This window comes from Chryseobacterium mulctrae (assembly GCF_006175945.1).
Classification (GTDB): domain Bacteria; phylum Bacteroidota; class Bacteroidia; order Flavobacteriales; family Weeksellaceae; genus Chryseobacterium; species Chryseobacterium mulctrae.
Genome location: NZ_VAJL01000001.1, coordinates 2364534 through 2479876, shown reverse-complemented (window position 1 = coordinate 2479876; position 115343 = coordinate 2364534). Strand labels below are relative to the sequence as shown.

At 33.7% G+C, this 115343-nt stretch carries 109 protein-coding genes, 2 tRNA genes and 2 pseudogenes (2 of these 113 cut by a window edge); 63 read left to right on the top strand and 50 right to left on the bottom strand.

Annotated features, from left to right (window positions below; translation table 11 throughout):
• Positions 1-180 (top strand): annotated as a pseudogene (gene rplU, locus FDY99_RS11345) (50S ribosomal protein L21) (its annotated part extends 198 nt beyond the left edge of the window); the annotation flags it as partial.
• Between the two features lie 31 nt (positions 181-211).
• Positions 212-469, top strand: coding sequence for a 50S ribosomal protein L27 (gene rpmA, locus FDY99_RS11340; RefSeq protein ID WP_034677604.1), 258 nt, complete (start codon positions 212-214; stop codon positions 467-469).
• A gap of 62 nt (positions 470-531) precedes the next feature.
• Here rpmA and FDY99_RS11335 read toward each other — a convergent pair whose 3' ends face one another.
• From FDY99_RS11335 to FDY99_RS11305, 7 genes are all read right to left on the bottom strand, one after another.
• Entirely contained in the window at positions 532-1335 is an 804-nt protein-coding gene (locus tag FDY99_RS11335) for a T9SS type A sorting domain-containing protein (protein ID WP_139421546.1), read from the bottom strand.
• A gap of 204 nt (positions 1336-1539) precedes the next feature.
• Positions 1540-2364: a T9SS type A sorting domain-containing protein gene (locus FDY99_RS11330; RefSeq protein ID WP_139421544.1), complete on the bottom strand. Its 825-nt coding sequence runs from the start codon at positions 2362-2364 to the stop codon at positions 1540-1542.
• Positions 2365-2458: 94 nt separating this feature from the next.
• Entirely contained in the window at positions 2459-4987 is a 2529-nt protein-coding gene (locus tag FDY99_RS11325; protein ID WP_228448780.1) for a DUF5686 family protein, read from the bottom strand.
• Positions 4988-5217: 230 nt separating this feature from the next.
• Positions 5218-5291: transfer RNA gene (locus FDY99_RS11320), tRNA-Asn, on the bottom strand.
• Between the two features lie 181 nt (positions 5292-5472).
• Positions 5473-5546 (bottom strand) — tRNA-Asn (locus tag FDY99_RS11315).
• Between the two features lie 80 nt (positions 5547-5626).
• Positions 5627-6979: an RIP metalloprotease RseP gene (gene rseP, locus FDY99_RS11310; protein ID WP_139421540.1), complete on the bottom strand. Its 1353-nt coding sequence runs from the start codon at positions 6977-6979 to the stop codon at positions 5627-5629.
• Positions 6980-7084: 105 nt separating this feature from the next.
• Positions 7085-7522 (bottom strand): DUF6646 family protein, encoded by a 438-nt coding sequence (locus FDY99_RS11305; RefSeq protein WP_066675442.1) that lies wholly within the window; start codon positions 7520-7522, stop codon positions 7085-7087.
• Positions 7523-7709: 187 nt separating this feature from the next.
• Between FDY99_RS11305 and FDY99_RS11300 the strand changes: the two genes are divergently transcribed.
• Complete coding sequence (locus FDY99_RS11300; protein ID WP_139421538.1) at positions 7710-8459, top strand: nitrilase-related carbon-nitrogen hydrolase; 750 nt, start codon at positions 7710-7712, stop codon at positions 8457-8459.
• 15 nt (positions 8460-8474) lie between these two features.
• On the opposite strand, the gene FDY99_RS11295 is transcribed toward FDY99_RS11300, so the two are convergent.
• The 4 genes from FDY99_RS11295 to FDY99_RS11280 all read right to left on the bottom strand — a co-directional run bounded on the left by FDY99_RS11295 (position 8475) and on the right by FDY99_RS11280 (position 10990).
• On the bottom strand, positions 8475-9080 hold the full coding sequence (locus FDY99_RS11295; protein WP_102978972.1) for a DUF4126 domain-containing protein: 606 nt from the start codon (positions 9078-9080) through the stop codon (positions 8475-8477).
• Positions 9081-9271: 191 nt separating this feature from the next.
• Complete coding sequence (gene rnpA / locus FDY99_RS11290; protein WP_139421536.1) at positions 9272-9646, bottom strand: ribonuclease P protein component; 375 nt, start codon at positions 9644-9646, stop codon at positions 9272-9274.
• Positions 9646-10371, bottom strand: a complete 726-nt coding sequence (locus FDY99_RS11285) for a tRNA threonylcarbamoyladenosine dehydratase (protein ID WP_139421534.1) — start codon at positions 10369-10371, stop codon at positions 9646-9648. The genes rnpA and FDY99_RS11285 overlap by 1 nt, the downstream gene beginning before the upstream one ends.
• On the bottom strand, positions 10364-10990 hold the full coding sequence (locus FDY99_RS11280; protein WP_139421532.1) for a TatD family hydrolase: 627 nt from the start codon (positions 10988-10990) through the stop codon (positions 10364-10366). Before FDY99_RS11280 ends, FDY99_RS11285 begins: the two co-directional genes overlap by 8 nt.
• Positions 10991-11084: 94 nt before the next feature.
• Between FDY99_RS11280 and FDY99_RS11275 the strand changes: the two genes are divergently transcribed.
• The 6 genes from FDY99_RS11275 to FDY99_RS11250 all read left to right on the top strand — a co-directional run bounded on the left by FDY99_RS11275 (position 11085) and on the right by FDY99_RS11250 (position 17206).
• Entirely contained in the window at positions 11085-11714 is a 630-nt protein-coding gene (locus FDY99_RS11275) for a TetR/AcrR family transcriptional regulator (RefSeq protein ID WP_102978975.1), read from the top strand.
• A gap of 97 nt (positions 11715-11811) precedes the next feature.
• Positions 11812-12807 (top strand): outer membrane protein assembly factor BamD, encoded by a 996-nt coding sequence (locus FDY99_RS11270; RefSeq protein ID WP_139421530.1) that lies wholly within the window; start codon positions 11812-11814, stop codon positions 12805-12807.
• A gap of 42 nt (positions 12808-12849) precedes the next feature.
• Positions 12850-13173: a DNA-directed RNA polymerase subunit omega gene (locus FDY99_RS11265; protein WP_076561483.1), complete on the top strand. Its 324-nt coding sequence runs from the start codon at positions 12850-12852 to the stop codon at positions 13171-13173.
• 171 nt (positions 13174-13344) lie between these two features.
• Positions 13345-14547 (top strand): bifunctional phosphopantothenoylcysteine decarboxylase/phosphopantothenate--cysteine ligase CoaBC, encoded by a 1203-nt coding sequence (coaBC, locus tag FDY99_RS11260; RefSeq protein ID WP_139421528.1) that lies wholly within the window; start codon positions 13345-13347, stop codon positions 14545-14547.
• A 38-nt stretch (positions 14548-14585) separates the two neighbouring features.
• Positions 14586-15485, top strand: a complete 900-nt coding sequence (gene porD / locus FDY99_RS11255) for a type IX secretion system protein PorD (protein ID WP_139421526.1) — start codon at positions 14586-14588, stop codon at positions 15483-15485.
• A gap of 71 nt (positions 15486-15556) precedes the next feature.
• Positions 15557-17206 carry a DNA repair protein RecN gene (locus FDY99_RS11250; protein WP_139421524.1) on the top strand — a complete coding sequence of 550 codons (1650 nt, stop codon included), beginning with the start codon at positions 15557-15559 and terminating at the stop codon, positions 17204-17206.
• A gap of 43 nt (positions 17207-17249) precedes the next feature.
• Here the strand turns inward: FDY99_RS11250 and FDY99_RS11245 are convergent, their stop codons facing one another.
• Both FDY99_RS11245 and FDY99_RS11240 read right to left on the bottom strand, forming a co-directional pair.
• Complete coding sequence (locus tag FDY99_RS11245; protein ID WP_102978979.1) at positions 17250-18293, bottom strand: PA0069 family radical SAM protein; 1044 nt, start codon at positions 18291-18293, stop codon at positions 17250-17252.
• A gap of 131 nt (positions 18294-18424) precedes the next feature.
• Positions 18425-18616: a hypothetical protein gene (locus FDY99_RS11240; RefSeq protein WP_102978980.1), complete on the bottom strand. Its 192-nt coding sequence runs from the start codon at positions 18614-18616 to the stop codon at positions 18425-18427.
• Between the two features lie 162 nt (positions 18617-18778).
• On the opposite strand from FDY99_RS11240, the gene FDY99_RS11235 reads away from it, so the two are divergent.
• Positions 18779-19123, top strand: a complete 345-nt coding sequence (locus FDY99_RS11235) for a hypothetical protein (protein ID WP_139421522.1) — start codon at positions 18779-18781, stop codon at positions 19121-19123.
• Between the two features lie 33 nt (positions 19124-19156).
• Here FDY99_RS11235 and FDY99_RS11230 read toward each other — a convergent pair whose 3' ends face one another.
• Positions 19157-21856 (bottom strand): AsmA family protein, encoded by a 2700-nt coding sequence (locus FDY99_RS11230; RefSeq protein ID WP_139421520.1) that lies wholly within the window; start codon positions 21854-21856, stop codon positions 19157-19159.
• A 24-nt stretch (positions 21857-21880) separates the two neighbouring features.
• A complete protein-coding gene (locus tag FDY99_RS11225; RefSeq protein WP_139421518.1) occupies positions 21881-22678 on the bottom strand; it encodes a DUF2797 domain-containing protein in 798 nt (265 codons plus the stop codon).
• A gap of 167 nt (positions 22679-22845) precedes the next feature.
• Between FDY99_RS11225 and FDY99_RS11220 the strand changes: the two genes are divergently transcribed.
• The 9 genes from FDY99_RS11220 to msrA all read left to right on the top strand — a co-directional run bounded on the left by FDY99_RS11220 (position 22846) and on the right by msrA (position 36469).
• Complete coding sequence (locus FDY99_RS11220; protein WP_139421516.1) at positions 22846-23868, top strand: GDP-mannose 4,6-dehydratase; 1023 nt, start codon at positions 22846-22848, stop codon at positions 23866-23868.
• Between the two features lie 139 nt (positions 23869-24007).
• Entirely contained in the window at positions 24008-24229 is a 222-nt protein-coding gene (locus FDY99_RS11215; protein WP_027382805.1) for a DUF2795 domain-containing protein, read from the top strand.
• A 118-nt stretch (positions 24230-24347) separates the two neighbouring features.
• Complete coding sequence (gene secA / locus FDY99_RS11210) at positions 24348-27422, top strand: preprotein translocase subunit SecA (protein WP_139421514.1); 3075 nt, start codon at positions 24348-24350, stop codon at positions 27420-27422.
• Between the two features lie 156 nt (positions 27423-27578).
• On the top strand, positions 27579-29807 hold the full coding sequence (locus FDY99_RS11205; RefSeq protein ID WP_139421512.1) for a TonB-dependent siderophore receptor: 2229 nt from the start codon (positions 27579-27581) through the stop codon (positions 29805-29807).
• 128 nt (positions 29808-29935) lie between these two features.
• On the top strand, positions 29936-31141 hold the full coding sequence (locus FDY99_RS11200) for a PepSY-associated TM helix domain-containing protein (protein WP_139421510.1): 1206 nt from the start codon (positions 29936-29938) through the stop codon (positions 31139-31141).
• Positions 31138-33255, top strand: coding sequence for a TonB-dependent receptor (locus FDY99_RS11195; RefSeq protein ID WP_139421507.1), 2118 nt, complete (start codon positions 31138-31140; stop codon positions 33253-33255). The genes FDY99_RS11200 and FDY99_RS11195 overlap by 4 nt, the downstream gene beginning before the upstream one ends.
• 45 nt (positions 33256-33300) lie before the next feature.
• Positions 33301-34509 carry a PepSY-associated TM helix domain-containing protein gene (locus FDY99_RS11190; RefSeq protein WP_139421505.1) on the top strand — a complete coding sequence of 403 codons (1209 nt, stop codon included), beginning with the start codon at positions 33301-33303 and terminating at the stop codon, positions 34507-34509.
• 80 nt (positions 34510-34589) lie between these two features.
• Positions 34590-35555, top strand: a complete 966-nt coding sequence (locus FDY99_RS11185; RefSeq protein ID WP_139421502.1) for an ROK family protein — start codon at positions 34590-34592, stop codon at positions 35553-35555.
• Between the two features lie 263 nt (positions 35556-35818).
• Entirely contained in the window at positions 35819-36469 is a 651-nt protein-coding gene (msrA, locus tag FDY99_RS11180) for a peptide-methionine (S)-S-oxide reductase MsrA (protein WP_139421500.1), read from the top strand.
• 31 nt (positions 36470-36500) lie between these two features.
• Here the strand turns inward: msrA and FDY99_RS11175 are convergent, their stop codons facing one another.
• Positions 36501-37292 (bottom strand): hypothetical protein, encoded by a 792-nt coding sequence (locus FDY99_RS11175; RefSeq protein ID WP_139421498.1) that lies wholly within the window; start codon positions 37290-37292, stop codon positions 36501-36503.
• 375 nt (positions 37293-37667) lie between these two features.
• Here FDY99_RS11175 and FDY99_RS11170 point away from each other — a divergent pair, with 375 nt between their 5' ends.
• From FDY99_RS11170 to FDY99_RS22990, 20 genes are all read left to right on the top strand, one after another.
• Positions 37668-37871 carry a hypothetical protein gene (locus FDY99_RS11170; RefSeq protein WP_139421496.1) on the top strand — a complete coding sequence of 68 codons (204 nt, stop codon included), beginning with the start codon at positions 37668-37670 and terminating at the stop codon, positions 37869-37871.
• A 158-nt stretch (positions 37872-38029) separates the two neighbouring features.
• Positions 38030-39571, top strand: a complete 1542-nt coding sequence (locus FDY99_RS11165; protein ID WP_139421494.1) for a tetratricopeptide repeat-containing sensor histidine kinase — start codon at positions 38030-38032, stop codon at positions 39569-39571.
• 10 nt (positions 39572-39581) lie between these two features.
• Complete coding sequence (locus tag FDY99_RS11160) at positions 39582-40247, top strand: response regulator (RefSeq protein WP_102978994.1); 666 nt, start codon at positions 39582-39584, stop codon at positions 40245-40247.
• A 121-nt stretch (positions 40248-40368) separates the two neighbouring features.
• Positions 40369-40635, top strand: a complete 267-nt coding sequence (locus FDY99_RS11155) for a hypothetical protein (protein ID WP_074230466.1) — start codon at positions 40369-40371, stop codon at positions 40633-40635.
• Entirely contained in the window at positions 40607-40891 is a 285-nt protein-coding gene (gene yidD / locus FDY99_RS11150) for a membrane protein insertion efficiency factor YidD (RefSeq protein WP_139421493.1), read from the top strand. The genes FDY99_RS11155 and yidD overlap by 29 nt, the downstream gene beginning before the upstream one ends.
• A gap of 5 nt (positions 40892-40896) precedes the next feature.
• Positions 40897-41229: a YegP family protein gene (locus FDY99_RS11145; protein WP_139421491.1), complete on the top strand. Its 333-nt coding sequence runs from the start codon at positions 40897-40899 to the stop codon at positions 41227-41229.
• An 11-nt stretch (positions 41230-41240) separates the two neighbouring features.
• Positions 41241-42311, top strand: coding sequence for a type I restriction endonuclease (locus FDY99_RS11140; protein ID WP_102978996.1), 1071 nt, complete (start codon positions 41241-41243; stop codon positions 42309-42311).
• 20 nt (positions 42312-42331) lie between these two features.
• Positions 42332-42613, top strand: coding sequence for a hypothetical protein (locus tag FDY99_RS11135; RefSeq protein WP_139421489.1), 282 nt, complete (start codon positions 42332-42334; stop codon positions 42611-42613).
• A gap of 13 nt (positions 42614-42626) precedes the next feature.
• Entirely contained in the window at positions 42627-43235 is a 609-nt protein-coding gene (locus FDY99_RS11130) for a hypothetical protein (RefSeq protein ID WP_139421487.1), read from the top strand.
• Between the two features lie 150 nt (positions 43236-43385).
• Complete coding sequence (locus FDY99_RS11125) at positions 43386-44093, top strand: response regulator transcription factor (RefSeq protein WP_102978998.1); 708 nt, start codon at positions 43386-43388, stop codon at positions 44091-44093.
• 3 nt (positions 44094-44096) lie between these two features.
• Entirely contained in the window at positions 44097-45506 is a 1410-nt protein-coding gene (locus tag FDY99_RS11120) for a sensor histidine kinase (RefSeq protein ID WP_102978999.1), read from the top strand.
• Positions 45507-45652: 146 nt separating this feature from the next.
• Entirely contained in the window at positions 45653-46150 is a 498-nt protein-coding gene (locus FDY99_RS11115; RefSeq protein WP_102979000.1) for a hypothetical protein, read from the top strand.
• 34 nt (positions 46151-46184) lie between these two features.
• Entirely contained in the window at positions 46185-47039 is an 855-nt protein-coding gene (locus FDY99_RS11110) for a YoaK family protein (protein WP_074230474.1), read from the top strand.
• A gap of 188 nt (positions 47040-47227) precedes the next feature.
• On the top strand, positions 47228-49006 hold the full coding sequence (gene mutL, locus FDY99_RS11105; RefSeq protein WP_139421485.1) for a DNA mismatch repair endonuclease MutL: 1779 nt from the start codon (positions 47228-47230) through the stop codon (positions 49004-49006).
• Between the two features lie 4 nt (positions 49007-49010).
• Positions 49011-49739: a rhomboid family intramembrane serine protease gene (locus tag FDY99_RS11100; RefSeq protein WP_139421483.1), complete on the top strand. Its 729-nt coding sequence runs from the start codon at positions 49011-49013 to the stop codon at positions 49737-49739.
• A gap of 6 nt (positions 49740-49745) precedes the next feature.
• On the top strand, positions 49746-50738 hold the full coding sequence (locus FDY99_RS11095; protein WP_139421481.1) for an endonuclease/exonuclease/phosphatase family protein: 993 nt from the start codon (positions 49746-49748) through the stop codon (positions 50736-50738).
• A gap of 69 nt (positions 50739-50807) precedes the next feature.
• On the top strand, positions 50808-51794 hold the full coding sequence (locus tag FDY99_RS11090; protein ID WP_139421479.1) for an endonuclease/exonuclease/phosphatase family protein: 987 nt from the start codon (positions 50808-50810) through the stop codon (positions 51792-51794).
• A gap of 4 nt (positions 51795-51798) precedes the next feature.
• Positions 51799-52131 (top strand): hypothetical protein, encoded by a 333-nt coding sequence (locus FDY99_RS11085; RefSeq protein WP_139421477.1) that lies wholly within the window; start codon positions 51799-51801, stop codon positions 52129-52131.
• Positions 52132-52226: 95 nt separating this feature from the next.
• On the top strand, positions 52227-52631 hold the full coding sequence (locus FDY99_RS11080; protein ID WP_074230480.1) for a hypothetical protein: 405 nt from the start codon (positions 52227-52229) through the stop codon (positions 52629-52631).
• 89 nt (positions 52632-52720) lie between these two features.
• The gene (locus tag FDY99_RS22990; protein ID WP_162304163.1) at positions 52721-52873 is read left to right on the top strand and encodes a bacteriocin-like protein; all 153 of its coding nucleotides are present in this window, start codon (positions 52721-52723) and stop codon (positions 52871-52873) included.
• A 56-nt stretch (positions 52874-52929) separates the two neighbouring features.
• Here the strand turns inward: FDY99_RS22990 and FDY99_RS11075 are convergent, their stop codons facing one another.
• From FDY99_RS11075 to mraZ, 17 genes are all read right to left on the bottom strand, one after another.
• On the bottom strand, positions 52930-54447 hold the full coding sequence (locus tag FDY99_RS11075; RefSeq protein ID WP_139421475.1) for a GH3 auxin-responsive promoter family protein: 1518 nt from the start codon (positions 54445-54447) through the stop codon (positions 52930-52932).
• Positions 54448-54550: 103 nt separating this feature from the next.
• Positions 54551-54961, bottom strand: a complete 411-nt coding sequence (locus FDY99_RS11070) for a BrxA/BrxB family bacilliredoxin (RefSeq protein ID WP_074230482.1) — start codon at positions 54959-54961, stop codon at positions 54551-54553.
• Between the two features lie 658 nt (positions 54962-55619).
• Positions 55620-56066: a GatB/YqeY domain-containing protein gene (locus FDY99_RS11065; protein WP_139421473.1), complete on the bottom strand. Its 447-nt coding sequence runs from the start codon at positions 56064-56066 to the stop codon at positions 55620-55622.
• A gap of 95 nt (positions 56067-56161) precedes the next feature.
• Complete coding sequence (gene ftsZ / locus FDY99_RS11060) at positions 56162-58069, bottom strand: cell division protein FtsZ (RefSeq protein ID WP_139421471.1); 1908 nt, start codon at positions 58067-58069, stop codon at positions 56162-56164.
• A gap of 82 nt (positions 58070-58151) precedes the next feature.
• Complete coding sequence (gene ftsA / locus FDY99_RS11055; protein ID WP_139421469.1) at positions 58152-59531, bottom strand: cell division protein FtsA; 1380 nt, start codon at positions 59529-59531, stop codon at positions 58152-58154.
• Positions 59532-59620: 89 nt separating this feature from the next.
• Complete coding sequence (locus FDY99_RS11050; RefSeq protein ID WP_139421466.1) at positions 59621-60547, bottom strand: cell division protein FtsQ/DivIB; 927 nt, start codon at positions 60545-60547, stop codon at positions 59621-59623.
• Between the two features lie 41 nt (positions 60548-60588).
• Positions 60589-61116 carry a hypothetical protein gene (locus tag FDY99_RS11045; protein ID WP_139421464.1) on the bottom strand — a complete coding sequence of 176 codons (528 nt, stop codon included), beginning with the start codon at positions 61114-61116 and terminating at the stop codon, positions 60589-60591.
• Positions 61117-62475, bottom strand: coding sequence for a UDP-N-acetylmuramate--L-alanine ligase (gene murC / locus FDY99_RS11040; RefSeq protein ID WP_139421462.1), 1359 nt, complete (start codon positions 62473-62475; stop codon positions 61117-61119).
• Between the two features lie 181 nt (positions 62476-62656).
• On the bottom strand, positions 62657-63760 hold the full coding sequence (murG, locus tag FDY99_RS11035; protein WP_139421459.1) for an undecaprenyldiphospho-muramoylpentapeptide beta-N-acetylglucosaminyltransferase: 1104 nt from the start codon (positions 63758-63760) through the stop codon (positions 62657-62659).
• Between the two features lie 70 nt (positions 63761-63830).
• Entirely contained in the window at positions 63831-65087 is a 1257-nt protein-coding gene (locus FDY99_RS11030) for an FtsW/RodA/SpoVE family cell cycle protein (protein WP_228418698.1), read from the bottom strand.
• 67 nt (positions 65088-65154) lie between these two features.
• Positions 65155-66480 carry a UDP-N-acetylmuramoyl-L-alanine--D-glutamate ligase gene (murD, locus tag FDY99_RS11025; RefSeq protein ID WP_139421457.1) on the bottom strand — a complete coding sequence of 442 codons (1326 nt, stop codon included), beginning with the start codon at positions 66478-66480 and terminating at the stop codon, positions 65155-65157.
• An 84-nt stretch (positions 66481-66564) separates the two neighbouring features.
• Positions 66565-67806 carry a phospho-N-acetylmuramoyl-pentapeptide-transferase gene (gene mraY / locus FDY99_RS11020; RefSeq protein WP_074230491.1) on the bottom strand — a complete coding sequence of 414 codons (1242 nt, stop codon included), beginning with the start codon at positions 67804-67806 and terminating at the stop codon, positions 66565-66567.
• A gap of 81 nt (positions 67807-67887) precedes the next feature.
• Positions 67888-69348, bottom strand: a complete 1461-nt coding sequence (locus tag FDY99_RS11015) for a UDP-N-acetylmuramoyl-L-alanyl-D-glutamate--2,6-diaminopimelate ligase (protein ID WP_139423805.1) — start codon at positions 69346-69348, stop codon at positions 67888-67890.
• An 80-nt stretch (positions 69349-69428) separates the two neighbouring features.
• Positions 69429-71420, bottom strand: coding sequence for a penicillin-binding transpeptidase domain-containing protein (locus FDY99_RS11010; protein ID WP_139421455.1), 1992 nt, complete (start codon positions 71418-71420; stop codon positions 69429-69431).
• On the bottom strand, positions 71404-71769 hold the full coding sequence (locus tag FDY99_RS11005) for an FtsL-like putative cell division protein (RefSeq protein ID WP_139421453.1): 366 nt from the start codon (positions 71767-71769) through the stop codon (positions 71404-71406). Before FDY99_RS11005 ends, FDY99_RS11010 begins: the two co-directional genes overlap by 17 nt.
• A gap of 68 nt (positions 71770-71837) precedes the next feature.
• Complete coding sequence (rsmH, locus tag FDY99_RS11000; RefSeq protein ID WP_139421451.1) at positions 71838-72731, bottom strand: 16S rRNA (cytosine(1402)-N(4))-methyltransferase RsmH; 894 nt, start codon at positions 72729-72731, stop codon at positions 71838-71840.
• 20 nt (positions 72732-72751) lie between these two features.
• Positions 72752-73210 (bottom strand): division/cell wall cluster transcriptional repressor MraZ, encoded by a 459-nt coding sequence (gene mraZ / locus FDY99_RS10995; protein ID WP_074230497.1) that lies wholly within the window; start codon positions 73208-73210, stop codon positions 72752-72754.
• 272 nt (positions 73211-73482) lie between these two features.
• On the opposite strand from mraZ, the gene FDY99_RS10990 reads away from it, so the two are divergent.
• From FDY99_RS10990 to FDY99_RS10950, 9 genes are all read left to right on the top strand, one after another.
• Positions 73483-74244: an alpha/beta fold hydrolase gene (locus FDY99_RS10990; RefSeq protein WP_102979020.1), complete on the top strand. Its 762-nt coding sequence runs from the start codon at positions 73483-73485 to the stop codon at positions 74242-74244.
• A gap of 61 nt (positions 74245-74305) precedes the next feature.
• Positions 74306-74929 carry a ribosome biogenesis GTP-binding protein YihA/YsxC gene (yihA, locus tag FDY99_RS10985; RefSeq protein ID WP_074230499.1) on the top strand — a complete coding sequence of 208 codons (624 nt, stop codon included), beginning with the start codon at positions 74306-74308 and terminating at the stop codon, positions 74927-74929.
• Positions 74922-75374, top strand: a complete 453-nt coding sequence (locus FDY99_RS10980; RefSeq protein ID WP_139421449.1) for a GNAT family N-acetyltransferase — start codon at positions 74922-74924, stop codon at positions 75372-75374. The genes yihA and FDY99_RS10980 overlap by 8 nt, the downstream gene beginning before the upstream one ends.
• 319 nt (positions 75375-75693) lie before the next feature.
• Positions 75694-76923, top strand: coding sequence for a site-specific integrase (locus FDY99_RS10975; RefSeq protein ID WP_083206760.1), 1230 nt, complete (start codon positions 75694-75696; stop codon positions 76921-76923).
• A gap of 297 nt (positions 76924-77220) precedes the next feature.
• Positions 77221-77496, top strand: a complete 276-nt coding sequence (locus FDY99_RS10970; protein WP_065722199.1) for a helix-turn-helix domain-containing protein — start codon at positions 77221-77223, stop codon at positions 77494-77496.
• 83 nt (positions 77497-77579) lie between these two features.
• Entirely contained in the window at positions 77580-78818 is a 1239-nt protein-coding gene (locus tag FDY99_RS10965) for a primase-helicase family protein (RefSeq protein ID WP_139421447.1), read from the top strand.
• A gap of 267 nt (positions 78819-79085) precedes the next feature.
• Entirely contained in the window at positions 79086-79961 is an 876-nt protein-coding gene (locus FDY99_RS10960; protein WP_139421445.1) for a toprim domain-containing protein, read from the top strand.
• Between the two features lie 242 nt (positions 79962-80203).
• Positions 80204-80809, top strand: a complete 606-nt coding sequence (locus tag FDY99_RS10955) for a recombinase family protein (protein WP_139421443.1) — start codon at positions 80204-80206, stop codon at positions 80807-80809.
• Between the two features lie 321 nt (positions 80810-81130).
• A complete protein-coding gene (locus tag FDY99_RS10950; protein ID WP_228448779.1) occupies positions 81131-81808 on the top strand; it encodes a hypothetical protein in 678 nt (225 codons plus the stop codon).
• Positions 81809-82048: 240 nt separating this feature from the next.
• Here the strand turns inward: FDY99_RS10950 and FDY99_RS10945 are convergent, their stop codons facing one another.
• Together FDY99_RS10945 and FDY99_RS10940 are read right to left on the bottom strand one after the other, a co-directional pair.
• Positions 82049-83155 carry an IS91 family transposase gene (locus tag FDY99_RS10945; RefSeq protein WP_139421439.1) on the bottom strand — a complete coding sequence of 369 codons (1107 nt, stop codon included), beginning with the start codon at positions 83153-83155 and terminating at the stop codon, positions 82049-82051.
• On the bottom strand, positions 83139-84008 hold the full coding sequence (locus tag FDY99_RS10940; RefSeq protein WP_228377001.1) for a tyrosine-type recombinase/integrase: 870 nt from the start codon (positions 84006-84008) through the stop codon (positions 83139-83141). Before FDY99_RS10940 ends, FDY99_RS10945 begins: the two co-directional genes overlap by 17 nt.
• Before the next feature lie 725 nt (positions 84009-84733).
• Here FDY99_RS10940 and FDY99_RS10935 point away from each other — a divergent pair.
• The 4 genes from FDY99_RS10935 (at position 84734) to FDY99_RS10920 (ending at position 89760) form a co-directional block, all read left to right on the top strand.
• Positions 84734-85315 (top strand): hypothetical protein, encoded by a 582-nt coding sequence (locus FDY99_RS10935; RefSeq protein ID WP_139421437.1) that lies wholly within the window; start codon positions 84734-84736, stop codon positions 85313-85315.
• A gap of 67 nt (positions 85316-85382) precedes the next feature.
• Complete coding sequence (locus FDY99_RS10930; RefSeq protein ID WP_139421435.1) at positions 85383-88067, top strand: L-type lectin-domain containing protein; 2685 nt, start codon at positions 85383-85385, stop codon at positions 88065-88067.
• Positions 88068-88085: 18 nt separating this feature from the next.
• A complete protein-coding gene (locus FDY99_RS10925) occupies positions 88086-88652 on the top strand; it encodes a hypothetical protein (protein ID WP_139421433.1) in 567 nt (188 codons plus the stop codon).
• Between the two features lie 466 nt (positions 88653-89118).
• Positions 89119-89760, top strand: coding sequence for a hypothetical protein (locus FDY99_RS10920; RefSeq protein WP_139421431.1), 642 nt, complete (start codon positions 89119-89121; stop codon positions 89758-89760).
• A 241-nt stretch (positions 89761-90001) separates the two neighbouring features.
• On the opposite strand, the gene FDY99_RS10915 is transcribed toward FDY99_RS10920, so the two are convergent.
• The 3 genes from FDY99_RS10915 to FDY99_RS10905 form a co-directional block, all read right to left on the bottom strand.
• Positions 90002-91294 carry an IS91 family transposase gene (locus tag FDY99_RS10915; protein WP_228423886.1) on the bottom strand — a complete coding sequence of 431 codons (1293 nt, stop codon included), beginning with the start codon at positions 91292-91294 and terminating at the stop codon, positions 90002-90004.
• Entirely contained in the window at positions 91279-92160 is an 882-nt protein-coding gene (locus FDY99_RS10910; protein ID WP_228448715.1) for a tyrosine-type recombinase/integrase, read from the bottom strand. Before FDY99_RS10910 ends, FDY99_RS10915 begins: the two co-directional genes overlap by 16 nt.
• A gap of 436 nt (positions 92161-92596) precedes the next feature.
• The gene (locus FDY99_RS10905; protein ID WP_139421429.1) at positions 92597-93028 is read right to left on the bottom strand and encodes a hypothetical protein; all 432 of its coding nucleotides are present in this window, start codon (positions 93026-93028) and stop codon (positions 92597-92599) included.
• Between the two features lie 126 nt (positions 93029-93154).
• Between FDY99_RS10905 and FDY99_RS10900 the strand changes: the two genes are divergently transcribed.
• The 4 genes from FDY99_RS10900 (at position 93155) to FDY99_RS10885 (ending at position 97850) form a co-directional block, all read left to right on the top strand.
• Positions 93155-93736: a hypothetical protein gene (locus FDY99_RS10900; RefSeq protein ID WP_116098341.1), complete on the top strand. Its 582-nt coding sequence runs from the start codon at positions 93155-93157 to the stop codon at positions 93734-93736.
• A gap of 97 nt (positions 93737-93833) precedes the next feature.
• Positions 93834-94982 (top strand): hypothetical protein, encoded by a 1149-nt coding sequence (locus FDY99_RS10895; RefSeq protein ID WP_139421427.1) that lies wholly within the window; start codon positions 93834-93836, stop codon positions 94980-94982.
• A 31-nt stretch (positions 94983-95013) separates the two neighbouring features.
• Positions 95014-95733 carry a hypothetical protein gene (locus FDY99_RS10890; RefSeq protein WP_139421425.1) on the top strand — a complete coding sequence of 240 codons (720 nt, stop codon included), beginning with the start codon at positions 95014-95016 and terminating at the stop codon, positions 95731-95733.
• Between the two features lie 365 nt (positions 95734-96098).
• Positions 96099-97850 carry a UvrD-helicase domain-containing protein gene (locus FDY99_RS10885; protein ID WP_139421423.1) on the top strand — a complete coding sequence of 584 codons (1752 nt, stop codon included), beginning with the start codon at positions 96099-96101 and terminating at the stop codon, positions 97848-97850.
• 99 nt (positions 97851-97949) lie between these two features.
• On the opposite strand, the gene FDY99_RS10880 is transcribed toward FDY99_RS10885, so the two are convergent.
• From FDY99_RS10880 to FDY99_RS10860, 5 genes and pseudogenes are all read right to left on the bottom strand, one after another.
• On the bottom strand, positions 97950-98303 hold the full coding sequence (locus tag FDY99_RS10880; RefSeq protein WP_139421420.1) for a transposase: 354 nt from the start codon (positions 98301-98303) through the stop codon (positions 97950-97952).
• Between the two features lie 258 nt (positions 98304-98561).
• A pseudogene (locus tag FDY99_RS10875) lies at positions 98562-98693 on the bottom strand (transposase); the annotation flags it as partial.
• A gap of 19 nt (positions 98694-98712) precedes the next feature.
• Entirely contained in the window at positions 98713-99189 is a 477-nt protein-coding gene (locus FDY99_RS10870) for an IS5 family transposase (RefSeq protein WP_228448778.1), read from the bottom strand.
• A gap of 146 nt (positions 99190-99335) precedes the next feature.
• Positions 99336-101480, bottom strand: coding sequence for a TonB-dependent receptor (locus FDY99_RS10865; protein ID WP_139421416.1), 2145 nt, complete (start codon positions 101478-101480; stop codon positions 99336-99338).
• A gap of 109 nt (positions 101481-101589) precedes the next feature.
• Positions 101590-102354 (bottom strand): IS5 family transposase, encoded by a 765-nt coding sequence (locus FDY99_RS10860; protein WP_139421414.1) that lies wholly within the window; start codon positions 102352-102354, stop codon positions 101590-101592.
• Positions 102355-103133: 779 nt separating this feature from the next.
• Here FDY99_RS10860 and FDY99_RS10855 point away from each other — a divergent pair.
• Together FDY99_RS10855 and FDY99_RS10850 are read left to right on the top strand one after the other, a co-directional pair.
• On the top strand, positions 103134-105260 hold the full coding sequence (locus FDY99_RS10855; RefSeq protein ID WP_139421411.1) for a catalase: 2127 nt from the start codon (positions 103134-103136) through the stop codon (positions 105258-105260).
• Positions 105261-105415: 155 nt separating this feature from the next.
• Positions 105416-107131, top strand: a complete 1716-nt coding sequence (locus FDY99_RS10850; protein ID WP_139421409.1) for an FAD/NAD(P)-binding protein — start codon at positions 105416-105418, stop codon at positions 107129-107131.
• A 93-nt stretch (positions 107132-107224) separates the two neighbouring features.
• On the opposite strand, the gene FDY99_RS10845 is transcribed toward FDY99_RS10850, so the two are convergent.
• A complete protein-coding gene (locus tag FDY99_RS10845) occupies positions 107225-108007 on the bottom strand; it encodes a hypothetical protein (protein WP_139421407.1) in 783 nt (260 codons plus the stop codon).
• Positions 108008-108221: 214 nt separating this feature from the next.
• On the opposite strand from FDY99_RS10845, the gene FDY99_RS10840 reads away from it, so the two are divergent.
• From FDY99_RS10840 to FDY99_RS10830, 3 genes are all read left to right on the top strand, one after another.
• The gene (locus FDY99_RS10840) at positions 108222-108650 is read left to right on the top strand and encodes a hypothetical protein (protein ID WP_034751574.1); all 429 of its coding nucleotides are present in this window, start codon (positions 108222-108224) and stop codon (positions 108648-108650) included.
• Between the two features lie 146 nt (positions 108651-108796).
• Positions 108797-109018: a hypothetical protein gene (locus FDY99_RS10835; protein ID WP_115949200.1), complete on the top strand. Its 222-nt coding sequence runs from the start codon at positions 108797-108799 to the stop codon at positions 109016-109018.
• A 21-nt stretch (positions 109019-109039) separates the two neighbouring features.
• On the top strand, positions 109040-109225 hold the full coding sequence (locus FDY99_RS10830; protein WP_123962802.1) for a hypothetical protein: 186 nt from the start codon (positions 109040-109042) through the stop codon (positions 109223-109225).
• Between the two features lie 565 nt (positions 109226-109790).
• Here the strand turns inward: FDY99_RS10830 and FDY99_RS10825 are convergent.
• From FDY99_RS10825 to FDY99_RS10805, 5 genes are all read right to left on the bottom strand, one after another.
• Entirely contained in the window at positions 109791-110390 is a 600-nt protein-coding gene (locus FDY99_RS10825) for a hypothetical protein (RefSeq protein WP_073336897.1), read from the bottom strand.
• Between the two features lie 9 nt (positions 110391-110399).
• Complete coding sequence (locus tag FDY99_RS10820) at positions 110400-110693, bottom strand: hypothetical protein (protein ID WP_139421405.1); 294 nt, start codon at positions 110691-110693, stop codon at positions 110400-110402.
• A gap of 1 nt (position 110694) precedes the next feature.
• The gene (locus FDY99_RS10815; RefSeq protein ID WP_228448777.1) at positions 110695-111195 is read right to left on the bottom strand and encodes a thiol-activated cytolysin family protein; all 501 of its coding nucleotides are present in this window, start codon (positions 111193-111195) and stop codon (positions 110695-110697) included.
• Between the two features lie 298 nt (positions 111196-111493).
• Positions 111494-112105: a TetR/AcrR family transcriptional regulator gene (locus tag FDY99_RS10810; RefSeq protein WP_065722177.1), complete on the bottom strand. Its 612-nt coding sequence runs from the start codon at positions 112103-112105 to the stop codon at positions 111494-111496.
• A 263-nt stretch (positions 112106-112368) separates the two neighbouring features.
• Positions 112369-113253, bottom strand: a complete 885-nt coding sequence (locus tag FDY99_RS10805) for a transposase (protein WP_228448776.1) — start codon at positions 113251-113253, stop codon at positions 112369-112371.
• Between the two features lie 471 nt (positions 113254-113724).
• Here FDY99_RS10805 and FDY99_RS23335 point away from each other — a divergent pair, with 471 nt between their 5' ends.
• Both FDY99_RS23335 and FDY99_RS10795 read left to right on the top strand, forming a co-directional pair.
• A complete protein-coding gene (locus FDY99_RS23335; protein WP_228448775.1) occupies positions 113725-114198 on the top strand; it encodes a helix-turn-helix domain-containing protein in 474 nt (157 codons plus the stop codon).
• 79 nt (positions 114199-114277) lie between these two features.
• Positions 114278-114886, top strand: a complete 609-nt coding sequence (locus tag FDY99_RS10795) for a DUF417 family protein (protein WP_034980113.1) — start codon at positions 114278-114280, stop codon at positions 114884-114886.
• A gap of 221 nt (positions 114887-115107) precedes the next feature.
• Here the strand turns inward: FDY99_RS10795 and FDY99_RS10790 are convergent, their stop codons facing one another.
• A protein-coding gene (locus FDY99_RS10790) for an IS91 family transposase (RefSeq protein ID WP_228448774.1) crosses the window boundary here: on the bottom strand, positions 115108-115343 show its final stretch. 1057 nt of this gene lie beyond the right edge of the window; only the last 236 of its 1293 coding nucleotides appear in the window; the start codon falls outside the window, past its right edge — the gene reads right to left on this strand; it ends in the stop codon at positions 115108-115110.

Sequence of the window (115343 nt, the reverse complement as noted above, 5' to 3'; positions counted from 1 at the left end):
AAAGCTGATAAAGTAATCATCTTCAAAAAGAAAAGAAGAAAAGGTTATGAAGTTAAAAACGGTCACAGACAATCTTTAACTCAAATCAAAATCACTGGTATTACAGGATTTGAAGGAAAAAAAGCAGAGAAGCCTGCTAAAAAAACAACTAAAAAAGCTGACGCTGCTGAAAGCGCAGAATAATTGTTAAACCAAAAAACCTTAGAATAAAATGGCACACAAGAAAGGAGTTGGTAGTTCCAAAAACGGTAGAGAATCTCATTCTAAAAGATTAGGTGTGAAGATTTTCGGTGGACAAGACGCTATTGCTGGTAACATTATTATCAGACAAAGAGGTACTCAACATCACCCAGGTGAAAATGTTGGTATGGGTAAAGATCACACTTTGCACGCTCTTGTTGACGGTAAAGTAGTTTTCAGAAAGAAAGCAAACAACAGATCATACGTATCTATTGAGCCGAACGCATAATTAAATTAGCGTTTTATAAAAATAAAATCCTCAACATTTTTTGTTGAGGATTTTTTGTATTCTTATTTTTTAATAAATTTTTGAGAATTTAATGCTCCATCGGAGGTTTTGCTTTGAATAATATAAGTTCCTGCAGGCAACTGTTGTATTGAAATTTTTGCCTCAGTACTATCATTATTATGATGATTAACTTGTTTTCCAGCCAAATCAAATATTGAAATTTCTGAAATCCTTTTATCAGATTTGATATTAATAAAATCAGACGCAGGATTCGGATAGACTTTCAATGCACTCTTCTGCTTATCAGACTCGGAAGTTGACAGCGTTTCGCTTTTTACTAAAACATCATCAACGGTAATTGATCGCCCATACCAAGCTACACCCTCTAATGCAATTTGGTAAGTTGCTGACGGCGAAGGTAATGTTAATGTACCAGAACTTGTCCAATCGCTGATGTTGCTGTTGAAAGTTGTGATTAAGGTCCAAGCTCCAGTAGTAGAAGTTCTGTAATAAACTTTAAGTACATTTTGATCACTACCCCAAGCCTTGTTTCGATAATAGAATTCTAGGGTAGGATTACTTACAGAAGACAAATTTAAAACAGGGCTTACAAACTTTGTTACGTTACTTCCATTAAATCCTGTTATGTCAAACTGCGCCATAAGACTTCCCTGATACGCACCCGTTGTATAACCAGTATACGCAGTGGCAACAATACTCCATTCTTTTGTTCCCGATTCGTAAATTTTTGTCCATTCTGCCACCGTTGGAGAGCTGGTTTCAAAAGTTTCCGTCCACGGAAATGTTGTCACTTGTGCATTAAGAGATACTCCTAATAACACAAAAGGTAGAAATAATTTTTTCATAATAATCTATTTGAATTCATAACAAATATATAATTTCAAAACTAAAAAAAACAATTATCGAAAACAAATGTGAAAATATTTGATAAATACAAAATTACACAATTCAATTAAAACTCATAAAAACCCCTGAGCAAAAAGCTTTACTCAGGGTTAATTATTATTTTTCATCCTTTAAAATATATTACATTTAAGGATTGGTCATATTTATTTTTTGATAAATTTAGAAGTAGCCACTTGTCCGTCTGAATATTTAATAGTCAAAAAGTACATTCCTGATTTTAAATCCCGTACCAAAACTTGATTAGAATTTTGTATTCCTGTTTTTATATTTTTTCCCGATACATCAGATACTGTGAATTCAGTAATTTTTAATTTGGTTTTTATATTCAGAACATCACTTACAGGATTAGGAAAAATAGAAAGCTCTGAAGATTTTGCATCAACATCCGAAACGCTCAAATTAGCAGAATTGACTTTCAAATTATCTACATCCAAACCATATCCGTATTTCGCCACTCCCTCTAAAGCAATCTGATAAGTTGCAGAAGGACTCGGAAGAGTTATTTCTCCAGAATTTGTCCACGTAGCAACATTAGTATTAAATGTTGTAATTAAAGTCCAGGTACCGGTAGCTGAAGTTCTGTAATATATTTTTAGTTCATTTTGATCCGAGCCCCAAACCATATTTCGATAATAAAAATCCAATTTGGGATTAGAAACTCCGGATAGATTCATTACCGGACTGATAAATCGCGCTAAACCATCCCTTGAATGCGATCTCGTATCAAAAACAGCCATTTTAGAGCCTTGATAAGGGCCGGAAGAACCAAAATAACCCACGCTGGTTGTTGCTTTTATACTCCAAAATAATCCATTTGGAACAGAACTATTTGTCCCTGAAATATATTCACAGACCCACTGTGAAGAAGTGCTAGAAGTGTCTTCGAAAGTTTCCGTCCAGGGAAAGCTGCTAATCTGCGCATTGCTTAAAAAAGATGCAAAAGATAAAAGTAGTAGAGTTTTTTTCATGAAATCATTTTTTTTAAATTATCAACTAATTTACAAAATTTCATGAAATAAACATTTATAACAATATAATTATCAAAAAAAATACAATTATATTTTAAAATCCGAACTGAAAACCTGCTTTAATTCCAAACTTAGAAACATCATGCCTGTCAAGATAGTTCCCCCTCCAGTTGAAGTCTACACGGAAGATTCTGATATTTCCAAAGCCAATATTTTCAATACCAAATCCGTATTCATAATACACCTGCTGATCCGGAGCAGAATATTTTAAATTATCTACATTAATGTTTTTTGACGCGTCACTCAAAGATCCGTAAGCACCTCTGATGAATGCCACTTCTCTTAACTTCAGTTTCTTAATTAAAGGGATGAAAGAAAGTATTTTACCGTTAAAATGATGTTCTATATGAAGTGTAGAATACGTATCTGCAACAAATTCATAATAATTTAACTGAGCAAATGTATTCGGAACAATTCCATACGACTGGTTTCCTGGAATGATATTCTGCAATGCTAAAGGAACAGTATCAAAGTTTTTCCCAGCTTCAAAATTCAGCAATGTTTTTCCCCAACTACCCAAAAGAATAGGCTTGTAAAACATAAACTGCAATTTGTTATAATTAAAATCAGCATTAAACAAACCTTCAATACCTCTCGTGTATTTTAAAACAATGGTCGGAGCCAAAGTTCCATGCTCATATCGGTCAACTCCGGTTTGAGAAAAAGTAGCTCCCGGTCTTGCTATTAAACTGATTGTGACATGCGAATCATTGGTGGTTTTTCTTAAATCACCATTTCTGAAATACATCAAGCTAAAACCTGAAGGATTGGCAGATTTAATACTTTGCATCGTTCCGTCAACTCTTACCTGAAAGTTTTTCCAAGGTTCAATAGAAGTGAAAAAACTCGTTTGGTTTACCGAACTTAAAGAAGCATTTTCTCCTCTCGCAAAAACTGTTGAAGAAGCAAATGAACGTGATAAAATTCCGTCTTCAGTTGTTAACTGTACTCCAAGTTGCGTAATGTCTCTTTTTGTTCCTCCTCCAATCATAAAACGATTGACCCTATTGAACATATATCGACCCTCTACTCCATATTTGAATTGCTGATCTTTAAAACCATAGGCATTGTAAAACTCAATTCTCCAAGGATCATTTTGCGTAAAATACGTTCTTGCTCCTAATCTTATTCTATCACCTTCCACTTCATTCTTCCCGTAAATAGATGTTATAGGACCCAAATCAATCCCTTTGGTAACATTATAATATCGAGAAGCAAGCGTTTCTGTAAGTTTAATAATTCTATTGAATTTTGGAGTCTGCTGTAATCGATCAAGCATTTCGTAAACCCCTTTTTCTTCTTTAGATAAAGAATCCGGTCTTGCATTCACCCAAAAAGCATCGTCCTTATCTACAAATCGATCGTCATATTCTTCTTTTTTTCTTGTGAAAACAGTATCAGATAACGGTTTATTAAAATCATAATCAGAATAGTCTACAGATCTTTTGGCAATAATGCTTTTTGCAGTCTTCTTTTTAGAAAAAGGAGTCATTTCAATTTCAGTGACATATTTTTTAGGCAAAAATGTTTCATCATCAGGATTATCATATTCCAATTCCGTAGAAATGGCGTTGATGAAATTGACATTTATTTTATTTGTTGATTTTAAAGTAGCTTCCAAAACCGCATAAGAATCGGTATCAATATAAAGATATCCCTGAAAAGCTAAAACCTCAGTTCTTCTGGGCTGATAACGTATTTTATATGCTTGTTCTCCTCTAATAGAAACCGTATCTGTCAAATTATAATCATACGTGCTAAAACCGTCAGTACCTACAGGACTAGGAAATCCTATATCGAAATAATTTAAAGTGTTATCATAAATATTGATGTCACGGTAAAGATTTTTAGCTGTAATTGCAATTACCTGATTATCCTGAAAACCAGAAGTTTTCTGAGCAACTAAAAGCTTTTTAGTTTTTTTATTAGGTTTGTTTTGTCCGAAATGATTGTAAATAGATTCATTTAAGAAGATTGGTAATGCCATTTTTCCTCTTGCGGTAGAATCGGCATAATCAAAGATAAAATCTAACTTATTGAAGATCTTCTTGTGCATAAATACACTGTCAAGATTATTGGCATCAAACTGAATCTTTTCGTATTCTTTGTATGTATAAGTATCAAACTTATCAAGACCGTTATTTCTCTTACGCTTCCAGACTTCCTGCATAATTCGATATGCCGGATTTTCTTTTTTATTTTTAAATTTCGTTTTCTCATTGTGAATAACAACTTCTTCAATGCTGCTTACTTTTTCAGAAGAAAGCTTTATTATAAGATTATTGCTATTATCCGGAGTAATTTCTACACTTTCTAAAGCATAGTTTTTTTTCTGAAACTTCAGTTTATAAATAATACTATCAGATTTCACACTGAAGCTTCCGGAAGTAGTTGTAAGAACTGGCGTGTTGCTATCATTAATAAAAACTTCAACAGCGCTAATCTCTTTGCTGGTTTTAGCGTCTACAATCTTCCCGCTTGCCGAGTTTTGGGCATGAAAAAGACTGGCTATAAAAAGGGATATGTAAAGGAAACCGTATTTAAATTGATTGGTTGACATCATTCGTATCTTCGAGCAATTAGCTAAACAAAAACTATGCTGTTTTATTATTAAATTTTAAAAGTTTTTTAAAGACTTTTGTATTTATCTGTAAAACTGCAAATGTAACGAAAATAAAGCTATGAATATTGTGCCTGGATAAAGCTTAAAGCTGATATTTGATAAAAAAAGCGAAGTTATATTTTGGGAAGAAAATAAAACAAAAAAGACTTACAATAATGTAAGTCTTTTTGCTCCTCCTCTTGGGCTCGAACCAAGGACCCTCTGATTAACAGTCAGATGCTCTAACCAACTGAGCTAAGGAGGAATGTTCCTCTTTTAGAGTGGTGCAAAGATAATATGAAAAATAATATCAAGCAAATTTTTTTTAACCAAAATCACCTGAAAAGTGCTATCAGATTATATTTCAGTAAATTAAATTTTAAAATAATTTGAAACAGGAAAGTATTAAAATCAAAAAAGACCTACAGTAATGTAAGTCTTTTTTGCTCCTCCTCTTGGGCTCGAACCAAGGACCCTCTGATTAACAGTCAGATGCTCTAACCAACTGAGCTAAGGAGGAATGTTCCTCTTTTAGAGTGGTGCAAATATAGTACTGATATTTAAACCACGCAAGTTTTTTATTTATTTTTTTAAATATTTTTAAAATTTATTGGTAATAATTTTAAAAATGTCTGCTCCAAAAATCAGTAACATCAAGCCTAACAGGAAGATAACACCAACCATCTGAGCGTTTTCTAATATCTTTTGTGGAACAGGTTTACCAACAATCATTTCATATAAAGTGAAAATAACGTGACCACCATCTAATCCTGGAATCGGAATTAAGTTTAAGAAAGCCAACCAAACAGAGAACATTGCTGTAAAACTCCAAAAAGCCGTCCAGTCGATCGATACGCTTCCGTCTTTTGCTTTATCAACAGGCATATTTTTGATGATAGCTAATGGACCACCCACTTTTTTATAACCCTGAACTTTTTTGTTAAAGATTAATTTAAATTGCTTTACCTGATATGTTAAACTCTCAATACTTCTCGTGAAACCTCTTCCGATAGATTCTCCAAAAGTAAAATGCTTAGTTATATAATATGTTTTTAATCTTTTGTCGATATAAGAAGCCAATCCTAAAGTACCTTCTTTAGATACCGATAAAACAAGCGGTTGAATTGCTCCATCTCTCATTACATCTACTTTTAAATCTTTTCCGGCACTGTTTCTTACAGTTTCCTGAAATTCATCATAATAAGAAATTTTCTTTCCATCTACTGCAACAACTTGGTCACCAACTTTTAATCCAGCTTGTAGCGTTTTAGGATTGTAGATAGAGTCGATTACCGCAGGAAATCTTGGCGTAAGAAATGCTCTAGGATTTTCATCTTTGAAAGCCATCGCTTTACCATCGTCATTCGTTGGGAATGTAACTTCTTTTCCGCTTCTTAAAACAGTAATCTCATCGCTTAATAGAACGTCTAAAGCCAATTTATCAAAATTATTCTGAGTTTTCCCGTCTACTTTTAAAATTTTATCTCCATCCTGGAAACCCATTCCTTTAGCAACACTTGTATAATTCATTGGAGCATCAACTTTCGCTGTATCAAAAGAAGTTTCACCATTGAAAAATGAAAGACATCCGTAGATCAACCAAGCAAGGAAGAAATTTACCGTAACTCCACCCAACATGATGATCAATCTCTGCCAAGCTGGTTTCGCTCTGAATTCCCAAGGTTGTGCAGGTTGCTTCAATTGCTCGGTATCCATACTTTCGTCAACCATTCCGGCAATTTTCACATAACCTCCGAAAGGAAGCCATCCGATACCGTATTCTGTTTCACCAATTTTCTTTTTAACTAGAGAAAAATAGGGGTCGAAGAAAAGATAAAACTTTTCTACTTTGGTTTTAAAATACTTTGCGGGTAAGAAATGCCCAAGCTCGTGAAGAATTACTAAGATAGAGATGCTTAATATAAATTGAAAGATCTTAATTGCTAATTCCATTAATTGTTTTTAGATTTTAATTTGCAAAGGTAACAATTATCAAAAGGATGCCAAACAAAAAAGCTCCTCTAAATGAGAAGCTTTGTCATATATTGTGGCTGATTTTTAAAAATTGAAAGAAACTCCTAAACTTCCATTATTCCCAACTTCTGCAAAAACACCAACTTTTTCTGTAAAGAAATATCTTGCGCCAATGTGAGCTCCAATACCGAAATCTCTGCCAAGAACTCCAAGATCAACTCCGGGATAAATATCAAGCTTTTCAGGCAATTCTAAAGCTTCCTTTAGATGAAAATTAACTCTTCCAAATATAAAAACTCTATTATCATCATTATTATCTTTATATCCGTCAAAATAAGCATTTGCCCCGGCTCCGACAGATATTAACTGGTTTAAACCATAGTCGTAAGTCGCGGTAATTCCCGTTCCATAACCCCATGCATTGAATCCTAAATTAACTTTCTGATCCCCTTTTCCGGTGTAGGCTTGTGCGCTGACCGCCACTCCGGCAAAAACCATCAACATAAAAACCAATTTCTTCATAGATTTTAATTTTAAATTATTACTAATCACAATTTGCAGCAAATATAAAACCGAAACCATTTAAAAACTGTAATTTTATGCAAGTTTTGAATTTGGAATATGAAATCGCCATGTTTATTTTTAAATCATAGATGTAATTTTAAAAGGGCGATTCCATACGGCAATTAAAAAAAATAGAAATCTGCGTATGAAAATTATAGGATTAAATCAGGATATTATCTGGAAAAATAAAATCGAGAACTTTCAGTTGATTGAAAATCAGCTACAAAATCAAGAGGCAGATTTATTTCTTTTGCCGGAAATGTTTTCTACAGGTTTTTGTATGGATGCTGCTGAAGTTTCAGATAAAAATGAAGAATCGCTGGAATTTTTAAAGAAAATTTCAAAAGAGAAAAATACAGCCTTCTCAGGAAGCGCTTCTGTAAAAGTTGGTGATCAGTTTTTTAACAGAATGTATTTCGTGAAGCCAGATTCTGAAGTAATATTTTACGATAAAAGACATTTGTTTTCCTTTTCAGGCGAAGATAAAATCTATACTCCAGGAAATGACAGAGTCATCGTAGAATATCTTGGAATTCGTTTTCTGTTACAGGTTTGCTATGATTTGAGATTTCCAGTTTTCGCAAGGAACAATGACGATTATGATGCTATTTTATACGTTGCCAACTGGCCGGAAAAAAGAGTCGGAGCATGGGAACATTTATTGAAAGCTCGAGCAATTGAAAATCTATCGTATGTTTTTGGCTTAAACAGAATCGGAACAGATGGAAATGATCTTTTTTACCAGGAAAGTTCACATTGTTTTTTTGCTGATGGTAAAGAAATTTCTCAGAAAAATGAAAATTTAGTTTCAGCCGAATTAAATTTGGAAGATCTTAAAGATTTCAGAAATCATTTTCAGTTTTTGAATGATCGGGATGTTTTTGAAATAAAATAATTTTTTTTAAAAACTTTAATTATTCAAAGCTTCTTTTCGCTTTCTTAATTTCCTCAATGCTTTTCTACCCAAGATTACAATAATAATTACAGTTGCAATTGCCAAAAAAGCTGCGATTACCGGAGCAACCATTGCTAAAGTTGCCATAATTCCGGCTCCTGCAGTTTCTGTAGTTCCAACGACAGGATTTCCAAGTCCACCAGTTGTCGCTGTGGAAGCCGCGCGAATTCCTGCAAATCCAGAACTGATTGTTGCCGCAGTTCCTCCTCCTGCAATTAAAGCCAATCCCCATTGTGGAAATGTTCCTAAATCTGCAAACTGACTTGCAAAAAGTACAGAACCCGCAATCGTCGCCATCGGAACAGAAACAGTATCGAGCAAATGATCTACAATCGGAATATAATAAGCTAAAATTTCTGCTAAAGTGGCAATTCCTGTAGTAATTAATGCAGGAAGACCAGAAAGCCATTCAAAACTTTCATGAGTGGGAATCCATTGGAAATAAGACGCTAAACTCACCGCAAACATCGGTAAAAAAACTCTGAAACCTGTTGCAGCAGCAAGTCCAATACCAATAAATGCGCTTAAAACATACGGAAGATAGGGAATTTGATCTAACATAAGTCATCAATTGTTTGCTTAAAGCTACAAAAAATATAAACACCTAAAGTTCAAATTTCTAAATACGATTTCACCTGATGAGAGTGATTAGTTTCGGCTCCTTCGGAGCCGAAACTTTGTAGAAAGTAATGAAAAATGAAAATTGCGCTCCGTAGGAGCGCAACCTTTTATAATTGATAAATTGTAATCTTTTATGATTTCTTCTGAGACTGACATAATTTAATAAACTCAGCCTCCACATCCTGAAATTTCTCAGGAAGTTCATTCGAAACCCAAAACAGCATAGCAATTGTTTTATCGCCAAAACTCGTTTTAAAAAGATCTTTATTCAAGCGGTAACATTCTCTTAAAAGCCTTTTCACACGGTTTCTGTACACTGCTTTTTTAAAATACCTTTTAGAAACCGAAACTCCTAGTTTTACATTTTCATTTTGTAGATCCGGATGATTTTTAAGAATGATAATGCGCAAATTTCCACAACTCCTCCACTTACCTTTTGCAAAAAGTAAAGTGATCTCATTCTCTTTTTTGAGTTTTTCTTCTTTCGGATATTTAAATTCAGACATTAATCTTTCTTCAGTAAGTGATTGATAACCTCCGAAGCTGCATACAATCCAAAAATTGCAGGAAGAAAACTGATGGTTCCATAAAAAGATCTTTTATAATTGCTTCCGTCAGTCATTTTCAAGCTATCTTCATCCTGAATTTCATCTGAAAACACACAACGAATTCCTTTATCTATTTTTTCTTTTTTCAACCTTTTTCTTACTTCTCTCGCAAGATGACAATGCTGGGTTTTGCTGATATCACGAACGATAACTTTAGACGGATCAGATTTTCCGCCCGCTCCCATCGAGCTTACAATTTTTATTTTTCTGCGTCTTGCAGCAATAATTAAGGATACTTTCGGAGTAACACTATCAATACAATCTAATATGTAATGAAAATTTCCACCGTCTAGAATTTCCGCCATTCTTTCAGGGTTCAAAAACTCATTGACTTTTACCAGCTCAAGATTCGGGTTAATATCCATCAATCTTTCTGAAACAACATCTACTTTATGCTTTCCTACAGTAGAATGCAGGGCAGGAAGCTGTCTGTTAATATTTGTAATATCTACAGTATCGCCATCTACAATCGTCATCTTTCCGACACCGGCTCTCGCTAAAAACTCAGCTGCAAAAGAACCTACTCCACCTAAACCTACAACCAGAACAGCGGCTTTGTTTAATTTTTCAACACCTGCTTCTTTTATCAATAATTCTGTTCTTTCAAGCCAAACTTTATCCATGCTGAATCGTTTCTAAATTTTCTGAAATTTGTTCGTTAAGTCTTTCTAAAGAAATCCCTTTTAATTTTGAAACCCTTATATATAATTCTTCGATATTAAAATCTTCATTATCGGTTTCCAAAAACATTTTATCTAAAGGAATTGTCTTTAAAACATTCTGCAAAGATAGATTATACAAAACAGGTTTTCCAAAACTCAAATAAAATTTATTTTTAAGTAAGTCATTTGCAATGTTCTGTTTTTTGTTAAAACCATGAATAATCATCGGTTGATTTGCCATCTTCCTGAAAGAAATCACTTCGTAGAATTTTCTTACACAATGAATAATCAAAGGTTTTTGAAACTCATTAGAAATTTCAATTTGCCTTTTAAAAACTTGTTCCTGTATTTTTTGTTCGTTAGAAATCAATCCGTCGAGACCACATTCACCAATCGCAAAACAATTTTCAGTAATATTAGAATTTAACCAATCATATTGACTCTCAATATTTTCCAATTGAATATCTTGAGGATGAATTCCTATTGAATATAGAAATTCTGGTGGAGCTTCACCATATTCCAGATTGTAAATCCCTTTACTTATATTTTTCTTATGATGATGAAAATCAAAAAATTCCATATTCAAAAATACTACAATTACCGTAAGATTGAAAATTATTAAACATCTGTTTACAGATATGTTAAAAAGTCTTAACTTTACTAAAAACCTAGTCATGGGAAAAAAGTTTTCTGAGAAGCAAATTCACATTCTTGATATTGCCGAAGAACTCATCGCCAAGAAAGGATATGAGGGAACATCTGTACGAGATATTAGCACAAAAGCCAATATCAATGTCGCAATGATTTCTTATTATTTTGGCTCTAAAGAAAAGATGATGTCTTATCTATATCAGTATAGAGTATTAAAAACAAGAGAGAATTTTTCTGAATTTGCAGACACCATAAAAGACGGCAGACCCGAAATGCAGATGAAGGAAATGATCAAATATATTGTCAGCCAGCTTTTCAGATATAACTATTTTCATGGTTTTGTCACTCAGGAACTTCGTCATACAGAGAATCTCAAAGACGAGTTACTGGATTTTTATCAGCTTTTTGTAAGAAAATTAGATGAAGTCATCAAAAAAGGGGTTACTTCAGGAGCTTTCACATTTACACCAAAACCAGAGGATATCCTTACCACAATACTTGGTTCTACCTTGTTTGTCATCAGAAATAAAAATTTCTACGAGCTGTATGTTCCTCACAAAGATGACGAATCTTACACCAAAGAAGCAGAAAAAAAGGTGAGAATGAATCTCTTAATGAATATTTTTGCTGTTTTGGGATACGCCGCAGACTAATTTTACGTTAAATAATCATAAAAAAAAATCTTTTAGCAAAAAAGTTATATTTTTGCAAATTAATAGGTCGGTAAACCCGAAAACTGTTACATTTTATATGAAAAAGTATATTTTAGGTATTTTCGCCATTGCTGTTTTGGCATCGTGCAAAAGTCAGCAGGAAAAAGCGTTGAGAAGTGCAGACAAAAACTTTATTCTTAAAGCTGCAAACGAAAATTTTGCTAAAAAGAAGTGGAAAAATGCATTGGCACTTTATGACAGACTTCCAAATTTGGTTGCAGGTACAGATGATGCGCCAAATGTGGTTTTCAATTCTGCGTATGCCAATTATTACGATAAAAACTACAGACTGGCTGGAAATCAGTTTAAAAACTTTTCGGTAAGTTTCCCTCAGGATAACAGAAAAGAAGAAGCTGCTTATATGTCTGCATTGTGTTACTACAACGGCTCTATGGATTATAACCTAGATCAGTCGAGTACAGAATTGGCTATTAATGAGCTTCAGGAGTTTTTGAATGCATATCCTAATTCTGAAAGATCAAAAAACATCAATACAATGATTGATGAGCTTTCTTATAAATTGGAATTCAAAGCTTATGAAAATGCCAAACAATATTTCAAAATGGCAGACTACAAAGCTTCAGTTACCACTTTTGAAAATGTTCTGGATGATTTTCCAAGTACAAAGCTTCGTCCGAAAATCTATGATTATATGATGAAGTCGCGTTATTCTTTAGCTTTAGGATCAAATTATGATTTAAAAGGAGAGCGTATTGAAAGCGCTTTGGCTTTTACAAGACAGGTTGAAAAAGAACTTCCGAATACAGAATATTCTAAAACAGCTCTTGACTTAAGAGAAAAACTTGAAAAAGAGAAAAAAGATTTTGTTGTCGCTAAAAAACAAATGGAAGAAAAAATTGCAGTACTTACAGCAAAACAAAAAAAGATTGCCGATAAGCTTGCAGAACAGAATAAAACAGAGCAGCAAATAAAAGAACAAATCGCTAACGAGAAGAAAGCAATGCAAATTCAGAGGGACAGTGCAGCGTTACAGACACCTCCTCCTGCGGCGACTTTCAAAATCCAAAGATAATTCGTAAATTTGCCACCTTATAAATAAAATAATTTTCTCAAAATGAGCGTAAAAGATACAAAAGCAGAAGTAAATACTATTACTTACGATAAAGATAAGATTGAAGATAAAGTAGGTTCAATCTATGAAGCTATTGTGATCATGGGGAAAAGAGCAGAGCAGATCAATGCAGAAATCCGTACTGAATTACACAATAAATTAGACGAATTTGCTGTTCACAACTCTACTTTGGAAGAAGTTTTTGAAAACAGAGAGCAAATCGAAATTTCAAAACATTACGAAAAACTTCCGAAGCCAACATCTATTGCTATCCAAGAATGGTTAGACGGTGATGTATATTTCAGAAAGACTGAAGAAAGAAAATAATAAATTTTATTTTTATAAAATATAAAATCATAGAAGATTCGTTTCTTCTATGATTTTTGTTGTTTGTATATATCAATTCTGTTTAAATTCTCAATTGCAGATAAAATGCTGATCATTAAGATAAAGACATTCTTGAAAAAATCAGTAAATTAGTCCTTTAAAAAAATCTACATGAGTATTTCCGGGAAAAAGATTCTCATTGCCGTTTCTGGTGGAATAGCTGCCTATAAAATTCATTTTCTCATTAGAGATTTGGTAAAAAAAGGCGCCGAAGTTCAGGTAATTATGTCTCCTGATGCAGAACATTTTGTGACCAAACTGAGTCTTTCCACGCTTTCAAAAAATCCTGTTTATACAGAATTTTACAGCGACAACGGAACCTGGAACAGTCATGTTGAAATGGCACTTTGGGCAGATGTAATGATTGTTGCGCCTTGTACAGCAAATACTTTGGCAAAAATGATTCACGGGATTTGTGATAATTTGTTGATTGCGACATATATGTCTGCAAAATGCCCGGTTTTCATTGCTCCTGCAATGGATTTGGATATGTATCAACATCCTTCAACTAAAAACAATCTGAAACTTGCCGAAAAATTTGGTCACACTGTAATTCCTGCAGAAAGTGGCGAACTGGCAAGTGGTTTAGTCGGCCAGGGAAGAATGGCAGAACCAGAAACGATTGTAAAAACTATTGAAGAGTTTTTTAATTCAGATCAAAAAAAATATTTGCAAGGAAAAACGGTTTTAATTACTGCCGGACCAACTTATGAAGCCATTGATCCTGTTCGTTTTATAGGAAATCATTCTTCAGGAAAAATGGGGTTTTCTTTGGCTGAAGAAGCTGCAAAAAGAGGAGCAAAAGTAATTTTGATTTCAGGACCAAGTTCTTTGAAACCTAAACATCAAAATATCGAGTTACACAGAATTACATCAGCAAAAGAAATGCTCGATAAAGTTTTCGAATATTATGATACCATCGATATAGGAATCGCAAGTGCCGCAGTTGCAGACTACGCTCCGAAAGTAGTGGCCTCGGAAAAAATTAAAAAAAACGAAGACACTTTCACAATAGAACTCATCAAAAATCCAGATATTCTGAAAACGATGGGTGATAAAAAAGCGCACCAGTTTTTAGTTGGATTTGCTTTGGAAACTCAGAACGAAGAAGAAAATGCAAAAGGAAAACTGGCAAAGAAAAATCTAGATATGATTGTTCTGAATTCACTTCGTGACGAAGGTGCAGGTTTTAAAAATGACACCAATAAAATAAAGATATTTACCAAAACAGAGAAAATGGAATTTGATTTAAAATCAAAAGAAAATGTCGCTAAAGATATTCTCGATTGTATTGAAGCTCAGTTTTTAAAATAAATGTTATAAATTTCCGTTTTCAACTTTTAATTTGTCAAATGAAAAAAATAATCATACTCTTTTTTCTGATTGTATTCAATTTTGGGGTTTCTCAGGAACTTCTGGCTACAGTTAATGTAAATTCTCAGCAATTGGGCGGAAGTAACACACAGGCTTATAAAGCTTTGGAGAAAAGTCTCAGAGATTTCATCAACAACACAAGCTGGACAGGGAAAAGACTTCAGAATTTTGAAAAAATAAAATCAAATTTCTCGATTGTTCTCAGCGAGAGAGATGGAAACAGATTTAAAGGAATTTTAGTTGTTCAGGCGGTTCGTCCTGTATTTAGCAGCTCATACGAATCTCCACTTTTAAATCTTCAGGACACCAGATTTGCTTTCGAATATGCTGAAAACGAAAATCTTATCTTCAACGAAAGACAATTTTCGGGAAAAAACTTAATCGATGTGATCAGCTTTTATGTTTACCTTATTTTAGGCTACGATGCAGACAGTTTTCAGTCGATGGGTGGAACTCAGTGGTTTTCTAAAGCGCAACAGATTGCCCAAAACTCACAAAATAGAAATTATGAAGGCTGGAATCAGATTAATGAACCCAAGAGCCGTTCTATTTTAATTGGTGAGATTCTTAATCCGAATATGAGCCAACTTCGTTCTACGATTTATACTTACCACAGAGCTGGTTTAGACGGGTTGTTTAATCAGGACCAAACACAGGCTAAGAAAATTATTTTTGATGCTTTAATGCAGCTTAAAACCTACGAAAACTCTTTCCAGCAGAATTATTTCTTCAATCTTTTTATGGATAATAAAGCAGATGAGATATTCAATATTTTCAATTCCGGAAATAACGGAGCTGTAAACATCGGTACGTTGAAGCAACAGATGATTATTTTCTCTCCAAAGAACACAGAATCCAGATGGAATAAGTGGAAGTAACAGGCATAATTCTTGAATTCTGACTTGTAAATTTTATATTTGCACTAACAAACGTAATCTGATTCTGATCTATGCTTTCAAGAATTTACATTAAAAATTTTGCCCTTATTGATGCTCTCGAAGTATCTTTAAAAAATGGTTTACAGGTAATTACCGGTGAAACTGGTGCGGGTAAATCGATTATTCTCGGTGCTCTCCGATTGGTTTTGGGTGAAAGAGCAGATATAAAATCAATTTCAAAAACTGAGGAAAAAAGTATCGTTGAGACAGAGTTTGAACTGAACAATCAGTTTAAAAAATTCTTTATTGAAAATGATCTCGATTATGAGCATCAGACAATTATCAGACGAGAAATTTTGCCTTCAGGAAAATCCAGAGCGTTCATCAATGATGTTCCGGTAACTTTGGATATCTTGAAAGAACTGACTTCTCAGTTGATTGATATTCATTCTCAGTTTGAAACCTCAAATCTTTTTACGTCAGAATATCAGTTTAAAATCATCGACGGACTTTCGGATAACAAAAACCTGATTGAAAATTACCAACAGGATTTTTATGAATTCCAGACTTTAAAAACTCAGCTTAAAAAGTTTCAGACTCAGCTTTCAGAAAACACCAAAGAAAGTGATTATAAGCAATTTCTTTTGAGCGAGCTGGAAGATATGAAAATGGATGATGTAAATTATCCAGACCTGCAAAATCAGCTTTCTATGCAGGAAAATGCAGGAATGATTTCAGAAAATCTGGGACAACTTTTATCCAGATTTCATCAAGAAGAAATAGGAATTCTTTCCTTTTTTAATGAAGCAAAATCTAAACTTTCTAAAATTGCAGAAGTTTCGACCAACTTTGCAGAGCTTAACGAAAGATTTGAAACTTCTTTTGTAGAAATCAAGGATATCCTTTCTGAATTGGAAGACGAAGCCGACAGAATTGAAATTAATCCTGAAACTTTAGCCCAGCTTTTAGAATTTAACAATAAAATAAACACCCTTTTTCTAAAACATAATGTTTCTGATATTGAAGATTTAAAAGAAATCAGAGATCAGCTTTCAGGCGAACAGAAAGGAACGGCAGAAATTGAAGCGTACATCGCACAAATTCTTGAAAACATTTCTAAAAAAGAAAAATCTCTGGAATCTTTAAGCCAGAAACTTTCGAAAAACAGAAAAAAAAGCATTCCTGTTTTCATTAAAAAAGCAGAAGATTTACTTAAAAAACTAGGACTTGAAAAAGCAAAAGTTGATATTGAAATCAGTGATGCTTTAGAATACAACCAGTTTGGTAAAGAGAATATTCAGTTGTTATTTCAGGCAAATTCAGGGTTTCCGTTAAAGCCTATTCAGACAGCCATTTCAGGTGGCGAAAGATCCCGTGTAATGCTTGCTGTCAAGAAAATCATTGCTGAAAGCGATGAACTTCCGACTTTGATTTTAGATGAAATCGACACCGGAGTTTCAGGAAAAGTAGCCGAAGAAATTGGAAACCTGATGCGCGAAATGTCTGAAGATATGCAGCTGATCGTTATCTCTCATTTAGCACAGGTTGCTGCAAAAGGAAATGATAATTATAAAGTTGTAAAACAGGATATTAACGGAAAAACTCAGTCAACGATTATCCCTCTCAACGACGAAGAAAAACTGAACGAAATTGCACAGCTTCTTTCCGGAAGCAAAATTACCGAAGCGGCATTAACGCAGGCAAAAGAATTAATTGGATAAGAAATTGTTGATGGTTTGATAGTTGTCAGTTGATGGTTTAAATTTAAAATAATCTCAATTGCTGTTCTTTAGTTCCTGTAAAACCTTCGGTAGAAAGTTTCGGAAATTCTTTCCCATCAAAAAACTTTTTTCTTCCGATTTTGAAAGTATTATGAATCATTTCCGCAATATTTCCACTGCCTCTTTGTCTTTCAAAATATCTTTTGTCTCCTAAATTTCCGCCACGCATAGAACGGATTAAGTTTAAAACCTTCTGCGCTCTGTCCGGAAACTGAGCTTCAATCCATTTTACAAAAACAGGTTCTACCGTATCATTCAGTCTTACCAAAGTATAACCAAAACTCTGAGCTCCTGCTTCAGAAATTGTTTTTAAAATATTCAAAGGTTCATCACTATTCAGCCCTGGAATAATAGGAGCAACCATAACATTAACCGGAATATTATTTTCAGAAAGTAATTCTATCGCTTTTAGTTTATTATTTGTCGAACTAGTTCGAGGCTCCATTTTTCTACGCAAATCTTCATTGATTGTCGGAATGCTCAATGATACAGAAACTAAATTTTGCTCAGCCATTGGTTTCAGAATATCTATATCACGAAGAACCAATGCGTTTTTTGTCAAAACATTTACGGGATGCCTGTAATCAAGACAAACTTGCAGAAGTTGTCTGGTAATTTCAAATTGTCTTTCGGCGGGTTGATAACAATCGGTATTTCCCGACATTAAAATGGGTGCCGGTTTATAACCTCTTTTTTTGAAAAATTTTTCTAATAATTCCGGAGCATTTTTCTTGACCATTATTTTTCTTTCAAAATCAATTCCGGCGCTGTAACCCCAATATTCGTGTGTTGGTCTAGCAAAACAATAAGAACATCCATGTTCACAACCCTGATAAGGATTCATGGAATATTCCATCGGTAAATCTTCACTTTTCACCTGATTGACAATGGTTTTAGGAAAAACCTCTGTAAAAGACGTTTTGACTAATTCGAAATCTTCATCTTCAGGCTCAAAAGTAAATCTGTCGAAACGGTTGATTACATTTCGCTGAGCTCCTTGTCCTTTTATGATATTTTCGTTCTGCATTTCTGATGTAAAATTATAAACCTTTCATTCTAAAATAATAAATTTTAACATTAAAGTTTTCCACAAAAAAAATCCAACACCAATAAAATTGGATGCCGGATTTAAAAAAATCTATATCTATTTACTACTTCTTACTTTAATGCGAAAAACTCGATACCATGATCGTCTTCAACATTTTTTTTATCAAAATGTCTGTGATGATCAGAATAGTACTCGTTATATTTTTTATGTTTTTTACCTAAAATTTTCTTTACGCTTAAAAAACTTAATACTGCCAAAAGACCTACTCCTCCTGCCAGTAAAACTCCTACTTCTTTTTTCATGTTTTTTACGATTTTGTATTGTGTTATATCAAATAGTGTACCTTTTTATATTTCTGAAACAACAAATTTTGTTAATATCTAAAGGAATTTGGTTAAAGCTGAATTAAAATAAACCTGCGCAATTATGGTTTAATAATTGTAGTAAACAATGAAAATATTATTATGGAACATTCAGAAAACAATGACCAAATGACAACCCTGAGTCAGGTCATGGAAACCTTGAGAAAAAGGGGAATTCATAAAGAATTCCGAATGAACGAGCAATGCCAAATGAAATATGACAACTCTGAAAAAAATTATCTTCCCGAAGAATTATCAATTCTGAAAACTTATCGTTTCGAAGGCGACAGTAATCCGGATGATAATGTTGCTTTGTATGTATTGCAGGATAATGAGCAAAATTTAGGAATTATCATTGATTCTTATGGCGCAGAAAGTAATTATCCAGGAGAGGAATTTGACACCTTCCTTCGTGCTATTCCGATTCAGGAGAGCGACGAATATTAAATCAAACTTAATCAATATATAAAAATCCCGAAATTATTCAGTTTCGGGATTTTCTTTTTTCTTAAATATTTTTTTGAATAAGCCTTTCTTTTCTTTTGGCGTTTCAGGTTTCTTTTCCTCTTTTGGCATATTGGTTTTAGGTGAAGCCAGTTCTTTAGAAATATCTTCCTTTGCCTGTTTCACAGATTTTTTCACGTCTTTCACGCTACTCTTCACATCTTTCACTGTATTTACAGCTCCTTCAACGGTCTTTTTAGTTTTGTCAATGTTTATTCCGATCAACGTTTTCTTTAAACCATCTTCAACACCTTTCCAGAACATATTGAAAAATGATTTTGTAGGATCTCTTTCCACACCTTCTACCACAACCGATTCCGGAAACTTGCCCGAATCTGTTTTAATGAAAATATTGGCAACCGCACTCAAAACTCCTTTTTTCTCTTTGCTGTTTTTATCTAAAATCGAAATTTTAAGATCTTTATGTTTAATATTAAATGTTCCTCCAATTCCTTTCGGATTTCCTTTAAAATTAAAAAGCATCTGCTGAATCGTTCCCGTTGCCGAAACACTTAGATAAGGCACGACAAATGAGTTTAAAGCCGTCGCAGGAATATTGTCCAAATTACCCGCAATTGTAAAACGATCTCCCTGATCAGCCGTATTGAAACCCCAATTCACAGAGAGCGGTGAAGATTTCATAAACATACAGTCGATTTTGATCTGTACATTAGTGGGTTTTCCTTTCATTTTAGCAGAGTTCAGGTTTTTTACATTCATATTAAAATTACTGAATGTCAGTTTTCCTGGTCCGCTGCTTTTTGGGGTATCTTCTTCGTATTCTAAAATAGAATTTTTTAGATTTAAATTACTGACATACATCGGAACTTTAATCGATCTCAACATTCTTGAATACAAAGGTTTTATTTTCGGATCATCTGCCGGAATTTTACTTCTGAAAATATTGGCATTGGCAGAATTTACCGTGACATTACTTGCATTAATAAATTTATTTTCAGAAAATAAATCCCAGTTTCCCTGTGCTGAAATACTATTTACTTTAATATCATACAAATCACTTTCCACAGGAATCATTCTGATAAACTGAGCTCTGGAAACCAAAGGTGTCATCGCAAATTGATTAATGTCAATTTTATTTTTATTTAAAGCTAAAGCAGCAACGTTCATTTTATAGAACTTTGTTTTGTATACAAAATTTTTGGTTGAAAGCGCATAATCTTTCACTTTTACCGCCATTCCGTTTTTGGCAGTATTTTCTACCAACTCAAGCTGATTAACAATTGCATTGAGATCGTTAAAAGTTAAAGGCTGATTTTTGCTTTCGTAAGTAATATTTGAATTTTTAACTGAAATTTTTCTTACCACAATTGGAAACTGAATTCCTGTGACTGCTTCTTTTTTCTTCGGAACAGCATTTCCTGCAGTAATTTTACCGTTAATTCCATCAATCAGAACATCTTTAACGTCGAGATTTAATTTCTTATCAACAAATTTGAAATCATTGATGGCAAACTGAACCAGATTTGTTTTAAAATCCATTCCCATTTTGGGTGAACTGGTATGTTTTGCTACAATGTTTCTGATTTGCCCGCCTTTCGGATTTAGATTAAAACTTTCAACAGAAATATTTTGCTGATCATTGTAATGAATTCCTTTTCCTGAAATTTTAAAATCTTTATAAAGTACAGGAATCACTTCTTTTGAACTTTCTTTGGTAAGCTCTAATTTATTGATATTAACATTTAAATCTTCCGCAAAAAACAAATCAGATTCATCAGCTTTTACAACCTGAACTTTAGCATGATTCAGTTGAATATCATCTAAATTAAGCTCAAAATTCCGTTTCTTTTCAACTTTTTTAACAGCAGAAACTCCTGTTTTATAAACTTTTATAAAAGGATTTTGAAAGTCTGCATTTGCTAATGAAACTTTATTTTTTTTCAGAACAATATCCTTAAAATTCATTTTAGGAATACTGAACTGAAACATTTGCGTTTTTTTAGGATAAGTTTTTTTAAACTGTTCAAATGAAATATTCGGCATTAACTGAAAGTTTTCAACAGACATTTGCCCGTTTGCAGTAGCAACTTTATCAATTTTTAAAGTATAAATATCATTCGGCTGAAAGAAAAAATTTTTTCCTCGAATACTGTAGCGATCAAAAACGACAGGAAGTTTATTTTCTACCGATTCTTCAGTCATCTGAAGATTTTCAACATATAAATCAAGCTCATCTACGCTTACGAATTTCTGTTTGGTATATTTAAAAACATTGATTGTTCCTTTATTAATTCTGATATTTTCAAAATTGACAGGATTTCTTTTTTTACCCGTTTTCTGATCTTTTGGTTTGGCAAGAATAATATTAAGATTCGGTTTTGAAAGCAGTAAATCTGATGAGCTTATTGTTTTATTAAACAATGCGTCATAAATTCCGAAACGACTGATTTTTAAAGTGTCAATTGTTCCCTGAAGTCCAATAACATTCGTGTTTTTCGGATCTTTATTGTTGACGGTAATTCCGGTTGCAAAAATATTTCCGGTTCCCAAATCTACATCCAGCGATTTGTACGAAACTTTGTAAGCCGTATTTTTTTTGATATAATCAGGAAGTTGGGTTTTAAGCCAGATATTAAGTCCGAAATTGGCAATCAGAACAAGCCCGAAAACAATTCCCAGACCTATCAAAAGCTTTTTAACCCAAGGTTTCTTCATTATTATACATTTAAATACAGTCGATTAATTTTTTACAGTCAGCTCAATCACATATCCTTCATGACCTCTTACATTCATAAAATTTCCACCTTCAAAACTCAGATATTGTCCTTTAATACCGTTTAATACCGCAGTAAACTCAGGCTTTTTATCTAAAGTGAATGAAGCAACTTTTTCAGGTTTTGAAAATGGATAATCAAACTTCCACATTTCTTCACCTTCAGAATAGAATTTCTGAAAATCATCAGGAAAATATTCTCTTATTTTCTGCTGAAAATCTATTAAATCCACCTCGTCCTCAAAATCATCCTGCAGCATTTTTCTCCAGTTGGTTTTATCGGCAAGATGTTCTTTTAGGGCAACTTCTATCATTCCGGCTTCGTATCGGTTTTCTGTTCTCGCAATCGGTAAAGCAAATGTTGCGCCTTGATCGATCCATCGTGTCGGAATTTGTGTATTTCTCGTGACTCCCACTTTTACATCTCCTGTATAAGCTAGATATACGGTATGCGGCTGCAATTGGATTTGTTTTTCTACTTCCAAATCTCTTTCGCCAATTCCTAAATGCGCTGTAGAAAGTTCCGGACGAATAATTGTGTCACTCGCATAAGGACTTTCAAAAAAGCAACTTTTACAAAATCCCATTCTGTAAATTGTTTTATTCATTCCACAATTCACACACTGAAAACCTGTATGTTTTATCGTTAATTCTTTACCAAACAATTCATTCATATGAATAAGATCACCTGAAAGATTAAGATAATATTGGATAGGTTGATCATTGAAAGTTGTCATTTTTAAAATTTGCCCTTGAAACTGCATGTTAAATAATTTAAAAGTAAAAGTACAAAAACAAGAAACATTCACATCATCGTTTTTGAATGCTTTTCTTTAATTTCAATCCTCATTTTATTTAGCTTTAAATATTATCAATTTATTAAAGGAAAGAACTTCTTAAATTTATACTTTTGTGTAACTAAAACACTCAGATGACATATCTCGTAACAGGAGGAAGCGGATTTATTGGTTCTCATTTAATAGAAAAATTATTGAAAGAAGGACATTCTGTCATAAACATTGACAATTTTGATGATTTTTATGATTATAAGATAAAAATTAAAAATACTTTAGCTTCTCTTGAAAAAAATATTGATTTTGAATTTTCTGAAAAAGAAAACGATATTCAAAATTTAATTTCTATTTCAAAATCAGAATCTTACACTATATATTTCCAAGATATCCGAGACAAAAATGGTTTAGAGAAAATATTTCAAAATCATCCGATTGATTTAATCATCCATTTGGCAGCTCTTGCCGGAGTACGTCCTTCTATTGAAAGACCTTTAGAATATGAAGAGGTCAATGTACGCGGAACAATGAATCTTTGGGAACTGTGTAATCAATTTAATATTAAAAAGTTTGTTTGCGCTTCATCGTCAAGTGTTTATGGCAACAATGAAAAAACTCCTTTTTCTGAAACCGATAATGTAGACCAACCCATCTCACCCTATGCGGCAACAAAAAAAAGCGGAGAAGTTTTAGGACATGTTTATCACAGTTTATATGGAATAGACATCATTCAGCTTAGGTTTTTTACGGTTTACGGACCAAGGCAAAGACCTGATTTGGCGATTCACAAATTCACAAAACTCATTTCAGAAAATAAAGAAATCCCTTTCTACGGCGATGGAAACACAGCAAGAGATTACACTTATATAGACGACATCATTGATGGAATCTTAAAGTCAGTCGATTACCTGGAGAAAAATTCTGACATCTATGAAATTATCAATTTAGGTGAGAGCGAAGTTGTCACTTTATCTGAAATGTTGTCAGAAATTGAAAAAAATCTCAATAAAACTGCCATCAGAAAAATACTGCCACTACAGCCGGGTGACGTACAGAAAACCAGCGCAGACATTACAAAAGCTAAAAATCTGATTAGTTATAATCCCACCACAAACTTCCAAAATGGCACAAAAAAATTTGTGGAATGGTTTTTGAGAAAATGACATCAACCTACCGCGATTGCACTCATAAAAGCATTTGCAGTAATATATAGACAAAAATTAACAAAAGAATTGAAAATCAAGTCATAAAAAAAGTTTATAATATAAGCTATTTTTATACTTTTGCAAAAAATAATAAATTATGTACTGGACATTAGAATTAGCTTCATATTTAAGCGACGCACCTTGGCCGATGACAAAAGCAGAACTTATCGACTATGCAATAAGAACTGGTGCACCAATGGAAGTGGTAGAAAACCTTCAGGCAATCGAAGATGAAGGAGAAATTTATGATGCTATCGATGAAATTTGGAGCGACTATCCAACAGATGAAGATTATCTTTGGAACGAAGACGAATATTAATGAAAAGCATTTAAGCTTTAGGTGGTATACTTAAAGCTTTTTTAAATATATAATACACACCAAAGCGTGTAATTTTAATATGCTTAAAGCAATAAGCTTTGAGCTTAAATCAAATTCTATGAGTTTTTTAAATAAAGTTCTTAAAGGGTTTTTGGGAGACAAAAAAGCGCAGGACCTAAAGGAAGTAAAAAAAGTTGTAACAAAAATCAAAGCTGTTGAGCCAAGTGTCGGAGAATTATCTGATGATGGTTTGAGAGAAAAAACTGCCGAATTTAAATCTAAAATAAAAGAAGCGACAGCAAGTATCACAGCGCAGATAGAACAAATTAAAGAGCAAATAAAAAACTCTACCAATGTTGATGAGAAAGAAGCGCTTTTTTCTAGAATAGAAGCTTTGAAAAAAGATTCTTACGAGATTGAAGAAAAAGTTCTTTTGCAGGTTCTTCCGGAAGCTTTCGCCTTGATTAAAGAAACATCAAGAAGATGGGCTCAAAATGGAGAAATTCGTGTAACAGCAACAGATTGGGACAGAGAATTGGCTGCTGCCGGAAAAGATTTCATTGAAATCCAAGGAGATCAGGCGGTTTGGAAAAACTCATGGAATGCAGCCGGAACACCAGTAGTTTGGGATATGGTGCATTACGATACGCAGTTTATTGGTGGTATAATCCTTCACAGCGGAAAAATTGCTGAGATGGCAACCGGAGAAGGTAAAACTTTGGTAGGAACACTTCCTATTTACTTAAATGCTCTTCCTGAAAGAGGAGTTCACGTTGTAACAGTGAATGACTATCTTGCAAAAAGAGACTCGGCTTGGATGGGACCTTTGTACCAATTCCACGGAATGGCTATCGACTGTATCGATAATCACCAACCGAACTCAGACGGAAGAAGAAAAGCATACAACTCAGATATTACTTACGGAACCAACAATGAATTTGGTTTCGATTACCTGAGAGATAACATGGTAACTTCACCTACAGAACTGGTACAAAGAGAGCTAAACTTCGCAATCGTGGATGAGGTTGACTCTGTATTGGTAGATGATGCAAGAACTCCATTGATCATTTCTGGTCCGGTTCCTCAAGGAGACAGACAAGAATTTGATCTTTTAAAACCTTCTATCGACAGAATCGTTGAAGTACAGAAAAAAACTGTTTCTGCAATTTTTAATGAAGCTAAAAAATTAATCGCTGCAGGAAATACTAAAGAAGGAGGATTCAAATTGCTTCAGGCTTACAGAGGTCTTCCTAAAAACAGACAATTAATTAAATTCTTATCGGAAAGCGGAAACCGTGCATTGCTTCAAAAAACTGAAGCGCAATACATGCAGGATAACAACCGTGACATGCCGATTGTAGATAAAGACTTATACTTCGTCATTGAGGAAAAGAACAATCAGGTTGATTTGACAGACAAAGGTGTTGAATACATGTCTCAAGGAAACTCTGATGCTAACTTTTTCGTTCTTCCGGACATCGGAACTGAAATCGCTGAAGTAGAAGCTAAAAATTTATCTAAAGAAGAAGAATTTGAAGCTAAAGAAAAGCTTTTTAGTGATTTTGCTGAAAAATCTGAGCGAGTTCACACGATGAGCCAGTTATTGAAAGCGTATACATTATTCGAAAAAGATGATGAATATGTTGTAATTGATGGTGAAGTAAAAATCGTTGACGAGCAGACCGGTCGTATTATGGAAGGTCGTCGTTATTCAGACGGTTTACACCAAGCAATTGAAGCTAAAGAAAGTGTAAAAATCGAAGCAGCGACTCAGACTTTTGCTACAGTTACCCTTCAGAACTATTTCCGTATGTACAACAAACTTGCGGGGATGACAGGTACAGCAGAAACTGAAGCTGGAGAACTTTGGCAGATTTATAAATTAGACGTAGTGGTAATTCCTACCAACCGTCCAATTCAGAGACACGACAAACAAGATTTGGTTTTCAAAACCAACAGAGAAAAATACAACGCAGTAATTGAAGAAATTGAAAACCTAACTTCGGCTGGAAGACCAGTATTGGTAGGTACAACTTCTGTTGAAATTTCACAATTACTTTCAAAAGCACTTCAGCTAAGAAAAATTCAACACCAGGTGTTGAATGCAAAACTTCACAAAAAAGAAGCAGAAATCGTTGCCGGAGCAGGTCAGCCAGGAGTTGTAACAATTGCAACCAATATGGCGGGTCGTGGTACCGATATTAAGCTTTCTAAAGAAGTAAAAGAAGCGGGTGGTTTAGCAATTATCGGAACAGAAAGACACGATTCTAGACGTGTTGACAGACAGTTGAGAGGTAGAGCGGGACGTCAGGGAGATCCGGGAAGTTCGCAATTCTATGTTTCTTTGGAAGACAACTTGATGCGTTTGTTCGGTTCTGAAAGAATCGCTAAAATGATGGACAGAATGGGTCATAAAGAAGGTGAAGTAATTCAGCATTCTATGATCAGTAAATCTATCGAAAGAGCTCAGAAAAAAGTAGAAGAAAACAACTTCGGAACAAGAAAGAGACTTTTGGAGTACGATGACGTAATGAATAAGCAACGTGACGTAATCTACAAAAGAAGAAAGAATGCTTTGTTCGGAGATCACCTAAAGTATGACATTACAAATATGATCTTTGATGTTTCAAATTCTATTGTAAGCAAAGCTAAAGCAACTGGAAATTACAAAGATTTTGAATTTGAAATAATTAAAAACTTCACGATGGAATCTCCGGTTTCTGAAAATGATTTTAAATCAAAACAAATTCCGGAACTTACCAATATCTTGTTCAAAGCAGCTCAGGATGATTATAATATGAAACTGAACTTGCTGAAAGAAAAATCGTTCCCTATTATTGAGAATGTATATCAAAACCAAGGTTCTATGTTTAAAATGATTCAGGTACCTTTTACAGATGGAGTAAAAACTTTAACCATCGTTACAGATCTTAAAGAGGCTCACGATACAAATTGCGACAGTTTAATTAATGATTTTGAAAAGAATATCACTTTATCAATCATTGATGAAAACTGGAAACTTCACCTTCGTGAAATGGATGATTTGAGAAGATCTTCTCAAGGAGCTGTTTACGAACAGAAAGATCCTTTGGTAATTTACAAGCAAGAGTCTTTCCACCTTTTCAGTGAAATGGTAGACAAGATGAATAAAGAAATTATTTCATTCTTATATAGAGGAGAAATTCCCGCATAAGAGACAAATTATAGATTTCACAAAAACCCGCTTCAAATGAGGCGGGTTTTTGCTATTTATAGAACAATACTTATTAAATAAATATGACAAATATCAATCCATTATCTTATTTAGAATAATTAAAAAGAATATATTTGCAAAAAAATTAGGTATTACATGAATAAATTATTGATCTCTGCTTCGTTATTGGCAAGTGTATTTGCTTTTGCACAAGAGAAAAAAGATTCTACAAATTCTAAAAATATAGAAGAAGTAATCATAAGTTCCGTACTTAAGAAAGATTCAGAATACACCAATAAAATGCCACTAAAGGCAATAGAAAATCCACAATTATTTTCTACGGTTGATAAAATATTTTTTGAAAATCAGATGATTTATACCGTAGATGATGCCTACAGAAATGTTACGGGAATTCAAAAAATGTGGAGCGCTACAAACAGAGCAGGTGATGGAGGAGCTTATATTGCTCTAAGAGGTTTTGTATCTAACAACTCTCTTAGAAATGGTTTGGTTGCTCCCGTTACAACGTCTATTGATGCGGTAAATGTTGAAAAGTTAGAAGTTTTAAAAGGACCTTCTGCAACATTATACGGAAGTAATGTTACCTCATACGGTGGAGCTGTTAATAGAGTTACAAAAAAACCTTATGATAGGTTTGGAGGTAGTATATCTTTAACAGGCGGAAGCTACAATTATTACAGAGCACAAGCGGATGTAAATGCACCTCTTACAAAAGATAATAAGCTTTTATTTCGTTTAAATACTGCATATACCAACTCAGGAACTTTCCAAAAGACCGATGCAAAGAATACTTATTTTGCATTTACCCCATCATTGCTTTATAAGGTAAATGACAAATTAGATATTAGCTTAGAATATGAAATGTTTGACACCAGAGCTACACCGGAACAATCATTTTTCTATCTATCAAAAGCTACAACTGGAGTTGATAATGCAAAAGATTTAGAAAAATTAGGTTTAGATTATAAACAATCTTATTTTGGAGACGGAATGTATACCACCTCAAAAGTAAGAAACCTTTTAGGGCAGGTGAATTACAAAATCAATGACAACATTCGTTCATCTACAAATGTAAGTACGGCTTATACATTTTCCGATGGTTACAACCCTTATTTTACGGCATCTTTGAATCCTTTAGACAATCAAATTTATGTAGGAAGAGCAGATCAGTCTACCGATAATAGTAAGAAAACATATTTCCAAGTTCAACAAAATTTCAACTTTGATTATAAATTCGGAAACGACATGCGTAATAGAACTGTTGTTGGGTTTGATTATATGAATATTAAAAACAAATTACAATACCTATATCTTTCACAGGGGTTTTTAGATTCTGTTCCAGCAAACGGATATGATTATGCTGGTACATTTAATTCAAATACTTTAGCCCAGGCTTATCAAAATTTACCTAGCAGTACTTATAATCAGTACGATGAACAAAATACTTACAGTGGTTATATTGCCAATGTATTTACTCCAATTTCAGGTTTAAATATTATGGCAGGTCTTCGTTACGAAAGTAATGAGTTTCAAGGTGGAACATTATGGATAAATACTTTACCGGCCTATAATCAATCTGCATTTTCTCCTAAAGCTGGTGTCGTATATGAAATTATAAAAGATAAATTCTCAGTTTTTGGAAATTATCAAAATAGTTTTAAGAGCAACGGTTACTATATTTCAGATAATACCGGAGCAACAAGTTTATCCGATCCTGAAAGAGCTAATCAGTTTGAAGGAGGTTTCAAAGGAAGTATCTTTAAAGGTAAAGTAAATGCTACTTTAAGCTATTATAACATCAAAGTAAAAAATACAATATTACCAACAACTCAACCAGTATTAGATGGTAGCGGAGTGGCAATTCCGTTTACTTTTGTACAGGATCAGGCTGGAAAATTGAGTAGTGAAGGTGTTGAATTAGAAGTAAATGCTTATTTACTAAAAGGTTTATCTTTAGTAGGAGGTGTAAGCTATAATGATTCAAAATTCATTGAGTCTGCTCCTGAAACAAAAGGAAGAAGACCAGGAACAGCAGGCTCACCTTGGTTGGCAAGTCTATATGCAAGTTACCAGATTCTTGATGGTAAGCTAAAAGGATTAGGTTTTGGTCTTGGAGGAAACTATGCAAACGATCATAGAGAAATCAATAACAATATTATTCAAAACGGTGTTGTTACAGGTGAAAGCATTTTCATTCTTCCAAAATATTTGGTATTAAACGCAAGTGCATTCTATGATACTAAGAAATATAGAATCGGAGTGAAAGTTGACAACTTTACTAATCAACATTATTGGGTAGGATTTACAACTGCAAATCCTCAGCAATTAATCAATGCTTTAGGAAGTTTTACTTACAAATTTTAATTAAATTTTAAAAAAACATCTGCCAAACTGCACCCGTAGTTTGGCAGATTTATTTAGATCAAAAACTCTTTTTATAATTAATCTAAATAAAAACAGAAGACTTATCTTTGCGCATCCTTAAAAATTTCATGAAAAAAAAACATCACAATAAAAAGAAACCAAGCGTCTATAAAAAATGGGCGGGTAAACTGCACCTTTGGTTTGGCTTATCTGTAGGGCTCATTATTTTTATTGTTTCTTTATCGGGAACGATGTATGTTTTTAAAGATGAAATTCAGAATCAGCTTAGAAAAGAAGCCATTTATGTAAAAGCTGAAACGGTTACACAACAACCTCTATCAATTGAAGTTTTAAAAGAAAAAATCACTTTAGAACTCAATGAAAAATATCCGGTAAGCTCGGTTGAAATTCCTTTAGATAAAAGCAAATCTTACAAATTTCTTTTTTATGAAAAAGACAAAAAGGCGTGGAATTATTTTGATGAAGTAAAAATCAACAAACTTATTTATGTCAATCAGTACAATGGTAATATTTTAGGAATTTATAACGAAAAGTATGACCTCTTCCCTATTCTGAAATCCATTCATTGGAGTTTGCTTTTAAAATCTGACTGGGGGAAATATGTTGTCGGAATTCCGGTTGTTCTCTTTATTATTATGCTCATTACAGGAATTATTCTTTGGTGGCCAAAAAACAAAAAAATGCGGAAAGGTCGTTTTTCATTCGAATGGAAAAACGTAAAAACCTGGAAACGTAAAAACTATGACCTTCACAATGTCTTAGGATTTTATGCTTCGTTTATTGGTTTATTACTTAGTCTTTCAGGATTATATTTTGCTTATCCGTGGGTGAAAAACGCATTTAATTTTGCATTATCCGGTTCGTTAGAACTTCCAAAAGAAAAGACAATCAAATCACCAGACTCACTTTTAGCAAAAAACAAGTCGGTTTTTGATCTTACCATTCTTCAAACTCAAAAAATATATTCAAAATCTTCAAGCTTCCGAATTCCTTTAAACGGAAAAAACAAAAAAGGAAAAGAACTTGAAAATATTCCCGTTACCACGTATGGTAAAGACGGTAGATATAGTGAAAGGAATCAGCTATGCTACGATAAATATTCGGGAAAACTATTATCAAATAAACCTCATCAAAAATTAACAAACGCTGAAAAATATGCCAATGCCAATTATGACGTACATGTTGGGTCATACTTCGGGATTTTCGGCAAAATCTTATGGTTTGTAACAGGATTGGTTTGTACTTCATTACCGGTAACCGGTTTTTTGGTATGGTGGGGAAAACGTAAAAAACAAGGAAAGAAAACATTATGAAAAAGGCTTTTTTATCAGTAGCTTGCCTTAGCACAATTGCTGTTTTTGCACAGGAAAAAGACAGTTTAAAAGTAAAAAATGTAGATGAAGTGGTACTTACAGCTTCCCGAAAAAAGGAAAGTATCAAAGAAATACCAAGTTCTATTACCATTGTTAGCGAAAAACAAATTCAGTCGCAGTTGACTGTTAATTCAGACATTTCTAATATTTTACAATATACCGTACCGAGTTTAGGACCAAGTTCCGGACAGACTTCCAACTCAGGACAAACTTTAAGAGGCCGACAGGTTTTGGTACTTATTGACGGGATCCCACAGTCTACTCCACTAAGAAACGGAGCAAGAGACATCAGATCGATCGATCCTTCGGCAATAGAAAGAGTTGAAGTCATAAAAGGAGCTTCATCAATCTACGGAAATGGCGCAGATGGTGGTATCATCAACTATATTACTAAAAGAAACAAAACATATAAAAAAATATCGGGAACTTCTCAGGTAGGTATTACCGGACAACCGTATGGCGGAACTTTAGGTTTCAGAGCCAGTCAACTTTTATCAGGTAAAATTAAAAAATTCGACTACGTGGCGTCTTTGGCTTATGAAAGAACCGGAAACGCAAAAGACGGCGACGGTGTATTGTTAAGCCCGACTTACAGCACCGCACAAATGAACAATTACAACGGATTGTTGAAGCTTGGTTATGATATTAATGATGACCAGAGAATCGAAGTTTCTTATATGGGTTATGCATCAAAATCTGATCTAAATTTAGGTATAAAAACCGGAAAATACGGCGTTACTCCTACCATTGGTGAAGGTGAAGGGAAAAGTTTAGAAACAACTCCACAAGGAACTCCACGTAACCATAATTACAGAATAAACTACGACAACAAAAATCTTTTTTGGGGTTCTACAGCATTGAATGTTAATGTTTATATGCAGGATTTCAGAACAGTTTACGGATATAGCGATACCTTTTTTGGAGGCGGACAATCGAATATTATTTCTAAAAAAATGGGAGCCAGAATTAATTTTGACACCCAACTTTGGTCATACAACAATTCTCAGGCAGAAGTAATCTACGGTCTAGATCTACTGAACGATAAAACCGTACAAAAACTTGAAGACGGAAGATACTGGACTCCGGATATGGATATGATCAACACCGCTCCTTTCCTTTTATTAAAAATTGATTTACTGAAAAAATTAACGATTAAAGGAGGTCTGAGATACGAAAATATGACGGTAAATGTGGGTGATTTCAACACACTTTCTTCAGTAAAAAGTGACGGAACTTTCACTAAAAGTATTTTTGTAACCGGAGGAGACTTAAAATACAACGCTTTGGTGGGGAATATTGGTCTTCGATATAATATCAATAACCAGATTAATCTTTTCGGAAGCTTCTCACAGTCGTATTCTATCAACGAGATTGGAAGAATTTTAAGAACATCTACACAAAGTAATCTTGCCCAAATAGAAGCCAAACCAATTATCGTAAACAATTATGAATTGGGCTCTACCGGACAGATTTCCAACTGGTTAAACTATGAAGTAACATCTTATGTAAGTACTTCAAAACTGGGAGCTTCATTTGTACAAGGTCCAGACCGATCTTTTACCATTCAAAGATCTCCTGAAGTGGTGTACGGTGTTGAAGGTTTCTTGCATTTCACACCTGCAAAATGGATTAATTTCGGTGGAAGTTATAGCTGGTTAGAAGGGATTACTTCGCTTAAAGATGATGGAGATTACTCCGCAAAAGTAAACAACAGCAGAATTTCCGCACCAAAAATTTTGGCTTACGTTCAGGTAAAACCTACAGAATCGCTTTCTTTAGGTCTTGATACGCTTCATTCTTTTGAGCAAGACAGATTCAGTCCCAATGCAAGCACGGGTTTGTATGCTTATGGTGAAGGAAGAGTTCCGGAATACACCATAATTAATTTTAAATCTAATTACGAAATCAACCAAAACTGGAAGCTTTCTTTAGGAGTAGAAAACCTCTTCAACACTACTTATCAACCAGCAATTGCATGGTGGAACGCAAGAGATTCTGAATTTGTAAATGCTTTGGGAATGAGAGGAACCTTCATGATTGAATATAGATTTTAATTAATCTAAATAAACTTATTTTATATTTGCACATTGCAATTTTCTATGAAGAAAAAACATCACCATAAAAAGAAACCAAGTCTTTTCAAAAAATGGACAGGCAAACTGCATCTGTGGTTTGGTCTGTCCATCGGTTTAATTATATTTATTGTTTCAATCACCGGTACTTTGTTTGTATTCAAAGACGAGGTTGAGAATTTCACCCGTAAAGATGTTATCTATCACAACGAGCAAAACATTGCACAAAAGCAGATTCTGCCAATTCGTGTTTTAGAAAAAATGGTCGACGAGCAGCTTAAAGAAAAATATAAAATCCATTGGGTGAATGTTCCTATCGACAAAAAACTGTCTTATCAATTTTACTGGTACGAACACAACACCGCAGCCTGGAATTATTTTGATGAATTTCCTATCTACAAAGTAGCGTATGTAAATCCTTATACAGGAAAAGTTCTGAGAACTTATGATGAGAAAAACGGTTTTTTCAGCATTGTAAAATCTATTCACTGGAGCTTTTTATTAAAACAGGACTGGGGAAAATATGTAGTAGGAATTCCGGTAATTATCTTCGTGATCATGTTGATTTCAGGAATTATTTTGTGGTGGCCAAAAAATAAAGCCGCCAGAAAACAGCGTTTCTCTTTCAAATGGAAAAACATAAAAAGCTGGAAAAGAAAGAATTACGACCTTCATAATGTTTTAGGTTTTTACTCTTCGATTTTTGCTTTAATATTTTCGATTACAGGTTTGTTTTATGCCTTCTTTGTGGTTCAGGCAATGATTTATTTTGTTTTCTCCGGAGGAAGTACGGTTTATCCTGACTTTTCGCACATCACAACCAAAGCACCAATAGAACTTAGAAACGAAACTACTTTAGATAAAGTGATTCACACCGTTCAGGCAAAATATCCAGACTCTTACGGATTTGCAATCGATTTGGGACATCCACACATGGATGATCATGAGCATCCTAATTTCTCTGTTTTCGTAAAGCATCTTTCTTATTCTTATCATAAAAACAGCAGTTTGATTTTTGATGAAAATTCAGGTGAACTTTTGCACACCTACAATCATGAAGATAAAAACTTTGGTGAGAAAACAGTGGCTGCCAATTATGATATTCACGTAGGATCTATTTTAGGACTACCAACCAAGATCATTGCATTTATTGTCAGCTTAATTTGTGCTTCACTTCCCGTAACCGGATTTTTAATATGGTGGGGAAGAAGAAAAAAGACCAAAAAAGTGGTCTGAATTCCAAATAAGTTAGGTTTAATAACTATTAATACAATCTTTTTTATAAATTTATTGCCTCGAAATTATACAATAAGAAAATGTCAGTAGTAGATTTGTCAAAAGAGGTTGCATTAGGTATCGATATCGGTGGAACCAATACTAAATTTGGTCTTGTGAATCACAGAGGTCAAATTTTAACCAAAGGCTCTTTGCCAACCGATCAATACAGCACGCCTGAAGCATTTGTAGATGCTCTTCACGAGCAGATTCAGCCATTGATTGATGAACATTGTGAAGGTGGAATTGAAGGCATCGGTGTAGGAGCTCCCAACGCAAACTACTACAGAGGAACAATAGAACTCGCTCCCAATCTTCCTTGGAGAGGAATCATCAATTTTGCGGACTTAATGACTGCTAAATTCAACAGTCCTTGCAAAATGACGAATGATGCCAATGCAGCAGCTTTAGGTGAAATGATGTACGGTGCAGCAAGAGGGATGAAAGATTTTATCATGATTACTTTGGGAACCGGTGTAGGAAGCGGAATTGTTTCTGGCGGAAATTTAATTTACGGTCACGATGGTTTTGCAGGAGAATTGGGTCACACTATCGTAAAACCAGGTGGTCGAAAACATTGGAGTACAGGTTCTGAAGGAAGCTTAGAAGCTTATGCTTCGGCGACAGGTATCGCTATCACTGCAAAAAAAATGAGAGCAGAATTCCCGGATTCTATGCTTAATCAATATCCTGAAGAAGCAATTAATTCTAAAACTGTACACGAATGTGCATTAAAAGAAGATCCTGTTGCGGTTGAGGTTTTCAGATATACCGGTCAGAAATTAGGTGAAGCTTTGGCGAATTTTGTAATGTTTTCTTCACCGGAAGCTATTTTATTATTCGGAGGAGTAATTAAAGCCGGAGATTTTATTTTAAAACCTGCCAAACTCCATATGGAAAGAAACCTTCTTCCTATTTTCAGAAGCAAAGTAAGATTGGTTTTCAGTGAACTTGATGAGGCAGATGCAGCTATTCTTGGTGCAAGTGCTTTGGTCTGGGAAAAATAATCTGAATTAAATTTAAAATATTGAGCATCCTTTTGGGGTGCTTTTTTTGTTTTTAGTTCCCACTGATGGCACTGATTTTCAAAGATTTTTTGATTATTCTGAAAATATTTTTAGCCACGAATGCACGAATGTTTTTTATATCTACTTAAAATATTCGTGCATTCGTGGCAAATAGATTTAGTAGTTTTTCTTGGCTTAAACCTTCTGATGATTTGTGAAATCTATTGTTATCATTTATTCTTAAAGGCTAAAATCTTATTTAAATGAAAAAGTTTTTCATAATTTTGATTTCATTTTTCAGGCTTATAAAAATTTTAAAAAGAGAATATTTAAATAAAACAATCAATTTAAAAATGGATAAAAATAATTTTCAGCAAATCACTTTTGGTGGCGGATGTTTTTGGTGTGTAGAAAGCTGTTTTAATATATTGAAAGGAGTAGAATCTGCAATTTCAGGGTATTCCGGTGGTCATAAAGATAATCCGACCTACGAGGAAGTTTGCACAGGTGAAACCGGTCATGCTGAAGTGGTACAAATTACGTATGATCCTGCAATTATTTCTTATGAACAATTGATGGATATATTTTTCTTCCTTCACGACCCTACTCAATTAAACAGACAGGGAAATGATATCGGAAATCAATATCGTTCTGTTATTTATTATAAAGACGATGCTGAAAAAGCAAAAGCTGAAGAAGCCATCAAAGCGTCACAAGAATCAGGAAGATGGTCTGGAACTTATGTGACAGAATTAACACCATTTGAAAAATTCTGGCCAGCCGAACAATATCATCAAGGATATTATAATGAAAACCCGACACAGCCTTATTGCAGTGCAGTGGTAGGACCAAAAATTCAGAAATTCAAAAAATATTTTGGAGAATTGGGAATGCTGGAAACAGATTCACAGTAAAAATTAAAGCGGAGATCTTTCTTCGCTTTTTTTATTGCCCACCACCATAAGTATCTATCATATATTCTGTAGCAAATCTCAAATCTTTTCCATTTTCAGGATTAGTTCCATCCATTGTAAAAAACTCCACATTTCCATTGTATTTAGAATACCAAACTTTTCCGAAAGCTTTATCAACCGTTAAGGTATCTTTTCTGGTAATCATTTTAAAATACTTTAAGACGACAGTATCGAGAGGTTTTAAGTCTTTATGTGGATCTTTATCGTCACAATAAGCCACTCTATATTGGCTTTTATCCCAATACATGCATTCTTTTTTCTTTTCAGGTACAGAACTTAAAAACCCAAAAGAAGAAGAACTTTCTTGATTATTTTTTTTATTCGATAAGTAAATATTTCCTGTCAGAAACAATGCTACAATAACAAAACCTGCAATTCCTAAGCTACTTTGCTTGATAAGAAACTCAGGCATTTTTAAAATCGGTTTATTTATAACAGTTATCACCAAATTTGATAATGCTTGATGTATTTTATATTCAAAACTTTTCCAGCCAGAGCAATAATCATTAAAGCTTTCAAACCCTAAATATCTACTTAAATCATCCAATATTAAGGGTTTTATAGGATAATCACCTTCTTCTTTAACAATTGCTTTATAATAGTTTTCAAATGTTTTATAGCTTAAAGTAATCTTATATTCATCACGTAATACTATTTCAAGATTCTTTAAAATCCCACTAAAAGATGTTTCAGGAGTTTCATTGGAGGCTTTTTCAAAAACATCCTCCAACAATTTTTTTCTCTCAGGTAAAAATTTGGACATACTCATGGATTATTATTGCGAAAATTAAGAAATTTCAAATCAAACACCTTACGGTTTTCCGTAAGCTATCACTGGAAAAACTTTCCAAATTCTTTCCAAAAACTTTCTAACCCCTGCCTTCATTTCCGTTGCATCTTTGCATCAGAGATTAGTGAAAAACAAACAATTACAAAAACAAATTTACAAAACTGATTTCTAAAATCACCTGATAAAACGGAAGAAAACTCCGGGTTGGGAAGCAGATGTTTCTCTTCCGTTTTTGAAGGTTTACTTCCCAAAAATTTAGAAGCGCTTCGAAATTTAACGTGTACAGCTCGAGATCAAAGTATCTGCGAGAGGAAGAAAAACAATTTCAACTTCAAAAATTTAAAGGAAATGATCCAATTAATATTAATGCTATTAAGTTTAGCATTCGGAAATAATAATGCAAATACATCAAACACCAATAATAACCAAGATCCTATAACGGTACAAAACTCAGGAGGAACTACTCCGGGAACTGGATTAGGTGAAGATGGAGGAACAAGTGGAAACACAGGACAGAAACCTCCATTTACAGACCCATCAACAAATCCATAATTCAATAAACTGAGAGAGTAATTAATTATTACTCTCTTTTTTGTAATTTTCGGAAAAAACTAACCTTGAAAAAATTCTTATTACTTTTATTCACCTTATTGATTTTAATAAATTGTAAGGAAAAAACAGAAAACAATTCTTCTCAAGAAAATAGCAATTTGAATAGAGCTGTAAAGTTTAGAGATTCTGCAAATGAAGATTCAGCTTACGTTTACTATGTTAGAGCTAAAGAAGAATTACTAAACAACAATACTGAAGCTGCCCGAGCAATTGTAAATATTGCTATTATAGAATGCAACAAAGGTGATTACCATTCAAGTATTGGTAATTCTATAGAAGCAGAAAAACTTTTAAAGAATAAAAAAGACAGCATCGCATTACAAATTGCATCCAGCAATTATAATTCTATCGCAATTGCATCTAAAAATTTAAAAAACTACTCACAAGCAATTGATTATTATAAACTTGCTATAAAAAAATCTCAGAAAAAGACAGATTCATTAGCTTTTTATAACAATATTGGAGACACCTATTTAGAGCAAAAAAATAATAAACTTGCTAAATCTTACTTTAAAATAGCCCTACAAACAAATGACAGTATAGATTATGCTCGTGCGTTAAATAACCTTGCAAAAGCTAATTTTTCAGAAAACCCATTCTATGATGCATATCCTGAGTTAGAAAAAGCTTTACAAATCAGAATACGACAAAAAGACAATAAAGAAATCACTTCAAGCTTTGCCACTTTAGCCGATTTTTATTTTAAAAAAAATCCTGAGAAATCTTTATTCTATATAAATGAAATGTATAAAATTGCTCTGAAAAATAAAAATCCCGATGATCAATTAGAAGCTCTAAACAAAATAATACTTTTAGATTCTAAAGAATATTCACAAAATTTTAGTAGATATGCTTCACTAAAAGACAGTGTCCAAAATTCGCGCAACAATGATTTTCAACGATTTGGTCTCATAAAATTTGATGTTGAAAAACAAAAACGAGCAAATCAGGAGCTAAAAGCAAAAAACTTTCAGCAAATTATAGGAATTGTATTTTTAGTTTTAGCATTAATAGGGACATTCATTTGGTATAGAAAAAGAAAACAAAGACTCCTACTAGAATCCGAAAACAAATTAAAAGAACAACAACTTAAAACATCCAAAAAAGTACACGACGTAGTAGCCAACGGAATTTATCAGGTGATGACAAAAATTGAAAATCAAAACGATTTCAATAAAGAACAGGCGCTTGATGAACTGGAATTTGTTTATGAAAAATCCAGAGATATTTCCTACGAAAACACTGATTCTCATGATGAAAAATTCAATGAAAAAATTTCAAAACTCGTAGCTTCTTTTAAAAATGATGAGATCAATACTTTTACCGTCGGAAATCAGGAAGAAACTTGGGAAAACGTTACAAAATCCACTCAAACGGAGATTTATCAGATTATCCGTGAGCTTTTGGTAAATATGAAAAAGCATAGTGAAGCCAATAACGTTGTTTTTAAGTTTGAAAAAATAAACAACCTCATCAACATCAACTATGCTGATAACGGAATTGGAATTTCTGATGAATTAATTTTTAAAAATGGTTTATCAAATACGGTTTCCCGTATAGAAAACATCAACGGAAAAATTACTTTTGAAACCAAAACCGAAAAAGGATTGAAGGTCAATATTTCATTTCCAGTTTCTTAAAAAGATAACAATGTTTAAAAAAATTCTAATTTCCGAAGACCACGAAAGCATCAATTTTTCAGTACAGAAAACTTTAGAAGACCTCAATTTTGATAATTTTGAGTATGTCTATTATTGTGATGACGCATTGGCAAAGGCACAAAAAGCCATTCGTGAAAAAAAACCTTATGATTTACTCATCACCGATCTTTATTATGAAGAAGATCATCATCCCCAAAAACTAAAAGACGGCCGTGAATTGATTTCGGCAATACGACAAGAGCAGCCTGATTTAAAAATTATTGTATTTTCTGCTGAACACAAATCCGGAATAATCGATTCTCTTTTTAATGATTACGGAATAAACGGTTATGTACGAAAAGCAAGACACGATTCTAAAGAATTGAAAAAAGCAATTACATCAGTTTATAACAATGAAAATTATCTTTCACTTGATCTTAAACAGGAGGTAAAAAAACTGAATAATTATGAGTTCACAACGTATGATATTACCTTAGTTTCTTTACTTTCTCAAGGTGTTTTACAAAAAAATATTCCGGTATTTCTACAAAACAACAATATAAAACCCAACAGTTTGAGCAGTATTGAAAAAAAACTCAATACCTTGAAAGAAGAGTTGGGAATAAGCAACAACGAGCAATTGGTTGCCTTCTGCAAAGACTTAGGAATTATATAACTTCTTCTAATTAACCATTCGAAACCTTTCAATTTTTTTTGAAAGGTTTTTTGTTTTACGGTTTCCCGTAAGGATTGGTTTTGAAAGGTTTATACTTTTGGAGTATTAAACAAAAACAATCATGGAATATAAAGTAATCCCGTTTGTTGCAACTGCAAAACAACAAAACATAAGTTCAAGTATTATCGCTCAACAATTAGAAAGTTTAATAAAGGATCAATCTCAATTAGGTTGGAAATATTTGAGACTGGAAAGTGTTTCAACTTACATTCAACCAGTAGAAGGTTGTTTTGGAATCGGTCAGCAAAAACCCGGATATATGACATCCTATCAAGTAGCTGTTTTTACAAAAGAAACAAATGAAATATCTTCTACTATTAATCATTAAATCTTATTGGTTTATAATTCCTGCTCCAAAAAGAAGAAAGTGCATTTTCAGAAAAAGTTGTTCAAAACATGTTTATGAAGAAACAATAAGTAAAGGAATTATTTCAGGATTAAAAGCTCTTAAATATAGGTTTGAAAATTGTAGATCAGGAGCTCAAATTTTTGAAAACCCAATAACAGGAAAACTTCAAATCATTTTATTAAACAATCAAATTCTTGATGAAAAAGAAATTTCAGAAAGATTTATAAAAAAATAACAATCATGGGAAAATTTACGATCAGCAAAAGAAAAAATGATGAATATCAATTTAATCTGAAAGCCGGGAACGGTGAAATTATTTTAACCAGCGAAGGTTACACGACAAAAGCAAACTGCCACAAAGGAATTGAATCTGTAAGAATCAATTCACAGGATGATTCAAGATACGACAGAAGAGTTGCTGTAAACGAAAAAGATTACTTCGTATTGAAAGCAAGAAACGGTGAAATCATTGGAAAAAGTCAGTATTACAGTTCAAAATCTAGCATGGAAATCGGAATTAATTCTGTAAAAACCAATGCTCCAACCGCTGAAATCATTGATGAAACTCTTTAAAAAACACCATTATGGATCTTAAAATTAAACTTGAGCAATTACATCAAAAAGTAGTTGGGTTAAAAGAGCAGATCACTACAGAAGAAGCTACTAAAAATGCTTTTGTAATGCCTTTTATACAAATTTTGGGTTATGATATTTTCAATCCCACAGAAGTCGTTCCGGAGCATGTTTGTGATATTGGAACCAAGAAAGGTGAAAAAGTAGATTATGTCATTAAAAATAATGACGAGCCCATTTTTATTATCGAATGTAAACACTGGAAAGAAAGTGCAGATGCACACAATTCTCAGCTTCACAGATATTATCATGTTTCGAAAACGAGATTTGGAGTTCTCACCAACGGAATTGTTTACAACTTCTACACAGATCTTGAAAAGCCAAATATTATGGATGAAAAGCCTTTTTTCACCATCAATATTGAAGATATAAAAGACAGTTCGATTAAAATTCTGGAAAGTTTCACCAAAAAAGATTACAATCTTGAAAGTATTTTGGATTCTGCAGAAGCATTAAAATACATCAAAGCCATCAGAAAAGAATTTGAAAAAGAGATTGAAAATCCTTCTGATGAATTGGTCAAATTATTAGTCAACCGTTTTTTTGAAAAACCTTTAACGGCAAACCGAATGATTTCGTTTAAAGAATATGCCAAAAAAGCGTTGACAACTTCTATTAATGAATCGATCAGCTTTAGACTAAAATCTGCATTAAGCATTAATGAGCAGATTGAAAAGCAGGATGATGATATAAAAACATCTCAATCCATCGACGAGAATAATGATTCTAAAATTGTAACTACAGAAGAAGAGCTGGAAGGTTTTCAGATCGTGAAAGCAATTTTGAGAGAAAAAATTCCTTCTTCAAGGATTGCTTACAGAGATACTTTATCGTATTTCGGGATTTTACTGGACGATAATAATCGAAAACCTCTTTGCAGATTACACTTTAATACCGCAAATAAATATCTCGAAACATTCCATAACGGAAAAGATGCCGGAGAAAAGATTTTACTGAATAATCTGGATGAAATATATAATTACAAGGCAGAACTTCTGAAAACATTAGAAAATTATAACTAAAATAAATTAATATTAAAACCATGAAAAAAATACTATTTACAAGCCTTTTAGGTTTAGGATTATTATTACCTGCTAACTTTTTAGCCAAAGAAAATTCAATTACTAAAACCGAATTTTCACCAGTTAAACCAACAAAGAAAAGCAAAAAAAGCAAAAAGAAAAGAACAGCAACAGTATCTGCAAGCCAAGACTGTACATACAACGGACGTACTTTATATGTCGGAGAAAGAGGAGGGTGCTATTATTACACCGGAAAAAGCAAAAAATATGTTGACAGATCATATTGCTCAAATTGTAATTAATAAAAAAATAATTATGAAACTTAAATTTTTACTTTTAGTCATTTTTTCATTTTCTTTTTTGACTCAATTTGGAGCACAACGAAGAACTACAAGCGTAAAAGGGTATACAAGAAAAGATGGAACCTATGTAAAACCACATACCAGAAGTTATAATTCTGGAAGAAGCTATTCATCAAGTGGATCGAGTTATTCTTCATCTTATCAAACAAGTTATGACAAGAATTATTCTCAATCACCAACATTTTCTAGTGATTATTTAACTTCTACATCTAGTTATAAAGGAGATAAAATAGAGAAATCAAGTCTCATATCTACACAAAATTCAGAAACGGAAGATGGAAATATTATTTATTTATCTGTCTTATATTATAAAGATAAAGTAATTGACATTTGCCCAATCTCAAAAAACATAATTAACAACTGGACTTTTGACGAAGTAAATCATTCTTTTAACAAAAACAACTTAAGTTCTGAGGATGCTTTAGATTTAGTTTCAAATTATGGATGGAGTATTGATAAAGAAAAAATCAGCAAAAGTTTCAGATTTGCAAGGTATGATGACAAAGGACTTCCAAATTATTTAACAAAAAAAATGGAAGCAATAAAATTAAAGCAACCATAAAATATCCAAATAATTTAGAAAAACTAAAAACACATTCCATATATTACTCAAGGCGAATTTTACATTCGTCTTTTTTGTTGAATTGAAATCAAAAAACAGAATTTTCCGTTTATTATCTTTTTCCTATTTTTGTGAAGTTCACTACTTTTTATGAAAAAAATTGTTCTGATTGAGGATGAAACCAGCGTAGTCTCTTTTATTAAAAAAGGACTTCAGGAGAAAGGATATGAAATTTCTGTAGCATTTGATGGTCGCACCGGTGTCAATCTGGTGCAGGAAAATGATTTCGATTTGGTCATTCTCGATATTATGTTGCCCGAAATGAACGGACTGGATGTCTGCAAAGAGATCAGAAAAACCAATAAAAACGTTCCTATTCTTTTTTTAACCGCATTGGGAACTTCCGAAAATATTGTTTTAGGATTAGAAAACGGCGGTGACGATTACCTTGTAAAGCCTTTTAAATTCATCGAATTGGTTGCTCGAGTAAAATCTCTTCTTCGAAGAAGTAACCCGATAAACACTCCAGATGCAACTGAAAACGAAATCGATAACGAGCATGTTTTTCAGATTTCAGATTTAATCGTGAATGATTACACCAAAAAAGTAATTCGAGCAGGTGAAGAGGTTTCTTTAACTTCTACAGAATACAAACTTCTGATGTACTTCCTCAATAATCCTGAAAAAGTGATCTCAAGAGCTGAGATTTTAGATGCAGTTTGGGGTGTCAACTACGAATTGGGAACCAATGTTGTGGATGTTTATGTCAATTATTTACGAAAAAAAATAGATAATCAGGAAGACAGCAAACTCATTCATACGGTAATCGGAATGGGATATGTTTTAAAAAAACCTTAGAAAATGTTTAATAAAGTCATTACCAATCAAACCAAAACGATGGTTCTTTTGATGGTTGTTTTTACAACCGTTATTCTGATTTTTGGTGGATCGGTGTACTTTTCTATTGTTAATTTTTCGCATCAGAGGTTTTATGAATTGCTGAAAATCCGTACCACAACGATTGTGCAGATTGAAAAAAGCAAAGAACATCTTGACCTTCCCGAAAATTACATTCTCAACAGCAGAAATGACGAAGAACTTCCGATGGAAAGAGACTATGTTTTTGCAATTCCTACAGATTCAAATTTCAAAAAAATTTCGCACGAAGTACATATTCCCGATACGTTTTTTAAAAATATCATCAGATCTGGAGAAGCCAATTACAACGATTCTGAATTTTATTATATCGGTCAGACTTTTAAATATCAAAACAAAGATTACATCGCGATTGCTTCGGCAAAAAACCATTACGTGGTTCATTATCTTGGTTTTTTAAAAAGAACGCTGATCACATGTATGATCCTTTCGATATTTTTCAGCATGATTTTCTCTTTTTATCTTTCTAAAACTTTATTCAAACCAATTTTAAAAATCACTGGAAAAGTAAAAGAAATCAGCTCTGAAAATTTACATTTAAGACTTGAACCTCAACCGGATAACAAAGAATTAAATGAATTGGTTGAAACCTTCAACACGATGTTGACAAGAATTGAGACTTCTTTTGAAACTCAAAATCACCTGATTGGAAATGTTTCGCACGAACTCAGAACACCGCTTACTTCGATTATGGGCGAAGCTGATGTTGCACTTTCTATCAACCGAACGGCAGAAGAATATAAAGAAACGCTCGAAATCATTTTGGATGAAGCCGAAAAGCTTGATAAAAAAATAAAAGCGCTTTTACTGATTGCACAAACCGGATTTGACGGCAGAATTCAAAAAATCGATAAAGTAAGAATTGACCAGCTTTTATGGGATGTTATCGAGACTTTAAGAAGAATAGATTCCCGAAATAATATTTATCTTGACATCAGCATGCTTCCCGATAATCCTAAAAAACTGAAAGTTCAGGGTAATGAGCAGCTTCTTCATTTGGCAGTTGCCAATATCATCAATAACGGCTGTAAATATTCTAATCATCAACAGGTAAAAGTTTCTTTAGGAGCAACAGATACAGATCTTTACATCATCATCAAAGACAACGGAATCGGTATTCCGGAGTCTGAAATGAATAAAATCTACGATCCTTTTTTCCGCGCTTCGAATACCAGAAATTATGAAGGTTACGGCATCGGTCTTCCTCTTGCCAGAAATATTGTGAGAATGCACAACGGCGAACTTTTGGTAAGCTCACACGAAAATCAGGGAACTACTGTACAAATGCGTTTTCCTACGATTTACGGTACTCAGAAGGAAGAAAACCCAACTTAGCTTCAAAAAGAAGCTTTTCTTAAAATGAAATTCTAATCTCATTTTAATCTCTTTAATTACATTTTAATTTCGTTCCAAAGATCTTCTAATCTTACAGATATAGTTTTGTATCATCAAAAAGATGTTACACAACTAAATCTAAAGATATGATCAAAACCATTTTAATAGCAACAGATTATTCTCTTGAGTCTCTTAACATTTTAAAAAGAGTTTTAAAAGAGAAAAACGCAGAAGAAAATGATACTCAATACAAAATTTTATTAGTATCGGGTTACGACATGGGAGATTCTATCAGAGATCTTCTTTTTACCACAAAATCTACTATTTTCAGTAAAATAAGAACTCAGGAATTTTGTGATGCTTACGGAATTATCGTTAATAAATATCCACATCTGGTTCACAAAATTGTTTGCGACGTTTTCTCAGGAAGCTTCCAGAGAGCATTCAATAATTATGTGAAAGCTGAAGAAATTTCAGAAGCATACTACTCGCCTTCGCTTAAAAATAAAAATACCAAAGGAAAATTCGATCTGAATCCTTACATCAAAAAATGTAAAGAATTGACGTCTCACGAAATGGTATTCGGAACTCCTCAATTTATGCCAGAAAAAGGCAGATTGGCGGAAGTTTTTGTGGAAGTTTAATGACTTTAAATAAACTATTTAAAATTTAAGTAAAATGTTAAGAAATTATAGTAACAGCAGGACGTTGGGAGACAACATAAAACTGGGGACGCTGACTGCCTTTACGGCAGGAACTATAAATATTGCATCTCTATTAATATTTCTCTCATTTACCTCAAACGTAACGGGACATTATGCCGTTTTTGCAGCAGAAATAAGCAAAGGAAACTGGAATCAGGTTGCCGTTGTCGGAGCCTGGATCTTCCTATTCTTTTTCGGTAGTTTTACCGCCAACTTTTTCGTTATCAATTTCAACAGAAAAAGTAAATATTTTGCGCACGCAATGCCGATTGTTCTTGAGATTTTATGTCTTTTGGCAGTAGGAATTTACGGACAGTTTTATTATCAGAAAACATTGGAAGAAGCAGAATATCTGGTCGCTTTAATGCTTTTTGCAACCGGTTTACAGAACGGTTTAACGGCAAGCATTTCCAACTTTTTGGTAAAAACAACCCACCTTACCGGAACAACAACCGACTTGGGGATTCTGATGTCTATGTTTACGCACAAAAAATACAGAAAAAACCCGGAGCTGATTGCAAGAGCAAAGCTTTTATCAAGTGTTATGTTGGCTTATGTTACAGGAGCGGTGTTTTCAGGATTAACTTATTATTATCTGGAATTCAGTGTATTTTATGTAATCAGCGTTTGCTTGGTAGTCGTTATCGGATATGATCTTTATAAAATTCATCTGAGACACTTTTATACGAGCTACAGATATTCGAAAATCTATAAAAAACCCAATCTGATGGCTTATTTGTACGACAGAATACATGGAAGCGCCGAAGTGGTAATGAAACAAAAACGACCGGAAAAATCTAAACTGGTCTTAGAAGAAAAAATGATGTGACGATCATTGATTAAAATTTGGACAGCACAAATTGTATATACTTAGTTTGGGGCTCTTAATTGTTATACAATTAGGGGCTTTTTTTAATAGGATTGTGTAAAAGTTAGGGATAACTTAATCTTAAATCATTGTTTTACTGTTTTAAATCTTATTTGCTTTGCCTATTTTTGTAAGTTCATTACCCACTTATGTCAGATATTATTCAGCTTTTACCCGATCATGTAGCCAACCAAATCGCAGCCGGTGAGGTGGTGCAGCGTCCTGCATCTATTGTAAAAGAGCTTTTGGAAAACTCTATCGATGCGGGAGCTACAAAAATAGAGCTGATTATAAGAGATGCCGGGAAAAACCTTATTCAGGTTGTTGATGATGGAAAAGGAATGTCTGAGACCGATGCAAGAATGTCTTTTGAAAGACACGCCACATCAAAAATAAGAGGAACTGAAGATATATTTAAAATAGCAACCAAAGGATTCCGCGGTGAAGCTTTGGCTTCTATTGCTGCCGTTTCTCAGGTAGAATTAAAGACTAAACAAAAAGACGCTGCATTAGGAACCAATATTTACATTGAAGGCGGAGTTTTTCAGTTTCAGGAACCAACGCAGACTTCGGAAGGTTCTAATTTTTTAGTTAAAAACCTTTTCTATAATGTTCCGGCAAGAAGAAAGTTTCTTAAAAATAATAATATTGAATTCCGTCATGTCATTGATGAATTTCAGCGTGTTGCTTTAGCTCACGAAGGTTTAGAGTTTTCACTTTTTCATGATGACGAGCCTATTTTCAAATTGAGAAAAGGAACTCAGATGCAGCGAATTGTTGATATTTTCGGCAGAAAGCTTCATCCACAACTGATTCCTATAAAAGAAGATATTATCTGGTGTAAACTTCATGGCTTTGTAGCAAAACCGGAAGGTGCTAAGAAAACCCGTGGCGAACAGTTCCTTTTTGTAAATGGAAGATTTTTTAAAAGTCCATATTTCAACAAAGCAGTTCAGGAAGCTTTTGAAGGATTGCTTTTACCTGGATACATTCCTACATTTTTTCTTTTTCTTGAATTAGATCCGGAAAAAATTGATGTTAATATTCATCCTCAGAAAACGGAAGTAAAATTTGAAGATGAGCATCTTATTTTTGCTTTGCTCCGTTCTACTATCAAACGTGCTTTAGGAATTTACAATATTGCACCAAGTTTAGATTTTGAAAGAGATCCGCAACTTGATGAAATGATGCAGAAAAGCTTTCCCAGCAAAAGCAACAACATTGGAAATCTCAAAATGCCTGAAATAATTGTAGACCGAGATTACAATCCTTTTTTGGAAGAAAGAGGAAATCCGCAAATAGAAATTCAGAATCTTACAAAAATGTATCATCAGAACATTTCTGCAGAGCCTTCAAAAATAAATTTATTTGAAGATGAGGATTTTGATGAAGATTTGATGCGACTTCCCAACGGATATTGGCTTTTCAATAAAGGAGATTCTACATTAATGCTCGATCTGGGTAGAATGCACCGTCTTTTGGTGGCAGAAAGCAATAAAAAATCAAAAAAATCTACAAACAGACAGTCTCTTTTGTTTTCGTTAGAGTATCATATGAACGAGACTGAAAAGATCAAGTACAAAGCAATAAAAAAATATCTTCCAGAACTTGGGTTTGAAATGAGCATCAATCACGACAGCGTTTTAAGTATTGATGCGGTTCCTGAAGGATTGAAAGAATCTCAGGTGATGAAATTTCTGGAGAATCTTTTTGAAGTTTTAGAATATAAAACTGAGGAAGAGTTTTTACAGTTTTATCAGAATCAATGGAACAAAATGCAGTCGAAATCCCGTTTTGATTTTATCTATAAAGCAGATGCTGAACAATTGATTAAAGATTTTACAGCATTGGGCTTCCCAGAATTTTTACCTAACGGAAAAAGATGTTTTTATGAAGTTCCGTTTAATGATTTTAAAAATAAATTTTAAGTAGATGTTTAATAATATACCGCCGATTACCCGAAATTTAATTATAATAAATGTTGTTGTTTATTTAGCAGCATTCTTGTTGCCACAATTAGATTATTATCTTGCAGGATATTATCCTTTTTCGCCCAATTTCCAATCTTGGCAAATTATTACTCACATGTTTATGCATGGAAGTCTAATGCACATACTTTTCAATATGTTTACATTATACAGTTTTGGACCTATTTTAGAGCAGTCATTAGGAGATAAGAAATATTTAATTTTATACTTTTTAAGTGGTTTAGGTGCTTTTTTTCTTTTCAATTTGTGGAATTTTTACGAAATCCAACAATGGACTGCCGAACTGTATACAAATTCCAATGTTGATATTCAAAAAATATATGAAGAGGCAGATATGAGTAAATATGGCTTTAATCCCAATTCATTTTCATCAACAGAAACAGAGTTAAACTTATATTTAGCTTTAACTGGTAGAATGGTTGGTGCTTCTGGAGCAATTTTCGGAGTTATTGCCGCATTTGCTACTCTATACCCAGAAGCAAGAATTGGAATTATGTTTATTCCCATTCCCGTAAAAGTAAAATATGTACTTCCTATTGTGATAATAGGTTCAATTTATTTAGGAATTAGCGGAAATGGTGGTGGAATTGCTCATTTAGCTCACGTTGGAGGTGCAATTGTAGGATTTATTTTAGCTAAAATCTGGAAAAAACACTTATACCGATTCAAATAATATCTTGTGAAAATTTTCCGATTAATACTTTTAATACTGCATTTAGGATTATTATTTCTGTTAACAGGAGTTTTACTGAATGCTTATATTCCACCGAAAATTTTTCCTTGGTTTAATTTACTGTCTTTAGGTTTTCCTATTTTAGTTATCGGATATGTTATTCTCACGTTCTTCTGGATTTTCAGCTGGAAAAAAAGAGCATTTGTCTTTATGTTTTTAGGTTTATTTTTTCTGAATCCTGTTAAAAGATGGGTTAATTATTCTTCCGAAAGTAAGGAAACAGCAAACCTTAAAATTCTTACGTTTAATATAAAAGCCGGTACTTTATTAGGTAAAGATGAAATACAAAAATATATTGATGATCAAAAAGCAGATCTAGTTTTTGTTCAAGAAAACGGAGGAGAATTAAAACTTCAAAACCTTACTGGAAAGAACAGTATTCCTGTCGTATCACTTTATACACATTATAAAATTATTTCCCGTAAAAATCTATTTGAAGGTCTTCCTAATAGAGATATAACTGTACAGTGCGAACAAGTAGATCTTGAAATTAGAGGCAAAATTTATCGTGTCATGAATGTTCATTTAGAATCTTTCGGTGTTGTAAAAAGCATGGTAAAGCTTAACGGAAACAGCGAGGAAGATGAGCAAAAAGTAAAAGATTTAGTTAAAAGACTGATTCCGACTTTTAAATCTCACCAAGAACAAGTTCAAATTATCAGAAAAAGTATTGATGCTTCTCCTTATCCTGTAATTGTTGCAGGAGATTTTAATGCAGTTCCTAATTCTTATGAATACTATAAAACTTCAGAAGGATTAAAAGATGCTTTCTACGAAGTAGGCAGAGGAAGTGGAACAAGTTTTCATGATTACAAATACCCTTTAAGAATAGATTATATTTTTACTTCAGAATCTATAAAACCGGTAAGTTACAAAGTTGATCGCTCTGTAAATCTTTCTGATCATTTTCCAGTGATTGCTACTTTTAAAATTGAATAAAACTAACTATTTAAATTTCATAAAACGCTGATTGGCAGAATTTTTGTTACTAAACAAACATTTGAATTCATGAAGCGGTTTCCCTTTTTACTTTTTATCCATTTAGTTGTTTTAACACTGTTAATCAGCACATTTGCAAACGCTTGGATAACTCCTAATTATTTCAGCAAGCTTAATCTTCTTTCATTAGGTTTTCCTTATTTAATTTTAGCCCATCTTTTATTTACACTTATTTGGATAATTAAAAGAAAAAAAATTGCTCTCATTTTTATTTTTTCAACATTTATTTTTTATAATCCCGTAAGACGATGGGTAAATTTCTCACCGCAAAACAGCAATATTACTTCTGCCAAAACAGATATAAAAGTTTTAACCTACAACGTGAAATATGGAAGTTTGGGTTGGAATAATGTAAAAAAATATATCCGAGATCAAAATGCCGACATCATTCTGGTTCAGGAAAAAGACACCAACAGAGCACTCAGAAGCGATTTGGTAAAATATCCTTCGGTGATATTAAAAACCAAACACAAAATTTTGAGACAGGGAGACTTAATCAATGATGCTTCTAAAGGCAATTCTTTTTTTGCTGATATTGATATCAATGGTAAAATCGTAAGAGTTGTAAATGTTTATCTGGAACCTTTTAGATTAAATAAAAACATGCTTGGAATGGAAGATGAAAACTCCGAGAAAAAGGAAAACAATAAAATGGAAGCTCTTTTTTCAAGACTAATTCCTACTTTCAGAACACATGAAGATCAGGTGAAAAAAATCAGAAAAGCAGTTGATAATTCGCCTTATCCGGTGATTCTTGCTGGAGATTTTAATTCCGTTCCTAATTCCTGGGAATACTATAATTTAGGCAAAAACTTAGATGATGCCTTTGTAAAAGCAGGAAATGGAAGTTCTACAAGTTTTCATGATTATAAATTTCCACTGAGAATAGATTATATTTTTGCATCGAGCAGCATTATTCCCAAAAGTTATAAAGTAGATTATTCTGTAAAATTATCAGATCATTATCCTGTAATTGCTGAATTTCTATTAAATTAGTCGCATGAAAAATGTGATTTTTGCCAGTGTCATTTTATCTTTATCAACGGTTGCCTGTTCTCAGCGAGAACCCGTTGTGAATAACGTTCAGGAATTAAAAGTAAAATACGACACCACCGCAATAGATTCTTTTTCGGCAGGCGCTACATCAGTTGATATTGCAAGACAAATAAGAATGTCTTCACAAAAATATCAGGATTCTTTAAAAGAGGTCTTAAAATTGCAACAAGAAGAAAAAAGAATTACCGAAGAACTTGAAAAAGAAAATAAAAAGAAAGCTGAAGCAGAGAAAAAACTAAAAGCTTCTGAAAATGCAACAGAACTCAAACAGGAATAATTAAATCATTTTTTATCGTAAAAGAAAATTTTTTGTTTCTTTTTTCGTTTAAACACATCATCTATTCATTTAAATCAACATTAAAAATATACACAATGAAAAAGCACATTTTAGCAGCAGTAGCCGTTTCTACACTATTTGTTGCATGTACAAAGTCAACAACAACTGAAAAAACTGAAAATCCTGACGGATCTGTAACAACGACAACGACGACAGAACTCGGTACAGACTTGGTAGATAGCTCAAAAATAGATAAGGCAAAAAGCGATATTAAAAATACCGTAGATAATGCGGGTGATAAAATAGAGAATACTGCTCAGAAAGCAAAAGAGGATATCAACGCTGCAGGAAAAGATCTTAAAAGCGAAGCCAATAAAGTAGGGAAAGATATTAAGTCTGGAGCTCAGGATGTGAGTAAAGATGTAAAAGATGCAGCTGCAAAAGGAGCTCAGAAAGTAGAGGATGGTGCGAAAAAATTTAAAGAAGATCTTAAAAAGTAAACATTTGATTGTTTTTTCGCTAAAAACCCTAATTATTTGTAAAACTTGTAGTATATTTAGATTTCTAAAAATCACCAAAACAAGTTACTATGAAAAAACTAACTGCTTTAAAAGCTAAAAAGCTCACAAGAGAAAATCTGAAAAAAGTACAAGGAGGCTATGTTCCAAAAGATGAAGATGACGGATGCGGATGGAATATGTGCAGAAATTCATTTGGAAGATGCTCTGTCTTTGCTTGTTGATTAAATAAAATCAACTTATTAAAATAATAAAAACCGCAGAAATTTCTGCGGTTTTTTTATGCTTTATTTAGCTCCAATAAAGGATCAATATATTCTCTGTCGTTACTCAATCTCGGAACTTTGTTTTGTCCGCCTAATTTACCCTTAGATTCAAGCCAGCAATAGAAAAGATTGGGTCTTGCAATATGCACTACCGGTTTTTTCAGGGTAATGTTATTGTATCTTTTGGCTTCGTAATCAGAATTGATGCTTTTCAGATGTCTATCAAAAATATCCGTGAATAAATCTAAATTTTCGGGATGCTCACTAAATTCAAAAATCCATTCATGGGCGCCGCTTTCATTTTCTTTCATAAAAATCGGAGCTCCGGTAAAATCTTTTACAGCAGAATTGGTTTCCTGACAAGCTTTCGTTAAAGCAGATTCCACATTGGTAATCATCAATTCTTCCCCAAAAGCATTAATATAATGTTTTGTACGTCCGGTAATTTTTATTCTGAAAGGATTGATTGAAGTGAAAATAACAGTATCTCCTATTAAATACCTCCAAAGTCCGCCATTGGTTGTAATCACCATTGCATAGTTTTTTCCGACTTCTACGCCTTCCAAACTTACTACTTTTGGATTGGAACGGTGAAACTCATCCATAGGAATAAACTCATAGAAAATTCCGTAATCGAGCATCAGAAGCATTTCGTCACTATTCGATCTGTCCTGAATTCCGAAAAATCCTTCAGAAGCATTATAGATTTCATAGTAATTAATATCTTTCCCGATAATCGGTTTATATTGCTCTTTATAAGGTTTAAAACTAATTCCTCCGTGAAAAAACACTTCCAGATTTGGCCAAAGTTCAGAAACATTTTTTACATCAGTTTCTTTTAAAACTCTCTGTAATAAAACCATCATCCAACTTGGAACTCCAAGAATACTTCCTACATCTTCATTTTTAACTTCAGAAACAATGGCTTTCAGTTTACTTTCCCACTCTCCCATCAATGAAACTTTCTTGCTTGGCGTTGTTGTAATTTCAACCCAAAAAGGAAGATTATCAATTAAAATAGCCGAAAGATCACCGAATTTTGTGTTGAAATCTGCATACAATTCAGAGCTTCCGCCTAAGCGTAAATTTTTATTGGTGAAAAGTTGATTTTCTGGATGATTATTAGCGTAAATGGAAACCATATCCTTTCCTGCTTTCATATGGCAATATTCAAGGCTTTCTGCTGAAATAGGAATGAATTTACTTTTGGCATTGGTTGTTCCGGAAGATTTTGCAAAATGCTTGATATAGCCAGGCCAACTTACGTCTTTATAACCTTGTCTTGCGCGCTCAACGTAAGGTTCAAATTCTTCATAAGTAACAATCGGAACTTTATTTTTAAAATCCTGATAACTTGAAATAGAATTAAACCCATACTTCTTGCCGTATTCCGTGTCTTCTGCATGGAATAACTGAGAAAACAGGATTCCTTTCTGTGTCTCGATAGGATAATCCATAAAATGCTGAATCTGATCTATCCTCTGCTTGATAAACCAATTGACTACCGTATTGAAAAGTGCTTTCGTTGCCATTCTGACAAATATAATAATATTTGGATTTTCAACGAGTTATTTAAACAAAAAAACCATCACAAATTTGCAATGGTTCTCATATTAATTTTTAAATGCTAAAAGATTAGCAGTACTCGTCGTAAGCAGCCTGTAGGTTTGCCGCAATAGCTCCTGCAGGATTTCCTTCAATATGATGTCTTTCAAGCATGTGTACCAATTCTCCGTCTTTGAAAAGAGCCACACATGGTGAGCTTGGAGGGAATGGTGCCAAATGTTTTCTAGCCGCTTCTACCGCTTCTTTATCGAAACCTGCAAAAACTGTAGTCAAATGGTCTGGTTTTTTATCTCCTGTTAAAGAGTAAACAACTCCCGGTCTTGCTGCTCCCGCTGCACAACCACATACAGAATTGATTACTAAAAGAGTAGTTCCTGATTGTTTTAAAGCATCTTCTACCTGAGCAGGAGTTGCCAAATCTGCGAAACCTTTATCTGTAAGCTCAGCCTTCATAGGCATTACTAAATCTGTTGGATACATTTCTTATTTTTTTTAAGTGTCTACAAATTTACACAATTCTGTATGTATTTACAATTTATAAAAACTATCTAAGTATTTAATAAACAAAATGAAAAGCCATCGATATATAACGATATAATAATAAATTTAATTAATACTTAAATAAAATACATTGATATTGAATTATATTTGTTAAATTTGAAATGATTCTAAAAACGATTTCCATGAAAAAAAACTTATTAATTAATCTTTCAGGATATTAGAGTAAATCTAATACCAATGTAATTCCCTCACCTTTATCTTTGTTTTATCTTAGGTTTTTAGAATATTCATAAAAAAACATCGGTAAAGGATTTACAATAAATGAAGTCCGAATACTAATTTCGGGCTTCATTATTAATGAGTAATAAACTAAACATAAATCTTAAAATTACTTATCTACTCAGAAAACTACAAACAAATACATTTTAAATATTGAAAATGGCTTAGGAAATTACATCCACCATTTTATTAAAAAATGAAATCAACATTCATATTAAAAATGAAGCCCGAAACATAAAGTTTCGGGCTTCGTTAATCAAATCGATATGCAAAGGTTGAATATCCTTAATAAATGGTTGATGGGTTTTGGTTGCTAGTTGATAGTTTAATCCATCAACAAACAACTATTAACCAATAACTATGAAAGTAACTTCTTAGCCATCTCGGAAATACTTTTTCCGTCAGATTTTCCGGCTAAGTTTTTTGAAGCCATTCCCATCACCTTTCCTAAATCTTTAATAGATTCGGCTCCGGTTTCAGAAATAATCTGCGTAATTTCCGCTTCCAATTCTTCAGAAGATAATTGTGCAGGTAGAAATTTCTCAATGACTTTCATCTGAGCCTCTTCTACTTCTGCCAAATCATTTCTTCCCTGAGCTGTAAACTGCTCGTAAGAATCTTTACGCTGCTTAATCATTCTTTGCAAAATTGCAATTTCCTGCTCAGATGAAACTTCAGCTCCTAAAGCTTCCGTTTTTAGCAATAATATCTGAGATTTCACAGCACGAAGAGAATCTAAAGCTACTCTGTCTTTAGCTCTCATTGCTGTTTTTATTGCTTCACTTATGGTAAGTTCTAAACTCATTATAATTAATTTAACAATGTAAAAGTGTATCAATGTACCAATAACTTAATGCACAAAATTGATACATTATTAGATTGATACATTGTTACATTATTTTAGTCTACATCTTTATTTAAAAATCTATTTTCTCTGATCTGCATGTTCCCGTTGTTGTCAGACAAATACGTGTTGATATTTTGATCTGAAGCATTAGAACCATCAATTGAAATATTTTTTCTCTTGAAGGCAGGTACAGATTCAAATTCATTCACATTATCGAAGTTCTGGTAACGAGAATTGAATTCTTTCAGTTTGTTTCTTCTCTCAACTACTCTTTCCTGCTCCGCAGGTTTATTCACAAAAGTAAATTCAGATTCTGTTTGTTTCTGAGTCTCTACTTCTGCTCTGTTTTGGAAAGTTGATCTTTCTTCTACTTTTGGCTGTTCAGGAGTTTGATAGAATGTTTCTATTTTTTGAGTAGTTTCTTCTATTTTTTTCTCGATTACTGAAGTTTCAAACTCATTTTTTGGCTGACCAAAATCATATTTAGGCTCAACAACAGGTTCGTTAACGGTGAAGTTAAACTCAACCTTTTTTTCGTCTGAATAGCTTTTGTTGAAAGAATTTTCCTTTGGCTCTTCTTTTTTATTGTCAAAATCAAAAGAAAAAGACTGAATTTCTAAATCATTCGGATCGTCATCGAAAGAAAACAAATTCACATCATTATCATCGCTCGATTCTTCGCTTCTCCAGCTCTGAATCGGGCTTTCCAATGTATCTTCCTCTCTATCAGAGAATTTTATTTCGGTTTTTACCTCTTCATCTTCAATAATCATTTTTTTTTCAGAAGACTTCATCTTAAATTGTGGCGCATCCTGATCTTCATCATCTAATCTGAAAAGATTTTTTCCTCCAAAGTCGTATCCTTGTTCAGGAGCCACTTCTCTCTCGTCTCTTGTTTTGAAAGGCGAAGTTTTTGGATTGTCTAAAGCATCATTCAAACCAATTCTGATTTTCTCAGTAGGGCCAGAAAACTTTTGGTTATCGTTAGAAAAACCAGTAGCAATCACCAATACACTTACTGCATCACCTAATTCTTCGTCAGCTCCAACACCAAAGATAATATCTGCTGTGTGACCTGCTTCTTTCTGGATATAATCCATGATGATACCTATTTCGTCCATTGTAGCTTCTTCTACACCACTTCTGATCAACAATAACACGTTTCTTGCGCCCGTAATTTTGTTGTCGTTCAATAATGGAGAATCCAATGCCTTTCTTACAGCTTCTTCAGCTTTGTTTTCACCAGAAGCCATTCCTGTAGACATCAATGCCGTACCGGAATTCTGAAGCACAGATTTAGCATCTCTAAAGTCAATGTTTACATCAAAGTAACCGGTAATAACCTCTGCCATTCCTTTTGCAGCATTAGTTAAAACTTCATCGGCTTTTGAGAATCCCTGTTTGAAACCAAGATTACCAAATTGCTGTCTTAATTTATCATTGTTGATTACAATTAATGAATCAACATTATTTCTCAATTTATCAAGTCCTAATTCTGCCTGATCAAGTCTTCTTTTTCCTTCAAAGCTGAAAGGTACAGTAACAATACCTACCGTAAGAATTCCCATATCTTTGGCAACTTTAGCAATAACCGGAGCAGCACCCGTTCCGGTACCACCACCCATTCCTGCGGTGATGAAAACCATTTTGGTGTTTTGTCCCATTGCTGCTTTAATATCTTCGATACTTTCGATAGCTGCTTTCTCCCCTACTTCAGGATCTGCACCCGCTCCAAGACCTTCAGTAATGGTAACTCCCAACTGAACTTTATTTGAAACCGGATTGTTATCTAAAGTCTGTGCATCAGTATTACAAATCACGAAATCTACCCCGTGAATCCCTTTTTCGTACATGTGTTTTAGGGCGTTGTTTCCACCGCCACCAACACCAATAACTTTGATGATCGAAGAATTTCCTTTTGGCAGATCAAATGAAAATCCTTGTGTGCCTATATTTTCCATATTTAATTTTTTCTAAATTGATAATCGACTATGATAGTTGATGAGAAAATCGTTCATCGCTTATCATTCATCATTTATATTTTTATTCTACTTCTTCAAAGAATTTTTTAACTTTCTCCATCAGCGACTGTCCGAAGGTTGGTTTCGAAGATCTAGATGTTTGTACCGGAGCTTTAAATTCTTCTTCTATTTGCGGAGCTACTTGAGTTTCAGCATTAATATCAGTTTGTACTTCTTTGTGCTCAACTTTAGTATCAACCTCAATTTCAGCTTCCTCTTCTACAACAACTGTTTTTTTGTCTCTGATTTTTAAACTTTCCATCAGCAAACCAATAGAGGTAGCAAATTCCGGTCCTTTAAGATACTGGTTTTTATCGTTTGCAATGTATTCATTTGCAAAACCAATTCTGCTGTCGAATCCTGTTGTATAGTTTGCCAACTGACGAAGATGTTTCAAGTTTGAACCACCACCCGTCAATACAATTCCTGCAATCAGTTTTTTCTTTTGTTCAAATGCTCCGTAAGCTTTCAATTCTGTGTTAACCATTTCCAAGATTTCCTCCACTCTCGCATTGATAATCTGCGCTAAAGTTTTGAGAGAAATCTCTTTATCTGGTCTTCCGTGAAGTCCAGGAATCGTTACAAATGTGCTGTCTTTTTCCAATTCAGGAACCGCAGAACCAAACTTAACCTTTAATTGCTCAGCGTGCTTTTCTATAATTGAACAACCTTCTTTGATGTCTTCCGTAATAATTCCGCCTCCGTAAGGGATGACGCAAGTATGACGAATAATATTATCTTTAAAAATAGCAATATCTGTAGTTCCACCACCGATGTCTACAATTGCTACTCCTGCTTCTTTTTCTTCTTTGGTAAGAACCGCTTCAGAAGATGCTAAAGGCTCTAAAGTAAGCGCCTCCATTTCCAAACCTGCTTCTCTTACACATCTTGCGATGTTTCTGATGCTTCCCATTTGTCCTACAACAACATGGAAATTTGCTTCCAGACGTTTTCCGTGCATTCCGACAGGCTCCTGAATTTCTCCTTCAGAATCAACCTTATATTCCTGCGGAAGTACGTGTATAATTTCTTCTCCCGGTAACATCACCAGTTTTTTTACCTGATCTTTTAACGCTTCAATATCATCATCTGTGATAAATCTATCCGGATGCTCACGCATAATGTAATCTGAATGCTGCAGTGAACGAATGTGCTTTCCTGCAATACCCACGGTTACCTTATGAATAGGAACTCCTGCGCTTGATTGTGCTTCTGACACAGCTGCCTTAATAGAGTTAATGGTTTGTGAAATATTATTCACAATTCCTTTATGAACTCCCAGACTTTTTGCCTTCCCTACACCGAGAATTTCTATTTTCCCATGTGCATTCCTCCTTCCGACAATGGCGACAATCTTGGTTGTCCCGATGTCAAGACCTACTGAATACTCTTGATTTTCCATTGTATATATATCGATTTGATTTAATTACTTTTTAATTAAATAGGATTACATCCTATCCTTTATTAAGTCGTCCCTTTGGGACTCTTTTTTTATTCTATTTTAATTTTTGCTTTCGATTTTGTCGCCGTTTTCTTTTCGGGAGTTTTCTTTTTCTCCTTCGGTTTGACGACCGCTCTCGGCTTCGTGTTTTCTTTCGGTTTTAAAGAAGTGGAGCTCGCTTTTTTTACTATCGCAATCGGAGCTTTTGCCAAATCTTTATGACTCGCTTTTAAAATACTGTCATTTTCTTTAAAATAAGGATTCAGCGTTGTTACAATCTGATTTTGATACTTTACCGAAATCATTTTATACTTTTGCGGATCCTGAAACACCAGATATTTTTCTACAAAAGTTTTAAAACCCTTTACTTTTAATTCAATATTGTCTAAATCTCCTATTTCCACTCTATAAATTCCCTCACTAGTCAGAAGATTATAACTGTCTTTATATTTTGAGATCCCGATGAAATATTTTTTACTGAAATCATCTTTGTCAATTTTATCAACCAATTCGGCAAGCTTTTCATATTCATCTTTTTTCACATCACCAGTCACCAACATGCAAGGATGAGAATAGGTTTTAGAGATCGGAAATTCTATTCCTTTTTCGTCCACATAAAAATCCTTTCCTTTATAATTCAGCCTGAAAACTGGAACTCTTTGTTTGATGTCTAAATTCAGTTTTCCATTTAAATTCAAATATACATTCGCACTGTCAACAGCAGGAAGCGCATTAATTTTCTTTTCAAGCTCAGGAATATTTAAATCGCCAACTTTTCTTGACGGATTTTCTTTATTAACAATCTCACGAATATCTTTTTCATCAATGAAATAAACCGGAGTTTTTTCATTCATTTTTACAGAAATTTTATTGTCCGTAATCTTCTGACCCCCAAATTTCTTCAACGAGAAACTCAGCAGAAACCCAAGAATGATCACTGTGATGGCAATTTTTAAAATTCTATACTTGTTTTTCATAAATAAGTTTCGGGTTTCGGAGTTTCTGTTCCGAGTTTAATTTATTTATTTTTGTTTTTTTCTACTTTTTGAACCTGTTTCATCATATAATTGAAGTTTTCTTTCAGTTCTTTTTCATAATCCCAATCGGGTAATTCTGTTTTTCCGTGTCCTAAAGAAGTCATGTGAATCACTTTGTCTTTTTTGATCCAAAATGTACAACTCCAGCCTCCTATTATTTCTTCGTCAGATTTTTTTTTAAAAACGATACTTTGGTTTACATAAACTCTTTCTTCATTTTTTAAAAGAAAATAATCGATGTAAGTGTCGATGTAATCTCCATTATCTACCTTCCATTCTCGGGTGATTTCTACAATTTCATTTCCTTTTTTACTGTATTGATATTTTACAATTTTATTCTTACTTTTTACTTCAAATTGATATTCAGCTATTTTCGAATTTTCATTAATCGTTTCAGAATATTTATTAATGTTTTCAATTTCTAATGAATCTGCTTTCGTTTGCGAAAATGCAATTCCAAAATATAAAATCGTCAGAGTTAAGAGAATTTTAGATTTTATTATTATCAATTATTTTTCCCCTAGCCATTCACAAATCGGATCATACAACGTATCTATATTTCCCGCACCAACTGTAAGCAAAATATCAAATTCTTTTTCTTTTATTTTATTAAAGGCTTCTGCTAAACCAGAAACTTCTTTTTTATCTAAACTTACTTTCTCTAAAAGCCATTTTGATGTAATTCCTTCAAAATTTTCCTGAAGCTCTCTTGCAGGATAAATATCAAGCAAGATTAATTCATCAGAATTATCTAAACTTTCAGCAAAGCCATCAGCAAAATCTCGTGTTCTGCTAAACAAATGCGGCTGGAAAACCACCAATAATTTTTTATCCGGATAAAATGTTTTAATTGAACCCACAACAGCATTAATTTCCGTTGGATGGTGCGCATAATCGTCAATATAAATTTTACCGCTCGGATAAATATGTTTCGTATATCTTCTTTTAATTCCTTTAAAATTGGCAATTGCTTTCTTTAAGGTTTCAAAATCGACTCCCAAATTGTGAAGAATAGCTAATGCAACCGTTCCGTTTTCTACATTATGAATTCCTGGAACCTCCCAGACAAAATCTTTTATGGTTTCTGTCGGTGTATGAAAATCAAAATAGATTTTATCATGATCCATACGAAGATTGTCCGAATAATAATCTGCTTTTTCGTTTACTGCATACGTTTTATGCGCTCTCCCGATTTCAATGCCTTTTCTTACAAAAAGCTGTTTATCTTCCGGAACTAAAGCTGCAAATTGTTTAAAACCTTCTTCAATCGTATTTTTATCTCCATAAATGTCCAAATGATCGGCATCTGTAGAAGTAATCACTGCCCAATCCGGAGAAAGGTTGAGGAAGCTTCTGTCGTATTCATCGGCTTCAACAACAGAATATTGCGAACCATTGTACAGGAAATTTGATTTAAAATTCTCAGAAATTCCACCTAAAAAACATGAGAAAGGTAAATTCGCCTCTTTACACAAATGCGAAACCAAAGTAGATGTAGTTGTCTTCCCATGCGTTCCTGCAACAGCGATACAATCTGTATTTTCAGTAATTAAACCTAAAACTTTTGCTCGTTTTAAAACTTCAAATTGATTTTCATTAAAATAATCTAAAATCCCCAATTTCTTGATTGCTGGAGTATAAATTACTAATGTATTTTCTTTCTGAAGCGAGGTGATTTTTTCATCAATGACATCTTCAAAAACAATATCAATTCCCTCGTTCATTAAAGCCGTCGTCAATTTCGTGTTGGTTTTATCATACCCCAAAACATTTTTACCCGAAGCATGGAAGTACCGTGCCAAAGCACTCATTCCGATACCTCCGATTCCAACGAAGTAAAAATTTTGATATGTTTCTAAATTGTTCATTTTTTTTAATTTGAGATTTGAAGTTTGAGATTTGAAATTCATTCCAAAACTTATTCGTCTTTATCTCTATTTAATTATTAAAAAATTTCATTTTGTCATTCCGAGGAACGAGGAATCTCAATATTAGAGATTCTTCACTTCACTGCGTTTCGTTCAGAATGACAAACGTTTCTTATTTATCTTATTTAATCACTTTAAATATTTCGTCTACAATCTCTTTTGCCGCATTTGGTTTGGCAAAATATTTAAGATTTTCAGACATTTGTTTTCTTACATTTTCATTTTCACAGATTTCTGATAATGTATTCCAGAATTTCTCCTGCATTTCAGAATCTTTAACCATTTTGGCTGCATTTTTTTCAACCAGATTCATCGCATTTTTTGTTTGATGGTCTTCCGCCGCAAATGGAAAAGGAATCAATAAAACAGGCTTCTGCGCTACCGCCAATTCTGAAATGGCAATCGCTCCTGCTCTAGAAACAATTACATCCGCTGCAGAATAGGCTGTTTCCATATCTTTGATGAATTCCTTTAATTGGATTTGAGATTCGAGATTCGAAATTCGAGATTCGTTGCTCAATTCACTATAGTCCAATTTTCCGGTTTGCCAGATTAATTGATATCCTTTTTCTTTAAGGTGATCAAGATTTTCTTTCCAACCTTTGTTTAATGTTCTTGAACCCAAAGATCCGCCAACTGATAAAATGGTCAGTTTATTTTTATCTAAACCCATTTTTTCTTTAGCTGAAGAAGATTCCTGCATTCCTGAAACAATATTCTCACGAATTGGATTTCCCAAAAACTTTATTTTTTCAGCCGGAAAACCTTCCACTTTTGGGTAAGCTGTAAACACGGCTTTTGCTTTTTTACTTAAAATTTTATTCGTTACTCCTGCATGTGCATTCTGCTCTTGAATAAAAATTGGAATTCCCATTTTGCTCGCTTCATACAAAGCCGGTCCGCTTGCGAAACCGCCCGTTCCCACAGCAAAATCGGGAGCAAAGTTTTTAATTATTCTTTTAGATTTAGATAAACTTTTTAAAATTTTGAAAGGCAAACCTAAATTCGATAACATATTTCCTCTGTCGATTCCTGCAATGTCAATTCCTTCTATTTTGTAGCCAGCTTGCGGGACTTTTTCCATTTCCATTTTTCCGTTGGCTCCAATGAACAAAAACTCTGCATCAGGAAATCTTTTCTTGATCTCATCTGCAATAGCGATTGCCGGGAAGATGTGTCCTCCTGTTCCGCCTCCGGATAACAATACTTTTAGTTTTTTGTTCATACTTATTTATTATTGATAAATGATGATTGATAAGCGATATGAAAAATAAATTATCATTCATCATTTACATTTATGCGATGTCGTTTATTTCGACAATGCTTTGTTTTTTGCCCATTCCTTCTTCATCGTAAATCTGTATTCTTGAGCTTATATTTAAAATAATTCCAAGTTGGATGTACGTTACCAACATGGATGTTCCTCCATAACTTATCAGCGGCAGTGGCTGTCCTGTAACCGGAATTAGATTCACGGCAACGGCAATATTTACTGCCAATTGTATGAAAATCATCACACCGAGACTGAGAACGAGCAACGAGCCAAAAAATGCGGGCATTTTACTTGCGATCATTACAATCCGGACAATCATGATCAGGTACATACTGATCAAAAATCCAGCTCCAATCAAACCATATTCTTCTACAATAACTGCAAAAATAAAATCGGATGCAGATTGCGGAAGCATTTGTTTTAAAGCAGATTTTCCTGGTCCCATTCCGGTAATTCCACCATGAACGATGGCTGCTTTTGCCTGCATTACCTGATAATTTTTAGCTTTTACACTTTCATCATCAACATCGGCAGATTTTGCTTTGCTCGATGTAAATGTTTCGATACGGCTCATCCATGTATGTACACGGTTTCCGCCAATCATATTTGTATTTAATGCAATTAATAGAAACAATGCAATAGCAACAAATGATGCCGAAATAAAACCTGCAATGTATTTCCAGTCTAGCTGTCCGATGATCAAAACAATCACTGAAACCATTAGGATCATTAAAGCCGTAGAACCGTTATCTTTCGCAACCAACACAAAAACCAGTAAGATCGGCCCGAAAATGTACATAATGTTCTCAATCGGAAGTCTTTCTCGTGTTATTTTCTTGGTTAAATATCTGCATAGATAAATAATCAACATTAAAAAAGCAAAAGACGAAGGCTGAAATGAAATCGGTGTTCCTGGAATTTTCAACCATCTTGAAGCACTGGCTCCGTCAATCGTTTGTCCTGTAAACATCGTGACAATCAATAGAATAATCATTAATCCCAACATAATACTGCTGAGTTTTCCCATGTATTCATACTTCACGGTTCCCACCAATCGCATGATTGCCAAACCTAAAACTACAAAGAACATATGCTTCATAACGTGTCCCGTTGTAGTCCCGTTATTTACAATATATTCTAAGTTTGAACTCGCAGAATAAACCGGGAAAATAGAGAAAATGGAGATCACAAGAATGACCATCCAAAGTACTTTATCGCCCTTTAGAAATTCGAATCTGCTTTCTTCTATATTCTGTTCGTTCATACGTTTCGTATTCATGTATTTATGTAAAATGTATTCATGATGCTAGATCTCTTTATACATTAATACTTTTTACATTTTACAATTATTTTAATACTTGCTCTTTAAACTGGTGACCTCGGTCTTCGTAGCTTTTAAAAAGATCAAAACTTGCGCAACATGGTGAAAGTAAAACCGTATCACCCTTTTTTGCTAAAGCTTTTGAAGTTTTCACCGCTTCTTCCATACTTGAAGTGCTGTAAATCAATTCTTTTTTGTTTTTAAAGAAGTCAATAATTTTCTGATTATCAATCCCTAAACAAACAATTGCTTTTACTTTTCTTTTAACTAAATCTTCAATTTCGGTATAGTCGTTTCCTTTATCTAAACCTCCAACAATCCAAACCGTAGGGTTTTTCATGCTTTCTAAAGCATAATAAGTTGCGTTTACATTGGTTGCTTTGCTGTCGTTGATATATTTTATACCTTCAATTTCGGTAACAAGTTCCAATCTGTGCTCAACCGCCTGAAAAGTCATTAATGAATTTCTAATACTTTCATTATTGATTTCCAATATTTTACCTGCAATTGAGGCCGCTAAACTGTTGGCAACATTGTGATTTCCCAATAAAGACAATTCTTCAATTTTCATCGAGAATTCGTCTTTTAGTTTTACCACAATTTTATCTTCATTTACAAAACCTCCTTCATTCAATTTTTCTTTGGTTGAAAAAGGAATCATTTTGGCTTTAATTTCAAATTTTTCAAGAATGTTTTTGCTCATTTCATCATCTTTATTGTAGATGAAAAAATTGTCATTTTCCTGATTTTCAGTTATTCTGAATTTCGCCAACGCATATTCTTCGTAGTTGTAATTGTACTGATCCAAATGATCTTTCGACAAATTCAACAATAAAGAAATATACGGTCTGAAATTCTGAATATCATCCAACTGGAAAGAGCTTACCTCTAAAACATAATATTCATGGTTCTCATCGGCAACTTGTTTTGCAAAACTGTGGCCAATATTTCCGCCTAAACCAACATTCAATCCTTCATTTTTCAGGATGTGATAGATTAAAGACGTTGTCGTTGTTTTTCCGTTGCTTCCTGTGATGGCAATGATTTTTGCATCGGTAAATTCAGATGCAAATTCAATTTCAGAAGAAAGTCTGATTCCTTTCTCTTGAATTTTGATGATCATTTCTGTCTTTTTAGGAATTCCGGGGCTTTTTACAATCCAGTCTGCATTAAGAATTCTTTCCTCATCATGGTTTCCCTCTTCAAATTCAATATCATTTTCCGTTAAAAACTGTTTGTAATGATCCTTAATGGCACCTTTGTCTGAAAGAAATACTTCCAAACCTTTTTTCTTAGCCAAATAAGCAGCACCACATCCACTTTCGCCACCTCCTAAAACAACTATTTTCATATTTTTTTTATTTAATGATTGAAAGATTTAAATGATTCAAAAAATTTTTAAATGCTTAAATCTTTTCAATTTTAAATTAATTTTCTATCTCATCTTCAATGTAATGAGACACACAATTGCCAACATAACTCCTATGATAATCATCCTATTAACGATTTTACTTTCGTGAAAACCGTCTTTCTGATAATGATGATGAAGCGGAGACATTTTAAACAATCTATTATTTTGGGCATATTCCAACCCGAATTTTCTTTTTCTGTATTTAAAGACAACCACCTGAAGCATTACTGAGATATTTTCAATTAAGAAAATTCCGCAAAGCACAGGAATCATCAGTTCTTTTCTTAAAATAACCGCCAAAACAGCAATTACACCACCCAACATCAAACTTCCGGTATCTCCCATAAAAACCTGCGCCGGATAAGTATTGTACCAGAAAAATCCGATAACTGCACCTACCATTGCGACGGCAAAAATGGTGGTTTCACCCATATTCGGGAGGAACATAATGTTGAGATAATCCGCGAAAATAATGTTCCCGGAAACGTATGCAAAAAACGCAAGCGCCAAAAGAATAATCGTACTTGTTCCTGCGGCGAGTCCGTCGATCCCATCGGTAATATTGGCTCCATTTGAAACCGCTGTTACAATGAAAATAACGATAGGAATAAAAACAATCCATGCCCATTCATGGGCATCTTTGTCATTCATCCAAAATAAAATTCCGCTGTAGTCGAACTCGTTATTTTTGGTAAAAGGAACAGTAGAAACGGTAATTTTTTCTGTCGGCATAAAGTTTTGCTCAACATTATTTCTGTTGACTACTTTTGCATCAGCATATTTTCTTTTAACCGTAATATCCGGATGGAAATACATTGTAACTCCGATAATTAGCCCTAAACCGACCTGACCTACAATTTTGAATTTTCCGCTTAGTCCGTCTTTATTTTTCTTTATTTTCTTTAAATAATCATCTATAAAACCAATCGCTCCCATCCAAATTACCGTTACAATCAAAAGAACGATGTAAATATTGGTAATTCTTGTAAACAGCAATACCGGAATTAAAGTCGCAATAATGATGATAAAACCTCCCATTGTAGGCGTTCCTTCCTTTTGTTTTTGTCCGTCTAATCCCAAATCACGAACTAACTCACCCATCTGTTTTCCTCTCAGGTAATTGATGATGCTTTTCCCATAAACGAGGGCAATCGTTAATGAAAGTAAAACAGCCATTCCTGCACGAAACGAAATGTACCTCAACATTCCCATTCCAGGAATATGAATGCCTTGGCTCGTTAAATATTCGTATAGATAGTATAACATTTTTTATTTTTTTATAAATGATAAATGATTATTGATGAATGATAAAATCAATTAACATTGATCAATTATCGATTATAAATTTTATTTACTCATAAGCTTCCAAAGCTCATTAATTACTTCTTTATCGTCAAAATGATGTTTCACACCATTGATTTCCTGATAATTTTCGTGACCTTTTCCGGCAACGAGAACTATATCTTTCGGCTCGGCAAATTTTATTGCCATTTTTATTGCTTCTCTTCTGTCCGGAATTGAAGTGTATTTGCTGAAATTCTGAGGCTCAACACCTGCTTCAATTTCTTTTATAATCACAGCCGGATCTTCTGTTCTTGGATTATCTGAAGTGATGATTGCCAACGTTGATTTTTTAGTGGCAATATTTCCCATTTCAGGTCTTTTCGAGTGATCTCTATCGCCTCCACAACCAAAAACCGTAATTAGTCTTTCATTTTTCGTTCTGATATCGTTGATGCTGTCTAAAACATTTTCAAGTGCATCCGGAGTGTGGGCATAATCTACGATGAAGAAAATTCCGCCATCTGATCTAAATGTTTCAAATCTTCCGGAAACTCTTTTCAGAGTACTGATTGCCTGAAGAATTTCATCCTGCTGAAAGCCTAATTCCGAAGCAATTCCAAAGACCAAAAGCAAATTGTAAACATTGAATTTCCCCGTTAAGGTTGTCCAGAATTCTTTTCCGTTGAAATTTAACAGCATTCCGTTAAAATCAAGCTCCAAAGTTCTTCCGTGGTAATCTGCCATCGTTTTCAAAGCATAAGATTTTTTCTTTGCCTTGGTGTTTTGCAACATTACATTTCCGTTTTTATCATCAACGTTTGTGATGGCAATGGCATTTTCATTTAACTCATCAAAAAATCTTTTTTTCGTTTTCAGATATTCGTCAAACGTTTTATGATAATCAAGATGATCGTGAGTAAGATTGGTAAATCCTGCAATTTTGAAATGCAAACCTTCAGTTCTATTTTGAGAAATTCCGTGTGAGCTTACTTCCATAAAGGCAAATTCACAACCTGATTCCACAGCTTTTGCTAAGATCTGATTGATGGTAATTACATCCGGAGTTGTATGTGTCGCAGGAATTATTTCATCTCCAACTCTAATTTCTACAGTTGAAAGCAACGCTGAATTATAACCTAAATTTTTAAAGACATCAAAAAGCAAAGTAGAAACAGAAGTTTTTCCGTTGGTTCCAGTAACTCCGATTAACTTTAATTTTTCAGAAGGATTTCCATAGAAATTAGAAGCTAATTGACCTAAAGTTTTAGATGTATCTTTTACTTTAATGTAGGTAATGTTTTCATCTAAATTTTCCGGTAAATCTTCGCAAACAATAGTTTTTGCTCCTTTCTCAATAGAGGATGCAATAAATGAATGTCCGTCTGCAACTGTTCCTTTTACCGCAATGTAAAGTGAGTCTTCGGAAACTTTTCTGCTGTCGAAAACCAAAGCAGAAACTTCACGATCGTTTTTACCGTGACTTTCTAAAACTGGAATTCTATTTAATAATTCAACTAATTGCATTGCTTTGATGCTTTTTATTTTTTTATTTGATAGGATTTTCATCCTATCCTTTATTAAGTCGTCCCTTCAGGACTCTTTTTTTAATTCTGCAGAGACAAATATATTCTCTGGTTTTTGCTTATCGTTGTGCCTTCCAATGGGAACTGTTCTTTAATTCTTCCCACTCCTTTAAAGTCTACACGATAGCCTAAATTTTCCAATTGCGGGATAACGTTTTTACCGATTAGCCCAACTACACTTGGCATTTGTTTATTGTTAACCGCTACCTTTACATTCGGTTCCACCATTTTATTAAGGTTCGCCTTTCTGTCAACAAGCATTTCTTTTTCAATATTCTGTGGTGTTTTCAGGAAAGTTTTACCAGCAATTTCTTTAAAAACAGGAGCAGAAACCGTTCCTCCATAAAAGCTTTTAGCAGTATTTGGCTCGCTAATCATTACATAGCACGTATATTTCGGATTATCTGCCGGATAAAATCCTGCAAATGAGGCTCTGTATTTCATTGGACCAGGAAGCCAATATTCAAATCTTGCCGTCCCCGTTTTTCCTGCCATTTTTAGATTTGGAGTAAAAATACTTCTACCCGTTCCCTTTTCTACCGCTTTTGTTAAAGCTGCAGTCATCATCTGAATCGCTTTATCAGAAGCCATTTTCTTAACAATGACCTCTTCTTTTGCCTGAAAAATTGTTTTTCCATCTTTCATTATTTTATCAATGAAAAGAGGTTTTACCATTTTTCCTTTATTGGCAACTCCATTGTAGAAGGTTGTCAACTGCAAAAGATTAATGTTTGATGAATATCCATAAGATATTGAAGCCAATGTTGCAGCATTCCATCTTTTGCTTTCCGGAGTTACGATTTTTGGTTTTGTAATTCCCGGAAGTTCGATATCCATTTTATCAAATAATTTCCATCTTCTTAAATGATCAAGGAAAATCTGAGGTTTTTCTGCGTAATATTTTGTAATCAGTTTAGCCGTTCCTACGTTGCTTGATTTTGCCAAAACATCACTGATATCGTAAGTTCCACCACCATGACCATCAGAAATTCTCTGTTTAGCATAGGTCCAAACTCCATTTCCAACATCTACCGTTGTGTTTTCATCTATGAAACCATCATCCATTGCTGCCAAAAGAGAAATGGTTTTAAAAGTAGATCCCGGCTCGATATTATCTTTTAAAGCATAATTGTAAGCATCTTCATAAACGCCCGGTTCAGTTTGTCTTAAATTAACCAAAGCTCTCACTTTTCCGGTTTGAACCTCCATTACGATTACCGTTCCATGTTTTGCTTCGAAATTGATCAGTTGTTTTTCTAAAGCAGAATGCGCAATATCCTGGATTCTAAGATCTAAAGTCGTGTAAACGTCCTGTCCGTCAACCGGTTCGCTAACTTTCCAGAAATCGATTGGCTTCCATTGAGAAGAATTAACCCTTTGTTCCAATCTACTTCCGTCTGTTCCTGTAAGAAATTTTGAAAAAGCGCCTTCAAGACCTGATCTTACTTCACCATTATCCATTCCGATGGTTCCTGAACCAATTTCTGAAGTTGCCAATTCTCGTTTGTAATTTCTATCAACGATAAATCCACCTTTATTTTTTCCTCTTCTAAAAATTGGAAAATTTCGGATTCTGTCGTACTGATCAAAGTCTAAACCTTTTACCAAAGAATAATATTGGTTCTTCTTTTTTTTCTGCTCGTCGAATCTTTTTCTGAATTCAGCTCTCGGTTTTCCAAACATATTACTCAAAGAATCTGTAAGAGCACCAATATTATTGCTGTAAACAGTATCTTTTATCGTTTTAAAATCAAGAAAAATATCATAACGCATCACGGTTGTTGCCAAAATTGATCCGTCGGAAGCAAACAAATTTCCGCGAGCCGCTTTCAGAGTTGCTGTTCGGTAATTGCTGTTGATATAATCGTCTTTAATTTCCTGAACATTGGTGTTCTGAAGAATAACGATTCTCGCCAAAAACATCACGAATACACATAAAGCAACAGTTGCGAAGAGGTAACCCCATCGCAGTGTTTTTTTTCTTTTGTTATCGTAATCATTTTGTTTTTGCATCACTACTGTCTAGTTTGATTAACAATTTGTGCGGGTGACTTTCTAAAGTCATTAATGAATCTACAGCCACTTCTTTGCCCAATTGAGATTCCATTTTTACTTTGATCAGCTTGCTTTGAGCGTAAGCGTTTCTTGATTTATATTCTTCTGTTTCTTCTTTTAAAGCGTTAACAATCTTTATTTTTTTGTTGACTAAATGATTACTATAAATCATCGCCATCATTAAGACAAACAACAACAGGAAAAACTTGTAATGAATTTTTATTTCATCACGGTTCAGGAAATTTCCTTTTATAATATCTATAAAAGTAAGTCTTCTCTGAGGGCGATTTGTTGTTCTTTTTGCCACGTTTTCAATAATTGATGATTGATAAATTATAATTGATCTTAAATCATTTATCAATCATTATTTATCATTTATACTTTTATTCCGGTTCTCATTTTAGCACTTCTGGCTCTTGAGTTTTCTTCAATTTCCTTATCATCAGGAATAATTGCTTTGCTCTTCACCAATTCGAATGCTTTTTCGTAATTTCCGTAGATATCACGTTGCGGCTCACCTTCAAACATTCCGTTTTTCAAAAATCTTTTTACCAAACGGTCTTCCAGAGAATGGTAAGAAATAACCACCAATCGTCCACCTGGTTTTAAAATTTTATAAGACTGAACCAGCATTTCTTTTAAAACTTCAAGTTCCTGATTAACCTCAATTCTTATTGCCTGAAACAACTGCGCATAAAATTTATTCACTTTATGCGGCGGAAGATAACTGAACAGTTTTTTCAGATCTTCAGTAGTTTCTATGGTTTTATTTTTTCTGTTATGTACGATGTCACGAGCTAATTTTCTCGCTTCTCTCAATTCACCATAGTAATAAAAAATATCCGCTAAAGCTTCTTCGTCATACTCATTGATTACTTTTTTAGCATCAAGACTCTGCATAACGTTCATTCTCATATCAAGTGGCGCATTGCTTCTCGTAGAAAAACCTCTTTCGCCTGCATCGAATTGATGAGACGAAACTCCAAGATCAGCCAAAATACCGTCAACCTGAGAAACACCATACATCAAAAGAGAATTTTCAAGGAATCTGAAATTCTGATTGATTAACGTAAATTTCGGGTCGTCGATATTATTTTTAAGAGCATCAAGATCCTGATCAAAACCGTATAATTTTCCTTTTTCGGAAAGTCGGCTTACAATCTCGCGTGAATGTCCACCGCCACCAAATGTGCAGTCCACATAAATTCCGTCTGGATTGGTCACCAAATCATCCACACTTTGCTTCAATAAAACGGGGTTGTGATACATGCTTATTTGTGTTTATTTAATTATTCTTCATCAAACGCTCCCATCACATCTTCTGCAAGGCTTGCAAAATCGTCTTCATTGGTCGCAATTACTTTTTCATAAGCTTCTTTATCCCAAATTTCAAAAAGTTCTCCCGCACTCGTTATCACAATATCCTTTGTAAGGCTTCCAAAATGGGTAAGATCTTTCGAAATCTGCAGTCTTCCGGCGGTATCAAGCTCAACCGTCTTCACTCCTGCTGTAAACATTCTTATAAAATCTGCATTTTTTTTGATGAATCTATTCAACTTATTTATCTTATCCATCAGCTTATCCCAGGCTTTCATAGGGTAAACTTCAAGACATGGTTGAAACACAGAACGCTTTACCACAAAGGTTTTATCCTCAAAGTCCTCCATCTGCTTAATTAGCGATGAAGGCACTTTAAGGCGACCCTTGTCGTCTATTTTGCACTCATATGTTCCAATGAAATTTCTCATTTGGAACAAAAATATAAATATTTTTCCAAATCCTCCCACTTTTTCCCACTTTTTGACTTAATGTTAATAAGTTTCATTAAATATTGACTATCAGAGAGATAAAATAATTCATTTAATCTATAATATAAACCTTCTTGTATTCAAGGCATAACAAAAAGAATTGTAAAAAATACCACAACAATAGGTTTCATATATTATTTTTAGTTTATATTAGTTATATCAAAAAATTTTTGGTGTTTAATTTGTATTTTTGCAAGGCTTAGATAGGCATTATGAGATTTAGTACAAAAAAAGAAAAGAAATATAACTTTATAGAAGCTGGAGAAGGTCACCCTCTTGTGCTTTTGCACGGGTTGATGGGTGGATTGAGTAATTTTGATAAAATGGTGAGTTTTTTTTCAGAAAAAGGTTTTAAGGTTTATGTACCTCAATTACCGATTTACGATTTGCCGGTACTCAATACCAATCTCACAACGATTGCAAAATTTGTAATCAAATTTATCGAAACCAATATTGGCAAACCAGTTACCATTGTAGGTAATTCTATGGGTGGTCATGTTGGTTTAATTTTAACTTTGGCGCGCCCAGACTTAGTACAAAACCTTGTACTAACAGGAAGTTCTGGTTTATACGAAAGAGCTTTTGGCGACAGTTTCCCAAGAAAAAACGACCGTTCCTATATCAGAAAGAAAGCAGAAGAGGTTTTCTATGACCCTTCAGTTGCTACTGAAGATTTGGTAGATGAAGTTTTCAGCGTGGTAAATGACCGAATGAAAGGAATTAAAACGGTAATGTTGGCAAGAAGCGCCATCAAACACAATATGTTGAATGATCTTCCTAAAATCTCAAGACCAACATGTCTTATTTGGGGAAAACAAGACAATGTAACACCTCCGGAAGTTGCAATCGACATGCACAAATTTATCCCTAATTCAGATTTATTCTGGATTGATAAATGCGGACATGCTGCCATGATGGAAAAGCCAGATGAGTTTAATGAAATTCTTTACGACTGGGTAAAAGACAAAATATAAAACGATAAACCATTAAGACTCTTCTTAATGGTTTATTTTTCTAAATATAAAAATCAATAAAATGGTTATAAAAACAGCAACGTTTGTAAAAAGCAGTGGAAAATGGCAAGAATGCCCAGAACCGGACATGCCGGAATATGCTTTCATTGGGAGATCAAACGTAGGTAAGTCTTCATTGATTAATGCAATGATGAACCACAAAGATTTAGCAAAAACATCAGGAACGCCGGGAAAAACCCAGCTTATTAATCATTTTTTGGTTAACGAAAACTGGTATCTTACCGATTTACCTGGTTATGGATATGCAAAAGTTTCGAAAGTTCTAAGAAAAGATTTTGAAAAACTGATTACCAACTATATTCTTAACAGAAGAAACCTTGTGAATCTTTTTGTATTGGTAGACTCACGTCACAATCCACAAAAGATCGATTTGGAATTTATACAATGGTGTGGCGAAAGCGGAGTTCCGTTTTCAATTGTTTTTACGAAAGCAGATAAACTGAAACCCAACATTGCCATCAAAAATGTTGAAGCCTATAAAAATGAATTGCTGAAAACATGGGCTGATCTCCCTGAAATGTATGTAACCTCAGCAGAAAAGAAAGAAGGATGCGATGAAATTTTAAATTTCATTCAGACAACAAACGAATTTTTAGTTAATAATAGCGTTAATTTCAATGAGTAATATTGTTTGGAAAATAAAAAGTTTCGAAGAACTGACGACTTCAGAACTATACGAAATCATCAAAGCAAGAGTAGATGTTTTTGTGGTTGAGCAAAACACGCCTTATCCAGATTTGGATGGATATGATCAAAAAGCACTGCATCTTTGGGCAGAGCAAGAGGATAAAACCGTATTAGCATACTGCCGAATTTTTGACAGAGGAATAAAATATGACGAAACTTCAATTGGAAGAGTTTTAACCTCAGAAAAAGGCAGAGGAAAAAATCTAGGAAAGCAATTGATACAATATGCAGTTGAAACGATAGAAAACCGTTTTAAAACTTCTGAAGTAAGAATTTCTGCACAGGATTATCTGTTGAGATTTTATTCAGGTTTTGGCTTTACAGCTACCGAAAAGAAATATTTGGAAGACAACATTCCGCATACGGAAATGTTTAGACCTTAAGAATATATAGCCCTCGCAAATGTGAGGGTTTATTTTTCTCTATAGAAGAAGTAAATCAAAAGAATAATTTCAATTTAAAATACAAGGACATAGAAACAAAAAAGACTGTTAATCAATGATTAACAGTCTTTCTTTGTACCCCAGACGGAGGTATTATGAAACCTTTCTTAATTTTTCTTGTTTTTAATTCGTTTATATTCAATAACTTTGATATACAATAGGTTTCTAATTAATTTGTTTTTTCATATTTAATAATTTTAAATGCAAATTAATTCCCCCTTTTGTTCCCCCTTACATTTATTTAAATCTATTTCAACTTATGATAAAGTACAATTTTGAGTTAAGAAAGGACAAAGTAAGTCAAGACGGTTTAATGCCAATTAGGATATTATTCAGAATTGACAGCTCTATAATAAAAAGAAATACTGGATTGAATTGTAAATTAAATGATTGGCAGAACAATCGAGTGAAAGCTAATTCAAAAAAAGATACTTATTATGGCTATGACGAAATAAATGAAAAACTCCAACAGATAGAAACCAAAATTCAAGACATTTCGCTTTATTTCAGAGCAAATAAGCTTGAACCAACAAAGGATTTGTTTATTGAAAAGTTTGATTCAAATGAAAAAGTTGAAGCATCCAGTGAATTCGACTTTTTCAAATGCTTTACACAATATATTGACAAAGGAAAATTGATAAAAACTCCGAACACCATCAAGGGTCAAACTACTGTAAAAAACTATCTGGAATTCTTTTGTAAGGAAAATGGAATTTCGCTTTCTTTTGATAAGATTGATGAAGATTTTTTTGAATCATTAAGAGATTACTCGTACGAAATAAAAAAGATGAAGCAAAATTATTTCGCTAAAGTAATCAAGGTTTTAAAGTCATTTTTAAACTGGGCAACAGAAAAAGGATATAATGCAAACAGGGAGTTCGAGAAATTTAGAGCTGTTGAACACGACATTGACATTGTGTATTTAACATTTGAAGAGTTGATGAAACTATACGAAAAAGATTTTGAAAGCAATCGACTGTCTCACGTTCGGGATTTCTATTGTATGGGATGTTTCACAGGCTTACGGTTTTCTGATCTTTCAAAACTACATTTAGCAAATATTTCTGAAGACCATATAGTTCTTTCTATTCAGAAAACTAAAACACAGAATCACGCTATTAGGCTGAACAAATACGCAAAAGCTATTTTAGAGAAATACAAAGGAACTATCTATGAACCCCTCCCCGTTATCTCTTCTCAAAAATTCAATGAATACATCAAAGATTGTTGTGAATTAGCAGAAATCAAGCAACCATTCACAAGTCATTGGTTTGTGGGTAATAAGAAAAAATCACTCACACAACCCAAATGTAAATTCATAACAAGCCATACAGCAAGAAAAACATTCATTACAAATTCTTTACTATTAGGAATGGAGCCAAAAGCAATAAAGAAAATTGCCAATATTAAGAAAGATGCTGTTCTGGATAAGTATATGAAAGTAACAGAAGCATTCACAGACGAACAAATGGACAAAGCGTGGGGATGATTTCCTTTATATCTTGATTTATTTTTAAATAATCTACATAATCTTTATTTCTGAATTAAACAGAATAAAAGTTAAACTATATTAAAAAGGGCAATTTTTAGTTAAATTTAGTTAAAAATCCGAGACAACTCAAAAGTCTAATGTGTTATAATTTAGATTAATCTGGATTAAAAAAAATAAAATTTGGGCTAGCTTGCATTAAATTGGATGAATCCATAAAATCTGTAACTATTTGATTAACAGCTACTAAATTGATATTATTGCATTTAAATTTAAACCAATTTAAAATACAATAATATGTCCTTACAACTCTATTCCCATTCCAAAGGAGATTTGGAAAAAGCGGTTGAAATCATTCTTAAGAAGGCAACTGAATTCACGTTGCCCTCTAAAGCAGAACAACAACCGGAAGACCTCATCCCACAGATTGAAGCTGCTAAATTCCTGCACGTTTCTCTTCCCACCATTATTGATTGGAGAAAAAACAAAAACCTACCCTATTACAATTTTAGCGGTCGCTATTACTATTCCAAAAAAGAATTATTAGAATATGGAAAAAATCGAAGAAAGTAAGTGTAACTAATTCTCATTGAAAGTTGCATTTCTTCTTTTGTTTAACCTATCCGTATTTCTGTACGGAAACAAACTCTTTTAAAATGAGCGAAAAAATCCCTTATCTACGAGTAGGAACAACGTACTATAAAACGATTGAAAAACCATTAATCTCCGGAGACAAGATCTCAATTTTGGTGAGATGGAATCGTGAAACTATTATTAGCGACCACGGAAAAATCTACGTTTCAAAAGTTTCAAAGTACGATGGATTCTGCTGTATTCCCTCTCATCTGAATTATGAGCAGATAGTTGACGGATTCTACAATATCTACAATGAGATTCCTTATCAACCAATCGAAGAAAATATTAGTTCTGAAGCTATACTAAACAAAATTCCATACTCACTTAAATTTATGGAACATATTTTCGGAGAGCAATTAGAGCTGGGCTTAGATTACATAAAGATATTGCTTGAATATCCAACACAGACACTCCCTATTCTTTGTCTTGTAAGCAAAGAAAGGTCTACAGGAAAATCTACATTCATAAAATGGCTGAAATCCATTTTTGGACTAAATATGACTTACATCAAGGGAGATTCTTTCAGTAGTCAGTTCAATTCGGATTGGACATCGATGCTTATAGTTGCTATTGATGAAGTATTCTTTGACAAAAAGGAAATTACAGAACGATTAAAATATCTTTCAACGACTGATAAAGACAAGAAGGAGGCAAAAGGAAAAGATCGTGAAGAAGTGGAATTTTTTGGAAAATTCATTCTCTGTTCCAATAATGAAGATAACTTCATTCAGATTGATGAAAATGAGATCCGATTCTGGATTATTAAAGTAAGATCAATCAAAAGCGAGAACACTGAATTCCTCCACAATCTAAACAAGGAGATTCCCTATTTCCTTCGTTACCTAATCCAAAGACCTTTTCACAGCCGTAAGAAGACAAGGATGTGGTTCACTGATTCCCAGATCAGAACAAAAGCCCTTCAGAAATTGGTTTGGAAAAATAACAATAAACTGGAATCTAAGATCATCGAGCTTTTATATGTGTTTTTTGAAAATACAGAAGACAGTAATATTCATTTCGTTCCGCAGGATATTTTCAATATGTTTGGCAAAATGTTCAGCAAACAATATTGGACAGTTAACGATGTCCGGAAACTCTTGAAAGAAAACTGGAAACTCGAACCTCAAAGTAATTCTTTAGCCTATATCAAATACGACCTCGATTATGGTTTAAGTTTTTTCCAACAGAACAAAACAGGTCGGTATTTTACAATAGAAAGGAATTTTATTCTTCAAAGATTTGATGAAATGATGAGTTAGTAGATAATGAAAATAAAATCAATTAGTTACAGCTCATCAAAAGCCTCATCAAACTTTTAAACCTTGATTTTTGATGAGAGGATGATGAGAAGAATATTTCCACTTTGATGAGGTGATGAGACTTTGATGAGAACTTAAATTATTGTTAATCAATTTTTTACAAGGCTTTCTCATCAATTCATCAAAAATTACTCAAAAACAAACTCAGCCACTTTCACCGAGAGTACACAAACTATTTATTACTAAAAAACATTAAAAATTACAATAATGAACTGCAAACAATTTAACAGCATATTGTTGGAAGAAGTCCTCCTTTCTCTCGGACACCTTCCAACGAAACAAAATGAAAAAAAAGCTTGGTATCTCAACCCCTTTGGCAACGAATCCCAAGCCTCTTTTAAAATCAATAAAAGTCTAAACAAATGGTACTTATTTTCAGAAGGAATCGGGGGAAACAATACTGATTTTATGAAGAAGTATCTGAACACTTCAGTAAATGGAGTTTTAATTTGGGCAGAAAATCAAAACTTTTCTTCTTTTCAAAATCAAAATATTCCTGATCAGAAGTTCGAGAACTCCAGTAAAAATTATGAGATACTTGACGTCAATGAAATCCAGCATCCTGCACTTTTGGAATATCTAAGAGAAAGAAAAGTTGGAAATCAAACTCAGTTCTTACACGAAATTTATTACCGAATGAACGATAAAAACTATTTCGGAATTGGTTTCAAGAACGATTCTGGTGGTTACGAAATCCGCAATAAATACTCCAAAATTTGCTTGGGTAAAAAAGATATTTCTACGTTCAAAAATGATTCAAAATCACTAAGAATTTTCGAAGGCTTTTTTGATTTTCTTTCCTTTAAAAATGTGGAAAAATTCTTAGAAAAAGAACCTTCAGATTACATCATTTTAAATTCGGTAGCGATGATTTCCAATATAAAAAAATCTCTTGATCAGTATGAAAATATCGAGCTCTATTTTGATAATGATATAGCAGGAAACCGTGCTGTAGAAATGATTAAAAATGAAAGTAAAAATGCAGAAGATTGTCGGGTTTTATATTCAGATTTTAAAGATTTAAATGAATGGCTAATCAATAAAAATGTGGATTCAAAAGTAGCTTACCGATTAAAGAGATAAGATTTCACCTGCATAAAATAATATAAGGTCATCTGAAAAGCTATGTAAAATAATGCAAGGTTGAGCCTTAATAAAATATTAATATGTAGAATTAGAAACAGGTTGTAAAAATACGGTAGTATTTTGAGATTTTGAAAAATGCAACTTTGAATTCTTATTTTTTCAAATAATTTTCTCAAAATCTCGTATCATTAAACAAAGTTTCATAAATTTACATAGTATGAGTTTAATGTAACAAAAATATGAAAATAGGATATGCTCGGGTTTCAACCAAAGATCAAAATTTGCATTTACAAATTGAAGCCTTAGAAAAAGCAGGTTGTGAGAAAATTTATCAGGAGAAAATTTCGGGTGCAACAAAGAATCGTCCCGAACTTGATAAGATGATTGACCAGTTTCGAGAAGGTGACGAACTTTATGTGTGGCGATTGGACAGATTGGGTAGAAGTTTAAAAAACATTATTGATCTTGTCTTAAGTTTGAGTGATAAAGGAATTTTAATAAAAGGTCTTGTAGATGGTGTAGATACTTCAACTATCAATGGACGACTATTTTTGAATCTCATGGCTTCTTTAGCTGAATATGAAAGAGAGTTAATAAGAGAAAGAACCAACGCAGGACTACAATCTGCAAGAGCAAGAGGTAGACTCGGTGGCAGACCAAAAGGTTATACTGCAGAAACAATTTCTAAACTGTTACTTCTGCGCAATATATACAAAGATGTCACGAAACGTCCCGAAGATATTTATAAGCCTTTTGGATTGACTAGGGCTACCTTTTATCGGTATGCTAAAATTCTGGACAATTATAGTGATGAAGAAATTAAAAAAATGGGTATTAAAAGGTAAAAGTTCGCTAATCCAAAGATAAATTTGAGCGAAACAAAACTGTATGAAACTAATAATCAATTAATCAAAATAATATTTTATATTAGTAGCATAAATGGCTTTGCGAATATCATATAGTTTGGATTGACGCAATGCGTAAATTTGGAAGTTAGCAGAAAGTTTATGAACACAAATCGTAACAAAAATTATATTGTAAATTACATTTTCATTTTTGGCATTTTGATTCTATTTTTAAATGATCAAATATTCAAATTTGAATTTTCAAATTATTTTACTGGAAAATTATCTGATGTTTGTGGAATAATTATTTTTCCATTTTTTTTGACATATATTTTCCCAAAACTCAAGCAGAATAGTGTTTTTGCTGCAGCTATTATTTTCTCATTTTGGAAAAGTCAATATTCACAAAGTCTGATTAATTTCTACAATGAAATTTCACCAATTCAAACATCAAGAATTATTGATTATTCTGATTTGTTTGTTTTATTACTTTTGCCAATACCATATTATCTGATTAAAAATGTTCACAAAATAGATTTTTTAACAATAAAAAAACTGAATCCAAAATTTATTTTTGTCATATCTTTATTCATATTTATTGCAGAAGCACCGCCACCAAGTCATTACTTTACTATGAATAATGGAAATCTTCAATGTTACAAATGCAATATGAAAGTAAACCATAGCAAAGACTACGTACTTAATAAACTTAAACAAAATGGAATCGAATTTGACACGGTGAGACTAATTCATTATCGAAGTGTTATTGATTCTACAAGTGGAGGAAAAAAATATATTAAAAATGAGTTAATTATTGACAATGATACTTTACGAAATATAAGTTTTACTATTTTCCCTCTAAAAGGGAATAGAACTCAAATTTATTTCAACGGTGCTGATGTTTCACAGGATTTGAGAAGAGATGATTTTAAGTTGCAAAGAAAAATGCGGAAATATTATCGTAAAATTGTTTTCGATGAAATTAAAAGATCATTCTAAAAAAACCTTCTGCTAATAACTAAGCTTTCGTCTTGTCCGCAGGACACGAGATGAAAGCCCGTTGAACGGAAGCTCCGGGAGCTTTTTTGGCCGTCTATGTAGTTTTCGATTTTAGGATTTAGGGTAACAAAGCAGTTTTTTGGAATGACTGCTTTTTTTTGTGGCATTTGGTAGCCTTTATGAGTGGTTTTCTGCAGGTTTTTCTTCGCTGCAGCATATAAATTCCCTTACCCGCAAAGGTTATTTTGCAGACAATGGTTGGATAACGAAAAGAAATTCCGGTGGCGGACCGCGCTGCCCGAAAACAGCTATAGTGACTAAGTTTCCTTCCTTGCAACTTCGACATTTCCGGAGCAAAGTTTTCGGTTTTGCTGCAGTAACTCTGATTTTCAAATCGGATTGCAGTGCCTGCAGTTTCCCACGCTTCCAGCTGCTGCTCAGGATGCCGTAATGCCGGATCCTTACAAATCTTTTCGGTAAAATATGCATCGAAAACCTCCGGACAAACTCCGTGTTTGCAAGAGTCATTTCCTTTTTTTCGCCGCCTTTGCGGTAATCTTTGTACTCAAAACGGACCTGCTGATCCGTCACTTCTTTTATGCGGTGATTGCTGATGGCGACTTTGTGAGTGTATCTCCCCAAGTACTCGATCACCTGTTTCGGGCCGCCAAAAGGCCGCTTGGCATATACGACCCAGTTCTTGGTGAAGAGTTTCTCCATTAAATCCCGGTCAGTAATTCCACAGGCTCTTAAGGAAGTCACAAACTTTGCCCGAAAGACTTTGCTCAGCGCTTTTACTGGAAACAGAAACTTATCCGTCCTTACTTTCTTTCTCCATTTTCCCTGCATCGTGAGACCACCTCCCGGCACAATGCAGTGCAGATGCGGATGAAGACTCAGGTTTTGTCCCCACGTGTGCAAAACACCAATCATGCCCAGCTGCAGGCCTTCGGTTTTGCCGAACTGGTTCAAAGTGGCCCAGGCGGCCTCAAACAGGATCTTGTAAATAAGTTGGGGCTGGGATATTGCGAGCCCATTCAACTCCTCCGGCAGGGTAAAAACCACATGGTAATAGCTGCAGGGCAAGAGGTCCTGTTCGCGCTTCTGGATCCATTCTTCCCGTTTATGACCCTGGCACTGCGGACAGTGCCGGTTACGGCAGGAGTTGTAACTGATGGAAAGATTTCCGCAACCATCACACGTATCAATATGACCACCCAAGGCAGAAGTCCGGCAGTTGGACAATGCCCGCAATGTCTTTTCCTGATGAACGCTGAAGTTTTGGGATGATAAATTGATTTTGCGAAGAACTTCTGCTACATTCGCACCTTTACTTCGGGCCTGCATTCCTGCTGCATAAAGTAAATACCGTATCCAAAGGACTGTGCGGTTTTTGGTCCGAGAGCTGGCACACATGAAGATATTCCATTGTACTTTCAATACGCTCATGACCCAGAAGTTTCTGCACCATAATGATCGGAACACCGTCTTCCAGCAGATGAGTCGCATAGCTGTGTCGTAGCGTGTGGGTGTGCACCTCTTTGGTGATGCCTGCTTTTTTAGAGATGGTTTTTATTACCCACTGCACGCCACGCTGACTGTAGCGGGAATCGAAATCTTTTCTATTCGGAGCTAAAACATCAATATCTTCGATATTCCTGTTTTGATTGCCATTAAACAGATACTGATTAGGATTCTCAATACTGATAAAGGTTTTCAGTCCACTGATCAAATGTTCCGACAAAGGAACATACCGGTCTTTGCTCCCTTTACCCTGAACAACATGTAACATCTTCCGGTCAAAATCCAGATGCTGAAGTTCGATATTCCTTACTTCCATACACCGCAGTCCACAGCCGTAAATAAGTCCGATGAGCAGTTTATGTTTCAGGAGTTCGGCGGATTGAAGCATACGCCAGATCTCTTCCCGACTCAGGATGACAGGAAGCTTTTTCACTTGTGGAATAGCGGGAAGATGCAGAAAACTATAAGGCAGGCCTTCCGTTTTCAATAAAAAGCGAAGTCCGTAAACGGTGTGTTTAAAGTAAGTTTGGGAAGGAGTTTTGGAGCGTTGCTGCAGTTCAAAAAGATAATCTTTGACCTGTTCGGGATCCAACTCGGTAGGCAGGGTTTTAAAATGCAGTGCCAGGGCTGTCACATGGCGGGAATAATTGTCGAACGTTCTGGGGCTCCTGCCCAAGATCGAAATATTCCTTTCGAAGCGTTGCAGCAGTTCGGCAAAACCACTAACTTCGCTCGAGGCACGGTTCAGAATTTTGTTTACCCTTAACTCCTCCGGAGATTTTTTTTGTAGCCATTTTAAAGATTTTTTGTTGTTTTACCAAAGTTAATAAAACAGCGAAGGGAAAAGCTACCGGAGGTTTAGTTCAACAAGGATTTTGCAATAGTGGGGCGAAACTGCAAAGTTCAACGGCAGTTTTTCGGTTCAAATTTTGTTCAAAATTGAAGATTTGTGCTTCGAATGCCCCACCATCGCAAAGGAGCCCCGAAACGTTCTAGATCAAATAAAGTCTCAAAAAACGATACTCTAAATTACATTTGTAAATGATAAAAACTCTTTGAGGCAAGTCATAGAGTTTATTATTCTTTATTTCAGACAAATTAGTACTGTAAAATTTTAATTTATATATCTAAGTATTAAATGCAGTAAGTTTATTCGACCCTATCAACAAGACTTCCCGTGATTTAAGCTTTTCTTACACATACTGCAACCTTATAACTCGATACTGGGAGTAGGAATAAATCATCTATAATAATATGATTTAATGATAATTATGTTTATTTTTGTGGCAGGAAAAATTACAGTTGAATAAAATTCCAATAACCAGAATTATACATGTCGGATATCTGAAATATCAAAACAATTTCAACAGTTTCCGTATATTTTTAATTTTAATATTCTCCATGTGTCATTCTTTTCTTTCTGCCCAGGATTCTATTGAACATGAGATAAGACAGCAGGTAAGTATTGTAATGGCTAAAGGAGCCATTATTTATTCCACAGAGGAAAATTTCAACAAGCAGATCCTTAACAAGGATATCAGACTTAAAGGTGGTGATTTTTTGTTTAATGTCAGTAAAAAAGATCAAATACTGATTAAATCCACAGCTAGCGCCTCTAGTAAAAAAACGCCGCTAAAGGATCAGTTGCAAAATGCAGTCAAAAAGAAGAAAAAAGACGAACAGGATACGGTTGATAAAAAGATTAGAGCGTTTGAAAAGCAAAAAGAACTTTTTCACAGCCATCAGTTTTATCACCATCCTTCTTCAGGACAGTTTTTGACAGTTTATCAGGTCGCTAAAGATTATATAGTTCCGAATAATCACCACGATAATTTTTCAAAGACAGTTCACAGATATCATAATTTTCTCATAACATCATCTTTAAATTATCTTCATTCTTACAAATATTTTCATTACAATAACAAATCTTTAGATTATTGTTATTCTCAAGTCTATTCTGTAAGACCGCCACCCATAGTATAGAATAAAAAGGCATTTATTTTTTTCACATCTCAACAGACAATCGAGATAATTATTCTAATACTTTTATATGAAAAATAAAATATTTTTAATTCTATTATTAGTAGCTGTTAATTCAACACTAATTTTAGCTCAAAGCGCAGGTAAGTTATATCTGTCATCTGCAGGAACAGGGGTAGGCCACGTTTATGATATTACGGGTAATACGCCATCAACTGTTCAAACCACATTGCCTGCTTCAATTACATCACCGGCATATTACAATGCAAATAACGGTGCATCTGTAAGTAATTTAGCAATTGGTTACGATACTACGGTCGCGAACCAACCGCTTGTTTTTATTAACTCCAATACTGCGGCAAACAGTCCGATATTAAAAAATGGAACTGCAACAGGACTTACCTTACCTGCTGTTACCATCGGAGGTTTAGGAACTAATAATGTTTTGGGAAACAATTTCGGACAAGTCTTTGGTTTTAATGGTAAAAATCTTTACAGGTTGTATCCTACTGTTTCTGCTGCTATTCCTATTACAGGCGATGCAATTTGGAATGCTAATGGTGATGGAACTGCTGGTAATCCTCGTTCAACCATTTTTGCAAGTGATACATTTTATGATTATGAAAATAATGTTTACACGATTCTTCAGCATCAAAATGGTACAACTTTTATAAGGTATCTATATAAAATCGCTATTAACGGAGCTGTAACTTCTGCAACAGCAACTCAAATTACACAGATCACAGGACCTGTTGGGGTAAGAAATGCAACGGCAAATACTGCCACAACTATAGATGTAGGAAATATAAGAGGTACTGCATACTTGAATGGCTTTGTCTTTGCTTCTTCAGGAAATGGGAATGATACCGTTGTTATATATCGTATTAACATTTCTACTGGAGTATCAGAATACCTTACTCAATATACATTAACAGGATTAGGCAGTTCAAATATTGATCTTGCATCTGTTGATTATTTTCAGCCATTCACATTTAATTGTGGTGGAACAGCATTTCAGGGAACCACTCCGTATAGGGCCGGGACATCTTCAACAAGAACATTACGTATTCCTGTTTCAGATATTTATGGACCCGGAAATTATGTTTTAAATGTAATTGGAACGGATTTTACAAATCCCGCTCACTCAGTTACAGTAACTACGGCAACGACTTTCATTGATGTTCCCATTACTTACAACGGGACAGGAGCTGCAGGATCAAGAACTCTTACCGTTGACCTGAATGGAAGTACAACAACGTGTACTGTAACAGCGACAATAGAACCAGATACAGATATCGACGGATTGGCAAATACTGTAGATCTCGATGATGATAATGATGGTATTACAGACTGTACAGAAAATGGTTTGGCTGCCGCATCATTTTTAAACAATTTTACTTTCGTCCCAAATAATAATGCTTCCGGAGTAAGTGCAAATATTGCACAGTTGACTCCAAATGCGGGCTCTCAAAGTGGTCAATACTGGTCAGTCGGAAAAGTAGATTTTACAAAAAGTTTTTCTTTTACTTTTGATGCATTTGTAGGAGAATTTGATGCCGGTGCTGATGGTATAGCGGTCGTATTTCAAAACTCCCCTGCCGGAACAGCTGCTGTTGGAGCAACAGGTGTGGGAATGGGTGCACAGAATATTGCTAACGGTCTAGTTCTGGAATTGGACACTTATGATAATGGACCTGGTGTTGGAGATATTGTTGCGGATCACGGTCAGATTTGGGATTCTGACAATCAGGGTGCCGGTCTTACAACTTCCGTTGATTTGGGTCAGTTGGAAAATAATGCCTATCATCCTGTGGTAGTTACCTGGAATGCAGGGACGCAAACCCTATCGTATACAGTTGATGGAATAACTGCAGGAACTCTTACAACTGCTAATTTTGCAAATACTTATTTTGGAGCCAGCAAAGTTCGTTTTGGTTTTACCGCTTCCACAGGAGGGTCAACAAACGTACACCGTATAAGAATCAATGATTTCTGCAGTACCCCTATTGAACTTGATACAGATAACGACGGGATATCTAATCACTTAGATACAGATTCAGACGGCGACAGCTGTCCTGATGCAATTGAAGGTTCCGAAAATGTCACTTATTCTATGGTTAATCCTTTGACTTCTCCAACCAATCCGGGACAGATCAATGTAAGATTTAACGGAACGACAGCAGGTACACCTTCTCAGATCATCAGTACTGCTACAGCAGCCAATGGTGTTCCTCAGGTTGTCAATAATGGTGCAAATAACAGCAATGCGAGTATTGGTCTTGTTGCAGGTGCAGCAGCTGCAGGTGTAGCAGACAATACAGGTTCTTCTCCTGTTTCAGGAGTAGGTCAGGCTGTCGGGAATTCTCAGAACTCAGCACTTAATGACTGTAAATGCTATAGAAACCCAACCATAACCTTAGGAACTGATAATGCGACGATACACGGTATTACCGCATTTAACAGGGCGGGAGTAAATAATACAAACTGGCCAATGATCAGGAATAACGGGTGGACAGCTCTTGAAGCCAATACCAAAGCGTTTGTAATGAATAGAATGCCTGCTGCAGCTACTACTGCAGGTGCTGTTATTGCCGGTGAGCCTGTAAATGTAGCGTTGACTGCTCCTGTTATAGCTGTTCCGATAGTTGGAATGACGTTCTATGATACAACCAATAACTGTATGAAAATAAATACAGATGGTACTCGAACGGGATGGAAGTGTTTTAACACGCAGTCTTGTCCTGAAGAAAATTAATTTTAAAAAATGAAAAAAATGAAACTGATATATTCAATATTTTTAGGTCTGTCATGTTCAGCAATATTTTCTGCGCAGATCGCCATCGGAAAGACGACTACACAGACGGGTGTGTCTTTAGAATTTGGAACAGGTAATAAGGGGTTGATATTGCCGTGGGTAACGGCTGCAGCCAATGTAAGTTTAAATCCGGGAGCCACTGCGAGAGGCGGAGCTCTTATTTTTGACCGAAATGACAGCAGGGTTAAGCTTTCAAGAAATAACGGAACTTGGGTTGACCTTACGGTACGCACCACAGAATTACCTGCGGTAGGAGCAAATGTTGTAGTTACGGCTCCCATCCAGGCAAGTCCGGCTGTTGAGCAGTCCACTGCAAAAGCTCAGATTGGAGGTGTTTTTACGGATAACACTCCAGGAATTCTTGTGTTGGCTGATACCAATAAAGCGATGATTCCGCCTTTGGTGGCAGATCCTGCCAATACGATCAAAAGTCCTGCACCGGGAATGATTGTTTACGACACCGTTAAAAAGCTGTTTTGCGTTTACAACGGAACGGTCTGGTCTTACTGGAGAGCAGATAGCTAAAAGCGGATTAAATATTAAATTTTTACAACAACCACTTCATTATGAAGTGGTTGTTTATTTAAATTAAGCTGGTCCAATAACCCTAGAACTTTCCTAGTAAATTACGGCAATTAGTTACACTTATGTAATTAGTCTCATAAAATGATACATTAGCTCAGGAATAGTAAATAAACTTATAATATGGACTCACGAAGAATAGAAAAAATTTTATTAGGTGCGCTTATAATAACGGTAATTATATTTCTAATGGAAATTAACTTCTATGATGATACTAATTACACGGCAAGTAAATTAAACGAAATATTGTTCTGGTCAATTATAAGAGGTCTAGTAATCTCTGGAAGTGTTAATATAGCAAACCATTATTTTTCGAAATTAAAAGATAAATAATACTGCATTTGCAATCTCAAAAAACGATTAAAAACAAATTTCGGAACTTCTAAATTGAAGCAAATAATGCAATATAATGAAAAATCTCTCAATCTTAATTTATTTACTATTTTATAGTTATTGCCTTTCGCAAGGCACAGAAAATACAAAAGAAACAGAAAAACTTATCGTTAAAACAAAAAATCATTCAAAATCATTGGGAATTGATTTACTAATAAAGTACCCTAAAGATTGGATTTTGACTCCTGGCGAAAGACCACATATCCTATATAACATAAAAAATAAATCAAAAACAATTTATTCAACAATTTCAGTTACTGATATTTTGGAGTTTGCAAATGACAAAGAAAAATTAGAAGTATATAATCTTGATGAAAAATCGCTTTTACAAGTAATGGTTAGCACTTTTCCAGATAAAAACAATTGCTACAACCACTTTATTGAAGCAGGACATGAAAAAGCATTTTCTCCAAAATGTGAAATTACAAAAATTGAGAACTTACCAAGTTCTCTAATTAGCGCTTATGTAAGAAATGAAAGAGCAGGTAACGAAGTAGAAAGCTATCTTATTCAATATCAAATTCCCTTTAAGACAAAAATTATTACAATTGCTTTCAATTATCCCGGGTTTAAGGAAGAAAAAGATCAAATTCTAGCATTAGTTTTTACAAAATCCGTAATGAATACATTAGTTATAAACAATCTTTGGAAAAAATAATCAACAACAAAAGCAGGTAATAGCTAAGTTTTCGTTGCGTGCGAAGCACGAACAATGAAAACCCTGTTGAACGGAAGCTTCGGGAGCTTTTTTCAGCATTATGGGTTTACCGACGAAGGATTTTAAAGATATACAGGAGACTTTCAGAAAGGTCTCTTTTTTTGTGGGTGAATTTGATGGTTTTTCTTGGTTTTATCGTGTTTTCCTTCACTTTTAGGCATAAATACCCTTACCCAAAATGCTAGATTTTTGGCTTTTCAAAGTTTTGGCTCATCTCCAAAAACCAAAGGGGCGGACCGCGCAAATCGAACGTTGCAATCGTTACCAAATTCCCAACTTTGCAGCAACTACATTTCGGCTGAAAAGTTTTGGGTGGAAATTTTCCTTTGGGCTGAATGCCTAAATTCTGTTGCAGATTTTTTAGCTTCATTCGTTTCCATGTGCTGCTGAGAAAACCGTAATGGCGGATTTTCACAAATCTTTTCGGCAAAATATGCATCGCAAAACGGCGGATAAACTCCTCATGGCTCAAAACCATCTGCTTTTTGATGCCTTTTTGGCGGTAATCTTTGTACTCCAACGTTACATTTTCCGCATCAACTTTCCTGATTCTCTGGTTGCTGATCGCGATTTTGTGCGTATATCTTCCCAAATATTCCACCACAGATTTCGGGCTGCCAAAGGGTTTTTTAGCGAAAACTACCCAAGGTTTTTCCCAAAGTTTTTGTCTGAGTTTTTCATAAGTTTCTGCTTCATTTTTTCGGTTTTCAAATTGATTTTCATCATTTTCCGTCTGATTTTTATTACATTTTAATGATAACCGAACCTTCAGCTTCTCACAAAATTTAGCCCTGAAAACTTTGCTCAAAGCCTTTACAGGAAACAAAAAATTACCGTCGCTTCTGATGTTTTTCCAAACTCCGTTTTCATCCACGCCGCCACCCGGAACGATGCAGTGCAAATGCGGATGCAGACTCAGATTCTGTCCCCAAGTATGCAAAATAGCGATCATTCCCATTTTTAAACCTCGATTTTCACCAAAGGTTTGCAGCGTTTCCCAAGCCGATTCAAATAAAATATCATACAACATTTTCGGAGCATGAAGTGCGGTTTTGTTCAGCACTTCCGGAACGGTAAAAACCACGTGAAAATAAGGCACTGGAAGCAGTTCGGTTTCCCGGTTTTCAATCCATTTTTCGCGGTTTTTGCCCTGACATTTCGGGCAGTGCCGGTTTCGGCAGGAGTTGTAGCTGATGCTGATATTTCCGCATTCGTCACAAGCGTCAATATGACCGCCCAAAGCCGATGTACGGCACTTTTTTAACGCAAATAAAGTTCTTAATTGCCAGGAATTTAATCCTAAATTTTCTAGTTTTGAACCTAAAATATTCAACACATCTGCGACTTCGTATCGAGGTTGAGATTCAGGTTGAGCAGACTGTATTTTTGAGATTTCTAAACGTTGATTTTCATTAAATTTAAAGCTTGAATTTTGGCTTTTAACAAATTCAAAACCAACTACTTCGCTCTGCATTCCTCAAACAAAGTATCCAGTGGAGAGAAGAGTTTTTGGGTAGAAAGTTGGGCGATTTGAAGGTAAACGAGGGTCGTTTCGATGTTTTCGTGGCCGAGGAGATTTTTGATGCTCACAATGTTCATCCCATCCTCCAAAAGATGCGTCGCAAAACTGTGCCGAAGCGTATGAACACTCACTTCTTTCAATATTTTTGCCGTTTTTGAAGCCTGTTTCACCGCCCATTGTACGCCACGTTGCGAATATCTTGAATCGAATTCTCCACCTGCACGATTTGCTCGAGGTTCTCCAAAGAGAAAATCTTCCGGTTTTTCCGCTTCAATATATTTTTTCAAACCCCGAATCAAATGTTCCGACAAAGGCAAATAGCGGTCTTTTTTGCCTTTTCCCTGAACCACTTTCAGCTGTTTTCGGTAAAAATCCAAATCGCATAAACGGAGATTTCTGACCTCCAGACAGCGCAATCCGCAACCGTAAAGCAACCCGATTAAGATTTTATGTTTTAAAAGTTTACAGCATGACAACATCTGCCAAACCTCCTGTTTACTGAGCACAACAGGCAGTTTTTTCTCTTTTTTAATTTCCGGAAGACTTAGATAATCGTAGCTCAAACCTTCCGATTTCAACAGAAACCGAAGTCCGTAAACCGTGTGTTTAAAATACGATTGCGAGGGTGATCTTGATTTTTTCTGAAGGTAAAAAAGGTAATCGTGGATCTGCTCAGGATCCAATTCTGTCGGGATTTTCCCGAAATGCAGCGACACCGCCGCGACGTGTCTGGAGTAATTATTGAACGTGCTCTGACTGCGTCCCAACACCGAAACCGTACGTTCAAAACGGCTTAAAAGTTCTGTAAAACCAGGCACTTCGCGCTTTGCCTGATTGATGATTTTGTTTTCTCTGAGCTCGTCTAAACTCTTTTTTTTGTAGCCATTCTATTGATTTTTTAATTAACTTTACAAAGTAACTGATTTATGCGATTGGGAAAGCTACCGAAGGTTTAGTTCAACATTGTATTTGCAAAATATGGTATTAAGAAATATGTTGAACTATTCTACTTTTTTATACGCTGCTGCTTTTCATATTTTTTTAATTGGGACAATCTGAAAAATCAACTGCCGTATTAAGTTTAAAATTGAAGTAAAATTCCCTTTTTAGCCCCCACTTTGCCAATATTTATTCTGTTAATGATAGATCGAACTAATTCTTAAAAAACGATTACAAAACCCATTAATAAATCATGAAAATCACAGATTATTTTAAACTTGATTTTCATGATTTTAAACATTGTTCAATGTTATTTTATATTAAATAATCCTCTTCCTCCATATATTTTTTAATATCTTGTCCTTTAAAGATTAGAACCTCCGTAGAAACATCAAGGAAAGTTTTCTTCATCCGCTTCATATATATTTCTGGAAGAAATAAATTAAAGTGATAAGATTTCTGTTTATCATCTAGTTCATCGTTATAATCTAAAACACATTGAATTTTCATTGATTTTATATTTTTTGAATAATGTTTTAAATTTTGTGTTCTACGTAATTTATTGCTTATTGTTAGAATCAAGTAAAGCGAATCCTGCTTTTTTCCATTATTAAACACAGGATAATTTTTTTTCTCAATCATGTTTTCATACCATATCGAATCGTAGTTATAATAAATTAAAGTATATCCTTCATTTATTAAATTTACCATTTGATCATTTGCTAAAACTTCTATTTCTTTATACATATAAATTTTTATTTCCAACAAAAATAAACAATGGAGGAAAAAAAATAGATTTGCTAAATATTGCTAACTTTCAAAATCGAAATTTTTAGAAATAAATCTCAAAAAACGATAGGAAAAACCAAGATTATGGAGTTTATTCATTTCATAAGTAAATCAACTTTAGATAGCATAAAAAATAAAGGACTTCAAACCGAAAGTCACTATCAGGGTTTTGGAATTTTTATATATCCATTGATTAAAATTGATTTAAAAGCACCTAACGAGGAATTTGTTCCTGAAGAAAGAGAAATGAATTCTAATTTATCGATTGAAGAATTATGGGAAGGAATTGGTGCGTTACATATCAGGCAAGCAAACGAAAAAGTATTTGGCGTTGTTTTTAGTCTTAGTTCTGAATTTTGGCCAATGGAAATTAATATTGATGTGAGAAGTCATATATCGAAACAATTTGCGTTTGAATTTGATAAACTAAAGACAAATGATGTTTTCTATCAAAAAAATTTAAATTTAACTGAAGTTGTTGAAAGCATTTCAGCGACAAAGTATACCCTTGAAACGAAATTTAAGGTTATTTCGGAATCTGGCTTGAGATCATTAATTGAATGCTATAAAAAATCTGGTGGAGGAATCTGGGAAGCGATTTCAGTTTATTGTTTAATAACAAAAAATATTGAAGCGAACATGATAAAACGAATCGTAAAATTTTAAAACATCTGATCCGCCGCTGGCAGATATATTTATTAAAGGTAATCTCAAAAAACGATTATAAGAAATTGACTGAAAAACTTGACGCATTAACATTTATATGGATAATATTTACAAAAAACTAGAGACAATTAGGGATGTTTGGAATTTTAATATCTGGGATTATCCATATTGTCAAAGCGAAATAAATTTTAATGAAGATGCCAAAACAAATTATTTTGGTGATATGATGGGATATTTTTACGATACACTTGATATGCTAAAAATATCTGTTGATAGAAGCGGTCTGCCAGAAGTTTTTTCATATCATATTAGTTTACTACAGATTGTATATGTACAGCAAGACTTTATAGAGGATATGCTAAGATTGTTTTCAACTAATTTTAATAAGGGAGATTTAAAGAAAGATGAAAATTATGCAATTAATAGAGACATAAGAAATGAATTGGTGGGTCATCCTATTCGACGTGATAAAACAGGAAAACTAGTGTCTTCTACTTTATTTTCTTACGAGGCACATCAAGGGAAAATCGAATATCTCAGATATCATAAGGATAATGATTTTAGGTTTGAATTAGTAGAGCATAACATTAATGACGTTGTGAGCAGGCATGAACTTTTTTTGAATGCATGGTTAGATATAATTATTGAAAAATTGAGTTTAGTTGTTAGGAAACATAAATCAGAACTCAATAAAGTACTTAAAAAAGTATCAGACATTAGCAGATTTGAAAGTTTGATTAAATTATTAGAACAAAAATTTCAGCCATTCTTGAATGGAACATATCTGTACGACAGTAAATCGATTCTAAAGATTTTTAATATGCGCCAGGATCACCAACGGTATAATAATGTTTACGAAAAATTTCTTGAAGATTTAAATTTACATTTAGTTGATGCAATAAAATACTGCGATGATATCTTTACAAGGCGTTTCATTGTCTACGAGCCATTATCTATCATTGAAACACCCTTTTTTATTGATGTCGTAGGAGACAATTTAGATGAACCCCCTTCTTTAAATTTAATAAAACCAGTTAAGAATTTTAATTATGCTTTGCAAAAATTAATTGACCCACACAGAAGAAATTATAGTGATTTTGATTTTTTCAGTAGGTTAATTTCTTCGCAAACTAATGATGTTGATGTAGAAGCAGAACTTAAAAGAATGAGAGAAAATATTTTTGATGATGTAGAATATATTTCTTCTTGTAGATTAATCGAAAAAATATTAAAAAACGATGAATAACATCCTTTTAGAAATCTTAAATGACTCAAAAATGAACTTGACAGACATGACCTTGCGGTCTACTTTTGGAACAAGCTTTAATGAAACAACGTTCGACATTTCTCCAAAAGATTTTTTGAAGTTCGCAAAAGAAGATTTAAAGGAAGGAAATGAAAAAGGTTTTATAAATAGTATAACAAATTCAAAAAGAGCGATCGACTGCCAAATTGATCAAACAATCGAAACTCTAATTTCGAAGTATGAGAATTTTAATCCTATCATAAATGATTTTTTGCAATATTTCGAATTTGAATCTGATATTCCGATTAAGTTAAGAATTATTCACGCCCTTAACTTGGCTCCTAGTTTAATAATTTCAAAATCGCGAACGTTACGGAATAAGTTGGAACATATGTACAAGAAACCTGAGATTGATGATGTAAAAGAGGCTTTAGATGTCGCGGATCTTTTCATACGGTCGGTTACTGGTAAACTTGGAATGCTCTGGTCAGAATTTGAGATCGTCGACTGGAAAGATAATGAATTGACCTTTGAGTACTTGGAAAAACAGTTTAAAATAGGCTACAAAAAAGATCACAAACTTATTAAAACCTACTCTATTGATTCGAATAATTTAGAGTTTTATGGATTACTTAGGTTAATGATATCTAGTGAGGATGAAATAGAAATTGAAGAAACTTTCAAAATTCTTCTAAAACAAATAAATCATCCCATGCCTATTGATAAAATTAGACTATATCAAGGTGATTAACACATCGCCTGAAAGCGACTAAGCGAGACTGCTGATTTTCGGTAACAGGAAATTTGTTTTTACTAAGAAAGTTTTATCTTGGCAGAGAAAACCAGTCCGCTTGAATAGCAACATCACTTAAGCTGCAAAAGTTAGCAGCTATAAAAATAATCTCAAAAAACGATCAGTGAAAGAAATACTTATTAATACTCGGTCTGGAGTAAAATTATTTCTACACTAATACAGATGATATTAAATATTTTTGAGGTGCTGTAAACTAAAAAAAAGGCTCCATTATTTATGCATATCTACGCAAAACAGAAAGATATTCGGTATATAGTTATAGCCAATTATAAAAAATAGCCAAAAAACAAAATAATCACACAATGTCATTTATTCCAACTGTTGAACAGGAAAAAATTTTCCGCTTTTTTAATTCTGAACAAAATAATGGAATTATTGATGCCGTTGCAGGTTCAGGAAAAACATCAACATTAATTGAAGGGATTAAACATTTGCCTATTAACAAGAAAATTTTATTTTGTGCTTTCAACAAAAAAATTCAAACTGAAATAAGTCAAAAAGTACAGAATTTTTCAAGACCTGTATTCGTAAAAACAACTTATGCTTTAGGTTTAAATATTCTAAAAATGAATAACAATAAATTCAAAGATTGTAATATTGATGCCGATAAATATGATAAAATACTTTCTAAATACTTAGGAAAAGATCCTTTAAATGATTTACGTCAAAATGATGTGAAAGATGCTTTTGCTAAACTGAAAGAAACATTTGAAAAGAAGAAAAAATTAAAAAAAGAAATAGATTTCTCTGATCCGGAAGATTTTTCAAATTATAAAATGCGAGAGGTAGAGGAACTTTCTTTCTACGAAATTGCGGACAATAACTTCAAAAAATTGTTATCGTTATCTAGACTGACCTTAAGTTATAATCAAGGGAGAGAAGGAATTGCAAAGATTGCTAAATTTTACGGTTTAGATATAGATCTGAACTGTAATATAGAACTTGACTGTTATACAAAAATTGTTTCCTTAGTAATTAAAAAAGGGATTGAAAATGCAGAAAAAAATCAAAATATTGATTATTCGGATATGATATTTTTACCTGATGTTTTTAATTATACATCATTTTATAAATATGATATTATTTTCGTTGATGAATGTCAAGATTTATCGAATGCTCAATTAAAAATTGTGATGAAATATTACAAAAAGACAGGAGGTAGAGTTTTTGCTGTAGGAGATCCTTTTCAATCTATTTATGGATTTGCAGGTGCTTCACCAGAATCGTTCAATAATATAAAAAAACTATTAAATCCGGAAACTTTCAATCTGACAAATTGTTTTAGATGCAGTAAAAGTGTTGTTTCGTTAGCAAAAGACATTAGGGATGATATTTCTACTACAAATGTTCTTGAAGGAAAAGTAACAAAAATCGAATATAATGAAATCTTAAAAATTGTTCAACATAAGGATTTTATACTTTCAAGGTTTAACAAAGATATTGTACTTACATTCTTTAAATTAATAAGTTTGGGGAAAAGTTGTAAAATACTTGGTAAAGAAGAAATTCTTCAAGAGATAATAGATTTTATTCCCCGTAAATTCCACAAAAACCCTGATTTTTACGAAAATCTTATTGAAAATGTTGAGACAGTTTTAAACTCTTACAAAAGAAAGTTTTCGGATAATGAGACAAAAATTACAGTATTTGAAAGTATAAGAGATGTTATTATTTTTTCATATCACAATATTAAGGAAGCGGAAAATTTTAGTGATATGATTGAAGCTTTACGCAAACTTTTCAGTAATGAAAACGACGATAGCATAATTTTATCATCAATTCATAAATCTAAGGGTTTAGAATCTAAAAATGTTTTCATTCTCAATTATGACTCCTTACCTTTTATGCCAACAAAAGGAAATTTGCAGGATTGGCAGATATATCAAGAAAAATGCTTAAAATATGTCGCAATAACTCGAGCAGAGGTTAATTTGTATCAAGTTTTACCAATCCCAAAAGATTCAAATATTGACCAGACTATTATTAAAGCTGAAACAAATAATATGATAGAGAGCGAATTAAATATTTCTGAAATTAATAACTTACCTCTATAATTATCCTTTCTAGTAGTTTGCATACGAGATAAATATTTTTGTTAGAATCATTAGTATAAGTTAAGCCAATAAAAGATTATTACAATACTCATTAAAATCTCAAAAAACGATCACTTTTTTGCACAATTTTGCATCGGTAGGAAAAGAGGTATTATTCTCCTGAACGGTAGTATCGGACAAAACAAAATTTGAGGTGTTCGTCTTGGCATCGTGCATTCTTACGCTGTAGGCAAAGATTTTTTCGATACCTTTTTCGCCAATTCTTTTTCGGAAATGAACAAAATTACTCGGGTCACAAGGAAATTCGTGTTCAAAGAAAACCCTGCCACAAAAATACTGCATATAAGGATTCATGATCCAGGCTTTTTCCAACGTCTCATCGCCCAAATTATACAAATGTTTCAGTAGCAAACAACCCACCATAAACCGAATCGGATGGCTCGGATTGCCCACTTTGGAATACAAGGACGAAAATTCTTTCTCAAAATAATTTCAATCAATTTTTTCTGAAAGTAGAACAAGTTCATGCTCGTGGTCAATAAAATCCACCAACATTGGGCGGAATAATTCTGGCTTCTTTTCTGGATTTTTCCCCAACATATTTGCAAGGTTTTAAAGCTCTAAGATACAAATTCTTGCAATAAAAAACAAGCTATTTTAAACCCAAAATACTAATAATCAGTAAATTATAGGTGGTTTAAGGAGAGACTATTTACTCTTCCATTTGTAAAATGTCGGCTGGCTGATGCCGTGCTCCCGGCAGATCTCATTCACTGTTTTGCCTTGATTTTGTTCAGATAGAATCTTAATGATCTGAACTTCTGAAAATTTACTGTTTTTCATTGTCTTCCAAATTTAAAAACTATATTTTTAAATGTTCCGGTTTTTCGGGAAGATTACAATTGGCTACAGTAACCATTATTGCTAATAAAAATCCGTTTTTATCAACCACCACATGTCTTTTAATTCCTTTTACTTTTTTATTCCCGTCAAAACCATTTAATGAGCGGTTGTTTCCCCATCTTACACTCTGACTGTCCATTATGCCTAAACTCGGTTCTCTTTTTTGATTTCTTTTCAACCTGACTTTTTCCCGTAATTTCGAAAGAAGCAGATCAAAATCCTCTGCATTTGCCCATTTGCTGTAATAGTAATAGACCAATTCCCATTTCGGAAAATCATTGGGTAACATCCTCCATTGGCAACCGGTTTTCACCAAATACATTATGGCGTTCCAAATGGTTCTTAAACCATATTTTCGCTTTCTGTCATTGAGGTTCAAAGTCTTTTTTATAAATTGCCACTGATTGTCAGAAATGTTTGTCGAGTAATTTTTCACTGTAATTTAATTGATTAGTAACCAACAAGTTACGGAAAATAAACAACATAAACAACTGACAATCAGTTTTTTATAAGATTATTTTATAAAATAAACGCCGTACGAATTTTTCTAATTTAATTTTTAAACAGGCTCTTAATAATGCACTACCAGTATTTAAAACTTAATGTCAATGTATAATATCTTCCATTACCTCTTACATATTCAGCATCTCTTGCAGTGTACATAGATGTAGGAGTAAAATAGGTTTTATTAAACAGGTTCTCTACTCCCAGCCCTAACATTATAAACTGATTAAATTTATAACTTCCCTGAAAGTTGAATAGATTGAAAGATTCTACAGGCCCTTCTCCTTCTTCATATTTCCCAGATTTATCCGGAGAAAACCGATCCCTTTTGAATGAGTACATATGATATAGACCTAAATTCAGTTTTTTATCATCTGACATCCATTTAACATAAGAATTTAGTCTTGGCGGAGCAATTCTCAACCCGCTCAGATATTTTTGATAGGTATTGTCATTATTTACATCTACCTTCCCTTCCTGATAAGTATAATTCACGCCTATATTCAATCCTCTTGCCGGATAAACATTCATTACAAGATCTACTCCACTAATATATTGTGGTGCTCGCAATGGTGTCCAAAAACCATTCACAGAAACTAAATCTGCACCAAGCTTAGAGTAATTATAAAAATAACTTGCAGAAAAGTCTATAACTTTACCTATTTTACTATTAAAACCTATTTCGTAGCTGTCTACTACAACGGGTTCTGTGTTAATTTCGTTTAGCACATTACTTTTAGCATCTCTCAGTACACGTCCAAGATCATAAATGTTGAATCCTCTGGAATAGGATGTAAATGGCTGGAAATAGCTAAAGGCGGTATAACTAAGTCCGGCATTGTATGAGAAGTTTTTATACTTCAGACTTCCTCCCTGGACATTAAAAGCACTGTCTTTTCCGGAAGGAAGCGTTGTATAATCCGGAACTTTTATATTCATTAAATCCCAACGGCTTCCCATTTTTACTGTTAAATCTTCCGTAAGATATAGTTTACTTTGTATAAATGGTGCAAATGCCATCATATTCAATTCAGGAACCCATACTCTGCCATCTACTAATGGCTGCGTAGTATGTTCATTCAGTAAATCTATACCATAAGTAAGTGAAGCTTTTAATATACCTTCTTTTCTGAATTCTGTATTAAAGTCGGTACGAAAGCCATATTTCTTTTCCAGAATTGCAGATTGGCCACCTGTTTTCCAACGGGGAGCTTCTCTGTAGTCGTAAATTGTATAAAAGTCTTGAAAATAAACGGATGCATTGAACGATGTATTACGGAATATAGAAGTATTGCTATATTTCAAATAAGCGTTGTGATTATATTTAGTTCCTTCTTTTACACCAAGACTTTCTCCTATTTTACCAGTTGACGGCCTTTCACCATACTTTCCTTTATCCAGGATATATTTGGAATCCTGCAAACTAGAATAGTAATTGTACATCAATTCTATTCTGCTTTTGTCATTGAAGGAATAACCCAATTTTGCAAAGGCATTATTTACCTTTGTTTCACCAAGTCCATATCTGGGGTTTTGGACTAAACCTTCTCCATCTATCTTAACGCCATTCTCTGTGAAGGTTCCGTTTACCAGATAATCAAATTTGCCCAGCTTTCCATAAAAGCTCTGTGATATTCTATATCCGGCTCCTCCCTCAGATTTAAACATCTTGTTATTGAATAATTCATGCCCCGTAAACCCCAAGACAGTTTTTCCGGATATTGACTTTTTCGAATTATCTTTTTGAGTTATATAATTAATAATCCCTCCTTCTGCACCATTTCCATAAATAGATGTTGCTCCTTTAACAACTTCAATTCTTTCAAGTACAGAAGGATCTATACTTCTAATCTCTCTGTCGTTATTCCGAAGCGGGCTGGATTGTGGAATTCCGTCTATCATTATCAATACATTTCTTCCTCTTAATGTTTGCCCTCTGTTTCCGACCAGATTATTTCCAAAAGCCAATCCGGGAACCTGATAAGCAAGGATGTTACTAAGATCCGGAGAAATTGCAGCTTGCTCTTCAATTTCTTTACGGTTGACAATGTGTACTGTTGAGGCTGTTTTCTTTATTATCTCTGGTGTCCTGGTTACTGTTATAATGACTTCATCAAGCCTTCCTTGTTTAACAGAATCATTTACCTTAATAACATTTTTCTGGGCTTTTGCAATTCCCGATACAAGGAATACACTCCCTAAGCATAATAGTGTTTTTTTCATTTGGTAGTAGTGTGTAATTATTTTTATTTAGAATAAACAAAATTAAAAATTATTCATAATCTCGCAAAAGAAAATCTAATTATAATTTTACAATATAATAAGAGCCTGTTTAAATTTTATTCAATAAATTTTTTATAGTGGATAATTTTACCATATTTTCAGAATTTTCCATTAGTAATTCGTAATTCCTGCATAATCTCCTGTCGTTATCAAACCAGGAAAATGTCCGTTCAATAATCCATCTTTTAGAAAAGGGCTTAAAATCTGTTTTCTTTTCATCATTTCTCATCACCACATTGATTAGATAAGCAAACTTATTTTTCACCTGTTCTATGATTTCTCCTCTGTAACCTCCATCAGCAAGAATAATCTTCACAGGACTTAAGAAATATGCCAAAGTTCTCATGAGAAAATCAACAGCTTTACTGTCATGAACATTGGCTACAGTAACCATTATTGCTAATAAAAATCCGTTTTTATCAACCACCACATGTCTTTTAATTCCTTTTACTTTTTTATTCCCGTCAAAACCATTTAATGAGCGGTTGTTTCCCCATCTTACACTCTGACTGTCCATTATGCCTAAACTCGGTTCTCTTTTTTGATTTCTTTTCAACCTGACTTTTTCCCGTAATTTCGAAAGAAGCAGATCAAAATCCTCTGCATTTGCCCATTTGCTGTAATAGTAATAGACCAATTCCCATTTCGGAAAATCATTGGGTAACATCCTCCATTGGCAACCGGTTTTCACCAAATACATTATGGCGTTCCAAATGGTTCTTAAACCATATTTTCGCTTTCTGTCATTGAGGTTCAAAGTCTTTTTTATAAATTGCCACTGATTGTCAGAAATGTTTGTTGAGTAATTTTTCACTGTAATTTAATTGATTAGTAACCAACAAGTTACGGAAAATAAACAACATAAACAACTGACAATCAGTTTTTTTTATAAGATTATTTTATAAAATAAACGCCATACGAATTTTTCTAATTTAATTTTTAAACAGGCTCTATGATTTAAAAAATTAATTTTTAGAGACAAAAAAAATGCTTTTCTTTTTTATACCAATATGACTATCAATTTAATCTTGTTTCTATCATTAACGGGCGATCGAAAATTGCAGCTTATTAAAATTCGATCTTAAACAATGGAAAAAAACTTAATGAAATCAATCGCATTGATGAACTATTAAGTTCAAATGAGTTTTAAAATAGATGAGAATGATCAATCTGTTGTACTATTTATTATTCGGACGAAAATTTCACAAAAAAAATAATTCATACAATTTAAAAATGGCATTTAATTTGCCATGGTTAAAAAGTTAAATGATGCACCTTTCATGGTTAATCAAAATATGATTCTATGCGGTAAAATAATTTGGAGATTACATTGAGGATTGTTAGCAAAATGTAGAAATGATCCATTCTATTGTATAGGAATTTATTTATCCTACACCGAACTTTTCAGAGCACAGCATTAGTTTTGATTAAAATTGATTAACATAGCCCGTATGAGATGGATTTTAAATTAAATTTTTCTTTAAAATAAAAAGGATTGCTGGTTACTCCTTTGAAAGAAACGGAATATTACATGCAATTTTTAGGGATGTAGTCGAGCGAGATAAAAAAATCAAAGCAAATAAATATTATATTATGAAAAAAGAAAAACCAAATCACAGCGCAAAAATTGATGACCTTTCTAAAAACTTCATCTCGAACGACGGAAAGACATTCGTCTCGGAACACGGCATTCCTGTACATGATTCCCACAATTCTTTGAAAGCAGGAGAAAGAGGACCTTCCCTTTTAGAAGATTTTCTTTTAAGAGAAAAACTAGCACATTTCGACCGGGAAAGAATTCCAGAAAGAGTTGTGCACGCGAGAGCTGCGGCGGCGCATGGAATTTTCACCCTTCAAAAAGATATGAGCGAATATACGTCCGCCGATTTTCTCAATGGCGTTGGAAAAGAAACCCCCGTGTTTGTAAGACTTTCTACTGTAGCAGGATTTAAAGGTTCGACAGATTTGGCTCGAGATGTAAGAGGATTTGCAGTAAAATTCTATACCAACCAAGGTAATTTCGACCTCGTTGGAAATAATATACCGGTATTTTTCATTCAGGATGCAATGAAATTTCCGGATGTTGTGCATGCTGTAAAACCGGAACCTGATAACGAAATGCCACAAGCCGCATCCGCTCACGATACCTTCTGGGATTTTGTTTCTCTATCTCCGGAAGCCTCGCACATGATCATGTGGACGATGAGCGACAGAGCGATCCCGCGAAGCTTAAGAATGATGGAAGGTTTTGGAGTGCATACTTTCAAACTAGTAAATAAAAAAGGGAAAGCGCATTTTGTAAAATTCCACTGGAAGCCGGTTTTGGGTGTACATTCCGTTTGTTGGGATGAAGCGCAAAAAATTTCCGGGAAAAATTCAGATTTCCACCGTGAAGATTTATGGGAAAACATTGAAAAAGGCAATTTCCCTGAATGGGAATTTGGCGTTCAGATTATTCCTGAAGAAGATGAGTTTAAATTTGATTTTGACATTCTAGACCCTACCAAATTGATTCCTGAAGAATTAGTTCCTGTAGAAATTATTGGGAAGATGACTTTAAATAGAAATCCTGACAATTTCTTCGCGGAAAACGAGCAGTCCGCTTTCTCTCCGGGAAATATTGTTCCTGGGATTGATTTCAGTAATGATCCCTTATTGCAGGGAAGAATCTTTTCTTATCACGATACACAAATGCATCGATTAGGCGGTGCTAATTTCACTCAACTTCCAATCAACAGACCATTAAATGATGCTCATAATACACTTCGGGATGGTTTTGCACAGCATAGAATCTATAAAGAAAAATCGCATTACACTCCAAATTCGGTTGCAGGTGGCTGTCCTTTCTTAGCAAAAGCAACAGAAGGCGGTTTCATTTCTCATGGTGAAAAAATTGATGCACATATCATCAGAGGTAGAAGCGAAAGTTTCCGCGACCACTACAGTCAAGCAAAAATGTTTTTTAACTCCCAATCCACGTACGAAAAAAATCATATAAAAGACGCATTTTCATTTGAATTATCAAAGGTAAAATCCCCGGCAATTCGCGAAAGAGTCGTTCAGCAACTTAGCAATATCAGTTTAGATCTTTCATCGTATGTGGCAGAGAAATTAGGCTTAGAGGCACCGAAAGAAGCAGTACCAGTAGATAACCATGTACACAATGCAGACCAAAGTCCTGCAGATGTGGCATCAGTAATCAAAGAGCCGGCTACCAAAAAATCGGATGCTTTAAGTATGGCGAATACTAAAAAAGATAGTATAAAATCTAGAAAAATAGCGGTTTTTGTTACGGATGGTTTTGATGCTGGTTCTTTTGCCGAACTTAAAAATGAGCTAGAGAAGGAAGGAGCTGAAGCTTGCCCTATTGCTCCAAAATTAGGAAAAGTGAAAGATAGCGAAGGAAAGGAATTTGAGGTAAAGGACACTTACTTTAATACAGCTTCTGTACTTTTTGACGCAGTATATATTGTGGGCGGTGAGCAAAATTTCAAGGCGGTATCAGAAATTTCCAACGCAGTAGAATTTGCAAACGATGCCATCAAACATTGCAAAGTGATTGGCGGCTGTAATGGTTCTGAAATGTTTTATTCAAAGGCGCCACTTTTTGCAAAGGCAGGCAAAGACGATAATGCATTTATCCTGACTAGTGATGTTAAAAAATTTATAAATACTTTAAAACAACACAGAAATTGGGATCGAGAACCGAAACTAAAATAATAAATATCAGAATTTTAACTTACTGGTAATGTTATCATTTTAACCATATCCTTAAATATAAATTGAAACCTCTTTTGGTAAAATTATAATTTGAGGATATTTTTTTTATTTATTTGTCTTTATATATCTTTCAATAATAATTTTAAAATAACTCATTGGAAAATAATTCTATCCACAGTTCAACCATATCATTGATTGGTGGCGGACCTGCAGCACTTTTTATGCTGAAACATATTTATGAAAATAAACTTCAACTCAAAAAGATTTTTGTATTTGAACGAAACGAAAGATTTGGAGTAGGTATGCCTTATGGAAAATATGGCAGTAAAGAAGAACACGTGGCCAATGTTAGTGCAAACGAGTTGCCCGTATTATTCGAGTCTTTTACAGATTATATCAACAGAAAACCTGACCAAGGGTTTGAAGATTTTGTTAAGGGTGGAAATATTAATGAATATGAAGTAATTCCAAGACTTCTATTAGGAAATTATTTAGAGGAACAGTTCAAAATATATGTGTCTGAAATCATTAAAATGGGTGTTGAGGTAGAATTGTATTTAAATGTTAATGTTGAAAATATCAAAAATTACGGAGATAGTTTTCATATAATAACTGAAAGTGAAACCTGTAAGTCGGACTTTCTCGTTATTTGCACAGGCCATATGTGGAATAAAGATTTTGAAGGACAAGTAGAAAATTGGTTTGACTCCCCTTATCCGCCTTCAAAATTTGCAGGTACGATGAATTTTCCTGTAGCGGTTAGAGGTGCTTCACTTACTGCCGTTGATGCAATTAAAACCCTTTCGCGTTGCAACGGAACTTATAAGAAATTAAATGATGGTTCACTAGAATATATATTATCCGATGAAAGTCCAGATTTTAAAATACATCTTTATTCATTGTGTGGATTTCTTCCTGCTTTAAGATTTCATACAGAAGATGAAGCATTTGATACTAAATGGACAATGTCAAATGATGAGATACACCAATACAAAAATAAAAATGGTGGTTTTGTAGATTTAGATTATGTCTACAAAAAAAACTTTTTAGACCGATTGAAAGTTAAGGATGAGAAATTTTACGACAGGGTAAAAGATTTATCTATCGAAGAATTTGTGGAAGAAATGCTTAAAATCAGAAATGAGTTAGACAGTTTTGTATTATTGAAAGCAGAATTTACTGAAGCACAAAAATCAATAAACAGAAATCAATCGATCGTTTGGAAAGAAATACTTTCTGCATTTAGTTATGCGGTAAATTATCCTGCAAAGCATTTTCCTGCTGAAGATATGTTGCGATTAAAAGGTAAATTAATGCCTCTAATTTCTATTATCATTGCTTCGCTTCCTCAATCCTCGTATCATGAAATAATGGCTTTGTATCATGCAAATGTGTTAGAAAGCTTTTCCGTTGACCGAGATAGTGAAGTTGTTCCTAACGAAAATTTCGGTGCAGTGTATAAAATTGTTAAGAATGGAAAAACTCAGGAAGTAAAATACAATATGTTCGTGGATGCAATCGGGCAAAAGCCGATGAATTATGGAGATTTTCCGTTTGAAAGTTTAAAAGATGATCAATTGATTTCTACCGGATTTTTGTATTTTAAAGATCATAACGCAGCGGAAGAAGAAGTATCGAAAGGAAATCCAAATGTTAAACAGGATTCTACCGGCAAATATTATTTATTGGTCACAGGTTTAAATATCGGAGATCATTTTGAAAATAAAGATATTTATGCGGTAGCCAACAAAAGGTTTTATAATATGTCCGTTCCCTTTATTGGTGGTTTAAACCCAGATTATTCCGGTATGGATTTTTGCGATACATCAGCTGAAAGAATTGTGGATTCTATTTCAGAATTTATTTCTTGATTACCACAACTAATAATTTTTTTTAACCCATTAATTATCAAGGCTGCCTTCAAATTTTTCGTGCTACTATTAATATTCATATTTAGTCGCTCCTTAATAAAAACCCCTTTCTAATTTATTTTTTAAAATAAAATTTGAAAATAGGATAATTTGTACCTGATAAAAAAAGAAAATAATTTTCTGTTTCAATATTTCCATCATTTTCTTCATGTTCCAAGCTGTTGCTGATAATAATGCGTTGATCTGTGGTCCCGTTTCTCTCATGAAGTAATTTTGAGCCAGCCTGAAATCGGTTTTCAAATGTCCGATGATAGGCTCTATTGCAGCTCTGGTTCTGAATTTTTTGCGCTTTGTCTGCTTTTGATAAGCCGTGTCTGTTTTTCTTGGAGTACTTGGAATTGAGATTTTTACACCTTTTATCTCCGATTTTCCTCTTCCTCCTCGGTCGTAAACGAGTTCTTTTGGAAGTTGCTGACCACTGTTTTCCATTTGTTCCAGAAGCGGTTCAATGGTGTGACCATCGTATGGAGTTTGCAAAAATGCTTTAATCCCGAGAATGATTTTCTTTCCTTTATTGGCAGTGGTGATCAAACCTACCTTATTCCCAAATTCATACGGGCTATGCGCTTTTCCTTTGGCAATACATCGGGTAAAAGGCTTGTGAATGCTGTAAATTTTATCGGCATCGTTTCTTTTTTGTGTGACAACCTTGGTGTACAATGTCATTAAATCTTTATAAAATTCTTGCTGTTCTGCATTAAAATTCCGTTGCAATTCACGAATCAGCCTCATGGCGATGGTTTTGAGCTGTCTTTGAGATTTCCTTGCCGCTTTTGCCCGCTTGGGATGTTTTCCGTTGTAGGTGTTGCGCACCATTTGTTTGCTGACTTTTGTGTAGCGTTGTCTTTGTTTTATGCCTTCATTTCCGGCTATTTTGTTGCAATAATCGATATTTACTTTTGATAAAAATAAGTGTAAAAGTCATTAACTAAGTGTCAATTAAGTTCCGCAGCTCAAAATTTTTTTCCATTCACATCAAAATAATTCAATATTTTTGGAGTTTTAAATTTAGATCACATTTTTAATTTTTATGAAAAAATCAATAGCTCTTATAGTTGCAAGTACTCTGTTCTTACAAAACTGCAAAGACGATTGTTATACCGTCCCTGAACCTACAGTTTTTGAATTTGTAAATTCTTCAGGCGAAAATCTGATTCAAAACGGAGTGCTTACCAGTAGCAACATTGTTGTACAGCAGGATAATGGAAATGGAAATTTTGCTGGAATTAATGTGGAAGTTCGTGATGATAAAAAGATTTTATTAAAAAATGTAGGTTTATTTGATGGTACGCGAAATTACAATGTTTATCTAACCTCGGATCCTATAAGAACTTTTAATTTTAAAATATCATCTAATCAACTAACGGGCGATTGTGATGGTTATGAAATTAATGAATTAACTATAGAAAATATACCTTCATCTGTTGATAATGGGTATTATAAAATAGTTGTTGATTAAATCAATTAGGTGAATTTTAATCATACATACTAGTTTTTCTTTTTCAAATATTTAGTTTTAGTGTTAGATGAGATTAAATTAAATCTCAAAAAACGATAAAATATATAACGTTTAATTTCTTCGGTAAAAATCCTGTAGATGATAGAGTGGGCGCAAATGTTAGCAGGAAAGGAATTGGTCCCGTCGAAAGTCTTGGAACAGGAAAATGGTCGTTCGATAATGTTTGGTTGACAGATGTTATTGAAACACTGAAATTATTGTCTGTGAATATAATTTACATGGACGGAACAGCTAAAACAATACCCATCACAGATAAATACTGGCTCGATCAGGAAGACCTTGATAATTTTAATGACATTATGGATTAATCAATTTTAAAATTTCAAACCGTGAAAAATTTTATTTTATTCTATGCCTTGCTGTTCGGGTTTCTATTCTCCTGCAACAAACCTAATCTCCCTAAAAAATACACCATCGAGGTCCGGCAAAATACCTGGTCAGATATGATGGGTGACGATTACCAAACTTTATCAGAGGAAATTACTGCCAAAAATGTAGATGAAGCCTATTATTAAGGTTACAAAAGTTATATATCAAAACAAATTGATGCAGAAGATTTTAATGGCGAGATGGCACGCCGGATAATCATAAGCTTTCGGGTTTTAGATGAAGACCGAAAAAACATTGTCACACAGGTATCTCAAAAGTCTCTTGATTCTATACATCAAACTGTGGACAAATAAACGAATTATAAAAATAATTAATTTTTACACCATGAAAAACTAAATTTACTGTTAACTCAGAACCACTATTATTTTTCAGAAAGCTAAATCCTTTCGTGACAAAAGCGAAGTATCTACAAGGTATTCCCAATCTCAATGAATCTTTTACTGTTAAATTTGCACTGAAAAAGGATAGCAAAATAAAATTTTTTTTCATTTACTTTAATTTTCCTCATACAAAATCTTTAGGTATGTCAATTAACATAAACTGAAATTTAAAAAAAATGAATAGAGTAAGCTTATTGAATTCACATAGCTATTTTAATCAGAAAAATCTTTCTTACAAAATAAAACCGTTCTCAATCGAGAACGGTTTTTTGTTAATAATCAAAACCTATTTATGACTGAACAATTGTATTTAGTTTGAACTATAATTATACGTTATATTAGCCCAAAACACTTCATCTCCGCTGTTTGTCATATTTCCCGGACCACTAAAAGTGGATGACGGAAAAATATTATTGTAATTAGCAATTCCAAAACCTGTTGTTTTTGAAATAAACAATGCTTGAGAGCTATCTGCCGGAGCCTTTTTTATATATTTAAAAACTCTTTTTAGTTTTAAAGATGATGTCGATTTATCAAAATTTCCAAAATATTCAGTATTGCTATTTTCTTTGATAAAGACAGAATCTTGCTTAATTGAGATGTTATATTTCAAATCAGACGCATTATCAGCGACGAGTTTTACAGTCATATTTTCAAGATCAAGTTCTACTTTTTTCCAAGAAGACTCCTTATAAAGTGACCAGTAATTTTGAATATAGCTTTCATCAGCAGTTATCGAATTTCCAGATGGACCTTTAAATAGATTTACATTGTTTACAGTATAAGTTTTAAAATTCATGCTGTATTTTGTGGAAGATACTGGTGTAGTGGTTGTAGTTTCGACCTGACCCTCATTTTCGCATGCAATACATGTTAATGCTGCAAGAATTATGTATGTAAATAATTTCATGACACAAAATTAGTCAATTATAATAAATGTATTGTTATTGCTTGGAAGAAGTCTATACGTATAATTCTCAGTATAATTTGAAACAAATTCACAAGGAAATCTTCCTCTAGGTACACAAACACCCTCCACTCTCGTAAGAGGTTGATTCGGAATGCTCATGCCAGTATTTAACCCTGCGTTTTGAAGGGTAATCTGTTCTGTGGTTTCTGTGTAATTCCAGCTATTAGATGTAGGCCCTCCACCTTTAACTCCTTTTTTTAATTTTTTCTCAATGACAAACTTAATACTTGGGGGAGCAATCATATTAGTTTGGCTGCGGCTTGAAGTTTAATCTGAGATCTACATTTTTATTGCGTCCGCTACTAACTATATTATCGTGAACCATTCGTACATAAACAGGTGGTTTTCTAATATCATACTTAAATGTTGTTTTTACCTGTGAGTTATCATTCAGATATGAGTAAGAACAAAAAATTGGCACTCCAGGCTGACTTTTAGAAAATGTTCCTTTAGCTACATGATTTACAAATGATTGATACCCCTGGAAAGACTGGACAGCCGTCACACCATTACCACCGATTAAATATAGATTAAAATCTGCACCATCAAGGAAGTTTCTTTCTTCCTGAGTCAAAGTACTTTCACCATTAACGAAAAGTTTGCTGAAACTTTCATTCAGGATTGTACGTGCTGTCTCTGTCAATTCATTAGTTTCAATAGAGAGAACTCCCATTCTTCCGTAAGAAATAGAACTAACATATACAGGTTCAACACCACCGGTATCAATATTTGTATCATTAACCAATACATTAGCTCAGGAATAGTAAATAAACTTATAATATGGACTCACGAAGAATAGAAAAAATTTTATTAGGTGCGCTTATAATAACGGTAATTATATTTCTAATGGAAATTAACTTCTATGATGATACTAATTACACGGCAAGTAAATTAAACGAAATATTGTTCTGGTCAATTATAAGAGGTCTAGTAATCTCTGGAAGTGTTAATATAGCAAACCATTATTTTTCGAAATTAAAAGATAAATAATACTGCATTTGCAATCTCAAAAAACGATATTTTTTTCTTAAAAACTGTAGTAATCATAACTTCTCTTCTGCAAAATCTAAAATATTTATAATTGCTTTTTCAATTTTTTTTCTTCCATCATCAGATTTTGTATCTATTCCGCAGAAATGACTTCCATTTGTAGATGCACATAAACTAAGATGGTAAATTCCCGCTTCTAATACAGCGATAATCGCTCTGTATTCTTCAGATTTTTGATGTGATTTTAAAAATAAAGCTTCTCTGGATTTTTCTTTCTGTTCAAAAAGCTTTTTTATTTCTGTTCGATTTTCTGATAGTTGCCAGAGAATAAGTTTTTGAAGTTCCTTATTTTTTCTTAAATCGTTGTATTGACTAAGTAAAGCCAATTTTAGCAACTCATTTCCATGAACTTTCATATCTACATTGGCTGTTTCTTCATCAGCAGTATTCCAGTAATCTTTTGATTTAAGGTATTCATCAATAAGTTTATCCGTACTTCCAAAATATTCATAAATAAGTTTTTTGTCATAACCGGCAACTGCTGCGATTTTACTAACCATCAATCCTGAATACCCTTTTGTTTTCAAAATTTTTCCGACTGCATCTAATAGCCTTTGTTTCGTCTTTCCCTTATCCCTAATTGGTCCCTGAACAATTTTTCTCATTGTATTTGAATTTATTGTGAATGCTAAAAGCAGATTACTTTATTTTTATTTTACTGAAACGATAGCAATAATTTAAATACCCAATAGTTTTATAATTTATAAATAAAGGGTTAAAACAATTCGAGTTTTAACCCTTCTATGTAAAATTTGTGTAAAGGAGTATAAAACGATTCCCTATACAAATATAAAATTTTTAATGAACCGCTGATACATGATACGATAGCAAATTAATTAATTATTGTCAGTGCTGGGGGAATGTCTTTTTAATGATATCCTTTGTCGACCAAAGCGGTGAAGGTTTCTATTCCTAAATTTTCTTTCGCTTCTATTGCGATTGCTGCCAAAGCATTTCTGTCATTGCGATTAATGGTGTGGGTGGCCACAACAAGTTTGTGTTTGTCATCTACCGCTGCCTGAATATTGTAACTCACTTCCACCACCTGCCCCTGAACCAAAAGTGCCCTGGAATCTTCATCCGTCATGCTGATTTGAGGCTCACCGCTCACTTTCAGTTTTTCTTCCAGAAGTTCGTACCTGATGCGGTTGGTTTTCAAACGTTCTATTTTCTGCTGAATATTGTTAATTTTTTCGCTGTTTTCTTGTACATCATTTTCGGCCAACTGGTCTAAATATTCTTGTGACTTCTCCTCAATATACGCCAGATGTTTCTCAATTTTCTTTTGATTAAAATTGGCTTTCTTGCTGTTGTGAGCTCTGCTTTTGGTACCATCTATGGCGATGGTTTCGCAGGCAATCAGATCCACATCTTTCAGGAATGAAACAAACACCTTAAACAGCTTTTTTAAGCCCGAAGGATTATCTTTTCTAAAGTCTGAAATGCTGTGATAATTCGGAATCAATCCGTACAAAAGCCACTGCAGTTCCATATTGCGAGTACACTCTTTTTCCAGTTTCCTCGAGCTGCGAAGGCCATTGAGGTAGCCGTACAGATAGATTTTGAGAAATATTTTGGTGCTGTAACTCGGTCGTCCTTCTGTTTTCAAAGTTTGAAGCTCGAAACCCAAAGCTTGTAAATCGATATTCTCTACAAAAGCATCGATAAAAAGAACCGGACTATCATCCTGAATATTCTGTTCTAAACTCGTAAAAATCATCTGATTGCGGGCGACCCCAATAATATGCTGCATCACTAAAGATACGAATTTAATCTCCCACAATTGAAATGTTTTTGCTACTTTTGAAAGTAATTAACGGAGGTTTTTTCACAGACTGACGTTAGCTGTAATTTTTAAAGAACGTCACTTTTGAACCAGATTACCATACAAAACACTAATAGTCATAACTTTTCAAAGCCAATAAACTGTCCTTTTTACCAAATTTTAGTATTTGATGGTTCGGCAAAGTTTGAAATTAATTTGACTCAATATGTATGCTCTGGCTCTACAATTTTATTTCTTACTCCCAACCAACAATTTAAATGGCTTGACGCTAATAAAACAGAATTGAAATTAATTCAGTTTCACGGCGATTATTATTGTATTGAATATCATAAAAATATGATTTCGTGCAACGGAATTCTATTCAATAATATTTATGAAAAACCTTTTTTCAATATCAATAAATCCTATTATGATGAAATTGTAAATACAATTGAAAAAATGGATAATGAGATTCAAAATGAAACAGTAAGCCCATTTACGGATTCGATTGTTAAATCCTATTTGCAATTAATCTTGTCCATATCTAGTAAAGAAAAATCTAAATATCTAGTTAATTTAAAGCCAAATGAATTGCCGAATAAAGACTTAGTTTATTTTCAAGATTTGGTAGAAAAGCATTACAAAACTGAAAGGAGTATGGCATTTTATGCGTCTGAATTTTCGTTATCAACTGATGCTTTCAGCAAAAAAATAAAGAAACAGTTTTCAAAATCACCTTCACAATTGGTTAATGAACGTGTAATTCTAGAAGCTAAAAAATTACTTCATCTCACTTATAAATCAATTAAAGAAATTGCGCAAGAATTGAATTTTGAGGATGAGTTTTATTTCAGTCGCTATTTTAAAAAGAATGTTGGCATCTCTCCTAGTTCATACAGAAAAAATGTAGGCATTTCCATCGTGGCAAAATAGTCTAGGTTATTCACTGATTTATCTATTCTTATTGCGCCACGAGTGGTCTAAATTTGCTAACATCATTAATTTATACAAAATGAAAAGTTTAGCATTTTTTTTAGCGTCACAACAATCCAATTTTATCAATTTAATTCGTATTTCCATCTTTGTTGTAATGGCTTGGATCGGAGGATTAAAAGCGTTTCATTATGAAGCAGAAGGGATTGTTCCGTTTGTTACCAATAGTCCATTGATGAGTTTTTTCTACAACAATTCGGACAAAACTGCATTAAATGAAAAAGGAGAAAGCGTTGCTGAATATACTTTACATAAAAATCCTGAAGGAAAAATCGTTCAGAAAAATATAGATTGGCATCAAGAAAATGGAACCTATTTATTTGCTTATGGTTTAGGTACAGTAATTTGGATCATTGGTTTATTTGTATTATTAGGCATTTGGTTTCCTAAAATCGGTATGATTGGAGGTCTTTTAACCTTTGGGATGTCCTTAGTTACATTATCCTTCCTTATCACCACTCCAGAAGTTTATGTTCCCAATTTAGGAGGAGATTTTCCTACGCCACAATTTGGTTTCCCTTATCTTTCTGGAGCAGGCAGACTAGTCATAAAAGATATTATTATGTTGGCCGGAGGATTAATTATTGCATCTGATAGTGCAAGAAAGTTAACAAAAAACTACAGCTAATAGCTAAGTTTTCGTTGCGTGCGAAGCACGAACAATGAAAACCCTGTTGAACGGAAGCTTCGGGAGCTTTTTTCAACATTATGGGTTTACCGACGAAGGATTTTAAAGATATACAGGAGACTTTCAGAAAGGTCTCTTTTTTTGTTGGTGAATTTGGTGGTTTTTCCAGGTTTTATCGTGTTTTCCTTTACTTTTGGGCATAAATTCCCTTACCCAAAATGCTAGATTTTAGGCGTTTCATAGTTTTGGCTCATCTCCAAAAACCAACTTGGCGGACCGCGTAAATCGAACGTGGCAATCGTTACCAAACTCCCAACTTTGCAGCAACTACATTTCACCTGAAAAGCTTTGGGTGGAAGTTTTCCTTTGGGCCCAATGCCTAAATTCTGTTGCAGATTTTTTAGGTTCATTCGTTTCCACGTGCTGCTGAAAAAACCATAATGGCGGATTTTCACAA

Coding starts and splice junctions, on each gene's coding strand:
- FDY99_RS10810 (WP_065722177.1), bottom strand. CDS start 112,105: ATGAGAAAAATTGTTCAGGGACCAATTAGGGATAAGGGAAAGACGAAA.
- FDY99_RS10935 (WP_139421437.1), top strand. CDS start 84,734: ATGTGTCATTCTTTTCTTTCTGCCCAGGATTCTATTGAACATGAGATA.
- FDY99_RS11225 (WP_139421518.1), bottom strand. CDS start 22,678: ATGCAGTTTCAAGGGCAAATTTTAAAAATGACAACTTTCAATGATCAA.
- FDY99_RS11115 (WP_102979000.1), top strand. CDS start 45,653: ATGATCAAAACCATTTTAATAGCAACAGATTATTCTCTTGAGTCTCTT.
- FDY99_RS10970 (WP_065722199.1), top strand. CDS start 77,221: ATGTCCTTACAACTCTATTCCCATTCCAAAGGAGATTTGGAAAAAGCG.
- rsmH (WP_139421451.1), bottom strand. CDS start 72,731: ATGTATCACAACCCCGTTTTATTGAAGCAAAGTGTGGATGATTTGGTG.
- FDY99_RS11120 (WP_102978999.1), top strand. CDS start 44,097: ATGTTTAATAAAGTCATTACCAATCAAACCAAAACGATGGTTCTTTTG.
- FDY99_RS11275 (WP_102978975.1), top strand. CDS start 11,085: ATGGGAAAAAAGTTTTCTGAGAAGCAAATTCACATTCTTGATATTGCC.
- FDY99_RS11200 (WP_139421510.1), top strand. CDS start 29,936: ATGAAAAAAAAACATCACAATAAAAAGAAACCAAGCGTCTATAAAAAA.
- FDY99_RS11160 (WP_102978994.1), top strand. CDS start 39,582: ATGTTTAAAAAAATTCTAATTTCCGAAGACCACGAAAGCATCAATTTT.
- FDY99_RS23335 (WP_228448775.1), top strand. CDS start 113,725: ATGGATAATGAGATTCAAAATGAAACAGTAAGCCCATTTACGGATTCG.
- yidD (WP_139421493.1), top strand. CDS start 40,607: ATGAAATATCTTCTACTATTAATCATTAAATCTTATTGGTTTATAATT.
- FDY99_RS11230 (WP_139421520.1), bottom strand. CDS start 21,856: ATGAAGAAACCTTGGGTTAAAAAGCTTTTGATAGGTCTGGGAATTGTT.
- porD (WP_139421526.1), top strand. CDS start 14,586: ATGAAAAAAATAATCATACTCTTTTTTCTGATTGTATTCAATTTTGGG.
- FDY99_RS10890 (WP_139421425.1), top strand. CDS start 95,014: ATGAACTTGACAGACATGACCTTGCGGTCTACTTTTGGAACAAGCTTT.
- FDY99_RS11335 (WP_139421546.1), bottom strand. CDS start 1,335: ATGAAAAAATTATTTCTACCTTTTGTGTTATTAGGAGTATCTCTTAAT.
- FDY99_RS11170 (WP_139421496.1), top strand. CDS start 37,668: ATGATCCAATTAATATTAATGCTATTAAGTTTAGCATTCGGAAATAAT.
- FDY99_RS10905 (WP_139421429.1), bottom strand. CDS start 93,028: ATGTATAAAGAAATAGAAGTTTTAGCAAATGATCAAATGGTAAATTTA.
- murD (WP_139421457.1), bottom strand. CDS start 66,480: ATGAAAATAGTTGTTTTAGGAGGTGGCGAAAGTGGATGTGGTGCTGCT.
- mraZ (WP_074230497.1), bottom strand. CDS start 73,210: ATGAGAAATTTCATTGGAACATATGAGTGCAAAATAGACGACAAGGGT.
- FDY99_RS11305 (WP_066675442.1), bottom strand. CDS start 7,522: ATGAAGAAATTGGTTTTTATGTTGATGGTTTTTGCCGGAGTGGCGGTC.
- FDY99_RS10955 (WP_139421443.1), top strand. CDS start 80,204: ATGAAAATAGGATATGCTCGGGTTTCAACCAAAGATCAAAATTTGCAT.
- FDY99_RS10915 (WP_228423886.1), bottom strand. CDS start 91,294: ATGCAGAGCGAAGTAGTTGGTTTTGAATTTGTTAAAAGCCAAAATTCA.
- coaBC (WP_139421528.1), top strand. CDS start 13,345: ATGAGTATTTCCGGGAAAAAGATTCTCATTGCCGTTTCTGGTGGAATA.
- FDY99_RS11280 (WP_139421532.1), bottom strand. CDS start 10,990: ATGGAATTTTTTGATTTTCATCATCATAAGAAAAATATAAGTAAAGGG.
- FDY99_RS22990 (WP_162304163.1), top strand. CDS start 52,721: ATGAAAAAACTAACTGCTTTAAAAGCTAAAAAGCTCACAAGAGAAAAT.
- FDY99_RS11220 (WP_139421516.1), top strand. CDS start 22,846: ATGACATATCTCGTAACAGGAGGAAGCGGATTTATTGGTTCTCATTTA.
- FDY99_RS11075 (WP_139421475.1), bottom strand. CDS start 54,447: ATGGCAACGAAAGCACTTTTCAATACGGTAGTCAATTGGTTTATCAAG.
- FDY99_RS10845 (WP_139421407.1), bottom strand. CDS start 108,007: ATGGTGCGCAACACCTACAACGGAAAACATCCCAAGCGGGCAAAAGCG.
- FDY99_RS10900 (WP_116098341.1), top strand. CDS start 93,155: ATGGAGTTTATTCATTTCATAAGTAAATCAACTTTAGATAGCATAAAA.
- FDY99_RS11245 (WP_102978979.1), bottom strand. CDS start 18,293: ATGCAGAACGAAAATATCATAAAAGGACAAGGAGCTCAGCGAAATGTA.
- FDY99_RS11080 (WP_074230480.1), top strand. CDS start 52,227: ATGAAAAAGCACATTTTAGCAGCAGTAGCCGTTTCTACACTATTTGTT.
- FDY99_RS11240 (WP_102978980.1), bottom strand. CDS start 18,616: ATGAAAAAAGAAGTAGGAGTTTTACTGGCAGGAGGAGTAGGTCTTTTG.
- FDY99_RS11190 (WP_139421505.1), top strand. CDS start 33,301: ATGAAGAAAAAACATCACCATAAAAAGAAACCAAGTCTTTTCAAAAAA.
- FDY99_RS11145 (WP_139421491.1), top strand. CDS start 40,897: ATGGGAAAATTTACGATCAGCAAAAGAAAAAATGATGAATATCAATTT.
- FDY99_RS10930 (WP_139421435.1), top strand. CDS start 85,383: ATGAAAAATAAAATATTTTTAATTCTATTATTAGTAGCTGTTAATTCA.
- FDY99_RS11140 (WP_102978996.1), top strand. CDS start 41,241: ATGGATCTTAAAATTAAACTTGAGCAATTACATCAAAAAGTAGTTGGG.
- FDY99_RS10980 (WP_139421449.1), top strand. CDS start 74,922: ATGAGTAATATTGTTTGGAAAATAAAAAGTTTCGAAGAACTGACGACT.
- FDY99_RS10965 (WP_139421447.1), top strand. CDS start 77,580: ATGAGCGAAAAAATCCCTTATCTACGAGTAGGAACAACGTACTATAAA.
- FDY99_RS11125 (WP_102978998.1), top strand. CDS start 43,386: ATGAAAAAAATTGTTCTGATTGAGGATGAAACCAGCGTAGTCTCTTTT.
- FDY99_RS10820 (WP_139421405.1), bottom strand. CDS start 110,693: ATGATTGCTCCCCCAAGTATTAAGTTTGTCATTGAGAAAAAATTAAAA.
- FDY99_RS11205 (WP_139421512.1), top strand. CDS start 27,579: ATGAATAAATTATTGATCTCTGCTTCGTTATTGGCAAGTGTATTTGCT.
- rseP (WP_139421540.1), bottom strand. CDS start 6,979: ATGGAATTAGCAATTAAGATCTTTCAATTTATATTAAGCATCTCTATC.
- FDY99_RS11250 (WP_139421524.1), top strand. CDS start 15,557: ATGCTTTCAAGAATTTACATTAAAAATTTTGCCCTTATTGATGCTCTC.
- msrA (WP_139421500.1), top strand. CDS start 35,819: ATGAAAAAGTTTTTCATAATTTTGATTTCATTTTTCAGGCTTATAAAA.
- FDY99_RS11155 (WP_074230466.1), top strand. CDS start 40,369: ATGGAATATAAAGTAATCCCGTTTGTTGCAACTGCAAAACAACAAAAC.
- FDY99_RS11110 (WP_074230474.1), top strand. CDS start 46,185: ATGTTAAGAAATTATAGTAACAGCAGGACGTTGGGAGACAACATAAAA.
- FDY99_RS11015 (WP_139423805.1), bottom strand. CDS start 69,348: ATGCAATTAGTTGAATTATTAAATAGAATTCCAGTTTTAGAAAGTCAC.
- FDY99_RS11235 (WP_139421522.1), top strand. CDS start 18,779: ATGGAACATTCAGAAAACAATGACCAAATGACAACCCTGAGTCAGGTC.
- murC (WP_139421462.1), bottom strand. CDS start 62,475: ATGAACAATTTAGAAACATATCAAAATTTTTACTTCGTTGGAATCGGA.
- FDY99_RS11270 (WP_139421530.1), top strand. CDS start 11,812: ATGAAAAAGTATATTTTAGGTATTTTCGCCATTGCTGTTTTGGCATCG.
- FDY99_RS11175 (WP_139421498.1), bottom strand. CDS start 37,292: ATGTCCAAATTTTTACCTGAGAGAAAAAAATTGTTGGAGGATGTTTTT.
- FDY99_RS11010 (WP_139421455.1), bottom strand. CDS start 71,420: ATGCAAAAACAAAATGATTACGATAACAAAAGAAAAAAAACACTGCGA.
- FDY99_RS11090 (WP_139421479.1), top strand. CDS start 50,808: ATGAAGCGGTTTCCCTTTTTACTTTTTATCCATTTAGTTGTTTTAACA.
- FDY99_RS10960 (WP_139421445.1), top strand. CDS start 79,086: ATGAACTGCAAACAATTTAACAGCATATTGTTGGAAGAAGTCCTCCTT.
- FDY99_RS11050 (WP_139421466.1), bottom strand. CDS start 60,547: ATGAAAAACAAGTATAGAATTTTAAAAATTGCCATCACAGTGATCATT.
- mutL (WP_139421485.1), top strand. CDS start 47,228: ATGTCAGATATTATTCAGCTTTTACCCGATCATGTAGCCAACCAAATC.
- FDY99_RS11100 (WP_139421483.1), top strand. CDS start 49,011: ATGTTTAATAATATACCGCCGATTACCCGAAATTTAATTATAATAAAT.
- rnpA (WP_139421536.1), bottom strand. CDS start 9,646: ATGTCTGAATTTAAATATCCGAAAGAAGAAAAACTCAAAAAAGAGAAT.
- FDY99_RS10805 (WP_228448776.1), bottom strand. CDS start 113,253: ATGCAGCATATTATTGGGGTCGCCCGCAATCAGATGATTTTTACGAGT.
- FDY99_RS10795 (WP_034980113.1), top strand. CDS start 114,278: ATGAAAAGTTTAGCATTTTTTTTAGCGTCACAACAATCCAATTTTATC.
- FDY99_RS11325 (WP_228448780.1), bottom strand. CDS start 4,987: ATGATGTCAACCAATCAATTTAAATACGGTTTCCTTTACATATCCCTT.
- ftsA (WP_139421469.1), bottom strand. CDS start 59,531: ATGGAAAATCAAGAGTATTCAGTAGGTCTTGACATCGGGACAACCAAG.
- FDY99_RS11330 (WP_139421544.1), bottom strand. CDS start 2,364: ATGAAAAAAACTCTACTACTTTTATCTTTTGCATCTTTTTTAAGCAAT.
- yihA (WP_074230499.1), top strand. CDS start 74,306: ATGGTTATAAAAACAGCAACGTTTGTAAAAAGCAGTGGAAAATGGCAA.
- FDY99_RS11030 (WP_228418698.1), bottom strand. CDS start 65,087: ATGAATACGAAACGTATGAACGAACAGAATATAGAAGAAAGCAGATTC.
- FDY99_RS11295 (WP_102978972.1), bottom strand. CDS start 9,080: ATGTTAGATCAAATTCCCTATCTTCCGTATGTTTTAAGCGCATTTATT.
- FDY99_RS10925 (WP_139421433.1), top strand. CDS start 88,086: ATGAAACTGATATATTCAATATTTTTAGGTCTGTCATGTTCAGCAATA.
- mraY (WP_074230491.1), bottom strand. CDS start 67,806: ATGTTATACTATCTATACGAATATTTAACGAGCCAAGGCATTCATATT.
- FDY99_RS10920 (WP_139421431.1), top strand. CDS start 89,119: ATGAAAAATCTCTCAATCTTAATTTATTTACTATTTTATAGTTATTGC.
- secA (WP_139421514.1), top strand. CDS start 24,348: ATGAGTTTTTTAAATAAAGTTCTTAAAGGGTTTTTGGGAGACAAAAAA.
- FDY99_RS11195 (WP_139421507.1), top strand. CDS start 31,138: ATGAAAAAGGCTTTTTTATCAGTAGCTTGCCTTAGCACAATTGCTGTT.
- FDY99_RS11285 (WP_139421534.1), bottom strand. CDS start 10,371: ATGGATAAAGTTTGGCTTGAAAGAACAGAATTATTGATAAAAGAAGCA.
- murG (WP_139421459.1), bottom strand. CDS start 63,760: ATGAACAAAAAACTAAAAGTATTGTTATCCGGAGGCGGAACAGGAGGA.
- FDY99_RS10895 (WP_139421427.1), top strand. CDS start 93,834: ATGGATAATATTTACAAAAAACTAGAGACAATTAGGGATGTTTGGAAT.
- FDY99_RS10975 (WP_083206760.1), top strand. CDS start 75,694: ATGATAAAGTACAATTTTGAGTTAAGAAAGGACAAAGTAAGTCAAGAC.
- FDY99_RS10825 (WP_073336897.1), bottom strand. CDS start 110,390: ATGAAATTATTTACATACATAATTCTTGCAGCATTAACATGTATTGCA.
- FDY99_RS11185 (WP_139421502.1), top strand. CDS start 34,590: ATGTCAGTAGTAGATTTGTCAAAAGAGGTTGCATTAGGTATCGATATC.
- FDY99_RS11300 (WP_139421538.1), top strand. CDS start 7,710: ATGAAAATTATAGGATTAAATCAGGATATTATCTGGAAAAATAAAATC.
- rpmA (WP_034677604.1), top strand. CDS start 212: ATGGCACACAAGAAAGGAGTTGGTAGTTCCAAAAACGGTAGAGAATCT.
- FDY99_RS11085 (WP_139421477.1), top strand. CDS start 51,799: ATGAAAAATGTGATTTTTGCCAGTGTCATTTTATCTTTATCAACGGTT.
- FDY99_RS11130 (WP_139421487.1), top strand. CDS start 42,627: ATGAAACTTAAATTTTTACTTTTAGTCATTTTTTCATTTTCTTTTTTG.
- FDY99_RS10990 (WP_102979020.1), top strand. CDS start 73,483: ATGAGATTTAGTACAAAAAAAGAAAAGAAATATAACTTTATAGAAGCT.
- FDY99_RS10840 (WP_034751574.1), top strand. CDS start 108,222: ATGAAAAAATCAATAGCTCTTATAGTTGCAAGTACTCTGTTCTTACAA.
- FDY99_RS11070 (WP_074230482.1), bottom strand. CDS start 54,961: ATGTATCCAACAGATTTAGTAATGCCTATGAAGGCTGAGCTTACAGAT.
- FDY99_RS10885 (WP_139421423.1), top strand. CDS start 96,099: ATGTCATTTATTCCAACTGTTGAACAGGAAAAAATTTTCCGCTTTTTT.
- FDY99_RS11265 (WP_076561483.1), top strand. CDS start 12,850: ATGAGCGTAAAAGATACAAAAGCAGAAGTAAATACTATTACTTACGAT.
- FDY99_RS11215 (WP_027382805.1), top strand. CDS start 24,008: ATGTACTGGACATTAGAATTAGCTTCATATTTAAGCGACGCACCTTGG.
- ftsZ (WP_139421471.1), bottom strand. CDS start 58,069: ATGGAAAATATAGGCACACAAGGATTTTCATTTGATCTGCCAAAAGGA.
- FDY99_RS11135 (WP_139421489.1), top strand. CDS start 42,332: ATGAAAAAAATACTATTTACAAGCCTTTTAGGTTTAGGATTATTATTA.
- FDY99_RS11065 (WP_139421473.1), bottom strand. CDS start 56,066: ATGAGTTTAGAACTTACCATAAGTGAAGCAATAAAAACAGCAATGAGA.
- FDY99_RS10855 (WP_139421411.1), top strand. CDS start 103,134: ATGAAAAAAGAAAAACCAAATCACAGCGCAAAAATTGATGACCTTTCT.
- FDY99_RS10865 (WP_139421416.1), bottom strand. CDS start 101,480: ATGAAAAAAACACTATTATGCTTAGGGAGTGTATTCCTTGTATCGGGA.
- FDY99_RS10945 (WP_139421439.1), bottom strand. CDS start 83,155: ATGCAGGCCCGAAGTAAAGGTGCGAATGTAGCAGAAGTTCTTCGCAAA.